Consider the following 115,343-nt stretch of genomic DNA (forward strand, 5'->3'; position numbering starts at 1 on the left):
AGAAAGGCTGCCCGGAGAGCTTGGCAAAGCAGATATTTCCTGCACATTGTTATACTCAAAGTCATAAATGAAAATTTCTGAACCTTGTTTGCCGCTGCTGGTAAATGCCAGTTTACTACCATTAGGCGACCAAGTTGGGTTCGATTCATTCTTATCGCGGTCGGTAAGTTTTCTGTGTGCAGAACCATCAACATTCATTATCCAAAGCTTAGATGTTGCCCGATCCGTCATAATATCGTGCCCCCTTCTTTGGTACACTATGTATTTTCCGTCTGGTGATATTTGAGGATTAGTCACCCATTCCAACTCAAAAACATCAATATTCTGAAGTATGGATTTTTCCTGTGCAACTAAACCAAAAGCCAATAAAAATGCGGCTAAAGCAAATGCGTATCTCATAGTTAAAGTGTTTGAGCCTTAATATAGTTATTCAATCTCTTCGTGCAGCGGAACTTCGTGTGACTGGTTATTCCAACCATATAATTATATGGAAGGCTGCCGATTTACTTAAAATTCATTTCTATCTTAAGCTTGTTAACCGAATTAAATATGAGAAAACTAACACTACTACTATTGGTGGGTGTGCTGGCCATTCCTTTACACGCACAGAAGAAAAAAACATCAAAGAACAAAGCAGCAGTTATAACATCTTTAGATGCCAAGTTTGACGAACTAAGCGAGCTAAGTGATAAGATCTGGAGTTATGAAGAAGTAGCATTTCGCGAGGACCAATCGGCCAAAGCTCTGGCCGAATATGCTGAAGCCAATGGCTTTAAAGTAACCATGGGCGTTGGGGAAATTCCTACCGCTTTTGTCGCTGAATATGGATCTGGCGGACCAATAATTGGCATAATGGGTGAGTTTGATGGTTTACCCGGGCTATCGCAAAAGGCTGTTCCTACCAAAGATCCCATAAATGAAGGTGGCGCAGGTCATGGCTGCGGTCACAATCTTTTTGGAACCGCATCGCTTGGTGCTGCAACCACTATAAAAGAACTGATTGAAGCTGGAAAACTAGAGGGAACCATCCGGTTTTATGGTACCCCTGCGGAGGAGAAATTCTTCGGTAAACTGTGGATGATTCGTGCGGGATTATTCGATGATGTAGACATTATGATGGACTGGCACCCTAGTGCTGAAACCAAGGCTGATGTGCAAAGCAGTTTAGCCCTTGTAGACTTTATGGTTGAATTCTACGGTCAAGCCGCACATGCCTCTGGCGACCCTTGGAACGGACGAAGTGCATCTGACGCCCTAGAGCTTTACACCACAGGAATTAACTATTACCGAGAGCACATAAAACCAACTGTTAGAATACATTACCACATTCAAGATGGTGGCAAAGTGGTGAATGTAGTGCCCGATTACTCTCGCATATGGACTCGCGTAAGAGACACCAAGCGCGAAGGCATGGAAGTAGTTTGGAAGCAAGTAGAACGTATTGCTGAAGGCGCAGCTATAATGGCCAATGTTGACTATAAAATCAGCCTAATTAGTGGTATTCACGAAGTACTGGTAAACAGAACCGGAGGCGCGGCCATGCAAAAGAACCTCGAGTATTTAGGGAACATTGAGTACACTGAGGCAGAAACCAATTTTGCGAAAAAGATTCAGGAGGCTACTGGAAAACCACAGGTTGGTATGGATATGGAAATTCGCCCACTTGAAGAAACCCAGGAGCACCCAATGGGCGGCTCAACCGATGCTGGCGATGTTAGCTTTATAGTACCAACAATTCGATTAGGTGTAACTACCGCACCAAAAGGCACGCCATGGCATAGTTGGGCAGTAGTAGCGTGCAGCGGCATGTCTATTGGCCATAAAGGATCAAACTACGCCTCAAAAGCACTAGCCATGACCATGGTAGATTTGTTTGAAGATGCTGAGCTGAGAGAAAAGGTAAAAGCAGAATTTAAAGAGCGAAAAGGAGACTATGTTTACAAAGGCATTCTACCTGATGGACCGCCTCCGTTGGACTATAAGTAAGGTTTCAATTGAGAAGAGGCTGCCTCAAAAGCAAACCGTCATTCCCGACACCGATCGGGAATCTCTTTGAATTAGGGTAAAGCCTGAATGAGATTCCCAGTCAAGCCTGCCTGCGGCAGGCAGGCTGAGAATGACGAAAGTATTTAGCTTTTGAGACAGCCTCTTTTAATGCCTCTTCTAATTAATCCAACTTAATTCTTCTAATTTCTATCAAACCCCAGTTTTCAACATTCAGGTTTTTATGCTCATCGTAAGCTGGCCATGGGCTATTGGCTAGGTAGTAGAAATAGCCATCCTTTACTTGGCCTAAAGTCGGTTCCCCTAAGGTTTCTCCTCCCCTGTTAATCACCCGCTCCACGAGTATATTCGTACCCGATTCATCCAAAAAGTACTGCACCACTTTGTAAGGTTTAGTGCCATTATGAATCGCAATGAGTGAATTTCGATAATAGTAAAGGCCATCAATTCCCTTTAAAAGCGAGGTGCTTGGAGCAAATACCTGCTCTATATCATCAGTTGCTATATTCACGCGAAATAACCCAGAAATGTAATCAGAGAAGTACAGGTATTGTTCGTCATCGGTTAAGGCTAAACCCTGTAAATTAAAATGGGTATTGGTTAGGTCGAACTGCTTGCGCGTAAATGCACCATAATAATTGGTAGTATCTGTATCGTCTCTACTAAGGTATGGCGACATACTGTTTGAAAGCCATAATCTCTTTTCACTATCAGGGTAAATATCCCCAATTATGGAGCCTTCATCATACTCTAGCCCTTGTAGAATCAATTCATTCTCTACATCAATTTGTAAAACTACGGACTTGCCATTGTCGGCAGCCTCAAACCCTAACATTTCGGGCATGGCAGCTGTGGCAGCCCATAAAGTATTTGTAAGCGAATCGAACTTCATTCCCAATACCGCATAAGGAGTTTCAACAAAATCAACATAAGTGCCGTTAGGCTGCACTTTCACAATCTTTTTTTCCCTTACACTTCCCAGTAAAACCGTTCCATCATTCAACACTACAAAACTTTCAGGGTGTAACTCGGCTGCATCAATTTGTAGAAAAACTTCATCGTGAATTTCTCTTCTTGTTAGCCATTTCTGTAAAGCCACCAAATCATCGTATTGCTTGTGCTTACGAATGTTATCAAAATCCGAATCTGACTGAAAATCGATAGTTGCATCCATCAGCATTAGCTGATTGAGCTTTTGTACACTCCGAGTCCTTCTTCCATTTAGAGACCACGCACCGGCCAGTCTATAAACAATGGTTGGGTGGTTTGGCCGCTGCTCATCAGCACTCCGTAGGCGTTCTAAATACAATTCATAGTCCTGCGCCTCATAGGCCTCTAGCGCTTCTTGATAAAGCTGGTTGGTAGTTTTTTGTGCAAAAACAGCGGCTGGAAAAAGCAGTAGCAGCAACAAAATTTTCTTCATAATAAATGAAGATAACGATTCTGATTAAATGAAGTTCTTGTAGAAATGGCTAGAAAAAACAATTCCAGCCGGAGCTGGAATTTTTAGGTAGTTTAGATGAAGTCTTTCTCATCTATGTTATAAACACCTCATACGGCAAGTACCCTTAAAGGGTTATAAACTTTCTATCAATATTCTAAAAGCACGCTGCCTTAGCCACTCATATAAACTTGCAAAGTCACCTTTGAGTGAATGCCAATTTCGGCTATTTTCATGCTCATAAACTAGAGATATTATGAGCACATTGCGCGTTTTGAGAAAATCTACTGGCCTGATGCTGTTGGCTTTAGCCACTACATTCACGGCATTTGGCCAGCAAATCCCTGACAATGTCGTCAGCAAAATCGACTTTCGGGAAATCGGCCCTACCCGTCAAGGTGGGCGCTATGTAGAATTTGCTGTAGTTGCAGAGTCACCTAAAGTAATTTATGCTGCCACTGCATCTGGTGGCCTTTGGAAAACCGTTAACAACGGCCAATCTTGGAAACCAATCTTCGATAATGAGAATATCATTTCAATTGGTTCAGTAGCTGTAGATCAGCAAGATACAAGTACAGTTTGGGTCGGAACTGGTGAAGCCAACAACTCCAGAAGCTCTTATTGGGGAAATGGCATTTACAAGTCTACAGACGGTGGAAAAACCTGGAAGAACATGGGTTTACCAGAGTCTCACCACATAGGCAGAATTAGAATCGATCCGAATAATTCAGACATCGTATATGTGGCTGCCCTTGGCCACCTTTATTCAGACAACCCTGAAAGAGGTGTTTACAAGACCACCGATGGTGGAAAAACTTGGAATAAAGTACTAGAGGTTAAAAAAGGCAAGAAATTTATTGGTGTGGTAGACTTGGCTATGAGCCCAGACGACCCTAATACCTTAATTGCTGCAGCGTACGATAAAATTAGAACACCTTGGACTTTTAACGAAGGTGGAGAAGGCAGTGCGATTTACAAATCGACTGACGGTGGTAAAAACTGGAAAAAGCTTGGCGGTGGATTACCTGGCGGCTTTTTAGGAAGAATTGGCGTTGACTACGCGCCAGGAAATGCCAATGTGGTTTATGCCAACATTGAAAACGTAAACGTTGATGGAATTGGCGACAAAGAGCGCAGAAACATGCTCGAAGTAGGTATTCCTTTAAAAAGAAACCAATCAGTTAAAGGAACAGAAATGTACCGTTCTGATGACGGTGGTGAAACTTGGAGAAAAATAAGCCCTGATGGTGAAGATGTAGGCGGTTACCCTTCTTACTATTACCAACAAGTGCGTGTAGATCCTAATGATGAAGACCACGTTTATGTATTGGGTATTCGTGTTTGGGAAACCAAAGATGGTGGTAAGACTTGGGGAATGCCTTTCCGTTTTGGTGGGGACAACCACGCCATGTGGATCGACCCGGCCGACTCTGAGCATATAATGCTTGGCTACGACCACGGAATGGGTATTAGCTACGATGCTGGTGCTACTTGGTACCACCCTGATGAAAAGCCATTGGCACAGTTCTACGCGGTTGATGTAGACATGGCCTACCCTTACAATGTGTATGGCGGCTTGCAAGATAATGGCTCTGTAAGAGGCCCAAGTACTACAAGAAATGGCGGCCCTATTACCATGGAAATGTGGTATCGTACAGGTGGTGGCGATGGTATGTACAATGTGATTGACCGCAGCAACAACCGATACCTTTACAACGAGTCTCAGTTTGGCCCTTTGAGTAGACTAGACCTTGAGACAGGCGAGTCTAAAGGAATTCGTTATACGGGTGACAGAAACATGCGTTGGAATTGGAATGCTCCTATCGTAGTGTCACAACACAATTCTGACGTGATTTACCATGCGGGTAACAAGGTGTTAAAATCTACATTCCGTGGTGAAAACTGGGAAGAAATTTCTGGAGATTTAACGGACAACGATGAAGTGAAAGCTGCCGGTACTGGTAACATTCAATACGGAACTATTACCACTTTGGAAGAATCGCCACTTAATGCTGATGAGCTTTGGGTTGGTACCGATGATGGTAATGTACACGTAACTACCGATGGCGGTAAAAACTGGACAAACCTGAATGCAAACATTCCGAACAACCCGAGGTATTGGGTTACAAGAATTGAGGCTTCTTCTCACTTTCCGGGTACTGCATACCTAACATACAACGGTATGAGAAGAGATGACTTTACTGCATATGCCTATAAAACTACCGACTATGGTAAAACTTGGACTTCCATTGCCAACAACTTACCAAATGAAGGTGTAAACGTAATTCGTGAGGACTTCAAAAATCCTAACCTATTATTTGCTGGTACAGAACTAGGTACTTACGCCAGTATTGATGCTGGTAAAACTTGGACCAAGTTTATGACAGGCATGCCAACAAACCCAGCATATGACATGGTGATTCACCCTAGAGAAAACGAGTTGGTAGTGGCTACGCATGGCCGTGGTATTTTCATTGCGGATATTTCTCCGCTTCAGAATTTAACTACTAGTACCTTGAATGCCCCACTAACCGTTTCGGATGTAACTCCGGCCGTAAAATGGGTTCAAGGCTTAAACGCCAATTCTGCCTACACCAATTTTAATGGCGAAAGCAAACAAGTGGGATCACACGTTTGGTTTAAAGCCGGAAGCGCTGGCAAAGCTACCATTAACATTAGCCAAGGAATGAATACTGTATATAAAACTGAGGTTGATGCCGAAGCTGGACTGAATCACTTTGTTTGGAACTTTAGAAAAATCACTGGTGAACGTACCAAAGAGCAATTAGAATCGATGGTTAACCGCTACAAGAGGTTTGGAATGTCTGACGAGCAAATTGCAGCCAGAATGCCTGATATGAGATACTTTACGGCAGATGCACCAGAAGGCAACTACACCGTAACAGTAAGCATAAACGGTCAGAAAGAAAGCAAAGAGCTAATTGTTTTGAAAGACCACTGGTATAAAGACTAATTGATCTGTTTTAAAAAAACAGAAAGGCTACCACTCGAAAATTCGGGATGGTAGCCTTTCTTTTTATCGTGAAGGCTAATTTATCACTAAGTATTCAAGCCGAACCGTTACTCAATACCAGCTGAAACTGAGAAGGTCTGCCTTGCGAAAATTTGCTCTCCCTCTGCAGAAATACCCTGAACAATTACTTCATACTGACCTGGTACATCTGAGGTGTAAAAGCTCACTGTCTTAGAAGTTTCCGACAACTCGAAAGTAGGGTTCCAATAAAGGGTACGTCTGAAATCAGGTATGCTACTCAAAGAGCCAGACGATTGATAATCAGCATTTGGGTAAGCATCCTGTGCTATATAAACCCTCTTTTTAAGCATACCATCATAATCTACTCTAAAAGGGTTACTCGCCCCTGGTTTAAGATGAATTACCACAATGCCACTACCAGCAAACACACCATAAGGTCTTGCTTCATCATTAAACTTGTACTGAGCCTTTGCCTTATGGTCTTTAATTACGCCCGCACCATGAACATCTTCAATCGGAATATTCAGTATTTTCTCAACATCGCGAGTGGGAATTCCATCGACCAAGAACAACGGAGAATCATGATACATTCCACCAACGAACATTACACGAATATCCCTCTTGTTATCTCTATCCCAAGCCCTTACACCAGTTACAATCTCGTATAGGTACTCTGCAATGTTATTCATTTGCTCGTAATCGCTAGCCTTCTTATAGAACAGCGATGGTGCCATCATTAGATCGGTCTGTGGTTCCTGAATTTGCACAGGTACATCGTCATAAGCACCTGAAGCCACAACAGATTCTAATACCGATTTTTGTAAAGCATATTGCATCACTTGGTCATCAATACTTGGCGATTGAAAGGAAATGTCACCGATAGCTTGCGTATAATCTAAATCTGGTTCCTTCCATCCAAAGTCCATCTCACCTTCAAAATAGGCCACCAAATGGTCTTTGTATCGATCCTTCTCATAGTCCCACTCTGCGGTTGGCGGCACATATGGTTTGTTGCTAAATTGATTGAAATAGAAAGTCTTCTCTCCACCTGACAAATCTGTTAAATCGAAAGAATACACGCCATTGCTAACTTTATAAAAACCTTTGATCCTATGGTCCTCGGGAATAAAAGCATAGGGTCTTGAATCGGGTTGTAAATCCGTTTTTGGCAACAAATCGAATAATAGCCAAGCATGGTCTTGAGGTACTTTAAAGTCTAAGGCTTTGTTACTGCGTAAGTTAAATTTACTATAACCTGAGCCTTTTTCTATTAACACATCAGTTTCTCCAACTGGCCTTACCGCTATACTCAACTGGGCATTTGTTTGACCCGAAAGATTAACCACAACTTGCTCCTTGCTGTTAAAGCCACTTTTAGAAAGTGAAACAGAAATATTTTGACTGACTGGAGTTATTTCTTTTGAGTTTACGGCAAAATCAACTTGTGTTCCGCTGGCCTTCTCAAGCACTTCTGCCCTATTAAATATGGAAAGCTTCTTTCTAAACAGGTATTGGTCGGGCGATTCGCCCATATAACCCAAATGCAGCACATACTCATAGGATGGTATACTCAAAGGAAGGATAAACTGCCCTGCCGACCTACCGTCCTGTACCTTAAGGTTCTCCGACATGATAACCTCTCCGCTCGGATTTAGCAGCGTTAACTTCATAAACCGATTACCCTTAATAAGTCTACCACTTTTGCTATCGTAGTTAAAGAGGCTAAACCACAGTTTATCTCCACTTAGATAGAACGTTCTGTCCAGCTGAAGAAATACTTCTTGATTTTGTACTACTTCTGGCGAGTTATAGTCTTGTGCTTTAACCGAAGCAGCCAAAGCAATTGCCAGTAGCACTATGTAAATTCTTTTCATACCTATTTGTTCAACCCATTGGGCATAATTTGACCTTATTCAAATCGTTCTCTCCACCATTTTGGAGGTTTATTCTTATAGTTTTCAAAGTAGTTCTCGTCACTGCGACAGTCGTAGCACGGATGAAGCCAATAGCCAAAATCAGCACATGCCTGACCAGGACCACATGTATCTAATAAAGAACTTACCAAACAAGTTTCATTGTAGGTAACCCCGTATATTCCAAGATCCTCGAGCGTAATAAAAACTCTATCGACAGAAGCACTATGTACTCCAAAATAACCGAGAATAGGATTCGATTTACCATCAGCATCTACCCTATTAATGTTTCCTTTTACTGGGTACGGTGCCGTATCAAAAATACCACCCTGGTTACTAACTAAATCTTTCAGTGCTCGCCAATAACTAAAAGCTTCTTGTGACAGGCTAAGTTGATAGGCTTCTATCACAAATTGTTGCTCAAATCTTCCATTTAAAGTAATGTTATGAATATCATAGCTACTATTGTTGAGCAGTTTTTGGTTTGAAACATCAAATAACGGCAGTACCTCTGGTGAGTAATCACGAACAAAACAATTCCTAAACCTTTGCTCCCTTCTCCCTAACTCCTCTTCAATGGACGGACTTGTTTGTGTATTTCTATCTTTCATTCTATCAGCATCGATAATAAAATACTCTCCAATTTCCCACCTGTAATACTGTTCTTCAGCCCAAGAGTCATTATGCGCGGAGATTACTACCATGGAATCCAAAAAAACCTCATCACCTATAACCTGCTCAACTTGGTCATATCTAAAATTGATTCGAGCTGGATTTGAAGATGGTTTACTTAATGCTTCGTAAGCCGATTCATATCGCTGCCCATCCTCTGTTTCAACTATTAATTTGTAGACTTTTCCTGGTACAGCTTTAGCTAAAGAATCTGTTTGATACAAACCATCCTTGTAATATTTCAACTCAATAACACCGCCTTGGTCATCCACTATATTAACAATTGCATTCCTCACATACTCAACAGCTTCATTCTTTTTATTATCTATTGCTACGGGTCTATTAATCCTAACAGAATGTCTTCTTCCATTTAGATTTGTTAGATACCCTTCAATTACTAGTTGTTGCCCCACACTGTTAATGTGCTCGAATTCAAAAGGACTCGAACAAGCTAAGAGCATAATAGTCAATGTTATGGTTTTGATGTGTTTCATTGTTCAACTCTCTAATACACCCACCAGCTCGGAGGATTATTCTCATAATTTTCTAAAAATTCATAAAGTCTACAGTCTTCGCATGGATGTGGTGTTGTATACTCAATTGGTAGTTGACAAGGAGCAAATTCCTTATAAATACCAAGACTACTTTGGGTAATAAACTTTCTATCGAGGCTGGCATTGTAGACTCCAAAAAAACCAAGCTGCTCATTCTCTTCATCCGCAGCTGCATCAACCCTCTTAATATTTCCACTTACAGAATAAGGGCTTGAATCGAACAGACCACCTGAGTTCTGAGCTAAACTCTTGATCTCCTTCCAGTAGTTATAGGCATGTCTTGGCATAATTAATTGCTTAGCCTCAACCACAAAAACATATTCAAACTTGGGAGATATTCTAACATATTCGATCTCTTGTTGATAAGATCCGCTTGCAACGCCACTAATATCTTCATGGAGATAAACCTCCTGAGTAACGAAATCCTTAATGAAGCAAAACCTTAATGCCGTATCCTGTTCATGGCGTTGGTTCTGAAGCGTAAATTCAGGAGCTTCATCGGCCTCAATGATAAAATAATGGTTGATGTCCCATCGGTAAAAGCGGTTATTATCTTCCTTAATAATTTCAGCCTCAACAGTCACCCCTTGCTCTTCTTGTAGCGTTCCATTAACAATTATATCTCGACTATCAAGTTTGTATGACAGCCCAATAGGGTTACTCTGATCTTCTGGCAGCTGCTCGTATAACGACTCATAAACTCTGTCGTCATTTAAGGTTACGCGAACTTTATAGCTTTTACCAGGCATTGCGCGTACGTTTGGCGCTGAGGCATAAATGCCATTGTCACGATAGGTGAATTCAGTCTTATTCCCGTCATCATCAATCACCGAAACTGAAGCATTATCTACAAAGTCCAGTTCAACACCATTAAAATCAGCGAGTTTAGTCACGCGAGCAACTCGTATTTCATGAATTCCTTCCTCATCAGATAGATATCCATCAATCACTATTTCAGGGTTTGAGCTATCCTCATATATATAGTCATAAGGTTCAACACATGTTGAAACAGATAGTGAAACAAAACCCAAAAAAGCGATCTTTACAGCCTTCATTTAACTGAGCATTTTAATAGCCCCACCAACTAGGTGGGCTATTCTCATAGTTTTCAGGAAATTCATATAACCTACAATCTTGACACTGGTGAGGCCTAGGTTCCCCTCCTGGAGATGGTGGTACAGTACAAGGCGCAAACTCTTCATCTATACCTAAGCTCGCTTGTGTCATAAATTTTCTATCCACGCTGGCATTGTATACACCAAAGTAGCCCAACCCAACGACAGTACCATCTGGGTTGTCTGTTACCCTTGTAATATTGCCTATCACAGGAAAAGGTGCAGAATCAAACAATCCACCGGCATTTTCTGCCAAAGTTTGTATGTCTTCCCAATAGCGGTAAGCATCTTCTGCCATCACAAGTTGTCTGCCTTCAACCACAAATACATATTCAAACTTATTGCTGATGGGAATAAACTCAATCTCTGTTTCATAGGTATCACCCGGGGCATTGCTAATGTTTTCTAACAGATATAATTCCTGTGGGGGATAATCTTTAATAAAACAGAACCTAAGCTCAGTATCCGTCAGCCCTCGTTGCTCTTGAGGGTTTCTAAACCCTGGCCCTGCATCAGATTCTATTATAAAGTAGTGATTCATTTCCCAACGATAGAACTGATTCTCAGCACCTTTCTCCACTACTGCAGAAACCTTTACCCCTTGCTCCTCTTGAATAGTGTTGTTTACCAAAACATCCTGATAGCCCAATTCATATATAAGCTCTGATTCCATCGGTGCCGCCTCTGGCAAAGTCTGAAAATTAGACTCGTAAACAGTACCATTAATTAATGTTACCCTTACCTTATAAGCCTTATCTGGCAGGGCTTGCACCGGTCCCAATGACTTATAAACCCCTGCATCATCATGCTCAAAGCTTATCTCTGCACCTTGGTCATCAATAACTACAACAGTAGCATTGGTCACATAATCGGCAACTACACCGTTAAAATCTCCAATATGCGTAGTCCTGGAAACCCTTATTTGGTGCACCCTATGTTCATTGGATAGGTATCCATCTATCACAAAGTTCTCTTCTGTGTCCTTCTGAAATTCAAACTCGTATGGATCTACACAGGTAGAAAGCCCAACCAATACAAAGCCGTAAAGTAGTGTTCTAAGCGTTTTCATTAAAAGATAAAGTTGTAGCTAACAGATGGAACAAAACCGAGTATGGCCAACTTGTAGGCCCTAGATGTATCGGAGAAATAAATTGAATAGGCATTTTTACGACCATAAACATTGTAAATGGAGAAATTCCATTCGCTCTTAATCTTTTTGAACTTTGCGAAACCACGATCGATTGTTAACGATACGTCTAGTCTGTGGTAATCTGGGATTCTGAATTGATTGCGTTCCGAATAATTAGGAAACTGCCTATATGGCCCTATCTGATACACCGATGTTGGTGCGGTTATAGGCCTACCAGTGCTGTAAACAAAGTTGGCATTAAAGGTTATGCGTTTGGTTAATTGATGTGTAAACACCACACTAAGGTTATGTGGTTTATCATAATTGGCAGGGTACCAATTGCCGTTGTTTACGCTCTCTAGAGGAAACTCGCTAATTGCCCTTAACTCAGTGCGAGAATAGGTGTAACTGATCCAACCAGTGGTTCTTCCTTGTGTCTTTTTTAATGAAAGTTCAATTCCTTTAGCACGCCCCTCTCCTTGCAGCAAGTCAGTTTCTAAGGTCTCGTTCAACAACAAATTAGCCCCTCCTTTGTAGTCAAGAATATCATCAGAGCTTTTATAGTAAAGCTCGATGGAAGCCTCTATGGAGTTGTCATTAAAATTGCGAAAGTAACCAATGGTGTATTGGTCGCTGACGGCCGGCCTAATGTAGCTATTGCTCATTTGCCAAACATCTACCGGGGTGATGGCCGCTGTATTCGATACTAAATGCATGTACTGGCGCAGGCGGTTGTATCCTACTTTTATAGAGCTAGTTTCGTCCAGTGCATACCTTAAGCTAAACCTAGGTTCAAAACCACCATACTTTTGAATAGACTCCCCACTGCCATAAGACAGAGTATCAATAATACTACCGGTGGACATTGGTACGCCATCTTGATATACATAAACATCCTCTGGCCCAACGTTATTGAACATGGAATACCTTAAACCAGCATTTACACTTAGTTTTTCATTTACTGTCCAGCTATCGGCCAAGTAAAAGCCAAACTCATAGCCATTCTGCTCAGGAATAGTAATCTCTTCGGTATTTAAGGCGCCTGGCAAAGGCCTTAATTCGCCCTGATTGATTTCATATTTGGTCACTTTTCCGCCAAACTTGAGCTCGTGCATATCAAAGTGATTGCTTACAAATTCTTGTGAAGCCGAGAGGTAGTTAATCTTGGCATTCATTTCAAATTGATTCACTCCTTCCTCATCTTCTACATCGCTATAATACTGCCCAATAGAGGCATTTGTGTAAGAAAAGAACTTATCAGAAAAAGAATGATCCCAGCCAATACTACCCAGTTTGGTACCATAAGTATATACGGTATCGTTGGCCAGTTTAAAGTAATCTTTGCTCAAATAACCCGACAAATTCAGGTTATCTTTTGGCGAAATTTCATTGGAAATTTTAAGGTTAAGATCGTTGAATCCAGCCTTACTTTTCTTTAGGTCAATATCGTTATACTGTTTTAGCAACCAGTCGGAATAGGATATTCTACCCCCTACGGAAAATGAGCTCTTTTCTTTAATTATTGGCCCCTCTAATGAGAGTCGCCCCATCAATGAACCTATGCCGCCACGTCCATGAAACTCCTCTTTATCCCCTTCTTTAAGGTTTACATTAAGAACCGAAGAGAGCCTACCCCCCATATCGGCCTGAATACCTCCACCTTTATACAGGGTTAGGTCCTCCACCAAGTCAGGATTGAACACTGAGAAAAATCCGAACAAGTGCGATGAGTTAAACAGCTCTGATCCATCTTGAAGAATCAGGTTTTCCCCTACACTTCCTCCACGAACATTAAAACCAGCAGCACCTTCGCCCACTGTGGTTACTCCTGGTAAAAGCGTTAAACTGCGTACCACATCAGCTTCTCCCATTAGTACTGGCATGCGCTTTACCATTTGGATGTCCATTTTTTCCACGCCCATAACTACAGACTGTACATTTTCATCGGGGCCTTCAGCGGTAACGGTTACACTATTTAGTTCTGTCACTTGGTCGTATAAATCCATATTGAAAGTTCCGCTAGATTTAATATCGAGCATGGCTACGCCATTTTGGTAACCCAAAAAACTAAAGCGAAACTGTTGTTGCCCTATCGGCACTTCCATTTCATAGTACCCATCTTCATTGGTGGTTGTTCCTTTTGCTGAGCTAATAGCATAAACTACCGCACCCGCTACTGGGTCTCCTGTTTGCCCATCGGCCACATAGCCTTTTATGGTAGCCATATCGCCTTGTACAGCAGCATCGCTACCAACAGTAATTACTTGATCTAATGGTATCGGTCCTTCTGAACGGGCAGCATCTTCCGGACGAAAAGCAGTTTGAGGAATAACCACAAAAAGGGTTTTACTATACTGAAAAACTTTAAGGTCGATAGGCGCTAAGGCAGCATTGAGCACATTTAAAAGAGGTTCATTGGAATAGTCTCCAACAACACGTGCCTGTTTAAACCACTGCGGTTTATGGTATACCTTAATATTAAACTTAGATTGGCTCTCTTGAATAAATTGAGCAACGGGTGTGTCGTAAGTCCCTGATATCAAATAATCACTCTCAGATTGTGCATGACACCAAAAACTAACTCCTGCCAGAAAGGCTAAAAGTAGTGTTCGCAATTTCATTATAATTCGGTCTTGACCTTATTTACTGAAATTTTATGTCGCCATAGCGACTGCCACCACTTTATCGATTCAGTTTTCGGCTAGTTATCTTCAGTTTTAAAGGTTTTGGAATTTAATAAAAAATTAATCAAAACAACGTTTGTTAAAGGCTGAAAGGCAAAAAATTAGTGAGAAAGTTAAACTATTGTAACTCCATTAGCCTTGAACCTTTAATTAACACCACTTTCGAATTCATGTAGGGTTATGTAAAATGCTGACCTCTATAAACATCTTCTTTTAACCATCCTGTTTTACTCATCCTTTAATAAGTCCACCGGATTGGTTAGATAGGCCCTAACACTGTGGAAAGCAGCAGTACTTAAAACCACCACAAACGCGATAAGGATGGCTGAAATGATTAACCCAACTGGCAGATCAATTCTGTAGGCAAAGGAAGAGAGCCAATTGTTCATCCAATAATACACCAGTGGCAGAGCGATTAGCGTAGCCAATACTAAACGCAACAAGCTACTTAGATTTAGCACTTTTTGAATGGCCATAAAGCTTGCCCCGAGCACCTTACGAATGCTCATTTCCTTTAATCTACGTTTTACGGTATAACCTGAAATACCAAACAAACCAATAAAAGCAACCAAAGCAGCCACAACCACAAAAGTGTTAATCATGGTTATCATAATATTTTCTTGTTTGTACTGCGAATTGATCTGGTCTTCCAGAAAGAAAAAACTCATTTCATCTCCTCCGCTAACCGACTTATATTTCGCTTTTATAGCATCCATCGTAGTACCTACTTGGCTAGGATCTAGCTTTAATATCAAAGCACCAATACCACCATTTAATGGTTTGAAAAGAGTGGCTTCAATCGGTTCTTTTTTTGATAAGAAGTGAAAGTCTTCAACCACACCAATTATCCTTAGCTCCTTCCCTAACGATATTGTTTTACCAACAACACTGCCTTCAAACTCCAACTTTTGAGCAGCAGTCTCATTAATAATTACAAGGTTGGAAGAATCAGAATCCTCCGGTAAAAAACCTCTTCCTTCCTTAATTGGAATATTCAGCACGTCCAAATAATGCTCATCAACATCGAAATTATGCCAGCTAAAGTCGATGTTAGAATATCTGGTCATCCCCATTACTCGTGAAGGGACTGATGTTGCATAACTCGCGCCTTCAACCCCAGGCACAGCCAATAGTTCATTCCTTAATAATTGGTTTTTAGATGCTGCATCTCGAGAAAATCTTGAAATGACCACTTGGGCTTCTTTATCGAAACCAAGGTGCTCATTGCGCATAAAATACATTTGCTTATTGGCAGTAGCCGCTACACAGATCAACACAACAAAAACCACTATTTGGAAAACGCTTACTGTACTTATAAGGCGCTTAGTAGAAAAGCTCCCTCTTGCATTTCGAAAGATTTTAACAACGCTTAGCCGAGTACTCAGGTAAGCGGGATAAAGCGCACACAAAACAGCTACCAACAAAGCAAATACAAAGCCTTTGAACAATAAGACTGGCGCATCGAAAGCACCAAATTGTAAAGAGCGCCCTATAAGGTTTTCAAGTTGAGGTATGAGCACCTCCACCATTACTATTGCGATAACGAAGCTAAACATTACGTGCAGCACAGACTCGGCAATAAATTGCTTAAAAAGCTGGTTGCGGGCTGCTCCCACTACTTTACGAATGCCTATTTCTTTGGTGCGCTCTACCGACTGAGAGAGAGCCAAACTGATGTAATTGAAGACCGCACAAACCAATATAAATATGGCTACCAGCGTAAAGATGAAGATGTATTGCTTGTCGGTTTTCTCTTGAACTGGCCCCGCAGTATCTAAAGCAAAATGAACGTCTGCCAAAGGCTGAAGCATGAAGGGCTCTTCTTCCATCCCTTCATTGTACTTAGCAGCCAAGTCATCGATTTTAGCCATAACGCTTTTAGGAAAAACTCCCTCTGCCAATAAAACATATAGCTGATCACCATAGCTAACATTCCAGTTATTCATGTTATCTCCACGCCAACCGTTTACCGCCATAATTGGCACTACTACCTCAGCCTTAATGGAAGTTGTATTCGGCAGGTCCTTAAATACTGCTACCACTCTCAACGGTTCCGAACGACCTACTTTTACAAACTGGCCAATGGCTGCCACTGCAGATCCAAAATAACGAATGGCTTTTGTCTCATTCAGTAGCAGGTCAGTAGGGCTTTCTAATGCCCCTTCTTTACTCCCTGCAACAATATCCAAATCGAAAAACTTAAGAAAACCAGGGTCAACCGCTGCACTTTGTACATTATCAATGGAGTCTGCTATGCCAGAAATTAGGACATTCTTATTCCAATTCTCTAACCGGCTAAAAGCAACAACTTCAGGAATCTCTTCACCCAATGCTGGCCCTAGTGCAGGGGTAATCCCAGCATTTAGCTCGCCATTATCTCCCAACTCACCGTCACCTTGGACCACACGATAAATCTTATCGCGCTGCGAATGGAACCGGTCGTAAGCCAACTCATTCTGTAAAAACAGATAAATGATAAAGAACGACCCTAGGCCTATACTGAGCCCCAAGATATTTAGCCCAGCATAGAGTTTGTTTCTCTTTATATTTCTAATAGCAGTTTTGAGGTAGTTTTTTAGCATGGTGTTTTAGTCATGAATTGATGGAGAATGGGTTATTCATTCCTGAGTACTTCTGTAGGGTTCTTTCGAGTACTTAAATAGCTGTGTGCCCCTAATATGACAATTGCAATCAAAACAATAATGGCTACTGAGCTTAAACCAAAACTCTCAAGTCCTTCTATTCTGTATGGAAAAGCTTGGAGCCATTTTTCAACTAAGTAAAATGTAGTTGGAACAGACACAATAAAGGCTACAATCATCAGCCCTACAAAATGCTTATTGAGTGTTTCTAGGATGTGGAAATAGTTGGCGCCCAACACTTTTCTAATTCCAAGTTCCTTTTCCCTCGCATTACTTTCAAAAGTGGCCATAGCGAACAAGCCAAGGAAAGCCACTAGAATAACCATACCTGTTAGAATATTGAAGATGGTTTTGAGAGTAGTTTCAGTATCATAAAAATTAAAGCCTTGGGTTATGGTCTTCAGTTCTGTCATGCTTGGTGCAGACTTTAAACCAAACTCTTGCTTCATGGCCATTTCAACCTGAGCTATAACATCGGCCTTATTTCCAGCTCTGTATGAGAACTGAACCTCCCAGAAGTTTCTAGGAGAGTAAACTATAGATGCTGGTTGTATTTCCGATTTAGCCGAATCAAAGAAAAAGTCGCTTACAACCCCAACTACTTTTCTGCCATTAGGTAATTCTGCTCCTAAGGCCGGATTTAGTGCCAACTTCTTCTTTGCTGTTTCATTAATAATGGCAGCATTTCCAAGTTCAGACTCTGGCACTTGTGTAAAGTCTACTCCTTCAACAAACTCCAGTTGAAACACCTCATTGAAATTCTTATCTGCATAACCTGTCAAAAACGTTATAGCGAAATCTCGTCCATCTACCTTTATTTCCAAAGGAGGCGCTGGTGGAAAAATAGGAAGTGTGGCAGAGGTCACCACCTCAATTTGAGGAATAGACTCTAGCTTATTTTTAAGCACCTCATATTCCAAACGCTGACCTTCTTGTCGAACACTCATGGACATAATATGCTCCTCATTGTAGCCTTTGTCCATGTTAATGAGGAAGTCGGCTTGACTTCGAATGGCTAAAGCAGCGATTAGAAGACCCGAACAGATGATAAACTGAAATACAATCAGCGATTTTTTAAATAAACCGGCTTTGGTTTTGGGTTGCGCCCCTCTTAATACTGTCGACAAGTTGATAGAGCTCAACACAAATGCTGGATAGATTCCAGAAATCAACATTACAACAATCAGTAACAGCACCGGTAACACCAGCTGTGAAGGAGACTGCAAAAGATTGAATGAAAGCGATTTACCTATTAGCGAATTAATATAAGGCAAAGTCATTTCTACAGCTATAACTGCCAACACTAAGCTCCAAAATGAAACAAAGAGAGTCTCCACCATTTTGTTAGATACCAAACTTGCTCTGGAGGCACCTATCACTTTACGAATACCCATTTCCTTACTTCTGCTAATAGAAGCGCTAGTAGTAAGGTTAATGTAATTGAAACAGGCTACTAGCAAAATTAGAGTTCCTATTAAACTAAATATGTAGATGTATTTAACCTGACCTCCGAACATATCATTGTTATATCGCTGGGTCTGCTGGCTCAAGTATAAATCTGAGAATTTCAGGTAATCATATCCGGCAGCTATATCTTCTACACCATTCCTAGCTAAAAGCTTTTTAGTATCGTCAAAGAGATTATCCAAGTTGAAGTCTTCCTTGAGTAAGAAGTAATTATATCCTGTTCCATAAACCCACTCTCCTTCTGAATCTTTGTATCTAGAGTCTGGGTTATTAGTTGAAGCCACAATATCGAACCTCAGATGTGAGTTAGTTGGAATTGGGTTTAGAACGCCAACCACCTTCAGTTCACCCTGACCCTGAATGCTTATCATTTTATCTAGCGGATTCTCACCAGAGAAAAGAGATTCAGCCAATTCGGAAGAAATTACAACATCAGTTGGCTCAGAAAGTGCCGTAGTTTCATTACCGTACTTCAGACTAAAATCAAAGACTTCGAAAAGTTCTGGAGAAGAATAATAGAACTGATTGGTCTGAACCCACTCATCACCTAGCTGATAGTATTTCCAGTTGTTTCGGCTAATATTTACGGCACTTACTACTTCAGAACTTTCTTCCTTCAGTGCCTTGAGCAAGGCATACGATGGCCTGACATTAAATTTCTCTCCATCCTCTCGCTGCATTTCCAAAGAGGACATGAAGATATTATCGGCATTCTCATGCCAGCGGTCAAAAGTCAATTCATCCTTTACGTAAAGTGCTGTAATGAGAAAACAGAACATACCAATTGCCAAACCCAAAAGGTTGACAAGTGAGTAGAGTTTTTGTCTCTTAAAGCCTCTGTAGCCTGTTTTTAGAAAGTGTTTTAGCATATCTGTTAGTTTTATATTTTAGGTTTTGTGTTTCATGTTGGCTCAACTTTGAGCTTAAAACTTTGAACTTTGAACTGGTTTACTCATTCCTTAAAGAATCAACAGGGTTGGCATTGGCTGTTCTGTAGGATTGAATACTTACCGTTAGCACCGCAATAAAGAGGGTGATAAATGTTGGCACAACAAAAACCAACACCCCTAAATCGATACGGAAAGCAAAATTGGACAGCCAATCGTCTAGAAAGAAATATGCAGCGGGAATGGCTATAATAGCCGAAATAGCCACCAGTTTAGTGAAACTTAGATTAAGCATAAACACCAGCTCTCTCACGCTTGCTCCCAAGACCTTTCTAACTCCAATTTCCTTCTGTCGCTGCTGAGATGATAGGTGCGCCATTCCGAAAAGCCCCAAACATGAAATGATAATGGCAATGATAGTGGCACTCGTGATAATTGACCTCCAGCGCTTTTCTTCGAAGTACCTTGCCCTGTTTTGCTCTTCAACAAACGAAAAGCTTAGTGGCGAATATGATTCTACCTTCTTCCAAGCCTCGCTTAGTTTACTTTCAATTTCACTGGCATAACCTGAGCTATACTTTACGTTAACTTTATTGAATTTTCCTTTCTCAGCACTACCTGCCTGCAAAGCAATGGGAGAAACACCATTTTTGGCCGAAGTGTAAATGAAGTCATTTACTACTCCAACTATTCTGTAAGCATCCTTTGGCTCATCACCCCCACTCGTAATGAAAAGCCCTATTGGGTCTCCATCATACTTGATTTTCTCTAGGAATTTCTGGTTGACAACAATGTTGCTCAAGGTATCTTCCCCCCTTACATAAAGATCTTCATTCTGATTGATATTTCTGCCTTGAAGCAGTTGCAGACCCATTACATCAATAAAACTTGTATCAATGGCCGAATACATACAGAAGAACTCTTCCTCACCATAGCCCATAGATGTTGCCGAGGAGAAATCTCCCCCAAGTGAGACGTTAACGATATTCGGGTCTTTTTTCAGCTCGCTGGTGATAATATTGGCTTGCTTCTCACTCCCCCTTATGTTTAAGGCCACCATGTCCTTATCGTCATATCCCAAATCGGTTTTAAGCAGGAAGGATATTTGCTGGTTCATGCCAATAGTACCAATAACCAGAATCGCAGCAATAGCAAATTGAAAAAGCACCAGACCTTTTGTTAAATACTGCTTGCCACTCATTTTAACTTTGCCCGAAAGACTTTTGAGTACCGAAAAACGAGAGACAAAAAACGCAGGATAAGACCCCGCTAACAATCCACTAACCGCCACTACTACAAGGCAAGCGCTGATCAAATAAGTGTCGTTCCAAACACCATCGATAAAAGTCTTATTGGTTAACTGACCGAAGGTGGGCAAGAGCATTTCTGCCAAAATTAACCCCAACACAAAGGCTATAAGCGAAACATAAAAGGCCTCTCCCAAGAATTGCAGCATAATTTGTTTACGCTGTGCGCCCAACACTTTGCGCAAACCAATTTCTTTGGCACGAGGAATAGATCGGGCTACTGAGAGATTCGCAAAATTGATACACGCTAGAATTAAAATAAGGAGTCCAATTCCCCCAAGAATGTAAGAGTATGTCGGGTCACTGGCATTGGCAACTCCTGAGCTACCTTGAACCGCTGTATTAAGGTGGAAACTCTTAAGTGGCTCTAAGTAGCTTACAATACCGCTTGCCCATGAATCTTCGTCCGGATTTAGTTGTAAACGAACTTCCCTCAACTTTTTTTCAACTTCTTTGGGATCAGAACCTTCCTTTAGCATAAGAATTGAAGTATTTCCTACGCTATTCCATGCCCTGGCGGGATTCATATTCTTAAAGTCGTTCGACTTTTCTATCGGAAAGTAAATATTCGGGTTGAGTGATGAATTAATTGGAAAATCTTCAAAAACAGCCTCAACAATAAACTGCTCAAGTTTCCCTTCCAACTTAATGGTCAGTTCTTCTCCCGCTACATTTACTCTATCCAAATACTTCTCAGCTATACTTCTGGAAATGACAATTGAGTTGAGGTTGTCCAATGCGCCCTCAAGCGAACCATCTAAAACCTGATAATCGAATATTTCGAAAGTACCGGGATCAGTAAAGAGCGCACCATACTGGCTCACATACTCCTCACCTTTCTTTATCACCAAGGCCGTGCCTTTATATCTGGTAAAAACCTCAATCTCAGGAATTCTATCTGCATATTCCTTGGCCTCAACCAAGTTACTGGCACCCATTAAATCCTTATTACCAAACCAATCTATCTCTGAGTTGATGCGATAGATTCGGTCTACATTGGTATGGAACCTATCGTAAGTCAATTCATCCTTTACATAGAGGAAAATGAGCAAACAACAGCAAATCCCCACGGCAAGCCCAAAGACATTGATGAATGAATACCCTTTGTGTTTTTGGATATTTCGAATGGCGATTTTTAGATAGTTCTTGAGCATAATTGATTCATGGTTTAAGGTTCATGGTCAAATGCTCGCAAACTGGAACTTCAAACCTTGAACGTTGAACTAGTTTTATTCCGTTCTTATGGCATTTACAGGGTTTGAATAAGCCGATTTAAGCGACTGAAATATGAGAATGGCCCACACGACAGCAATTAGTACTACAAGCGGCAGCAATAACGTAAGCGGTGTAATGGCAATATTATACACAAACTCATCGAGCCACTGCGACATAAAGTGATGCACTAAAGGCAGCGTAATAATGGCCACCACAAGAATCAGCTTGGTTATGCCACTGTTGAGCAGCCAAATGAGTTGAGCCATATTGGCGCCCAAGATTTTACGGATTCCCACCTCCTTATTGCGCGACTCGGCTATAAAGATTGATAAACCAAGAATTCCCAAACCTGCAACTATAATGGCAAGCACTGTAAAGGTGCTAAACACCTGAGACAGTTTTTGCTCCTTTTCATATTTGGCTGCAAAAGCATCGTCTAAAAACTTATAATCGAATGGATAATCGCTGGCGAAACTTTGGAAAGTAGCCGATAAATGATCCATCGCAGCTCTAACATTTCCACCAGCAAGCTTCACATAAGCGTAAGAGAAACCACTTTTAGATGGCACCATTACCAAAGGTTCAATCGCAGTTTTGGCCGAACCATAAATGAAATCGTCAACCACACCCACTACGGTATACCCATCTAGTTTTTTACCAATTGGTTCTTCCCAGCCGAACTCTTCTTGAGCAGTCTTATTAATCAGTACTTCTTTTGTCTTTAACTCTCCTTCTTGTGGAAATCCCTCACCCTGACTAACCGTTAAGCCCAACCGATCTACAAAGCTTTTTTCTACAGGCATATACGTTACAGGCAGCGATTCCTCCATGCCTTCTGGGGTTAGGTAAAGCGACCAGGCACCTTCAAAAACAGAGAATGATGCACCCGTAACAGATGCTATAGCAGGATTTTTAAGCAGCTCCGTTTTAAAAGTCTCATACTTTTCGCTCACTCCTTTATCTTCCATCGAAACGCCAACAATTTGGTCGTGCTCAAAACCCAAATCAATATCTGACATGTACTTGAACTGCTGCTGTACGATCATGGTAACAGAAATAAGTCCTAGACAAATAAAGACTTGAAAGCCAACCAAGGCTGTTCTAAAAGCCGAACCCTTTTTACCCGTAGTTACTCTACCGGAAAGCACCTCGATGGCATTGAAGCGAGAAAGGAAAGTTGCAGGATAAATACCGGCTAGCAAGCTTACCAGAGTGGTAATTAGCAAGAGTACTACGTAAGTTTCTGGCACACCGTAGTCTATGCCAATGGACTTTCCTACAAAGCTGCTAAGTATTGGAGAACAGATCTCAACCAAACAAATGGCGATTACTAAGCCTATAAAGGTGATTACAAACGACTCGGTGAGAAACTGTCGGGCTAATTGCGCCTTGTGCCCGCCTACGGTTTTACGGATACCCACTTCCCTAGATCGCTTGGAGTAACGGGCGGTGGCCAAATTCATGTAGTTGATTATAGCCACTGCAAGAATAACAATGGCGATGATAAGGTAAAGCTGAGCTTTGTCCTTCTCTCCTTTTTTGCCAAAATAACCATGGCTCAAATCAGAAAAGTAAACCTCATTTACGGGTACTAATTTTACCTCACGGTTTTTCTGATGCGGCTCAAGTGCCACTTCCATTTTCTTTTCAATGGCGGCCAAGTCAACGCTAGGCTCGTTTAGCTTTATGTATAAAGGAAAGGCCGAAACTACACCCCAATCGAAAACGGTTTTGTCCATTTTAAAACTCGAACCAGAAAACAACGCATCATTGGCGTTCTCAAAAGAAATCATGTAGTCAAAATCTACATGGGTGTTGTCTTCAACATCTTGAAAAACGCCACTGATCTGAAAAGTGCCCAAGCCTACAATCTCTACAGTTTGATTAATGGCCGCAGCGGCAGTTCCAAAAGCAGTTTCGGCAGTTGACTGAGACAGCAACATATCTCTTTTACCAAGGCTTAGGCGGCCACCTCCTGGCGCGGCCTTTACTTCGAAAAAGTTCAGTGCTGATTCATCGGTATAGTAGATTTTCTCTACCAAAAACCGCTGGTTGTTCATTTTGAGCACCTTATTGGCCATGGCTCCAAACCTTGCCTTATCCGTAATTTCAGGCACTTGCTCTACCATTAAAGGCCCCATTGGCGCCATGGTCTGCATGGCATAGTTCACAATTTGGTCCGTGGTGTCATTTAAGTACACCTGATAGATTAAGTCCTTGTCTTTTAGGTGTTCATCATAACTAAATTCTACCCGAACGAATAGGCCAAGCATAATAAATGCAGCTAAGCCAATGGATAAACCAAATACATTGATAAGCGTGTAGCCCTTGTTTTTAAGCAAGTACCTAGTAGCAGTTTTGAAGTAGTTTTTTAACATGAGTTTATATTGTTTTTGACCTTATTCGTTTCTTAAAATATCCACCGGATTTTTTCTAACAGCACGCATTCCTTGCGTAGTAAGCATTACTACCGCCAGCAATAGAATAAAGCCGCCAGTGATTATGTAGACCGTAGTTGTTGAAGCAATTCTATATGGAAAAGACTCTAACCATGAGCCAATTAAATATTGAGTGATTGGAACTGAGATAAGGATGGAAAGCCCAATTAAAGCTAGAAAGCCTGTATTGAGCCTTTTTAAAAGTGCCAAATAATTAGCTCCGAGCACTTTTCTAATGCACAACTCTTTCTCTCGCAGTTGGCTTTCGAATACGGTTAGTGCAAAAAGCCCGAGTCCTGCAACAACTACAAGCATAAGTGTAAGCACATTGAAGATAAAAGAAAGCGCTTCTTCCCTCTTAAAAGCATTATCGAAATAGTGCTCAACAACTACATAATCAAATGGTGCTTCGCCTCCCAATTCTTCCCAAACAGATTGAGCATAAGCAACAACCTTCTGCTCGTCTCCCGCTTTGTACCTTAATAGTACATTACTGAGTTCCTCCATATTATAGGCGATTATTTGCGGGCCAATCTTCGACTTTGCTGAGCTTGTGTGGTAGTCTTTTATAACACCAACAATCCTCATTTGGCTATCAGGTATTTTAGTGTTTATCGCTTCTTCTGCAGTTAAGTCAAGTAGTTTAAGTGCCTCTTCATTTATAATTACCCCATTCTCCAACTTCGATTCTTCAACTTGCTCAAAGGAACTGCCTGCAATCACTTCTAAACCAGCTACTCTAACAAAGGCTTTGTCTGCTGAGCTATAATCAAAAAACTGTTGTTTCTTCTCTCCTTCACCAACGTTTATCATCATGGCCCCTCCTGTTCTGGGGATTGGGCCTGAAGCTACCCCCTGAATAAGCGTTGACCGCTCAAGTTCATTTCTTAAGGCCTCGTTCTTATCGTAAATGCCATTTTTTCTAATATCGATGCTGATAATGTTCTCGCTATTATATCCTAAATCTAAGTTGATCATATGATTGGATTGAGAGCGAATGATGATAGCACTTGCCAAAACCCCTGTACAAATTGTAAATTGAAGTACTATCAATGATTTTCGAATTAAGGCTCCGCTGGCATTTGGCGTTTTTCCTTTAAGTGTTGCCGATAAATTAAATCGGCTACCAATTAATGCGGGGTATATACCCGACAATATCATGATTAAGAGCAACACAGCTACAGGCAACATCAGTACAGAAGGATCACGAGTTACCTCCAAATTCAGGTTTTTACCTAGTAACTCATTGATAGAGGGAAGCGTGAGTTCTAATGCTATAATGGCTAAAATGAGCCCCAGCAAGGCTATAAAAAAGGTCTCTCCCAGTTGGATAAAAATCAGCCTCAATTTCGAAGCACCAACTACCTTTCTGATGGCAAAGTCCTTTGCCCTAGCGAAAGACCTTGAAGTAGTAAGGTTGATGTAGTTGAAAGATGCAACAAGCAGCATCAAGACGCCAATAATGCTAAAAATGACCACGTACTTTTGTTGTCCGCCAAACATGCTATTACCAGTGCGCATAGCTTTTCCGCTCATATACAATTCAGAAAACCTATTAAACTGGTACGGCATACTTACCTCTTTACCAGTATGCTCTTTATACATCTCTGCGGTTTCGGCCGACAGTTGGTCTAGATCATAATGTTCCTCTAGCAACAGGTAGTGATACCCACTCCCAAACTGCCAGTTATTCTCAACTCCTTCATAGGGTGACTTAGAGAAATCGATAGGCGCCAAAAAGTCAAACTGTAAATGAGAATTGCTTGGTATGGGTCCTAGCACACCGGTCACCTTATAGACTCCAAGCCCTTCTACTTCAATATGATTTCCTAATGGGTTCTCCCCTTTAAAGTGCTTTGATGCAATCTCATAGGAAATTACGATTCCATTCGGCTGCTCAAGTGCTTTATCAGGGTCTCCAATGGACAGTCTAAAGTCGAAAATCCTAAAAAGAGCACTTGTGGTAAAAACAAACTGTTCCGTCTTAAACTCTTCATCGTTGATTGAATAATCTTTTCGGAAGTTCCCGCTAATGTTTACAAAGTCCTTTACTCCAGGGTTCTCATCAACCCAAGCCTGCCCAATGGCGTAAGGTGGTCTTAGCATCATTGAGCCACGTTCGGTTTCTAAAACTTGCTGTGGCATGTAGATATTCTCTGCGTTCTTATGCCACTTATCGTGGGTTAACTCATCCTTTACATATAGCGAAGTGAGTAGAAAACAGAAAATACCTAACCCTAACCCTAGAATATTCAGGAATGCATAGTAGCGTTCCCGCTTTAAGAGTTTGATGCCACTTTTAAGGAACTGTGTGAGTTTATTCATATCTCAGTGCTTTAATGGGGTTGGAAAAGGCAGCCCTTAACGATTGGTAAGAAACTGTAATTAAGGCTACAGCAATGGCTATTATGCCCGAAACCGCAAAGTAGTACCAGCCCAAGCCAATGCGATAAGCAAAGCCAGCCAACCATTTGTCCATAATAAAATATGCCAATGGCCAGCCAATCAAATTGGCAACTAGTACAATTCTTAGGTACTCTTTGGAAAGTAGAAAAACAATGCGCTGCACATCGGCTCCCAGTACTTTTCTAATCCCAATTTCTTTAGTGCGTTTTTCAGCCAAATAAGAAGCCAGACCAAACAAGCCCAGGCAACCGATGGCAATAGCAAGCACCGTAAACGACAGGATAATTTGACCCAGCTGCTGATCTTTTTCGTATTGAGCGCGCACAGTATCATCTACAAACTTTAAGTCGAAAGGACGGCTAGGTACAAACTGCTCCCATACCTTTTCCATATCTGCCTTTACTTGCGGCAAGCGCTCCATATTTACCCGTGCATAGATAATCGACTTATAGTTCTGCCTGCCAGTGAACACAGCCAGAGGCTCAATCTCTTTATGCATACTGGCTAAGTGAAAGTCCTCAATCACCCCTACAATTGTACCCACCATGCTTTCATCAATACCAAAGCGCACACCAATCGCTTCTTCGGGAGTCATTTCCAAGGCTTCAATGCCAGTCCGGTTCACCAAATAGTAAGTGGTACTATCTATATCCGACTTGTTTTTAAAGCTTTCTCCGGCAATCAATTCAAAGCCAAAAGTTTCCAGAAAGTCCTCATCTCCATTCATTCCTCTAAAGGAGATATGGAAATCGTCTGGCCTATCTTCCAAAACAGAGCCCCATCCGGAAAGCACATTGCTGATCATGTTATTCGAACCGGTCACTTCCTCAACACCGGTTACATTCATAAAGCCATTTTTGAGCGAATTGTAGGCACGCCTAACCTCACGACTGCCCATTTGCATGTAAACAATCTGCTCCTGATCATAACCCACTTCTCGCTTCTGAATAAAATTGAGTTGGTTGTAAATCACCAAAGTACCTGTAATCAGAAACACGCTTACCGCAAATTGAACGGTTACTAAAACCCTTCTAAAAGCATTCCCCCCTTTGGGCGAAAAAGTACTCTTAAGCACTTTGGCAGGCTGAAATGAACTAAGGAAACTGGCGGGGTAACTTCCCGCAATAATGCTTACAAATATGATGACACACGCCAAACCGGGAAGCAAGTATGAGTCGCCAAACAAGTCGATACTTAGGTTGGTATTAGCCAGGTTGTTAAAGAATGGCATAAGCAATTCGGCCATTACCACACCAATAATTACCGCCACAGTAGTTACTAAAAAGGTTTCGCCATAAAACTGCCAAATCAACTGCTTGCGGTATGCGCCCAAAACTTTGCGTACGCCTACTTCCTTAGCCCGTTTTTCAGACTTTGCAGTACTCAGGTTGATGTAATTGATACATGCGATGAGCAAGATAAAACCGGCAATTGCCACAAGGCTATAAACAAGGTTCTTAGATATCTTCTCGGGATAATCGCTGCCTTTTGTGGTAGTAAAATGCATTTCGGTTAGCGGCTCCATTTCAAAACTCATCGCTAAGCCTTGTGCCGCAAAAGCTTCCCCTACTTCATCATAAATCAATTGATTGGCCTTTTCCAAGTATCGCTCAGCCGCCTGCTCATCCCTTAGCTTTACATAGGTATAATAGTTCATCGGAAACCAGCGCTCACTCGGTGGGTTACCAATGGTGTTGATAGAAAGTAAGAAATCGAACGATAGTGAGGTTTTGCCCGGAAAGTCATTGATTACACCAGTAACTTTTGCCTCGCTACCATTTACACTCAATACCTTACCAACCACATTACTGGTAGAGCCAAAATATTTTTTAGCGGTTTTGGCCGTAAGTACCATAGCATTTGGCTCCGATAATGCTACTTCCCTGTTCCCTTCTAAAAATTGATGTTCAAAGACTTTAAAAAAGCTGGTATCGGCATAATAAGCTTCGGTTTCTAAAAACGACTGGTCTTCAAACTCAACCAACATTTCCCTTCCAAGGCTCCAATCATACACAAGTGTCATTTCCTCCGTTTCGGGAATTGACTGTTGCGAGATAGTTGTAAGGCGAGCAGGAGAAACAGCAATATGCTCTACCCTTCCACTGGTTTCATAAACCGATGTAACCCGATAAATCTGATCTGCATTCGGATAAAAGCGTTCGTAAGAAAACTCATCACGCACATAGAGCAAGATGACAATACAGGCCATAATACCCGATGAAAGACCGAAAATATTTATCAGCGAATAGGACTTTTGCCTCTTCAATGATCTTAGTGCCACGTTAATGTAGTTTCGAAACATAATGTTGTTGTTTTGTTGACCTTCGGAACCAATTCCTCATTTGGCTTTCCAAGCACCGTACCAATTTTTAAACACTGATTACCAGCAAGTTATCAATCAACCCGTACTTACCACCATCCGCACACGAACTCTACCGTCCGCTGACGGACGGATGAAATTGCATCTTAAGAATCACGCAAAATTTCAGATGGATTGACTTTAGCAACCTTCAGGGAATACCAACCCGAAGACAAAATTGTGGCTAAAACCATTACTAGGGCTGAAACTACATAAAGCCATAAAGGTTGATTTGTTCGGTAAGCAAATTGAGCTATCCAGTGGTCTACTACCAACCAGACCAATGGAATAGCCACTGCAAACGAAATGATCATAACAATAAGGAAGACCCTGTTTTGTAAACCAAAAAGTTGAAAAACACCAGCCCCCAGAACTTTGCGAATACTGACCTCTTTCAGTCTTTCACGACCATAGAATATTGACATGGCAAACACTCCAGCAAACGCAATTATGCAGACACCTACCCCTAGAATACTTGTCATTTGCATCATTTTTAATTCGGAAGAATAAAGTCTGCTGTGTTCCTCTTCTAGGTTTTTTAAGTAGAATGGTTCCATGGGCTCTTCTTCCCACCACATTTCCTGAAGAGTCTGAATTAGTTTTCCTAGGTTAATTCCATCGGCATACTTTATAGAGTAGTGTGTTCTGCCATTACTAAAAGCTAGTGGCCTAAACAACATTGCTGGAATAGCATCTCGCACCGAATTAAGGTGAATGTCTGAAACAACTCCATCTTGAACTATTAAACCCGGTTTGGCCTTACCATAATATGCGGGCAAAAGCTTACCAATCGGTTCGTTTTCTAAGGTATTCAATGCGGTATTATTTAGCATTGCAACCTTACTATCCGTGCAAAAGAGCGAAACTATTTCTTGGTCGAACGTAGTAGCAATATTGTAGAAATCGAAGAAGTGACAATCTATCCCAACTTCAAGTAAGCTAACCTTTTCCCAACCATCTTTAAAACCGGCCCTTTGTAAGTTTCGTGGGTCTAATGCCTTCATTGGATGTTCATCAGAAAGTGTAATGTCCAATACTTCAGGCATAGCCATTAACTTTTCTTTAAACGTTTTTATCCGGCTTTCATCTCCTCCTTGAAACCAATTGGAGCGAAGAACGATGGTGTTTTCATAATCGTACCCAGGCTCTTTACTCATCATAAATGTCAATTGACGATTCATAAACAACATGGTTGAAATAAGACCGAACGCGATTAAAAACTGAAATGCAAGTAACCCTTTTCTGACTAAGGCTTGAGGTTTGCTCGCCCCATTAAACGAGTTAAAAAGATGGTATACTTTAAAGTTAGAAATGATTAAGGAGGGATAAATTCCTGCAATCACCCCTACGGCAGAAGCAAAAATGAACAAGCTCAAATATGGCCATAGTCCATATTTTTGCACATTCAGCTCGCGCTGTACAAACTGATTATAAACAGGCATTAATAACTCAATCAGCACCAGACCAATAATAAAAGCCAAAACACCTAGACACAATGATTGGGTTAATGTGTTTTGAATTAGGTGCAACTTTCTTGCGCCTATCACTTTTTGTATGGCTACTTCCTTGGTTCTTCCCAGCGCAATTGCCAGAGATACATTACCAAAATTTGCTATAGCAACAGCAAGCAAACAAGCCGAAATAACAATTAACCAGGTCATTAACTGCTCGTCTACCTTTGGTCTGTAAGCCTTTACGGGGCTTCCATCACCAAAGTGGTAGTCCACCAAAGGCTCTAAAGCAATCTGGAAATCCGAAAAGAACTCTTCCTCACTTGAATTCGCATCTTCCAATTGTTGCTCTACAATATTTTTATCGCTACCCGTAGCCAACGACACAAAAACCTTAAACATCAGATAACCAGAACCTTTAAAATATGCCTGATAGTCTTCGTCCGCTTTCATCGTATTCAAAGAAATAATGAACCTTGGGTCCATAGAAGCATTTGTTGGAAAGTCTTTATAGACACCTATTATCGAGTACTCTTTATTCCCTATGACTAGGTACTCTCCAACGGCATCATCATTCTTAAAAAGTTTATTTTTGACAGACTCACTAATTAGGATTGTACCAGGTACATCAAACATATCAGTACTACCTTCTAAAAGCGTCACATCAAACATTTGTAAAAACCCATGTTCTACATGCCAAAAATCGGTTTCATCAAAAGCCTTATTCCAATCACTCTTTATCCTTACTAAATCAGACAAATAGGCGTTGCTGTAAGCTCTCACAACAGACTCCATCGCGGGAAAGGTCTCCTCGTACCCATTTACAAGAATAAACGGATGGCTGTCTCTGGACTCTAGGGTTGATTCATTGTTTAAAACAAGCCTATGAATCCTCTCACTCTCGGTAAATGACTTATCAAAAGTATATTCATGAACAACATATATGGCTGTCAAAAACACAAAGCAAAAGGCTATAGATAGCCCTAAAACGTTAGTCCATGTATAAACAAAATTCTTTCTTATACTTCTGATTATAATTTGAAATTGATGCATAGTCAGTAGATTTCAATCTAGCCATTTCAAAATCAATACCATAATTAAAACACTGAATTACAAATACTTAAACACACACTCCCACTTTCAACAGTTCATCAACGAACTCTACCGTCCGCTGACGGACGGCAGTATTTGTTTATATTGAAGAAGCTAAATTGATTTGTGAAAGAACTCCTAAAATCTTTTGGAACGTCATTCCCGAGCAAACGGGAATCTCTAACAAGAGAATCAAAGCACTAATAGCATTAAATGAAAACAGGTAGAATACTCATTATAGACGACAACGAAGACCTTTTAAAGGCCGCCCGTCTCTTTCTCAAAAGGCACTTTGGGCAAATTGATTTAGAGAAAGATCCAACCTTACTACCCGACTTGCTTAAAAACGAGTCATACGATGTGATTCTCCTCGATATGAACTTTACGCAAGACGTAAACTCAGGCCAAGAGGGTTTTCATTGGCTCGATAAGATCCTAGAGATTGATCCGTCTGCTGTAGTTGTGCTTATAACAGCCTTTGGGTCGGTTGATATGGCCGTAAAAGCCATCAAAGCCGGGGCTTCAGATTTTGTAATGAAGCCATGGGAAAACGAAAAACTCTTGGCCACACTCCTTTCGGCCATGACACTGAAAAGCTCTAAAGACGAGCTGCGCTTGCTCAAAGAGCAACAAGCAATGATGAACCAAGATTTAGACCACAAATTCAAAGACATTATTGGTAGCTCTCCAGCCATGATTCAAGTATTTGATACAATTGAACGTGTGGCCGAAACAGATGCTAATGTGCTTGTACTGGGCGAAAATGGCACAGGTAAAGAGCTGATTGCCCGTGCCCTGCACCGCAACTCTAAACGTGCCGATAAACCTTTTATAACGGTAGACTTGGGTGCCATCACAGAAAGCCTTTTTGAATCTGAGTTATTCGGTCATACACGTGGCGCTTTTACCGATGCCAAAACCGATCGTGCCGGCCGCTTCGAAATCGCGAATGGTGGCACACTATTTTTGGACGAAATTGGCAACCTTTCTCTTCCACTCCAGGCCAAATTATTAACGGCCATTCAGAATAAACGCATACAGCGCGTTGGCTCAAACAAAGTGTTAGAAGTAGACATTCGCTTGATCTGCGCCACCAATATGCCGCTATACGAAATGGTGCAAAAAGGCGAATTCAGGCAGGATTTATTGTATCGTATCAACACCATAGAACTGCATTTGCCTGCTCTGCGCGAACGTTTGGAAGACATTCCCTTGCTTGCGGAACACTATCTAAAGCAGTTCGCAGCCAAGTACAACAAGGATATTTATAAATTCAGCGAAGCTACTATTAAACGGCTTGAAAAATACACCTGGCCAGGCAATGTACGAGAACTGCAACATGCTGTGGAGCGTGCTGTAATTATGAGCCGAGACAATGTGCTACAGCCGGAGGACTTCTTTTTTAATACTGGACAATCGCCCACAAAAGACCAAGGAGAAATCAATTTGGACCAGTATAATTTGGAAGATGTGGAGCGTATTCTTATTCGCAAAGTGCTGGCCAAAAACAATGGTAACATTACGCATGCCGCGCAGGAATTAGGACTCACCCGTTCATCGCTTTACCGTAGATTGGAGAAATATGGACTTTAACCGCTTCCGCATTTTCGTCCTCATTCGCGTTATCGTGCTCTTTCTTACGGTAGCCGCTTTTGTGTACCTTATTTTCTTCGATGAAAAGTACGTGACTACCGTAGTAACCGGCTTCATCATCATCTTTGAGGTCTACGAACTCTTCAACTACATTGAAAGCACCAATAAGAAACTCAGACGCTTTTTCGATGCCATTAAATACAACGATTTCAACATGAGTTTTACCCACGACAATAAGTTGGGCAAGACTTTTAAGGAATTGAACATGGCTTTTAAGGAAGTGATTGATGCCATTCTTTTAGAGCGTCAAAAGCGAGAAGAATTCTTCCAAGAGTTGCAGGTAATCATTGAGAATATCGCTTCCGGTATTGTCTCGATTGGGCCGAATGGACAAGTGAAACTTATCAATAAATCGGCTCTAAACTTATTGGGCATTGAACACAGTAAGTACTCGCTTCAGCTGAACATTCGACTACCGGAATTAAACGAGTTATTACGCGTGGTGGAAAGCACAGATAGAACTACTTTTAAAAGTTCTGGCGGAAAAGAATTGGCGGTAATCAAAACCCTCTACAAAATTGGCAACGACAGATATCAACTCATTGCTTTTCAAGACATTAAAGCAGAGTTACAAGCACGAGAGTTAGAGGCTTGGCAAAACCTGACCAAAGTACTTCGCCACGAGATCATGAACTCCATCGCTCCTATTTCTTCGCTTACTTCTACCCTTACGCAAGTAATTGAGGAAGACGTAGAGCGCAAGGAAAACCTGAACACCATACCTGACGAAAGTTTGGAAGATTTGGAGGAAGGGCTGCGTACCATTTCGGGGCGTTCTGATGGGCTGATCAATTTTATAAATGCCTACCGTGACTACACCAATTTACCCGAACCCAACCTTACGCTTACGGACCTGAATCAAACGGTGCAAGAGGCCGCTAGCCTTATGAAAAGTGAATTTGAAGCAGGTCAACTTTCGGTGCATTTACTAAAAGCCAAAGCCGTGCTGAACATCGATGAACAATTGATTCAGCAGGTATTGATTAACTTGATAAAGAACGCTAGAGAAGCCATTGAAGGAAAACCCGATGGACACGTGACCATAAGCATAAAAAAGAGCAATCAGCAACTCTCTGTATGGGTAGAAGACAATGGCCACGGCATTACCGAAGAAGCTGTAGAAAAGATCTTTATGCCTTTCTTTTCTACAAAAAAGCGTGGTTCAGGTATTGGTCTAAGTCTTTCCAAACAGATTATGCAGCTCCACAATGGCGATTTACATGTTCAAAGCGAGCTTGGTAAGGGGGCTTCTTTCATTGCCTCATTTTGAACGGAAACAAAAATCAATGCCGCTGGTTTACTTAGCATAACTTGCTCATTTTAAGGTGCAAAACTTAGAAAAATGAACTAGTTTTATCTTTAACCCTATGTACCATGAATTTCTCTAGACTGATTGCCGTTCTGCTCGTTTTCACCCTGATAAGCGCTTGTAAAAAGGATAGCGAACCAAATAATTTTGTAACAGCCACCATAAATAGCAGCGCTTGGTCTGCCGACAATGTGACTTTGACCACCTCCAACGGAAAAAGGAAACTGAAAGGGAACAAAAGTGGCAATATGTATCTAGAAATTGAATTGGAAGAAAGTGCCACAGGAACAATTGACCTAACAGGCAACCAAGCCAGTATTACCTACTCCGATGGAGACGACACTTTTATCACCGTACTAGAAGGTAGCCTTACCTTAACCGCCAATGAAGATGGACATGTTGAAGGTACTTTTAGCACGCGAATAGAGTCCAACTTCTCTGGTGAAAGCGTTAACATCACCAATGGACGGTTTAGGTTTGATTAGTTAGTACGGTCAGCACTCAACTCAATCAAGATTCTTTACTTCTTCCCGGTTTATAAAGTATAATTACCTGAATAACCAGCGCTAGAAAAATCAGCACGTAAATTTCCAACTGAGTAAACAGCTCTATTGAATCGGTGGCTCGCTTGGTTATAGAAACCTGCCTGCGGCCTTCACTTATCTGAATATCGGAAAGCTCATCAAGGTTAGATTCTACCTGCGCTAAAATGCCCAACAAATGTTCATTGGCTTTAAAGCTTTCGGTTGTAACGGAAGCCTCGGCCTGCCAAAGGGCATCAATGTTCGATTTCAAATTCTCGAAAACCGTTGCTTCATTTTTTGTGAGTTTCGTTGCCTCATATCTCTCAATCAGTGCTTTTAGGTCATTGTTCACTACATCATTGCGTTGCCCCATAAATGAGCTATCATCAGATATAATCGCAATCTTCTTCTGCTGCATCGCCTTGTACATGTCCATAATCAGGTCTTTTACAATCAGGCGGTCTTCGTAAATGGTCGCAACAGACTCCTTTACCTGCATAAAATTGCTTCGATCGACAAGATTTGTGGCGGCTATCAAGGCAAAAACTAAGGATATACCGAGTATCCACTTCAGTTTAGTGTAAAAATCCATAGGTGTGTAAGGTTATAAATGGTGCTCTCAAACAATTATACTCACCAATGTTCAAATTGTTCCAATGCACGGATGAAATTCAACAAGCGGCAAGAGCGTATTGGGAATTGGAAAGCTAGTAAATCGCATATCTACCTTTTGAAAATATCCTCCTAACTAGTTCGAGCGTCTCGCTCGGACATTAGACCACCAAAAGATTTTCAACTAATCCACCCCTATTTTCAATCCCCTTTGTAATTTGGCAGGCATGTCGTTGCTGGATTTGAAAAACGCGCTGGAGGGCGATCTATTTACCGATAATACTACCCGTAGATTGTACGCTACCGATGCTTCGGCTTACCGCGAAATGCCGGAAGCCGTTGCCATTCCCAAGAGCAAAAATGACCTAATCACCCTAGTAAATTTTGCTCGAGAAAACGGCAAATCACTTATTCCTAGAACTGCCGGAACATCCCTGGCCGGACAGGTAGTTGGTGGTGGAATTGTAGTGGATATCTCTAAGCACTTCGGTCAAGTACTGGAAGTGAACGAGGAAGAGCAGTACGCTTGGGTAGAGCCTGGCCTTATCCGTGACGACCTAAATAAACACTTAGCACCATACGGTTTTTTCTTCGCACCGGAGACATCAACCGCCAACCGCGCCATGATTGGTGGCATGATTGGAAACAATTCATGTGGCTCTAATTCAATAGTTTATGGAAGCACAAGAGAACATTTACTTGAAGTAAAAACCATTTTGGCCGATGGCACCGAAGCTTGGTTCGGGCCGGTAGATAATGATGCCTTTTTAAGTCATTGCAATGGTATTTCGGTAAGTGGCGAATTGCAAAATAACATCTACTTCGAGACAAGAGAAATTCTCAAAGACGAAACCAATCAAAAGGAAATTGTAGCTGGTTTTCCGAAACCAGATATTCCTAGAAGAAACACGGGTTATGCGCTAGATATGCTCTTGCGTCACTCCCCGTTTACGCAGCACGGCACCGACTTCAATTTTAGCAGCCTTATTGCTGGGTCGGAAGGCACGTTGTGCTTGGTAACAGCCGCAAAGATTCAACTCACTCCACTCCCGCCCGATAACAAGCGCTTGGTCTGCATACATTCAACAACCATAGATGATAGCCTAAAAGCTAATCTGGTTGCTCTAAAATATGCGCCTTCGGCTTGTGAGCTAATGGACCATTACATTCTGGAAGCTACTAAGCGAAATGCCATGTACCGCGCCTTACGCTTCTTTGTAAAGGGCGACCCACAGGCCATTTTGGTGGTTGAACTAAATGGTGAAACACCTGAAGAGGCCGACCAAAAAGTAGAAGCACTCATTCAGGACTTGAAAGACAATGGCCGTGGGTATGCTTATCCAATCATAAAAGGAGAACAAATCAAGTCAGTTTGGAACCTGCGAAAGGCTGGGCTCGGGCTTCTTTCCAACGTTCCGGGCGATGCTAAAGCTGCTCCTGTAATTGAAGATACAGCCGTAGATGTAGCGGATTTACCTGCCTATATCGAAGAGTTCAACCAGATACTGGAAAAGCACGGGCTCTATTCCGTGCACTATGCGCATGCCGGTTCTGGCGAGCTGCACTTGCGTCCTATCCTGAACCTAAAGACCAGCGATGGGCAGCGACAATTCCGTGTAATAGCAGAAGAAATTGCCACTTTGGTTAAGAAGTATAAAGGCTCTCTTTCTGGCGAACATGGAGATGGCAGGCTGAGAGGCGAGTTCATTCCTCAGATGTTGGGCGAACATAACTACGAGCTCGTAAAACAGGTGAAAAAGATTTGGGATCCGTACAACATCTTCAACCCAAATAAGATAGTTGACACGCCTCCGATGGACACTTTTTTGCGTTATGAGAAAGACAAAAAAACGTCTCATTTTGAAACAGCACTTGACTTCTCAGAACAGCAAGGAATCCTCAGAACAGCCGAATTATGCAATGGAAGCGGTGATTGCCGTAAATCTGAACTGAGTGGAGGCACCATGTGTCCGAGTTATATGGCCACCAGAAACGAGAAAGACACAACCAGAGCAAGGGCGAATATCTTGCGTGAAATTCTAACGAACTCAACAGACAAAAACCCATTCGCAAACGAAGAAATTAAGGAGGTAATGGACCTCTGTTTGTCGTGCAAAGGCTGTTCATCTGAGTGCCCATCTAATGTAGATATGGCCAAGCTAAAAGCAGAGTGGCAACATCAGTATTACAAAACAAATGGCATTCCGGCCAGAGCCAAGCGCATTGCCAATTTCACCAAAAGCATGAAGCTTGCAAGTCTAGCTCCATGGGCTTACGACTTTATTTTTGGCAATGATTTTACAGGCAATATTGCCAAAAACATTGCTGGCTTTGCTAAGGAAAGAAGCATGCCTGAATTAGCTCGACAACCATTACACAAATGGTTAAATTCTTTCACCCCAACTCTCTCAAAACAAAAGGTTTATTTCTTCTGCGATGAATTTACAAATTACAATGATGCAGAGATTGGCAAGAAGACTGTTCTCCTACTAGACAAACTTGGCTACGAGGTAATTTATCAACCTCATGCAGACTGCGGTAGACCTCAACTTTCCAAGGGACTACTTGACGATGCCAAGCCCTTGGCCGAAAAGAACATCAATCAGTTTGCTGGTTTGATTTCGGAAGAAACTCCTTTGGTGGGCATTGAGCCATCGGCCATTCTTACCTTCCGCGATGAATACATTTCGCTTACCCGCGGTGAATTGCAAGAGAAGGCCAAAAAGCTTTCAGAAAACGTAATGACGATTGAAGAGTTTTTGGCACGAGAAATTGATAAAGGAAATATCAAAGCAGAACAATTCACGAGCGAAACCAAGACCATAAAAGTACACGGGCATTGTCATCAGAAGTCGCTTTCGAGTATGGTACCATCAAAGAAGTTACTTTCCCTACCAAAGAATTTTAGTGTGCAGATGATTCCTTCTGGCTGCTGTGGTATGGCCGGATCTTTCGGCTATGAAAAGGAACACTACGATGTATCTATGAAGATTGGTGAACTGGTACTCTTCCCTACCGTGCGCAATACGCCAGCCAATGTAATTATTGCAGCAGCAGGTACGAGCTGTCGCCATCAGATCAAAGATGGAACAGCCAGAAAGGCGCTGCATCCGGTGGAGATTCTTTATGAAAACCTCAAAAATGAATAAGCTTACTCCAGAAACGAAAGAAATAATTCTCCTCGAGGCAGATCAAGCCATTGAGTTCCTCACAGATCAGCTTGAAAGATACAACACTCTTGTTTCCCAAATTACTGAATCAAGACTTCGATTTGATAACAGTGATTTTGATGAACTTCATGATAATATCAATTGCGCAGGCACACTTCTTATAGGTTTGTTAGATGCCCATGTCATTCTTAAAGGAATATTTAACTCTAAACATGATTGGGAAAAAATATACTACACCAGAACCTCTAGACTTCTCATCCATGAAGTAGTTGAATCATATACAAAATACAGCAATCAGATTAGACAAAAAGCCAAAAGTATGACTGTCACAAAAGACTCTCTGATTGATTGCAGCAAAAAACTCAAAAATTTTAAGAGAAAATACGACTATCAAAAACAGTTAAAGGATTTCAGAAACAATACAATTGGACACATCTCAATTGACTTCAAGAAGGTTTATGATCTAATAGTCAATATCGATATAAACGATTCTGCCCTAATGTTGAGAGACTTTATAGATTGGGTTAACTCAGTCCAAGTATTCTATAACCTCTATTTGAAGTCACTAAACTTACCGGAAAAACAGGTTTCAGAAGAGTTTTTTTCAGAAACTATTGAAAGGTTAAAGGAGATCGGCAAAGACTTGAAAATTGAGAAGAATGAAGAGCTTAATCAGTTGGAGAAACAATTGAATCACCTTGTCAGTAGAGCTAAGAAATGAAATACTGGAATGCGATCCTATTTATTGTTTTACTATTAGGTTGCTCGCAAAATTCACCTAATAAGCTCACCATAGCCACAGCTGCCAATATGCAGTTTGCTATGAAGGCTTTGGCCGAGGCTTACACCGCGAAAACCGGTCAGCAGGTGGAACTTGTGGTAAGTTCATCGGGAAAGCTTACCGCGCAGATCAGAGAAGGCGCACCATACGACCTATTCTTCTCGGCCGATACTAAATATCCACAGGCCATTTACGAGACGGGAGGCGGTACTTCCTCTCCGGTTACCTATGCTTCCGGCCAACTTGTGCTCTGGTCTACCAGCAAAAACCTTCAAGTTTCTATTGATCAATTAACCAATGATGCGGTTAAGCACATTGCCATTGCCAACCCAAGAACAGCCCCCTATGGCACAGCGGCAGTTGAGGTATTAAAGCAACTAGAGCTATTTGATGCGGTAAAAGACAAGTTAGTGTACGGAGAAAGCATCTCGCAAGTCAATCAGTTTATCATCTCTCAAGCAGCGGAAATTGGCTTTACAGCCAAATCGGTTGTGCTATCACCCAACATGTCAGATCAAGGCAATTGGATCGCCATTGCCAACAGCCTGCACGCCCCTATCAAACAGGCCATGGTTGTACTTAAAAATGACCGTGGCTTGGAAAAAGAAGCTGAGGCATTCGCAGCTTTTGTAGGCTCCGAAAAAGGCCTCTCCATTCTGCGCAGCTTTGGCTACAAATAGCCTTTTCCACTTTTTTAATCATATTTTATGAAAAGTAGAAACATATTCTTATCGTTGCCGTCATATATTTAATATTAAAAATAGAAAGATATTATGAAGGGCTACTTAGGAGAGTTTGAAGAACTTGTTTTACTAACCATAGCCAACTTGGCTGAGGAAGCCTACGGAACAACTATTCTGGAAATGATAGAACAGCAGGCCAATCGTAAAATGAGCTTGGGCGCCTTGCATTCCACCCTCACACGCTTGGAGGAAAAAGGGTTTCTTGTTTCCTATTTAGGAGAACCGACCGCCAAACGTGGTGGACGCAGAAAGCGCTATTTCGAGATTACACAAAGTGCTAAAGAAGCACTCTCTAACATGAAAAGCCTGCGTGATGAACTATGGCAAAATTCTAAGATCAACTTATCAGCCGGTTAATGCACAAACCTCCTAAACTCGCAACTAAATTCTTTCTCTGGGCAAGTGGTCAAGCTCAGAATGAAGATCTCCTAGGCGATCTGCAGGAACTTTATGAGGATAAGCTAGCCGCTGAGGGACAGTTTAAAGCCCAGCTATTCTATTGGTTAGAAGTTATAAAACTCTCTTTCTCCTATGCCCTTAGAAAGCGTAAGAAAGACAGGTCATTTTCAAATTATTATTCAGGTCAAAAACTCAATACAATGATTTTCAGCTACATCAAAATCTCTATTCGGAACATCAAGAAACAAAAGCTCTTCACCGCACTCAATGTCTTTGGTTTAGCTTTAGGCATGTCGGTGGCATTGCTCTGCTTGGCCATGGTATCGGACCTTAAGCAGTTCGATAGGTTCCATAAAGATTCCGAAGACATCTACAGAATCACTACAGAATTAAATACTTCAGGAGACAGAAATCACTTTGCTTCCTCTCCTCCCGCTTTGGCAGAACTTTTACGCACTAGCAGCCAGCAGGTAACCGAAAGCGCAATTATTAACGATCACTTCTTCCCTACTATCAAATCATTGGGAGAACCCATTGAAATGCATGGTTACTATACTGAGCCAAGCTTTTTACAGCTATTCGATTTCAAACTACAAAGAGGTGACGCCAATACCATTGAAAACCCCAGAAGCGTGATCATTACGCATGAGTTGGCGCAAAAACTATTCAGCACTACCGATGTTCTCGGCAAAACAATAGAAACAGAAAGAGACGGCATTTTCGAAATTGGCGGTGTGTTGGCACCTTTTCCTCAGCGTACCCATTTCAAGTTCGATTTGCTAGCCAATATCTCAGGGACAGGCCGCGGAAATAACGTGGGTGCAGCTGGTTGGACGGATTTCAGTAGCAACTACTTCTACTTTAAATCCAAGGCTTCCAAGAGTGAGTTAGCGTCAATGATTGCAAGTTTAGGCCAAAGTGGGCAAGCATTCTTCGACCTAGAATCTTCTGAAGCTACTTACCATGTACAAGCCATCACTGAGATTAACCCAGGCCCTAATTATTCGGACAGAATCGGGGTGATTTTCGGTTATGATGGGCTTTTATATTTCATTGGTGTTTCGCTAATGGTGCTTATTCCAGCATGTTTCAATTACATCAACATGGCCATTGCCAACACACTAAACAGAACCAAAGAGATCGGCATTAGAAAGATTATCGGCAGCCCAAATAAGTTCATTATTAGACAGTTTTTGGTAGAAACAATACTTGTTTGCATTATTAGCTTGTTGCTATCAACTGTGCTCTTCAACCTTATAAAAGAAGAGTTCACCTCCATGTTAGTCGGTGCCGAAGCATTGACCTTTGAGATGACTCCACTTGTCATCATCATGTTCTTAGGCTTTGCCATTTTAACAGGCCTTATCACCGGAGTGGTACCCGCCCTCTATCTTGCCCGAATCACGCCTATTGCAGCCATCAACAACAGGTCTAGCGATAAAAAAGTATCCATTTCTGGCTTTAGAAAAGGGCTGCTTGTTTTTCAGTTTATTCTTTCCCTTTCTTTCATGATTGGCATTGGCGTAGTGCTAAGGCAGTACTCACACACCATTACTTATGACCCGGGTTTTGCTAAAGAAAACAGAGTTGTATTACCCCTTGAATCGAATGATATAGCTGTATTGCAAAACGAGTTGCAAGCCATTAATGGTGTAGAAAACATCAGTTTCAGCTCGAACATTCCTGGCTTGCCATTAAGCAAAACGAATTATTTCTACAGCGATGATTTAACTGACTCTATTCTGGTTAGAGAAGTTTTCATTAGTGAAGATTTTATAGATAAGATGAACCTGAAGATGGTTTGGGGCGAAAGCCAACTGAGCGATGTGCAATTTGAACAAGTGCTGGTTAATGAAAAGCTGCTGAGCCTTCTTAATAACATCAAAAACAACCCGCAAGACAGCTTAATCAGGCAATTGGCGAATAAGCAAATTCAAATTGTTGGCATAGTAGCAGATTATAATCACGAACCGCTTAATGAGAGAATTGAACCTATGGTAATGCGGTTGGATGAAAATGCCTTTAACTATGCCATTGTTGAGTTGAACGGCATCAATAGCGAGGCAACACTGGCCAATATTGAAATGGCCTGGAATAAGCTTCAGCCCGAGAGTCAATTCCAACCTAAATATTTAGAAACCATTGTTGCGCAGAGTTATGATTTTATGTTCACGGCCATGAAAATCTTCGGCTTTCTGGCTTTGGTTTCAATCACAATCTCTAGCCTAGGGTTATTGGGAATGGTGGTTTACTCCACAGAAAACAGGCGCAAAGAAGTGGCCATCCGTAAGATACTTGGCGCCAATGCCATGACACTCTTCGGAACACTCTCAAGCATGTTCTTGAAACTTTGGCTTATAGCCCTGTTAATTGCACTGCCTGGCGCCTATTTATTCTACGATCACCTGTTCGTAAACATCTATAATAAGTTTAGCGGTGGTGTTCATTTTGCGGAAGTGTTCGTAAGCAGCCTGCTTACTATCATTATTGGCCTGTCTGCTATTTTCTGGCAAAGCAGTAGAATCATCAGGATCAACCCAGCAGAAAACCTGAGAAATGATTGAGTAGACCGAAGCTCTGAGCAGTTCATTATAGGATGTCGCTTCTACGAAGCTCAACTGAGTAGCGGGATAATTCAAAATTATGACATTCCGCCACTCTGTGGCTGACTTGGCCTATTAAACTCGGTTTGAGAAATGGCTCTAGAGGAGCCAAATGTCATAACACTCTACTCAATCGAGTCATTCAGCTTCGTAGAAGCGACATGTCCTCAGATGATGGCTTAAGGGCTTCAAAGAGCTTAGCTCCTTACCCATGTCAACGACCGGTTGAGCCACAGAGTGGCGGAATGTCATAAGCATCGATCACTAAGCTAACCTCAGCTTCGTAGAAGCGAGATGAACTATAAAATCATAATAAAACTCTAGCCTGTAATCCAGCCTATTACAGAAGACATAAAGAGTTATGAGCATTACTAGCTCCAAAAGGTCTATTTTCTCTTGTACCTTCATTTATCATTTGTGTTTTAGCTTATTTCGCTTCTACGAAGCTCATTATTACGATCTGCTGCATATATTATGACATTTGGCTCCTCTGGAGCCCTGTTCCTAATTAATTAACTGACAGGTTAAACCAGCCACAGAGTGGCCTAATGTCATAGCTAGACACCAATAACTATATGTTATTCAGCTTCATCGAAGCGACATGTCCTCAGATGATGGCTTAAGGGCTTCAAAGAGCTCAGCTCCTTACCCATGTCAACAGATCGGTTGAGCCACAGAGTGGCGGAATTTCATAACCATCAAAGACTCATCTAACCTGAGCTTCGTAGAAGCGACATGTTATAAGGGCGAATTTTATTAAATTGTTCAATGGCCAATACATACACACAGATCTATATTCACTATGTTTTTGTGGTGAAAGGAAGAAACAATATGATTAAGGAAACCTTCAGGGAAGAGTTACAAAAGTATATGACAGGCATTATTAAAAACCACAGACATCTATGCTTGGCCATCTATTCCATGCCCGACCACACGCATATTTTGGTGGGGTTAAACCCTATTCAGTCCGTTTCCGATTTAGCTAGAGAACTAAAAGCCAACTCTTCCAAATGGATTAATGAGAAAGGTTTTCTGAAAAACAAGTTTAACTGGCAAGTAGGCTATGGAGCATTTTCCTATGCTCAAAGTCAGGTTCAAACAGTGGTCAAGTACATCAATAATCAACCAGCACATAATAGAAAAACCACCTTCCGTGAAGAATACATCGATTTTCTTAGCAAATTTAGGGTCGACTATAAAGAGGAATACCTTTTCGAATTTCTAGACTAAATTGAACTCCTTCAAAGCTAAAATAACAGACATTCAATCAACAAGACACCTTTCAATGGTAAGTCTAGCCGCGGGTGATGTAAAATTGAAAAGCATTGTAATTGACACGGCTTCAACCTGTGATTATTTGCTTGTAGGAAAAGAGGTAAATGTGATTTTTAAAGAAATGGAAGTATCCATTTCAACCCAGCCAGACCTACCAATCAGCCTTCAGAATGAGATCACAGGTAAGATTACTCGACTTGAAATAGGCGAGATTCTTTCAAAAGTCACCTTAGAAACCGAAGTAGGCACAGTGGTTTCGGTAATCAGCACCAATTCGGCTGAAAGACTCGGCCTGAAGGAGGAACAACAAGTTTACGCCATGATCAAAACCAATGAAGTAATGCTTTCAGCAGAATGAATTGGCAGCCGATTATATTGACCTTGGAGTTGGCACTCATTACCACTGCCCTACTATTGTTGGTGGCAATTCCTTTGGCTAACTGGTTGGCCTATTCCAAAAGCAAAACCAAACCAATAATCGAAGCACTAGTTAGTATGCCATTAGTGCTACCGCCTACCGTTCTAGGCTTTTACTTGCTTATTGCCTTTAGTCCGAACAATGCTTTTGGAGAATGGCTAGACCAAAGCCTTGGCCTTCGCCTCATTTTCTCTTTCGAAGGGCTGGTTTTTGCCTCTATGATTTACAGCCTGCCATTTATGGTGCAGCCGATCCAAGCGGGACTTACAGCACTTCCTTCAAACATGAAGGAATCATCATATGTTTTAGGCTACTCCAAAACCACTACCCTTTTCAAAGTGTTGCTGCCCAACATTAAAGCAAGTTTGCTGAGCGGAATTGTACTGGCTTTTGCCCATACCATTGGCGAATTCGGTGTAGTGCTTATGATTGGTGGAAACATTCCGGGAGTAACCAAGGTGGCCTCCATTGCCATATACGATGAAGTTGAATCGCTCAATTACAGTGCTGCCAATCAATATGCTTTAGTGCTTTTACTCATCACTTTCAGCATTCTGGTAACGGTTTACATTATCAATCACCGCAACAAACAGCGTACAGCATGATCGAACTGAAGGTAAGAAAGACACTTTTATCACATCAGGGTAAAATGGAGCTTGATGTAGACCTTCAAATCGGCAAAGGCGATTTTGTGGTTGTTGGCGGAAAGTCTGGGGCTGGAAAAACCTCGTTGTTACGGATGTTGGCAGGACTGCTAAACCCAGATTCTGGCACTATTAAGGTAGCCGACAAAACCTGGTTCGATAAAGGCCAAAAACTGAACCTCTCTCCCCAACAAAGGCAGTTAGGCTTTGTTTTTCAAGATTTTGCCCTCTTCCCAAATATGACGGTTAGGCAAAATCTTGAATACGCGCTAAAAAAAGGGGCTTCTACAAACATTATTGATGAACTGATTGATATGATGGAACTGGGCGAATTGGAAAGCAGAAAACCTGACACCCTCTCTGGTGGGCAAAAACAGCGTGTTGCCCTAGCACGTTCTCTGGTGCAAAAGCCAAAAATACTCCTGCTTGACGAACCCCTCTCCGCACTTGACCCTGAGATTCGCGCCAAGCTGCAAGACTACCTTTCAAAGATTCATAAGGCTTTTGAACTTACCACCATTATGGTGAGCCACGATATTACCGAAGCCATTAAACTAGCCGATAGAATGATTGAACTTGATAATGGTAGTGTAACTAAAAGTGGTACACCTGCTCAGCTATTTGGCGATGCTAAGCTTAGTGGTAAATTTCAGTTTACAGGAATTGTGCTGACTATTGAGTCGCAAGACTTCTTAAACATACTTTCTTTGGTGGTAGGTAAAGAAGTGGTACGCGTGGTGGTAGATGAAAGTGAGGCAAAAAAATTAAGCCCTGGAGACAAAGTTATTGTTGCCTCCAAGGCTTTCAATCCTATTATTAAAAAGCTTTAGTCTACTACCCCATTCGATTCGCAGAAGGGTACTACTTCAATTGCTATCGAAGTTTCTGGTCGACTGGCCAATAGAGCTAAACAAACCGCGCAATTGCCTTCTTCTCGCTCGGCTACCGCCTTTACAAAGAAAGTCTCGCTAGGGTCATCAGGTAAATTCGATTCGCAGGGCATGTAAGTAAAGAATACATTGTCGTAAACCTTCTCGTCATATGCCGATTTCCAGCCATCTGTCAATTTACCATCGAGGTTGCCGCTGACTACTTGCAAAACGTATTGACCGCATATTTGCTCTACAATCTTAACCTCTGCACAATTCGAAATATTGGCCTTATCGCAACTGATTAATGCCAGTAAGGCAACCAAAGCACATCCTATTATTCTTTTCATTTCTTCAACCTTTTTTACCTAGACAGTAGCATGTAACAAAAGGTTGGAAACACATTAAGGTAGCGCGAAAATCTGATCATCAAGGCTATTGGTCGAATGCTTTTTAAACTCCAAATAGGCCTTGCCAAAACTGTCTTTCTCGTCTACCAATAAGTTCTTAAGCGAAAGAAAAACACGATAAGGTTTTAAAATGGTTTTTTGTGTATAATTCAAATCAATCCCTACAGTTTCGGAAACCCTATCGCCCAAAAAGAAGCTCATAATTGGTTCCACCATGCCTTCTACCAACGTGCCATTGGTTTCCTTGGTCAGGTAATTAACTAGCGATTTGGTGAGCTTTACGCCCGATTCAGACTTAGCAAATTGGCTCAGCCTAATTTCACGCTCCAGCTTAAAGGCTGCTTTGTTATCCGCTGGCAGCAAGTCTGGTTCTACACCCAGCATTTGACCCACGGCATTCCAATAATATATGTAGGCAAAAGCATCTTTTGAATCTACTTGTCTTCCAAGTTTTCTCAAACCTCTTATTACCAATAAGGAAAAGGCTAGATTGGTACCTGCCATGTCTTCTTGATTTACCGGTTCGCCTAGCTTTTCTACATCCCAATCGCCAGAGTTTTTGATGTACCAACGCACAGCTGCGTGCATTAGCCTCACCTTTAATATTACGGTTAGTCCTGCGCCATATTTATCGAAGGCACCAGATTTCATCACCTCAAAAACAAAAAGTGCAGTTTCGGAAAGTCGGGCTTTAGGGTCTTCTAAAATCTTTTTCGATCTGGACAATACTGCCGACCCATTGGCGGCCGCATAGCAGTAAGGCAACGATAAAAAGCCTAACAACATTAAATTGTCAGAAGCATATCTGTCGAAAAACTTCCTACCCTGAATCATCAGGTCTGAGTCGTACTTGGCAATAGTATCGTTGATGTTTTGTCTTAAAGCCACTAAAGATGCAGTGGCATCGCTACCGAAATCAATATCATTCCGGTTAAAGCCATTCAAAATGGCTTGTAGGTCTTTTCTTTTGTCAGGAAAATAGTCTGCTATGACGGCATCCGCCAAATCATCGCACACATATCTTGACACCTTTCTAGAGTTGGTACTTTTAGAATTTGTCATTAAGTAAAAGGTATTGGTCGAGTCTCTGTTGGGAAAAACATATTTTATCTTATTTATTCCCAATTAATTGTGCCAGACGGAAGTATTAATTGATGAGCAGCCAATTGTTGATTAAACACAAATTAGATATCTTCGAGCACCTAACTCCACAACACATGAAATACCTTTTTGTTATCTATATGGCGCTTTCTTTTTCGGGTTTACTTTTGGCGCAATCCCCCCCTTCAACCGATATTTATGTTTATGAATTAAAGGAGAAAAAAGGCAAAATCTCCATTACCAAAGGGGAAAATGTAACCAGGAGAGATGGTTATGATAACCAACCATTTTTCTACCGGAATGATTACTTGCTTTACTCCTCTTACAGAAACGGACAAACCGATATTTACGCCAAAGATTTGTACACCGGAGAAGAACAAGCGGCTACAAACACACCTGAAAGCGAGTACTCTCCTCATGTAATTCCCGGTTTCGACACTTTTGCGGCTGTTCGGCAAGATAAAGATGGCAGACAACGCCTTTGGCTCTACCATTTAAATGGCAAAACTAAGCCCGAACTGATCTTAGAAAAGGTTGAACCAGTGGGCTACTTTGCATACAACAAGCACAACGATGTACTTGCCTTTGTGCTTGGAGAGCCCATTACGCTTGTTTCGGCCAATGCCATGAAGGTTTACGATAACATAGTTACCAGTAATGTAGGCAGAACTATTAAAGTAATTCCGGGCACTGATGATTTTGCCTTTGAGCGAACAGAAGAAGATGGCTCAGTAATAATCTACAACTATGCTGTTAGCTCTGGTGAGTTTCAGAAAATTGTTAGTAAACCGGCAAATGCCAACGATTGGTGCATAACACAGGAAGGCACTTTTATAACCAGTGTGGACACCAAATTACTGGCTTACAACCCAAAACACCACAGCGACTGGCAAGAGATTGAAGACCTTGGCGAATTTGCTAAAAATGGAATCAGTCGGATGGCTGTTAACCAAGACAATAAACGAATTGCTATCGTTATCAATAATTGATACTACTTTTTTGACCGATAGCAGTGTACTAACTATATTAAATCGTATAATTGTTATTCGATAATTGTACCATTCAACCTGAAGTATTGACCCAATATGTTTAAGACTTACACTTTCCCTAGTGTTTTTGAGGGAAATATCACCGACCTTAGAAACGTTTCACCTGACCTTATTAATGGCTTAAAAATATTCCATAATGGCGAAGGGTATGTAATTGGTAATCTTGCACTTACAGAAGGAGTTTCTCCGCACAGAAACATCAATGCGGCACCAGATGAGCTAGACTACAGCTTACTACTTAAGTCTGGTTTGTTAGTAGCCAACCAAAAGTTAGGCAACCCGCTTAGCGTAACTACAGGTTTTCCTTTTTCTACTTTTCAGCTTTATAAAGAAACTGCCACTAACCTAATTAACACATCGCATGTAATCGATTATGATGCGGCAACCTTTGGTGGTGGTATTAAAAAGAGTGTTCAGGTAGAAATTGACAATGTTCAGGTGATCCCAGAGGTTATTGGTTGCACCATTGCCCTAAGAAAGGGAATTCAGAATGTAAGCGGCAATTTCTTTGTAATGTCGCTTGGTTACGGAACCCTAGAGGGACTATTGAGCACTGAGGGTGGTATTGTTCAAAGAACTTCACTTTCTACTTACGGTTTGCGTTACGCTGTAAACCTTTTGGAGAAAGAATTGGCTAAGCAATACTACTTAGAGCTTAAAACTGAGCATCAAATTGATGCGGCTTTCCAAAAAGGCGTAATATTCTTGAACAGAAAACGTATTGATATAAAGCCGCTTAGAGATAAAGTATTGAAGCAGTATTATGAAGATGTGATTTCTCCTGCAATGCGTAAAGCATTCAACGACAACGACTTCACTATCTCTCATCAAATGTTCCTTGCTGGGGGCGGTGCTATGTACCCTGCTTTGGTTGATTGTTTCAAACAAGAATTCCAGGATATTTTAGACCTAGAGGTTGCTCACGAGCCGCAAACATTGGCCAGCAAAGGCTATTGCATCAACTCATCGCAGTTAAATGGCGGTGTTAAGAGCAACGCAGTAGGCTTGGATATTGGAAATGCCACTACGATCGTTTCTGTATTCGATGAAAATAACTTAGTATCTGAAACCTCAATTCCCGCTGAATATTAATGAGTAAAAAGTCAACAGCCACCGCAAGTCCATCTACTCACATTACGCAGATAAAGGAAGGCTCTGTTATCAAAGGTAACATGACCTCTAAATGTAGTGTAAGGGTTGATGGACATGTTACTGGCGACATCGTTTCAGAGGAGAAGATCATTGTAGGGCAAAACGGAGAAGTTGGTGGCAACTTAAGTGGCACCGACATTCGCATTGAAGGTTATGTAAACGGTGATGTACTTTCGAATGGTATTTTGCAGCTGTCCAGCACGGCTAAAATCTTCGGTAAAATTTTTGCCAAGCAAATGTCGGTAGAAAATGGAGCCGAAATGAACGGAAAGGTAACTGTAGGCAAAGAAATAGAAGTGCCAGAGCTTGAAACCAGCTCCCCTTCCCGATCCACTCGGAACATTCAGATGAAGCCCGATGGCAGTAAAACAGATAATTATGGAAATGTAGCCTGGTAACCACCAGGCTTTTTCATTTTATACTTTTCCCCTCTCGCAGCATAGGTTATATTTGCGACCTTAAAATTTAGCAAATCACATGAGCAACCCATTGGTAGAAGAATTGAAATGGAGAGGCATGGTGCACGACATGATGCCCGGTACCGAAGAGCAACTTTCTAAAGAAGTAACTACTGGTTATGTGGGCTTTGACCCAACTGCCGACTCTTTGCACATTGGTAACCTTGTGCCTGTAATGTTGCTTGTGCATTTGCAACGTGCCGGCCACAAACCTGTTGCCTTGGTTGGTGGTGCTACCGGTATGGTGGGCGATCCTTCGGGCAAATCGGCCGAGCGACCTATGCTCGACTTAGACAAGCTGAACCACAACCTCAATTCGCAAAAGAAACAACTACAGAAGTTTTTGAACTTTGATTGCGGGGAGAATTCTGCGGAAATCGTAAACAACTACGATTGGTTTAAAGACATTTCTTTCCTAGACTTTATTCGCGATACAGGTAAGCACATTACCGTAAACTACATGATGTCGAAAGACTCTGTGAAAAACAGGTTGGAAACCGGCATGTCGTTTACTGAATTTACCTACCAGTTGGTGCAAGGTTATGACTTTTACCACTTGTACAACGAGAAAAACTGCCGCTTGCAAATGGGTGGTTCCGATCAGTGGGGAAACATTGTTACCGGCACAGAGCTAATTAGAAGGAAAGTACAAGGCGAAGCTTTTGCACTTACTGCTCCTTTAATTAAGAAAGCCGATGGTTCTAAATTCGGTAAGTCTGAAGGCGGAAACGTATGGTTAGATGCTGAAAAAACTTCTCCGTACAAATTCTACCAGTACTGGTTGAATACATCTGATGAAGATGCGAGCAACTTCATCCGTATTTTCACTTTGCTTTCTAAAGAAGAAATTGAAGCGTTGGAAAAAGAGCACAATGAGGCTCCTCACCTACGCGTATTGCAAAAAGCTTTGGCCGAAGACATTACAGTAAGAGTTCACTCTAAGGAAGATTTGGATACAGCCATTAAGGCCTCTAACCTACTCTTTGGCAAATCGACAACGGAAGATCTAGAGTCGATTGATGAAAATACTCTATTAGCTGTTTTTGAAGGCGTACCACAAGTAGATATTACCGCCAGCGAATTGGCCGAAGCCGAGGGTTACATTGACCTGCTTTCGACTACTACCAAAGAAGTGATCTTTAAATCGAAAGGTGAAGTACGCAGAATGCTGCAAGGCGGTGGTGTTTCCATCAATAAGGCCAAAATTGAAGACATGAATGCCAAGCCTGAGATTAAACTACTACAGGATAAGTACTTCTTAGTGCAAAAAGGAAAGAAAAATTACTACCTGATTACTGTTCAGTAGTTTCCACAACATCACCCTGAATTTAGTTCAGGGTCTTAAGAAAACGATACATCGAAACGTCATGCTTGTAAAAGGCATGGCGTTTTTTGTTTGGCTGTCCCCTACAGTTGACTAGAACTATATGTACATTATTAAGTAATTAAAATACAAAATTCAATTGCCTACATCTTGTTTTCGTTATCTTAAGCAAGAAAACACACACGGAAGACTAACTCCCCGTGATTTTCGAGAGACTAAAAAGGTGTGTATAGCACACCATATTGGACGGCTATAAGGAACTTTTGATTAATTATAAGGATATATGCGCCATTGTGGTGGCGCATAACTAACGTTACCAGCAATAAATGAAAACGAAAGAACTAAAGAATTTTCACAAAGTACTTTCTGAGTTAAACAACAGTTTTACTCACTATTCATTTGTATGGAATCAGTTCAACATTGACTATTCGGAAACTTTGGAGAAAAATCCAGAAATATTAACAAAGGATTACTTTGATGAGAACCCATTTAAGAGAAAACACAATATAAAGCTCTGTGAATTACGCAAAGAACATTCTAAAACAAACGAATCCTTAATCCAGGGGATTTTTCTACTGATATACACTCATTTTGAAAGTTACCTAAAAGACTTGCTCATATTCTCACAAAAGGTAAACGATAAAATAGAACCTTTAGAATCCAAACTCGAAGGAGTTGAAAATGACTTTATGCTCATTGACAAAGTCTTCAACAGAATTGAACCAAACAATCTCCAATCTGAATTGATGATTACTCTTGATTACATTAGGCTCAAAAGAAATCGTCTTATTCATAGTAACGCAGAAAACATAAGTAACTCCCTGAATAGGTTAATTAAAAAAGAAGGGATATCACTAAATAAGTATTGGAACTCCAAACTGCCTAGTGAACTGCAAGGAATTGATTTTAATGACAAGAAAAACGCAAACGAATTGACCTTCAGTGTAATAATTGACGTAATTAATATTTTCAGAGGTATATCTAATGAGATTGATAATGTTGTTACTGATAAACTGACAAAGAACTCTATAACAGAAGCTGAAATAATCCCAAAGTTTAAAGACGCAATCAGGAAAAAAATAAATGGAATAAAGACAGAAAGGGTTGTTTCAAAATTCGTCAAATACTGTCAATCTGAATATTCCATGACAGTTGATGACGAACAAATTAAATTATTAAAATGCAGTATAGTTTAATGGTAAAACACCCCCTCGGAGAAGAAATCAATGGTTTCTTGTCCAAGGGGCGACTGAGGTTCGATTCCTCATACTGCTCTATAAATTTGAATGTATAAATTATGATGAAGAGAACATCAAATGATGATTGTCTTTTATGTCAGAAGAATAAAGCCACAAAGAAAAATTCTCATATTGCATCTAAATTCTTAGGAAAATCAATATTAGGAGGGTCTGGTCCGAGAAAAGGTTATGTATTGGACTCTTCCAAACCCCATCCTGGTCTTAGGGTCTCCCTGAGACCATCCACCAAAAAAGTCCTAGCCTCCCCATAATCAGACAGGCCAGACACTCATATCTTAGCCCTCGCATATAAAGTATAATTATTAACTTAATGGACGCAGGATCTGAAGCTATGAGTATTAAGCGTGATGGACGCTGACAAAATAAATTCAGATCAATGGGGCGCAGTTCGGTCTAAAAAACAGATAACATGCACATTAGCTTTAACCTTAAGAATGGGTTAATTCCCATCCTTGCTTTAATCATTTTTGGTTGCGGTATTGGAAATCGCTCTTCTGAAAATGGCTTCTCAGAGTTTAAGTCTACAGATACTTTAGAAATAGAACTACCACTAGAGTTTTTATCCTTAACCAAGTGGACCACTTACAATCATCAAGATAAACAGATTCTTGTGGAATATGGCCCAGGCAGCAATAACAGCTTGGTTATTCATCAGGTGGATTTTCTCTTAGGCAAGTATTTAGAGCCAATAATCATCCCTCAACAAGGGCCTAACGGATATAATTCAGGTGGAGCTTCTGTTTATTTCAAAACTCGTGATTCACTTTTTGTATATCCTGTCGGATCACCACATTTCTACTTGTATAATAGCTCGGGTCAATTAGTGAAAAAATACCTTTATAACGCTATCGATTATTCAAGTTATACTGTAGGAGGCTATTATTCTACCGCGGTTTTCTTAAATGAGAAAATGTTTATACCAACAGCTCAACCACTTAGATTTGACGACCCTCAAATCTTTACCAAATTAACCCCAATAAGGTCATTTGATTTTGACAGCAATCAATTCATTGACTCTATCGCTTATCCTAAATACACAAAAAACAAGTCTATAACTATTGATAGACTGTCCCCTAGTTTAGCGGGAATAAATAAGGATTCTCTAGTGATTAATTATCGATTTTCCGATTCTGTTTACTTCTGGAATCCAGTATCAAATAAATTGTCCAGCTTATATCTAAGCGATGATAAGTTTGGTAAGCCTAAGTTGTTCGATCGTTATCCAGGTCGTGCAGAGGGGATAGAATTCAAAGTTAGAGAGGTTGATTTTGGAACAACGATTTACCACAATAAACGTCTCTTCAGAATCATTAATTATGTTTCTAAAAAAGACAAGTCGCTTGAAGCTTTCGAGATTTTACAATATGACAAACGTAAAATGGCATTACTTGAGTATGATCTAGAGACAAAGACAAAAAAGCTATACGAGCTTGCATTGGCTAAATATCTCACCTTTATTGACGATTATTTATTTGTGGGAGGTGTATCTATTAGAGAGGATGGGGATAAAACGCTTAGAACATTCCTTAGATATAAACTTGAGTAATCCGCACTCTGGTTCTAGCCCCTCGCTGAGACCATTTACCTCCAACAAAAAAGTCTTAGCGAGATGCTAAGACTAGATTAGGAGAAAAGCCCCAATCTAACCCTTCCCCAAGTGGGAAGGCTTCTGGCTTGTGCTAAACCTATCTACTCTCTTTTTCACCCTGAGCGAAGCCGAAGGGTCGGCCAAGTGGCTTCGTTATCGGAGTACCAGTTAATCAGGAATCAGCGACAAGTAGTTTAGTTATTGGTAAATCCGTTCATGGTTCGAAGTTGGTTACCGTAAAAGTCAATTGATTCCGTCATACTGAACTTGTTTCAGTATTCCATCGATCTTGCACCTAATTAGGAAATTGGGGGATTAGTAAAATAGTGTGCTAGGCTTGTCCGCTCTCCTTTTCACCCTGAGCGAAGCCGAAGGGTCGACCAAGTGACTCGTTATCAGTAAACCAGAAAACAGTAGGTAAACTTTGACAAACTGAAGCAATTAGCTAGTGGCTTATCCTTTCTCGGCATCAGTTTCTCCATTTAAAAATTTGTCAAAGCTATCACCGGCCTATATGTTGATTACAAATCGGTCTTTCGTACATCCTCGTTACAAACGATGATAAAAAAACCAATACCCCACCCAAATTCGTCCCTTAGGGACTAGACACGGGTAGATATTTACTGCTTGCCAGAAGCAACTAAACTTAACGCAGAATCATACCCTCCAAAACAATCTATTCTTGTTACTTCCTTCCAGCTCAAGGACATCCTATCCAACCAAACTCCTTCATCACTTATTTCCAAAATTTCAAAACCTAAAGAATCGTATTCAGATATTTGTCCAACATAACATACAGTATTGTCAATTTCCTCAGTATAAAAAACACCTAAGCTCTTATTATCCTTTAGATACGAGACAATTCCATTCCATGAGGTTTCTTTATCAAAATGGTCAAATTTATTTAACTCACCCTTCAGTTCAAGAGCATTCATCCTAAACTCAGATTTCTCTGGCTTTAAAATATAATTACTCAAATCACTTACCCTAATCAAAGTGTAGCCATCTATGATTATTAAATCATCGTGAACAAACTTCAGGAATATCCAATCCTGTTCAATAAATACAGGAATCCCATCTAAATATTCGTCTTCAAGGTCAAGACCATCCCTAAAAAATCTTCCATACTGGCCTATCTTGATATTATTTGAATACATACTAATAATCGTTATAAACTTCCCTTCGCCAGATTACCAACAGACAAAACACAAATTCGATTTGAAGAACTAATCATAATACTACAAAAGAAAAACGTCACACCTTTACAGGCATGACGCTATAATTTGAGTTTAACTAATCTTCATTTACTATGATAATCTCTTTGGTAGCAACGGCACTGGCTTGAAAAAAGCCCATGGCACCATTGCTTAAATTGGTTCGAGGATTGGCTGGTGGCGGACTAAACATGCCCCCATCACTATTAATTAGGTTGTTCAAGTCGTTATAGAAGATAAACGCCTCTCGGGTAAGGCTGTACATTTCGGCACGTACCAAATCACCAGGAATGTAATACCCCGCCAATTCTATATCGTCAATTGTTTCGCCCAAAAGGTTGTCATCGGCAAAGTAAACGTCAGATGGAGAATCCTTGATGAGCGAGTCGTTTCTATAAAACTTAAACAAATACTGATCCTGACGCTCCTGAGGTTCTTTCGCATAAAACAGCACCTCATAAACTGGCCCAGGCCCTCTATCTTCAATGGCATCTTCATCGTCAGTAAGCTGCTGTGCCAGCGAATCGATAGGCGTTACAGGCAGCAACTCATCTTGTGCCTCATATACATTTTCACCCAACTCTACCCTCAAAGAATAGGTACGGCCTATGGCACCAATAAAGTCTCCCGCGGCATAGTAGTAACCTTCCGTTTCTGGCTCTCCCGATGGATTATGCACAAAATCAGCGTAGTTACCCGTTTCATCCGACACCGTTACAATAGCATTTGTAATGCGTTCGGTACTGCCCGTTTCGTAAAAAGACCGGCTCTTGGTCACCTTCACAAAGTTTCTACCGGCAGTATTCGTTACCATACCTTCAATAATCACTTGTTCTTCGGCCGTAGCGGTATCAATGGTTATTGGCTCATCGCAGGCCCAAACCAAGGCCAGCACAAGCATTAGCGAGTATATATATTTTATGTTCATCGTGTTCATTTTTAAAATTCAATGTTGAAGGTTACTGAAGGAAGAATTGGAAATAGATAGATCAAACGGGCTTCTTTTTCGGTGCCATCCCCTATCACATTACCGTCATCATCTTGCTTAACTTGAGTGTAAATGGTAAACGGGTTTTTACGGCTATACACATTGTATAGGGAGAATACCCAAGATGTTTTATAGTTTCTATCGGCATTCTTTCTTGGGTACAATGTTGCGCTCAAGTCCATTCTATTAAAGTCTGGCAGCTTATAACCGTTGCGTTCAGTAATCACATCTGGTAAGTAACCGTCACCATATTCGTAACTACCTGTTGGCAGTGTAATTGGTCTACCGGTAGCGTAAGTAAAGCTTCCCCCAAACACCCATTTATCGCTGTAATCGTAAGTGGCCACTACGTTAAGGCTATGTCTTCTATCGTGGTTGGCTAAAAACGATTTGCCCAAGTTTACGCCCGGCACCGTACGCTCTACCCTCGACCAAGTGTAAGACACAAAACCAGTAAGCTTACCTTCCTTCTTTTGCACCATAACCTCGGCACCATATGCCTCCGACTTACCCTGTCTGAACTCTGTTACCAGATCTTCATTAAAGAATATTTGTGCGTTATCAGCAAAATCGGTCACATTTTGAAAACGCTTATAAAAAGTCTCAAAAGAGATTGAATAAGCATTATTCTGCAAATCGTGGAAGTAGCCCAGCGCAAACTGATCGGCCAACTGAGGTTTTAAATAAACGGAACTCGGCACCCAAGTATTGAAAGGCACCGGCACCGTTCCGCTCGAAACCAAGTGTGTATTTTGCACCATTCGGTTATAGCTAGCCTTTAAACTTGTAGCGCTTGTGAGCAAGTATCGCGCAGCAAAACGCGGCTCAAGGTTTACATAGGTCTTTATGTTTTCGAAAGCTCCGTAAGTGGTAGAATCAACTCTTACCGGATTGATGTTGTCTTGCGGATCGGCATATTCATACACCGTTTGCTTACCTATACTCTGGAAAACCGAAAGCCTGGCCCCATATTGCAAGGAAAGCTTATCCGAAATTTGATGCTCCATTCCGGCATACAGTGAATGATCAAGTGCATATTCGCTTGGCAATTTGGTGTCGCTAAAAATGGATTCGGCCCCACTTTCTATATTGCCCGCCTCGAATACGCGATAAGTAACATGGTAGCCAAAATCGAGCGAAAGGCGTGGATTAAAAAAGAAGTTAAGGTCTTCCTTAAGCGTATATTCTGTCAGGCTCGAGTCCCAGTCAAAAGCATCCACCTGATTCTCTGAACCCAAGCCGTAATCGAACTTACTGGCAACCAAAGAGGTGTTAGAGAATAGCTTATCGCTAAAAAGGTGATTCCACCGGAATGTAGCCGTTTTATTCCCCCAGTTAAAACCAAAATCATCACCAAAGCTGAACTTGTCGCGGCCAGCGTAAAGCGACAAGAAAAAGCGGTTGTTGTTATTGGCACGCCAGTTCATTTTGGCGTTGATGTCGTAAAAGTGCACCAGGTTATCTTGATTGGCTGCTTTCAAAAATAAGTCTACATAAGACCTTCGGGCCGAAATGATGTAGGAACTCACATCCTTTTTAATTGGGCCTTCAACCATTACGCTGCTGGCAAGTGTTCCTATTCCGGCCTCACCGCCAAACTCTTTGTTATTACCGTCTTTGGTCCTTACTTCTAAAATTGACGAAAGTCTTCCACCAAAACGGGCAGGAATTCCGCCCTTGTACAGTTCCGAATCCTTGATAACATCGGCATTAAATACCGAAAAAAGCCCAAATAAGTGAGAGGGATCATAAACCGGAGCCTCATCAATCAATATCAAATTCTGATCGGCACTACCACCACGCACGAAAAAGCTAGAAGTACCCTCGCCTGCTGAAATAACGCCAGGCATCATTTGCACTGTTTTAATAATATCGGGCTCTCCAAAAAGTGCCGGCAGTTTTTTCACCTGCTCTACATTCAATTCGTTCTTACTCATTTGAATGCCCACCACATTAACATCTTGGCGTTCCGAAGTCACCACAACTTCTTCCAGATCGGTAAACTCATCCTCTAGCTCTACATTAAGCTCTGTGTTTTTATCAAGCGTAATGATTTGCTCCTTGGTTTTGAAACCGATATAACTATAAAGTACCGTATACTGCCCTTCAGGCAAGGTTAAAGAGTAAAAACCATATGGGTTTGAAATCACCCCATTGGCCTGTTCTTTCACATAAACCGTAACGCCTATTAGCTCTTCCCCAGAACTTGCCGCCCGGACATATCCATTTAATGTGAATTTTTGTTGTGCCGAGACTGCGAAACATAGCATAGTCAGCCCGAGCACCAAAAGTGTTCTTTGCATTTTGTGTTGTTGTTTTGAGTTGTTGAGATCAATAAACTATCGATCGTTCTGCTACATGACGTGTGTAATATCAAACACACGTATGCCCTTTGAAATAAAAGTCGAATTGAATAGCCAAAAGGTTTACAAAGTGGCGAAATAAGTTTTTGTTAACCTCAATTCGGCAGCAAAAAGGAACAGCCTATTGAGCAGAAAACTGTTTAAGCTTATGCGAAGCTTCTAGCATAGAAAGCTCGTATTTGGTGTACTCATAGCCTATTCTGAACAGCTCTTGAGATTTTTTAAAATCGAATGTACCGAATCTTCTAAGCTCGCGCGGTAGCAAGTACAAATCGCACAGTCTGCTGCTGTACTCCACATTGGCGCTTAGTGCCAGCATTGACACGCGCTCTATCATGCGTTTTGGGCCATCAAGGTCCTTTTCGGGTAGAATTGGCGCCACATTTACTCCAATAATAATGTCACAACCTTCTTGCAGCAACACTTCTGTCGGTAGGTTGTTCAGAATACCGCCATCTACATAATCATCCTCCCCAATTCTTACCGGGTCGAAAATTACCGGAATACAGCACGAGGCCATTAAGGCAAGTTTTAAAGAACCGGAATTGAAAATCTCAGGCCGGCCTTTGTTCAGGTTGGTAGTAGATACAAAAAGAGGAATCTTGGCATGAGCGAATGAGTCTTCTGCCAAGAATTTATCATAGATCAATTCAGATTTTTGAATGCTTAGCAAACCCGTTGTGCTAAATGCTGGCCAAATAAGTTTTAGAATGTTGGTTTTTTCGAAAATACTGAGCGTTTCTTGCGGAGAGTAACCATAAGCATGAAATGCAGCCGCCAGAGAACCGGCACTTGCACCACTAATTACATGCACAGGAATATTGGCCTCTTGCAATGCCTGTAGTACTCCCAAATGTGCAAAGCCACGTGCACCGCCTCCTGATAGCGTCAAGCCAACCTTCATTACAGTTCCGAAAGTTTAAATGTTTTATCTAAGCGAACGCCCTTTTCAGTATGCTTTACAGTACAGCATTCATGTTGGCTATCATGCTCCAAAAAGAGCACATATTCATTATCGGCTGCTTCTTTCAAAAAGACTTCTTTCTCCTGCAAAGTCAACAGTGGCCGGGTGTCGTAACCCATTACATAAGGCAAAGGAATATGCCCAACTGAAGGCAGCAGATCGGCCATAAACACAAGTGTTTTGCCTTTATACTGAATTTTAGGCAGCATCTGTTTATCGGTATGGCCATCAGCAGTTATTATTTCAAACTGTGAGAATGGAGAGCTTCCATCCAACGGAACAAAGTCCAACTGGCCACTTTGCTCAATCGGTAAAATGTTTTCTTTCAGGAAAGATGCTTTCTCTCTTGCATTTGGTTGGGTAGCCCATTGCCAGTGGTCTTTGTTCGACCAGTACTTGGCGTTCGGAAAATGAAGTTCGAATTGATCACCAGCATCATCGGCATAGTCCACTGCCCCACCACAATGGTCGAAGTGCAAGTGCGTAAGAAATACATCCGTAATGTCGCTTCGGTCGAAGCCTAGTTGTTTTAGCGAACCATCAAGCGAAGCATCGCCATGTAAGTAATAGTGGCTGAAGAATTTAGCGTCTTGCTTGTTACCAATTCCGGTATCGATGAGCATGAGCTTGTTGCCATCTTCAATCAACATGCAGCGCATAGCCCAAGTACAAAGATTGTTTGCATCGGCAGGGTTTGTTCTTTCCCAAAGTACCTTGGGTACCACGCCAAACATTGCTCCTCCATCGAGCTTAAAAAAGCCCGTATCTACCACGTGTAACTTCATAGTTTCGAAGATATCAGCTTATCCAACGCTTTACAAACATCTACCAACTCATCGTACTTTTCATTTCTATTTGCCAGCATATTGAAATAGCTTCCCATTAAATTAATGGCCTCGTTGGTTTTTAAAGGAGTTGAATCCTCAATCCTATCTTCTATGGGGTGAAATGCCACATTTTTTAATATGTATGGATACATACTGTTTGAAACTAACTCATCGACAAACTTATCTGCCCTGCGCAAATCACTGTAAGAAAGCGTGTAATATTTTACCAAGGCTTGTCGCAACTCGAAATCTGAAAGTAGGTTTAAATCGCCCGAATTGATCATTGAGAGATAAGTACCATTGTTACCGCTAAAATATGGTGTGCTGTAGGTGGCTGTAACATGCCTTCTGCTAAAGCTATCGACCGGGGCCTTCATGTAAATAAACTTAAACATGTCTCCTGTTAGGGAAATAAGCTGGTTTGTGGTATCAATGTGTTCTTTCAGCTCACTGATGTCGTTTGCCAAATCTGCCTGAAGGGCGCGCAAATACTGAGCTTCTTTCTCATCCTGCTTTACATTTTCAGAATAACTCTCTAAGGCGAAAGCTATGGTAATGCCCACAATCACCACCATTAGTTCGGCAAAGTACTGCCCCAGCTTCTTATTCTTTCTAGCCATTTTCAAATTGGTTGATACTCAATAAAAATGGGCATAAAAAAAGCCAACTGAAACAGTTGGCTTTCAAATATTTTAATGCGGTGCGTTACTCAATAACCTCACCCATATCAGAGAATTTCTCAATTCGCGTATTAATACGCTCTTCGGCAGACTGCGCTAAAAGCGGCTCAAGCTCTTCAAGAATACGCGCTTTCAGGGTATTGCTCATCCACTTAATGTTGCGGTGAGCACCACCAAGAGGCTCTTCAATAATGCCGTCAACAAGGCCAAAGCCTGTCATATCTTCGGCTGTTAATTTCAAAGCTTCAGCTGCTTGCTCCTTGTAGTCCCAGCTTCTCCAAAGAATAGAAGAGCAAGACTCTGGAGAAATTACAGAATACCAAGTATTTTCAAGCATTAATACCTTGTCTCCAACACCAATTCCAATGGCTCCACCAGAAGCACCTTCACCAATAATCACACAGATTACCGGCACTTTTAGCATAAACATATCGCGAATGTTTCTCGCAATAGCTTCACCTTGGCCTCTTTCTTCCGCCTCGAAACCTGGGTAAGCACCCGGAGTATCTATAAGCGTTACAATTGGCTTGTTGAATTTCTCGGCCATTTTGAATAGACGAAGTGCCTTGCGGTATCCCTCAGGATTAGCCATACCAAAGTTGCGCATTTGGCGCTGTTTGGTATTTCTACCCTTCTGCTGACCTACAAACATTACAGTTTGGTCGCCAAGCGTACCAAAACCACCAACCATTGCTTTATCGTCCTTCACGGTTCTGTCTCCGTGCAGCTCAATAAAGTCATCAGTCATGTTATAAATATAGTCTAAGGTGTAAGGTCTTTCAGGGTGTCTCGACAGTTGCACTTTCTGCCATCTGGTGAGATTCTTGTAAGTCTCTTCCTTCAATTTCTGAATTTTGGTCTCCAACGATTTTACATCGTCCGAAACATCAACTTTGCTATTTTCTGCCAGCCTTTTCATTTCGGCTAGCTTATCTTCCAAATCCACTATGGGTTGTTCGAATTCCAAAAGCATTCAATTTGATTTTTTTGAAGCTACAAAACTAAATATTAAACTGCTACCGTTCTTACTTTTTCCGAAAAAACAACATTATTCGTTCTGTCGTCTACTCAGTAACGATTTTTAAGCTTAATTAGTGAGTATGGAACAAAGCCCTCTTATAGAGTCAAACATTAGAACCATAAAAAACACCCTGCTTATATTTTTAGCGATAGTAGGGATTATGATTATTAAAGCCCTTTCGGGACTTTTAATTCCTTTGGCCTTTGCCATTTTTGTTGGCCTAATGCTACAGCCGGTTATTCTGTATTTAGATAAAAAGAACTGGCCTTATTCTGTAAGCATTACGCTCATCACCATTCTTACGCTGGGCTTTCTCTTTCTTATAGGACTGATTGTATTCGATACAGGTGCTCAAATTGTTGATCAAAAAGATAAGCTGTTGGCTCAAATCGATGCGAAGTTCATCGACATTATTGACCAACTTTCTTTCATTCCCGGGGTTTCCAGTGTAGAAACCAGTGGTTTCATTCAAACACTGAACAAGCTGATCTCTGTTGATTTTCTGCTGAGCACATCGGGTATTGTGGCCGGACAGCTCGGTACATTCACCTTCAATTTTATATTGAGTGCCATTTACCTTGTGGCTGTACTGGGCAGTATTGTGCGCTACGAAAAGTACATTGGCTACTTAGAAGGTGATGACCAAAAAGGTAAGGAAAGGCTTATCAATTCCTTTCTAGAAATTAAAACAGCCATTGTAAGCTATATGAAAGTGAAGTTCTTTACCAGTTTTTGCACAGGGGTGTTCTTTGGTAGCATAAGCTGGATATTCGGAGTTGACTTTGCCTTGTTCTGGGGCTTCTTGGCCTTTTTACTCAATTTTATTCCTACTGTCGGCTCAATTGCTGCCACCATACCACCAGTACTTTTAGGACTTATTCAAATCGATTCAACTGGTAGTTTCTTCCTGTTTATTGGATTACTTATTGCCACACAATTTATTTGGGGTAACGTAATTGAGCCGCTATTAATGGGCTCTTCCGTGGCCTTGAACACCGTAACCGTAATTCTTGGCCTTGTAGTTTGGGGCTATATTTGGGGCGTAGCGGGCATGCTGCTTTCTGTACCGTTAATTGTACTGGCACGTGTAATTTTAGCCCAAATACCAGATGCAGACATGCTGGTAAAACTGATGGGAAGAAGCGAACTGAAAAAACAAAAAGCATAAATTTTGGAGAATACCTCTGCCTTTGAGCATCAAGCAATGGCTACTTATTTTAAGTTGACCATTTATAACGAAACGGCCGAATACGCGGAGAATGCCGCTCAGCAGGCTTTTAATCTAATTGATGAGTTGGAAGATAAGCTGAGCCGATTTAGGCCAGACAGTGATATTTCGCGGATTAACAAACTAAAAAAAGACGAGCACTTACCAATTGACTTCGAAACTTGGGAAGCGCTTAAAATAGCCATTGCCTGCCATACCGAAAGTCATGGTACTTTTGATGTTGGTGTAGCCGAACACATGAAGATTTTCCGAGCTGGCAAAGAAGGTATTCTCAATGAATACGAAACCCACAAAGCCTTGGAAAAAGCCCAAGCCATGAAAAAACAGGCCAGCATTTATGTGGATCCTGAGCAGCCTAGGGTCTACTGTGTTAACCCTGGCATGTATTTCGACTTGGGAGGAATTGGCAAGGGCTATGCGCTGGACAAGGTGGATGAGTTAATGCAAGAGCTGGAAATCAAGACCTTTACCTTTAGTGCGGGAGACAGCACTTTGATGATCAAAAACGATGTAAGTGTAAAGCCTTACTTCACTTATCAAATCACCGCCAAGTTAGACAAGCACCGCCTCGACTTGGGTAACATAAGCGTGAGCGCCAGTGGCACTTTTCATCAAGGCAGCCATATATTCGACCCCCGCACGGGACAAAATGATTTTAAGCCAAACTTTGAGCGCGTATGGGTAGCAGCAAAGAATGCCACCTACTCAGATGCCTTTTCAACAGCCTGCTTCATTCTATCATTACCAGAAATTGAGGAAATAGTGCAAACGAATGAACAAATCGAATGGGTGGCCTATGCAATCGATGGAAAACTGACCATTCTTAGGAAAAATCAACTATCTTAAGAGCCGGATTTTAATCGTCCACTTATTTTTTAGAAACGCGAAAATTTTCAGATTGCTATGGAAAAATCTAACAGAAGAGACTTCATTAAAAAGTCGTCACTCTTCGGTACTGGTTTACTACTGGCCAGTCCATTCAACATTACAGCTAATCCACTTAAAGCTGCCGATAAAGTAAATATTGCCATTGTAGGTTGCGGAGGCCGCGGAAGCGGCATGATCTTTAGTAACATACCGAAGATCCCGAGTGCTAACCTTGTTGCAGTTTGCGACATAGTTGAAAGCCGTAGAGAGCGTGCAAAAGAGCGCTACAATGCTCAGTATGATGCCAATGTAAATGCATACGAGGATTTCTATGAAATGATAGAAAAAGAAAACCTTGATGCTGTAGCATTTGCAACTCCAGACTTTTGGCACATGCAACACTCGGTAGATGCCCTAAACGCTGGCATTCACGTGTATTGCGAAAAAGCCATGTCGAACAATATTGAAGATGCTAAGAAAATGGCCCTTGCCATGAAGAGCACCGGCAACTTGCTTCAGATTGGCCGCCAAAGAAGATCGAACGACAGGTACCGTTTCACCCACCAAATTTTGCTTGAGCAAGAGCAAATGATGGGACGCTTAACCCATGCCATGGGCCAATGGAACAGGTCTAAAATTCACTTGCTTCAGCCAAACAAGAATGACAATTTGGACATGAAGCAGCTTAAGAAATATGGCTTCGATACTGTAGATCAGGTTTACAACTGGAGAAACTACAAAAAGCTAGGTGGTGGTGTAGTTTCAGATTTAGGTTCTCACCAAATCGATATCTTCAACTGGTTCTTAGGTGCTTACCCGCACACTGTTTATGCTACAGGTAACAACTCGTACTTTGGCTTTGAGCAGGCAGATACCATGGCAACCATTTTGGAGTATGATACGCCAAAAGGTCCTGCAATTGGTATTTACGAGAACGTTTCGAACTCTAGAGCAATTGGTGTTTACGAAAGATTTATTGGAGATGAAGGCTCTATGAATATTTCAGAAAGCACTGAAAACAAAATCTTTAGAGAAGCTAGTGTTCCTGAAGAGAAGTGGAAGAAGTTTGAAGACAAAGGTTACATTGCTAACCTTGCTAACATGAAAGAGTACAAGGAAAAAGAACTTGGTGACTCTGGAATTAAGGAAACTGCTCCGCAAATCAGCTACGACATTAAGGACATGAGCGGCATGGACAAGGTTTACAACCTACAAGCCCACACTGCTCACCTTTACAACTTTGTAGAGTCTGTTCGTGGTGAGGAAAAACTTAACTACGATGCAATCGAATCTTACAAGTCTGAGGTTTGTATCTACAAAATTCACGAGGCAATTAATGCTGGCGGTGCCCGTATTAAAATCGATCCGAAAGAATACGAGATTTAATCTCAATAATAACTCACCAAAAAGCCCCAAATGGGGCTTTTTTTATGCTCTATCAATACAAACCCCATCCTTCCCTCCTTTAATCAGTTTTCAATCAGGATAAATGCTATATTTAAATAGCTACTTAAAACTGGACAATACTAACCTGAATATTATGATGATAAAGGCATTTCGTTTATCCCTACTGCTATTCTTCGTTACTGTTTCTTTCGAAATGAATGCTCAGAACGAAATAGTAGACTTTCCTAGAAATCGATTGGCGTTGGTTATGGGCAATGCGCACTTACCTAGCGGTGTAGATGCTAATGGTGAAAAAGTCTGGAAAGTGCTACCTTCTTGGGGACTGGATTATGACTATCGCATTGACGAAAAATGGGCAATTGGTATTCACACCGATATGTTCATCGAAACATTCGAGGTAACCCGCGAGGTAGACAATGGCCCTGATGAGATAATAGAGCGCTCCTCTCCTTTTTCAGCCGTTTTTACAGGTTCTAGAAAGTTCGGAGAGCACTTTACTCTAATGGCAGGTTATGGCCAGGAATTCTCCAAAGAAGAAACCCTTTCGCTACTTAGAATTGGTGCCGAATATGGTTGGGAAATCGGAGAAAATTGGGAACTTGGCCTAAGCCTGATGTTCGATGACAAATTTGACACCTATACCTCCTGGACATTCGGTGTTGGAGTAAGCAAATTCTTTTAAGAAACCCCAAATTAACATGCGAAGTACCCCCTTCTATTATAAAGCATTCCTTCTTTCATTATTAATAACTGGCATTTCTTGTGCTGGCAAAAAAGAAAACAAACAAGAACAGCCACCTACTCAAGCACCTGCCGGTATGGTTTGGGTGCCAGGCGGTAGCTATACAGTTGGCAGCCAAGATGAACATGCCAACCGAAGTGAAGGCCCAGCTTACGAGGTTAAAGTTAGTGGCTTTTGGATGGACGAAACGGAGGTCACCAATGCTCAATTCCGGAAGTTTGTTGAAGCAACTGGCTACAAAACCGTGGCAGAACGCCCAGTAGACTGGGAGGAATTGAAGAAGCAAGTGCCCCCTAGCACTCCTAAACCGGCAGATTCATTACTGCAACCCGGCTCGCTCATCTTTCACCCTTCTGAAGTAGCTAACTTGTACGATTTGTCGCAGTGGTGGGCATGGTCAATCGGTAGTGACTGGCAGCATCCATATGGGCCAGAAAGTAATATTGATGGAAAAGACAACCATCCTGTGGTACACATAGCTTACGAAGACGCAGTGGCATATGCCAACTGGGCGGGTAAAAGGCTACCTACAGAAATTGAATGGGAAGTAGCTGCAAGAGGCGGTAAACACCAATCATTTCAATGGGGAGAAGAACTAACGCCAGAAGGAAAGTACCTGGCCAACTTTTTTCAAGGAGGCTTTCCGTATAACAACATGCCGAAAGACGGCTTTGAAAAATCTGCACCTGTAAAATCTTACCCTGCCAACGCTTATGGCTTGTACGACATGATTGGAAATGTTTGGGAGTGGACTAGCGATTGGTATCGCCCCGACACGCACGTAAGAAACAGCCAAGCACAAAACGAGAAAGCCCGAGTAAACCCAGTCGGTCCACCAAGAAGTTACGACCCTAACGACCCTATGACACCCAAGCGCGTAACTAAAGGCGGCTCGTTCCTTTGCAGCGATCAGTATTGTAGCAATTATAGACCAAGTGCGCGAATGGCTACGGCATACGACTCAGGGCAGGAACATTTAGGGTTTAGACTTGTAAGAAGCGCTCAGTAGATGCAAGTACATAATGGAAAAAGGGTTGATTTAGTGTTAAATCAACCCTTTTTCTTTTAGATCGGTTTTTAGACGCTCGTGATTATCCCAAAACTTATCGGTTATTTTCTTCCAAAGTGCGGTTACCTCAGGATTACCATTTAGGGCATCGGTACTCGGGTCATTATCAAACAACACTAGCCAAAACTGAAAGCTATCTTGTTCCGAAAAGGCCTTTAAATGCTCAACGGCAGGCTCAGCCTCTCCTTTATAAGCGTAATAGACGTACAGAAAAATATCTCTGTAATAGGTTTCATCTTGACTTACGTAGTCGTAATACTCCTGAATAAGCTCTTGCCCCTTTTCCTCTTCGCCCATCGCTTCATACACCATTCCAACCTTTAGAAATTCGTACTGAAACACGTCTAAGTTTCGTTCAGCAAGCTGATTTAAAAGTAGATCGTAATAATGATAAGCCGTTTCATAATCACGCATAAAGAAGCTCACCTTTCCTATCTCTTGTAGAATATCAATGCGTGCACTGTCCTTCTCCCATTCAGTAATCAGACGGCCTCTCAACATGTCCTCATCCTTGTCTCTGGCATAAAGCATAAAGGCCTTTACGTATTGCGAGTAACCATTGTAAGCATAATAATCAATCGATCGATTCACATAATAAATAGACTCTTCTACAAAGCCAGACTGGATCAACGCGTTGCTCAGGTGCAAGTAAATGTAACTGGTGGTAATGGAGTCATTCTCCACTCTACTCAACTGAACTCCCTTCAGAGCATACTCCAAATACTTTTCGGTGTTGGGCGTATAGTTGGCGTACATATCCGAAAGCAGGTTAATAACTTCAGCAGAGTTAGGCCTTAGCTCCAAAGCGCGCTCTAAATAAGGAATCACTGCATCAAAGTTGGCCTTTTCCTTTTCGCACAAAGCCATTGCGACATGGCTTTCTGGTAACTCAGGGTCTAACGCCATGGCTTTCTGAGCCATTTCATTCATGGCTTTTACATGCTTTCTATCTGACTGAAAAAGCTCCAAATAATAATAAGAAAAGGCCAAACTAGCGTAGGCTGCCGCAAAAGAGTCGTCAAGTCTAATGGCTCTCTCAAAGTATGGAATTGCCTCTTCTATCCTTTCCAAATTACCAATCTGTAAAAGATTTCTTCCCTTTAGGTAATTGTCATAAGCCAACAAGTTATCTGTAGGCACTTTGATGATTTGTTTGCGCTCGGTCGGGGTGATTATGGCCTTAATCTCATTCGCAATGTTGCTGGCTATTTCTTGCTGCAGCTTGAAAATATCTTTAGCATCTCGTTCGTATTGCGCTGCCCAAAGTTGCTGATCGGTAGCTGCTTCAATCAACTGAATGTTCAACATTATTCTATCACCAATTTTCTGGCCACTGCCCTCTACAAAGTAGTTCACATCCAGTTCATCGGCTATTTCGGGTATGGCCTTTGGCGAATCCCTGTACTGCTCAACTGATGTTCTGCTAATGACCTTGAGCGCGCCAATCTTTTGCAAGTTGATTAGTGTGGATTCCATCAACCCATTAATGAGATAGACATTGGACTTATCGTCACTGTCGTTTTTGAATGGCAACACAGCAATCGACTTCTCTATTGAGGCATCTTCTAATCTGTCGCCCCCCATAAAAGCGAAAGCAGCCACGGCTAAAACCAGTACTACCGCCACCAAAGCACCAATGAGCTTTCGGTTTGATTGCCTCTTTTCAAGGGGCTCAGCTGTAACTGAATCTATCTCTTCCTCAACCTGTTTAGAAGCTTCACCTGGAGGGTAACCGTAAGTTTCACGGAAGCATTTCACAAAGTAAGAGACACTTGAAAAGCCAACCTGAAACGCCACTTCCGACACATTCAAGGAACCTTGGTGAAGTAGCTCCATCGCTTTGGCCAACCTTACCTCACGAATAAATTGACTAACCGATTGCCCGGTGAGTTTTTTAATTCTTCGAAGCAAATTCGAACGACTCATTCCAATCTCTTCTGCCAGTTCGGTCACGCCAAAGCTTTCATCGGACATGCGCTGTTCAATGGTGCTTTTCAGCTGATTTAGAAAGTCGTTTTCCTTAGGCATTCCGTGGCTCAATAAATTGAAGAAGTAATTATATCAAACACAAAAAAGCTAAATATTCAGGTAAGTCACAACATTGTCAAAATGCTTGTTTCTGAGCCATTGAAGCAGGGTGTGCATCATAATTTATACTAATGCGTCATAGTTTTTAGCCGCATTTCGAAACTTGATATCATCCGAACCATAGCTAATACACGGTGCATGCCCCTCTTTGCCACCTTTGTAACATCGAAACGAAGTCAAAAACACAAATCATTAAAATCATGAAAAATCAAGTTATCAAATCAACCAGATTATTAGCAGCTACATTAATAATGTTAGTTGCGCTGAGCGCCTGCGGACAAAAAAACAGCGGCACTGAAGAAGGCGGAAAAGCCGCTACTACTGCAAAAGTAAAAGCGCCAAAAATCAGTATTCACGATGCCGTAATTTCCGGTAACTCTGAAGCGCTACAGCAGCACATTGATGCCGGAACAGACCTTAATAAAAAGGATCCATTCGGTGGTTCATCTCCTTTGATCATTGCTACGGTATTTGACAAAACAGAGATGGCGCTTACATTGATCAAGGCCGGAGCCAACCTTAACATGAAGAACAACGAAGGCTCCACAGCCTTGCACACCGCTGCATTCTTTTGTCGGTTGGATATTCTGAAAGCCCTGATTGATGCTGGAGCAGACCAAAGCATCAAAAACAATTTTAATACTACTGCTTACGAGTCGGTTGTAATTCCATTCGATCAAGTTGAGCCAGTGTATAAAATGATGGGTCAACAGTTGGCACCAATGGGCCTAACACTCGATATGGCGCGCATAGAAAAATCACGTCCTGAGGTAGCTAAAATGCTTAAGTAAGATGTCGGTTAACAACAGAAGATACGACATTGATTGGTTGAGAGTAATAGCCATTTGGCTATTGCTCATCTACCACATTGCCATTGGTTTTCAACCTTGGGGTCTGCTTATCGGTTTTATTCAAAACGATCAGTCTATGCCAAGCCTTTGGGTACCCATGACGATGCTCAACGTATGGAGAATTCCACTACTATTCTTTGTGTCAGGAATGGGTGTATTCTTCGCACTAAGAAAAAGAAGCTGGAAACAACTACTAATAGAAAGGACAAAGCGCATTCTAGTACCATTCTTATTCGGAATGGTGGCCATAGTACCCATACATGTGTTGCTTATCATGAAATATTATGAACAACCGGTAAGCTATGTGGCCAATGCTGGGCACCTTTGGTTTTTGGGTAATATTTTTAGCTATGTTCTGCTATTACTCCCACTCTTCTACTTTCTTAAAAAGCACGAAGACGGAAGGCTGTCAAATGTTATTAAGAAAATCTTTGGTTCTCCCTTCGGTTTTCTAATTGCCATAGCCCTAATGGTAGCCGAAGCCCTAATTGTAAAGCCAATTCCTTTTGAACTGTATGCACAAACCTTGCATGGCTATGTCCTCGGCTTTTTGGCCTTTTTCCTTGGTTTCTGCTTTGTTTACAGCGGTAGTTACTTTTGGGACAAGGTGCTTCATTGGCGATGGATTTTTCTAGCTGCAGGCCTAGGACTTTACCTTTACAGGTACTTTGAAAGCAACATGGTAGCACCAAACTATTTAATGGCTACTGAATCTTGTATTTGGGTGTTTAGTGCATTTGGTTTTGCTTATAAACACTTAAATAAACCAAGCAAAGCACTTAGTTATATGAGTCAAGCGGTTTATCCGGTTTATATTGTCCATATGGCATTTTTATACGGAGCTTATTACCTCATTTTTCCGCTCAATTTAAGTGTTGGTCTTAAACTAGTATTAGTGATACTACTCACTACAGTGGGTTGTTTTCTTTGCTATGAACTCATTAAAAGAATCAACTTTTTACGCCCTTTGTTTGGGCTGAAAATTGAAACTAAACAAACACATACCACCACTGAAAAGGCCTTGGGAGTTTAACCCAAGGTCTTTTGCTTTATTGGCTAACTGAATGCTTGGAGTAACGTATTCTTAAGTACTTTTACCAGCACAAACATGAGTCAACACCAAGAAACCATAAAGACCTCCTACTTCAGCATATTTGGCAATTTGGGTTTGGCCATAATCAAAGCTTTAGCTGGCATATTTGGGCATTCTTACGCATTAATCGCAGATGCGATTGAATCTACAGCCGATATATTTTCATCACTCATTGTACTACTCGGACTAAAATATGCTAAGAAACCAGCAGATGAAAATCACCCTTATGGTCATGGTAGAATTGAACCACTGGTTACATTTTTAGTCGTTGGTTTTTTGATTATCTCTGCCATAATAATTGGTTATGAGAGCATTCAGCACATTATTACACCTCATAAATCGCCAAAACCGTGGACGCTTATCGTAATTGGCGGCATCATTGTTTGGAAGGAACTCTCCTACCGACTGGTGAGCAAAAAGAGTAATGAAACTAATAGTTCTTCTCTTAAAGCCGATGCATGGCATCACCGTAGTGATGCGCTTACCTCTGGCGCAGCCTTTTTAGGCATTGGCATTGCCGTGGTATTTGGTCCCGGCTACGAAACTGCCGATGACTGGGCCGCGCTTTTCGCTACAGGAATCATTCTTTACAACAGTTACAGAATATTTAGGCCAGCACTTGGCGAGGTAATGGATGAACACCTTTACGAAGACCTAATTGCAGAAATAAGATCAATTTCAGTAACCGTTGAAGGCATACTGGACACTGAAAAGTGCTACATCCGAAAATCAGGGATGCGCTATTTTGTAGACTTACATGCCATTGTAAATGGCGATATCCCTGTGCGAGATGGCCACAAACTGGCGCACGACCTTAAAGACACCCTATTGGAAAAACTGCCTGAAATTGATGATGTGCTTATTCACATTGAGCCTGAAGAAATGGCTAGTTCTTCTTCAGAGGAATATTAAATAGGTTAACAGACTCCATTTGCTGTACAGTTGGCGGAGCCTCTTTGTAATAGTTTGGCACGTTATCCCAGCCTTCATAAAGCTTTCCATCAATATAGAAGCGATTGGTAGGGATTGTATCGTGCTGCTGATTCGGTTGAATAGCATAAGCACTACTTGGGGCTATTTTACCCGCTTTGTTACCATTTAGAACAAGCTCCTGCACGCCATCTCCATCCATATCAGCCTTAATCCATGTAAGTTGAAGAATCTTACTATAACTACCATCTGCAAGCATTTTATCAATCTCACGATTAAAGCCTGCAATAATCTGCTGGGCTTGCGGGTGACTCTTTCTCACACCAAAGTGTAAACTCTGAACAAGCATTGGGTTAGTGCCAATCTCCAAAGATTCAGTCACCGCTTTTGGTTGATGCACTTTGGCATGCTGCGCCAATAGCGCATCAACCAAAATGTAATCCACTTCATCATTTAGCAACTTTTCTAAATTCTCTTGATCGTTATTTCCACGCACGTAAGTCACGCCATCTGGGTCAGAATAAGTACCACCATACGCATAGCTACCTACAATCCCGACCGACTTTCCTTTTAGGTCGGCTAATGATTTGGCAGAAACGTCCTCTCCCTTCTTAGCTACCAACACCAGTTGATTGTACAAATAAGCCTTTGAGAACAGTAAGTATGCTTTGCGGTCTTCGCTCATCCATAGAGCGGTACTGCCATCAATTTCATCGCTTTTTATTCCCGAAATCACAGCGTCAAAAGACATAATATCCGACTCCATATTTATCCCCGAACGCTTAAGGGCAAAATTCACCAAATCCTGAGCAAGCCCACCTTTTTCGGCCACATTGGTAAATGGCGGCCAAACATCTGAAGCCAGTTTTAGTGTAGTTTCTTGCGAAATGCCGGTATTAACAACAAAGCAGTATAATAAAGCGGTGAAGAGTTTTCTCATAATTGTCAAAATTCATGGATAAGATAGCAAAAAATAGGTTTGTGCGGCTAGAAGTTAAGCTTCATTAAGCGATTTAAACTACTCATGAACCCTCTCTAATTACTATTACACCACCTTTTCAACTTAAAGCCTCAAAACCATTGAACTAGGAATTCAAAACCTTACCTTTGCGGCCTGAAAGAGCAAGCATATGATCGCAGCACAAAACGTATCCCTAGCATTTGGTAAAAGAGTACTCTTTGATGAGGTAAACATCAAATTTCAGGGTAATAACTGTTATGGTGTAATTGGTGCCAATGGTGCCGGAAAATCTACTTTCCTTAAAATTTTATCGGGCGATGTTGACCCTAACTCTGGTAAGGTTACCATGGAGCCGGGCAAACGCATGGCGGTACTTAAGCAGAACCACCATGAGTTTGACGAAAACACAGTGCTGGACACCGTGATGATGGGCCACACTGTGTTGTGGAGCATTATGAAGGAAAAAGATGCGATCTACATGAAGCCTGACTTTAGCGAAGAAGATGGTATTAAAGCATCGGAGCTTGAGGCACAGTTTGCTGAAATGGATGGCTGGAATGCAGAATCGGATGCTGCTGCCCTATTGAGTGGCCTTGGCATTACCGAAGACTTGCACTACAACTTACTGAAAGATCTTAACGGTAGCCAAAAAGTACGTGTGCTATTGGCACAAGCACTTTTCGGTAACCCAGATATTCTTATTCTGGATGAGCCTACCAACGACTTGGACCTTACGACCATTGGTTGGCTTGAAGACTTCCTTTTGGAGTTTAAAAACACAGTGATCGTTGTATCTCACGACCGTCACTTCTTAGATACTATTTGTACCAACATTGTAGATATTGACTTTGGTCAGGTGAAGTTATTCACCGGTAACTACAGCTTCTGGTACCAATCGAGCCAGTTGGCTTTATCACAAAGATCTTCTGCCAACAAAAAGGCCGAAGAGAAAAAGAAAGAGCTTCAAGAGTTTATTGCGCGTTTCTCTGCAAATGCTTCCAAATCGAAGCAAGCAACCAGTAGACGTAAGCTTTTAGACAAAATCAATGTAGAAGACATTCAGCCTTCTACCAGACGTTACCCAGCTATCATCTTCCAACAAGAGCGACAAGCGGGCGATCAGATTTTGGAGATCAAAGAGCTTTCGTATGTGAATAGCGAGAAAACTTTGTTCTCTGGCCTTGATCTTTTTGTAAACAGAGGTGATAAAATTGCTGTATTGAGCAAAGACGGCTTGGCAACTACGAGCTTCTTTAAAATTTTAATGGACGAACTGAAGCCAAAAACTGGTGAGTTCAAGTTCGGTCAAACCATTACAACTGCTTACTTGCCAAACGATAATGCAGAATACTTCGACACAGATGAAAACCTAATCGACTGGTTGCGCCAATTCTCTGATGGTGAAAAAGACGAGGTATTTATTCGTGGTTTCTTGGGTAAAATGCTTTTCTCTGGTGAGGAAGTATTCAAGAAAGCCAATGTACTTTCTGGTGGTGAAAAAGTGCGTTGTATGCTGTCGCGAATGATGCTAGCGCAAGGTAATCTGTTGATTATTGATGAGCCAACCAACCACTTGGACCTTGAGTCTATTCAGGCGTTTAACAATGCTTTGAAGGACTTCCCAGGTACTGTGCTCTTCACCTCTCATGACCACGAATTCACCAATACTGTAGCCAATCGTATCCTAGAAATTGGACCAAAAGGCTATCTAGACAAGCTCAGCACTTACGATGAATACATCGAGAATGATGAGTGGATGGCACAGCGTGAAGAAATTTACTAGTTATTAATGGAACCTGCCCCGATTACTCGGGGCAGGTTCCGAATTCATTGTACATAGTTGGGCCTACTGCAAAAGCCAAACACACCGCGCCATGCTGAACTTGCTTCAGCATCCCCAACGACCTTGCATCTGACTAGTTAATTGGGGAATTAGGTAATTGGTTATTCGTGGACCAGTTGTCCGTTAATCGGAAAACAATGTGCTAACCTTTGCCGCTCTCTTTTCTCCTCGACCGTAGTGGAGAGGCCTGCCCAACATTTTAGTTGTCAGTATATCCGTTGATCAGAAAACAGTTCTGCTGTTCATCATTCATGGTTCGTAATTCAAAGTCAGAGAACCGCAAAACCCCATGTACACCGTCATTCTGAGGGAATTCATGAGCCATTAGGCGAATGAATGACCGAAAGAATCCACAACATATTGCCCCCATACTGGTTATCAGTGGAGCAGGAAATCAGAAATTAGTTATCAGTATATCCGTTCATAGGGAAACAATCAATGACTCAAAAGCCCCCATCCCAACCTTCCCCCGAGTGGGAAGGCTTAAGGCCTGTGCTAGGTCTAGCTGCTCTCTTTTTCACCCTGAACGCAGTCGAAGGGTCGGCCAAGTAGCTACTATCAGCTAATCAGAAAACAGTAACATCTCACCCGATTCTTCAGGAAGTGATTGAGTCTGTTTTAGTTCATAGTTAATGGTTCAAAGTCAGAGAACCGCAAAGCCCCACTTACACCGTCATTCTGAGGAAATTCATAAGCCATTAGGCGAAGGAGTGACCGAAAGAATCCCCAGCATATTGCACCTTTGCTGGTTATCAGTGGAACAGAAAATCAGAAATTAGTTATCAGTGTATCGGTTAAGCGGAAACGGGGTTCAGTTCAAAGTAATCAGACCGCTGACTCTACCACTTATTCATCACACCCCAACTTCATCCCCTGGCAACCTCCAACACTAGCCTCTCTTGCAAATACGCCAGCAAATCTCTTTCTTGAAAAAAGGAAAACACACACCGTTCTATTAATACTCCTGTGCTTTTCTGAAAAACTGATTTATGACTGTTAGCAACTGATTTCGAGTGCTATCAGACATAAATGTGACTTATATACAACGTTGTGTATAATTTGAAATGAACAGAGGCATTTACATACAGATATTAGAGAATGATAAATTTCATTCTAAATGGGATGAAAATAGAATATTCTGGAATGAATCTTCTGACATCTATACTTTTTTACGAAATCACACGCTGAAAATCGAACATAAATTCGACACCAAATTCAATGCTTTCTCTGACAATGAAATTCCAATGGACGGAATAAAAATGCTGGCAGATGGAATAAAAAAAGACTTGGATTTTCTAATTGAAGAATATGAAAGTAAACCAATTGAAAGCGGTCTGAATCCTGTTATATTAGATTACAATGGAAAACAAATAAAATTACACTATAAAGCTTCAAAGCTGCATCGAATAATTTTGAATTTAGTTCGGTTTCAAAGGAAGTTGGAATCCGTGATTGAAAAAAATAAAAAGGTTTACGTGTGTGGAAACGCTTATTTCAATGATAAAATGTTAGATGCCTTAATGAAGATTAGAAGCGAATTCAGAACAAATGGAATAGTAAGCGTTAATGGAATTCAAGAAACTGAATTGACAGCATTGATTAAAGACAAAAGTCTGATAAAAACAAACTCAAATTATAGGTTAACACGCAAAGGTATGATAATAGATATAGCGGAATGAAAAACTATCCACAACAATGGCTATAAGTAATTGCCTGTTCTCGTCTACTTCTGAAAAACCCTCGCGGATTTCCAGTTTGGCGTCTACTTGCTTAGTTTAGTGCTAAACCACGCAACTACTCATAGACGAGACCGTTGTACACAAGCTGAAAATCACGCTCGAATAAAATTATAAACACCTTTTCCTTCTGCTACTAATACATCCTCTTGAAATGCTTTCCTTTTGGTCACCATTATTCGATTCCCCCAATCTGACCAATTTTATCAATCTTTCTTATGTAATTATATCCATATGACAGATTTATAGCATTTCACCCCGTGCAGGATAACCTGACTGAACGATGTAATCTACCGCTTTTACAAAAGAAGGAAGATATGGTCTTCCCCAAGGGTTACTGTTTATAGCCGAATAATAAACTTGATTACTATTGTCAATTAAAAACAACCCTGGTTCACTAAACTCACTTGGCTCACCATCTTTTACACCAGAGCTTAAATATAAAGCCCAATCTCTTGCTGATTTTTCAGTTAAACCATAGCCCAAAGTAAGGTTAGACAATGCCCAATTTTGACGAGAAAGTCTTGCTCTCTTTTCAGTATCCATACTCACGGCTACGACATTAACACCTCTCTGCTCGAATTCGGGTAGCAATTCCTGTAATTGTTGTAAGTATTTCTTGCACAATGGACAATGTAAGCCTCGGTAAAAAACAACCAAAGTAAAGTTATCTGGTTTTTGGTCTGCCAAATTCCATTGATTTCCATCTAATAATGGAAACTGTAAATCTGGCGCTGTATGTTTTGGTGTTGGTCTATTCATAACAAATATTTTAAAAGTTTGCTTTCAAGTGATTTTCAAAACGATTAAAATCATTCTCTACTTCTGGGTTTTTCATTACATCATATGCCATAAAAGTTGGTAATGGCTCAAAACCAAACCACTTAAAATTAAGATGCATCGGTTTTAAAAGGTCATCTTCGCTTATTCCATTAAAAAAAACTTCCTCTGGGTTATTGAAAGCTTCTTTTGGTGCATTAGCCGTTACTGACATCATATACTTTCCTTTTAGCTTTCCACCTAATCCGTAATTCTTCTTGGGCGCTTCTGGACTTCTGCCATCACCGTTTGACATTTCTCCCATCATACCCATAGAAAATACCTCATCGATGTATTTTTTAAACGACCAACTTACACCCATCCAGTTCAATGGTGTTTGAAAAAAGACCACATCTGCCCATTTGAATTTTTCAATTTCTTCATTGACATCATAATTGTCTTCCATTGTGGTCTTCTTGACATTGTAACCATTGCTCTTAAAATAATTCTCAGCTTTTTCAGTTAAAGCCGCGTTTAATTTTCCTTCAGAAAATGGGTATTTCTGATGACCGTTGATGATAAAAATATTTTTCATTCTAAATTTTAACTACATTTGTTTCACAAAAAAACTAATGTCAGTTTAAAAATGAAACTATTATACTTCCATTCGGAAAAAATAGTGGTAACTAAAAAGTAACTAATGGCGAGAAAATATATAGACAACCCGAACACTTGTTCCCTTGTGCATACAATGAACATCATTGGCAATAAATGGAAACCGATTATTCTATACTTATTATCAAGTGGTTCTATTCGATTTGGAATGCTGAATACTCTTATACCTACAATCTCAAAAAAGGTGTTAACTAATCAGCTGAAAGAATTAGAGAACGATGGCTTGCTTTTAAGACAATCTTTTGCTGAAATTCCACCAAGAGTTGAATATTCATTAACTGAAAAAGCAGTTGGACTTTTGCCAGCTTTAAGAATGTTAAGCGATTGGGCTAACGAAGCTTATCCTGAAATGAAATTTGAAGAATGTAGAATTGTCGAAAAAGAAAAGTCAGCGTACAACAACATACTTAAAAAATAGCGGTTTAATCGCTTAAACGAAAAAAATGAATAAATCAAAAGTCTGTTATAATCCGAAAAGCTAGTGCGTGAGAATCCGCTACTTTTCATATACTAACCGTTCCCTCCTAACAAAACCATAATCTCCCTCCCATTATCTCTCTTCTTAAATTCAGTACTTTTGGGCTTTTCAACTCAACCCCATGAAAAGAACCTTTATACTACTCATCTCATTCGCCATTTATAGCACGGCCGTGGCACAAACCAAAGTAATTGCACATCGTGGTTTTTCAGGTATCGCTCCAGAAAATACTTTGTCAGCATTTCAAAAAGCCATAGATCACAAAGTTGAATTCTTTGAGCTAGATGTACACATAACCATGGATGACTCGGTGGTTGTGATCCACGATAGCTCGGTAGACAGAACATCGTCAAACGGTAAAACAGGGAAAATTGCCGATATGACTTTTGCTGAAGTTCGTCAGGTGAAAGCTGGCTATACCGATAAGTTTGATGATGACTTTAAAAACGAAAGTATTCCAACCTTACACGAGGCATTGGCCTTAGCCAAAGACAAAATAAAGGTTTGTGTGGAAATTAAGGCTTTTGGTACCGAAGAGCAGGTAATGCGCACCATTAATAAATTGGGGATGAACGACCAAGTGATCATATTCTCATTCCACTATCCGGTACTCGCCAAAATCAGAAAGATGGACGAAAGCATTCCTATTCTCTACCTCAAGGGTTCAGCAGATGAATTTACGCTTGATCACGCCAAAGTAATTGATGCGCGCTACATTGGTGTAGGTGGAGGAACTAAGTTAACCAAAGAGTTTTTGGCAAAAGCACATACACAAGGCATAAAGGTTTGGCGATACACGGTAGACGATGAACCAACCATGAAAGAACTGCTCGAATTGGGCATTGATGGCATAATCTCCAACCACCCTGATAGAGTTGAAAAGCTCTTAAAATAGGCCATCTGGCTAAATAATGTATTTTCTGAGAACTTGATAGTGACTACTCCGTATGCGTGGTAGTCACTTTCTAATTGGTCAAACTCAGATGAAAAAAACACTCTACATTCTGGCATCATTCCTACTCCTTTTTGCCTGTTCAAAAGAACCTGAAAACCAGCCAGATGCCCCAGATAATGACACCCCTGCCCTTTACACCTTACCGATAGTTATACACATTATTCATAATGGTCAGTCGGTTGGCGACAGCATTAACTTGGCCGAAATAAAAATTCTTGAGCAAGTTGACGGGCTTAACAATGACTTTAGAAGAAGGAAAGGCACATTGGGAGAAAACGACTCTCCTATTAGTGATGATGCTTTCATTCAATTTAAATTAGCTGAAGCAGACCCTGATGGTAAGCCAACAAATGGTATAAACCGGGTAAACTATTCGGATGTATTTCCAAACAAGACAGCGTATACTGATTTATTTGATAGACTACCTGTGCTAGCCAATTGGAATCCCGAAAAGTATATTAACATATGGGTTTATGGTGGATTACCGCCAAACACGCTTGCTGGGCGTGCTTCATTACCAACCACTAACTTACCAGGCTTGGAAGAGCCGCTTAAAACCGTTGGCGATGGTGTAATGATCAACACCTTCCACTTTGGCTTCTCAACTGTGGATGGCACTGTAAATCTTGGCAAAACGCTGACGCATGAAATGGGGCATTTTCTTGGGCTACTCCACATATGGGGCAATACATTTGAAGGAAAAGACTGTTTTGAGTTTGACGACTTTGTAGAAGACACTCCATTTGTAAGCGCATCCATAGGCCATTGCAATGGAAATATACCACTGGCTTGTGACGGACAAGAAGCGCCAGCCAAGAACTACATGAACCTTACTACTGACAACTGCATGAATGTATTTACAAAAGGTCAGATTGCCAGAATGCGGTATGTTTTGGAAAATGCAGAAAGAAGAAAGACATTGACAACTTCAAACGTTGTGAGCAGACCCTAGTATTATGAAAACCAGTCTAAAGCTTGAAGAATTGGCCATGTTTGGCCTTTCCATTTACTTATTCAATCAAACCGACTTTGCCTGGTGGTGGTACTTGGCTTTAATCCTAACACCAGATATTGGCATGATTGGTTATGCTATAAGCACCAAGGTTGGTGCCTTTACCTATAACTTATTTCACCATAAAGCTGTGGCCATTGCTGTACTTTGCCTTGGCTGGTATATGGGCAATTCAGCTCTGGAATTAGCAGGAATTATACTGTTCGGTCATGCCAGCATGGACAGAATGTTTGGTTACGGCCTAAAATACCCCGATCACTTTAAGCATACACACCTTGGGTGGATGGACGAAACTAACTAATCAAAAGAAGGTGTCTTTAAAGCAACTCTCTGTTGCAAACTTCCTACATCATTTTCATATTATCCCTAACTTGCAGGCTGAAATGGCGGAACAGCAAGGCACAAGAATTAATAAATACTTAAGTGAAGTTGGTTATTGCTCTCGAAGAGCGGCCGACAAGCTCATAGAACAAGGCAGGGTTAAAATTAACGGCAAGGTACCTGAAATGGGTACTAAAATTCAGGCAGGTGATCAGGTGCATGTAGATGGAAAGTTGATTACCGAGCCAAAAGAAAAACCAGTCTACATTGCTTTTAACAAGCCAATAGGCATTGTTTGCACTACAGATACCCGTGTAGAGAAAGATAACATCATCGACTTTATTGGTCATCCACAGCGCATCTTCCCCATTGGCCGTTTAGATAAACCCAGTGAAGGCTTGATCTTTTTGACCAACGATGGCGACATTGTGAATAAGATTCTTCGCGCCCGCAACCACCACGAGAAAGAATACATTGTAACAGTCAACAAGCGCATTCGACCAGATTTTATAGAACGAATGAGCAATGGCGTACCAATACTCGATACCGTAACGCGCAAGTGTAAGGTAGAACAATTGAGTTCTCATAAGTTCAAAATTGTGCTTACGCAAGGTTTAAACCGACAAATTCGTAGAATGTGCGAGTACTTGGACTACCGAGTAACCAAGCTAAAACGTATCCGCATTATGAATGTGGTGTTGGATATTCCCGTAGGCCAGTGGCGCGACCTTACAGACAAGGAAATGAAGGAAATCAACCGCCTGGTCTCCGATTCGGCTAAAACGCACGAGTAAATTATCTAAGGCAAAAAAAGTCCAAGCTTTCACTCGGACTTCAAGGTTTTATACCTGCATGGCATCAGTTTTCTGACTGATACTTCGGCTTTATTTTATCTGGAAAAAGCATTTTCAGCTTCTTTACCTTGGGCACTGCAATGTTAATAATGTACGGATTGCCAGGGTTCAATTCATAGTAATCCTGATGATAGCCTTCAGCCTTCCAGAACTTGGTAAACTTCTCCACTGTAGTAGCCAACTCCTTCTCGTACTTTCCACTGCGGTTAAGTTTGTTAACCGTTGCCTCGGCTTCAATTTGTTGCTTAAAGCTGTGGTAAAAAACCACATTACGATATTGTGCACCTACATCTGGTCCCTGCCTGTTGAGCTGCGTAGGGTCAATTGTAGCAAAAAAGATGTTTAACAACTCTTGGTACTTTATTACTGAAGGATCGAACACAATTTGAACAGCCTCGGCATGGTTAGTCTCTCCATAACTCACCTGCTTATACGTTGGGTTTTCTTGGTCACCGCCAGTATATCCTGAATAAACATCAATTACGCCTTCTACACGCTCAAAAACAGCTTCGGTACACCAAAAGCAACCACCAGCAAAGGTGGCAACTTCGCGTCCCTCTTGCTCAAGATTAGCTACAGAAACGGCCTCGGTCTTGTCACCAGGGCCACAAGCTGTCATCGATAGGTTTAATAAAACCGTTGTAAGAAATGTGCTCAGTAAACTCATAACTCTCATTTATACCATCCAAACGCCTTGTTTGGCTAAAGGTTTTTATAGAACGTCTTTCAGCATACCTTTAAGGTCTGCTGGTGAATAATTCACAGACTTTAATGTCTTGTTGTCCGACTTTCTGTATACCAAAAAGTGTCCGTCAGCTTCTTCTACGTAACTCTCTGTTCCGTCTTTCTCCATGTAAAACTTCTGTGTAGCCTCTGCTTCTTCCATTGTTTTACAAGTTTTGCTCATGTTAGAACGCTGAACTTCATCAAACAAATCTTTAAAGCGTTCTCCCAAGCCAAACTCCAAAATAGCTCCTGACAATACGTATTGAATATCGCACAATGCATCGGCCACTTCTACCAAGTCCTTATTGGCAATAGCTTCCTCCAACTCCTTTAGCTCTTCGGCAATCAATGCGACTCTTAAATTACAACGATCTTCAGATGGAATTTGAGGGGATTCTAAAATAGGGTGCTTGAATGTTTTATGAAATTCTGCTACGCTATTAAGTGGTTTCGGTTCTTGCATAATTCTAATAAAAAGGCCTGATTAATTATCAGGCCAATGTTACGTAAATATTCTATTGCTACTAAATTAGTTATTGTCTTTTTTGAATTTGGGCGGCTCCTCTCCTTCCGGAACGAAAATCAATGCTGCTGAATTCAAGCAATAGCGTAAGCCTGTTGGCTCAGGGCCATCGTTAAATACGTGTCCTAGGTGCGAGCCACTTTTGCTATCAACAACTTCCCATCGTACCATACCTAAGGTGGTATCCTTTACCAATTTTATGGCATCGTCAGAAATGGGTTTCCAAAAACTTGGCCAGCCAGAGTACGAGTTGTACTTGGTTTCAGAAGAAAATACTGGCTGCAATGAAGCGGCAGAATAGTAGGTTCCTTTTTTGTAGAACTTATTATACTCGCCCGAACCAGCCAACTCTGTCCCAGCTTCTCTCAAAATGTGATACTGCTCTGGCGTTAGGCGTTCTCTCCACTCACTTTCCGTAAGTTGTATTTCATAAACACCCTTCTGCTTGCCTTGTTGCTTATCTATAGATGTATTGCTTCTCAAGGCCAGAATACTGGTAACCAGAATGATTAATAAGCCGGAAGTCAATAATATTTTCGCTTTCATTAATTGGTTTTTTGTTAGGTAACTTTACTTACGTAAAAAGGTTTTGGAGCGGTTTTCTAGGATTAGGATAATTGTCGGCCGAGCGATGTTTTAGCCACCACATTTGTTGCACTACTATTGCTGGCATCGCTCATAGGGTGAAAATGAATAGTAGGCACTTTTACTTTCTTCCAAGGCGCAATATAGCTCAAGGCCTTTTTAGATAACAGCTCATTCTTACGCTTCGCACCGGCATGCATAGGCTTAGCTTTATCGTACAATACAACACTCGCCCCAGAAGGACTCAATGCTCGCTTCAGCTCATCATAAGCCATATGCTGAAAATCCTTCTCGTAATTATTAATAAAATCGAAAGAGAAGAAAGCATCAATGGAAGCATCAGCAAATGGTAGATCATTCATTTCGGCCAAAACATAAATAGTCTTCGCGCTCAATTGCTCCTTTACGCTTCTAATTCTATCAATATTATAATCAAGATGAACGTAGTGATCGAATTGGGTTCCAAACTCAAGGTTAAGAATACTATCGGCATGCTCGGAAAAAGCACTCAAAAAACACGCGCCAGATTTAGGCAACAAGTTTTTCAAAGACTTCAGCTCTTCAGGAGCCAATGGTTTGGTACTGGGCGATGCTACTACTGCTTTATCTCCACTAAAATTGAATACGCTGTAAAACTCCTCAACTTTATGCTCAGAAACCCTTAAAAAAGGATTCTCAGTTCTGTTTTTGGCTACAACAGCGGTATCCTTTTGAAGTAGAAGGATATCATCAATTACGGGATAAATATAGAGGTGATTATCACTAGCATAGGCCTTTTCTAGCTTAAACCTTACCGGAACGCCAGAATAAAAGCAAAGCTGATTTTGAGCTACTTGGGCATTAACAGTCACTAACTCCGCCACAGAAAGTGGCTTGAGTTGCCTAGAAGTGAAAGGGCAAGTAAAAATGTTATCGTTAACCGCTTGTTCGCTCATTTTTTAGATGTATTCCAAATACATTTTTTATGCGCAATAACCCTACCAGAGTAGTTTATGGCCGCAAAAAAGCTAAATAGCGTTTACAATTACAACTTGATTCCCATTAAGGGACGGTTTTGTCTAAGGTTGGTAAAATTAGTCGATCACGATTTTCTTGTGACCAGCCATAATAGTGCTCGAATACATTAGCTCAGAACTCACTTCGTTCAAGCTTTTCGCATACTTTTTAAGTCGCTTGGTAGTTTTCTCAGATCTTTCCTGAATCTTCTCCTCGGCATACTTTAAAAGCTTCCCTCCAATTTCTTTTGTTCTTTTCATTTTTGGTTTTGTAGGTTTAATTTCACTTATACTATTGGTACAACTAAGTAACACATCACACTTACTCATTAAAGTTAACCATATTTTATCCTTTAATGAATACCTTATACAGGGTAAAATCAATTCATTTTAAGCACTCTACGCTTCTCCTTAAATTGATTAATTATCCGCTGCGTTTCAGGGGTATCAGGATAGTTCGTAATAAACTCTTTAGCACTGGCATTGTTCGAGAGCGTTATATCATCAGCAACAAAGCCAAATCCTTTGTAAACCCCTTCTTCCACATATACGATACTTTGCTCATCTATGGTTCGCCCTTGGCCCATAATTACAAAAGAATCTGGTTTGGCATTTAAACCTTCTAACGCTTTCGAAAAACGAGCATTCACTTCATCTTCGCCTATGCTTTTAAATGAATATCCAAAAAACTTCATGGCATCAGCCGGTAAGCTGCACAATTCCGGATCAAGCTCATATTCCTTTACCAACTGAATAAGGAATGTTCTGGCCTTATCGAAAGAAGTGAACTTAGCGAGTGGCTTTAGTCCTTTTTGCGCTTTACCAATTGAAAGTCTGTGGTTTCCTTTGGCATCTTGATAATGGTAAAGGCCGTATCGACTGGCGGGGTACTTTTGCGCCTTATTAAATGGCGGAAAAAGCCTTCTGATTTCGTAAGCTTCGAACAGAAACGCCACCAGTTCGTCTCCGCAAAGCTCAAATGAAATATCGAAGATTTTGTCCTTCATGCCTTGCTTATAGATCACATCGGTACTGGAGAAGTGCCCTCTTATGCGCTTTTTGATGTTATTAGCTTTCCCAACATAAAGTACTTTTCCGTGCTCATCGTGGAAATAGTATACCCCCGTTTGATCGGGTAAATTCTCAAAAACCTGCTTATCCAAATTTGGGGGTAAGTCGGCTTCTTTAGAGTTCTTTTTGAGAAAGTATTCAATCTCGCCCGATTCGTTCTCCAAAATCAAATCCATCAATTCGGCTGTAGCCTTGGCATCGCCCATGGCGCGGTGACGCGCATGATTAGCAATACCAAAATGATCGCAAAGCTTACCCAAACTATAAGAACGTAAGCCCGGAAAAACTTTTCTACTTAGCCTTACACTGCAGAGTTTTTTATGTTTAAACTCAGCCCCGAGCTCTTCAAACTCCTTCTTTAAAAAAGAATAGTCGAAATTGACATTGTGCGCCACAAAAATATTGCCCTCCAACATCATGTGAATCTCTTTGGCCACCTCGTAAAACTTAGGTGCATCGGCTACCATTTCATTAGAAATTCCGGTAAGTGCTGTAATACCAGGCGGAATTCCCCTTTCCGGATTAATCAATGACTGATATTCGTCTACCACGCGCTGTCCATCGTGTACCAAAATGGCTACTTCGGTAATTTTTCCGTAGTTGGCTGCGCTTCCTGTCGTCTCAATATCTACTATGGCAAACATGCATTCAAATTAGTTAACTATTCGTATTTTACAGGCAGGTATGGAGGAAAAATGGATAGAAAAAGCTTCGGGCGAACGTGTAAAGTTCGAACCCGAAAAGCTACGGGATTCGCTCTTTAAATCTGGCGCTAATAATGAATTGATTGACAAGATTCTAAAATGCGTTCATGATGAGATTGATGATGTTTCTACCACCAAAGTTATCTACCAAAAAGCCTACAAATTGTTGCGGGCTTCTTCGAAAAAGTTGGCGGGAAAGTACCGTCTTAAAAACGCCATTCTAGACCTAGGGCCAAGCGGCTATCCTTTCGAACAATATTTGGGTCATCTATTCAGCTTTCAGCATTACAAAACGCAAGTGGGCATAACCCTAGACGGTAAATGTGTTACTCATGAAGTGGATATTATGGCCGAAGGAGAAGACAAAACACTACTTGTTGAGTGCAAACACCACGGTAACCCGGGCTACAAATCTGATGTAAAAATACCACTCTACATTCACTCTAGGTTCAACGATTTGGTGAATGCCTTCAGACGGAAGGGAGATGAACGCAAATTTGAATGCTGGATAGCCACGAATACACGCTTTACGCAAGATGCCGTTGATTATGCCAACTGCTATGGTATTCGCTTATTGGCATGGGACTACCCTAGCAAAGGCAGCCTGCGAGAACGCATAGAATTGGCTGGTATGTACCCTATCACTTGCTTGTTCTCTCTTACAAAGAATGAAAAGCAAAAGCTTTTGAAAGACGACATTGTACTTTGCAGACAGCTTACAGGACAACCCGAACTGCTGAATAACTACATGAATGAAAAGAAGCAGCAGCGCGTGCTCGAAGAGTGCGAAAGCATCCTCTCCTGACTAGGCTACTTGTTTTTTCGGCTTAATAAAAGTATTCAGTAACACCCCAATTAAAACCACCAAAACACAACCAAACGCATTGTACCAAAGGAAGCCCATTTTTAGCGGCCCAGCCTGGCCTATGGTATTTAAGTAGTGCACCAAAATAACTACTGCCTGACTAATAATAGCAGCAACAAACACGGCAGAACTACCCACCCTTTTAAAGAAAAATGCTACCACAAAAATCCCCAATATAATGGGGTAAAACAGTGAACCAATAAGATTCACAGCCTGAATCAAATTCTCGAAAAGTGATAAAGTTGATGCGAAAATAATAGCAATAACACCCCACAACAGTGTAAAGAGTTTGGAGTATTTTACATAGTGCTGATCGCTTTCGTTAGGTTTAATTCTTCGTTTATAAAAATCTATTAAAGTAGTTGAACCTAAAGCATTTAACTCGGAAGAAGTTGAAGACATGGCCGCACTAAAAATCACTGCAAACAGTAGTCCCACAATACCCACCGGCATTGTATTCATTACAAAGTTCATAAAGATGTAATCCTTATCGTTGGTCTCTCTATTCGGGAGCGCTTCTGCGATCAAGTCTTTTGCCCTTGCGCGAATCGTGTCCGAGTCGCCTTGTAGCCTATTAAGTTCGTGCTTGGTGGTTTCTATAAGTGTAGGACTGCCATCAGTAACTGCTGCATTTAGCTCCTTTACTAAGTCCAGTTTTTCAGTAAACAGATCCGCATATTCCTGCTCATAAGCCTGAAAATCTTCGCCATATTCTTCGTTCAGAAGCACCTCTTGACGTACAGCTTCATTAAAGAATATTGGTGGCTGGTTGTATTGGTAATAAACAAACACCAAAGCACCGATTAGCAATATCACAAACTGCATTGGCACCTTCAAAAGGCCATTCATAATCAGCCCCATTCTACTCTCCTTCAGTGTTTTACCAGAAAGATAGCGCTGCACTTGTGACTGATCTGTGCCAAAATAAGACATAAACAAAAACACTGCTCCCGTGATTCCAGACCAAAAATTATAACGATCGTTCAGGTCAAACTCAAAGTTTACCACATTCAGTTTACCCATTTTACCAGCTACGTGAAGTGCATCGGTAAGACCAACACTTTCGGGTAGTGCTTTTACCACCAAAATACCAGCCACTACCATCCCCCCCATCATTACAGCCATTTGCTGCTTTTGGGTTTGGGTAACTGCTTCAGTTCCTCCGGACACGGTATACACTATCACTAATGCACCAATTATTAGGGTGGTTAGCTGTAATGGCCAGCCAAGCAAAGCCGAAAGAATAATGGCTGGTGCATAAATTGTAATACCCGCAGCAAGCCCCCTTTGAATAAGGAATATAAAAGCCGCAAGCATGCGTGTTTTCACATCGAACCGACTTTCCAAAAACTCATATGCGGTGTACACTTTTGCCTTGTAGTACAGTGGCAAAAAGAAGATGGAAATGATAATCATGGCGATGGGCAACCCAAAATAGAATTGGATAAAGCGCATGCCATCAGTATATGCCTGACCTGGCGTAGATAGAAAAGTAATGGCACTGGCCTGAGTAGCCATAATTGAAAGCCCTATGGCCCACCATTTGGTTTGGTCACTACCCTTTAAGTAGCTTTCCATGCTATTGTTACTCTTGGTTTTCCAAACTCCATAGGCAACAATTGCGAACAATGTTCCAAAAAGAACAATCCAGTCGATAGAACTCATGAAAAAGTAATTGTGAAGAGGTAGAACAAAGCGACTAATACTGCGAGCACTACTATTTCGAGCAAATAGATTTTGCCCCAGCCTTTATTTTCTGACTGCTCTGTTTGTTCTTCAGTTTTTTTGGTTGAACTCATTTGTTGTTTTCGATCTTTAATGCGGCACTATCTGGCGTATCTTGACCAAGCGAGATCATGTTCGCAAATATTCTGAAAGCCCCAGAAACACCTGCTGGCAACTCTCTAAACCAAGAGTAACCCGTATAAACGAAATAACCTTCACCATATTCGGCCACCAATAAGCCGCCATTTTTTGGTGTTTCGCCCGGGTCATTAGCCGATAGAATTGTGGTATACTTTTCGTCCCACTCATTCGGGAAATAAAGCCCACGCTCCTGCACCCATCCTTCAAAATCCTTTGCGGTGATTTTATTGGGTCCGTCAATCAAAGGGTGGTTAGGCGCTAGAATACGCACTTCTGCCTCTTCTTTTGTAACCCTATCTCTTGAAATACTAAAGGGATATGGACCAATTTGCGGCTGGTTTCTCATTGAGGTGTTGTACTGGGCAATCATGGTTCCCCCGCCTTTCACGTACTCCATCAATTCAGGCTGAATAACACGCATTCTTTCAATGGTATTATAGGCACGTACACCCACAATTACGGCATCGTAGTTCGCCAAAGACTGCGCGGTTATATTATCTGGATCAAGCAAAGTCACCTGATAACCAATTTGTTCAAGTGCCTCTGGCACTGCATCACCTGAGCCCATTATGTACCCCACATACTGGCCTTTCTTCTTCAAATCTAGCTTTACAACCTTGGCCTGACTATCTGGAAAAATTGTTTGGGTTGGAATGTAACCGTAATCAATGACCTTTAATCCTTTATTATAGGTTTGCCCTTCGTATGTCACCTGTGCCTTGGCAAAACCTTCAGAAGCCCCGGCCGGAGGCAGTACCTGAAATTCAGCCCTAAATTCTCCGCCTTTGTTAGCTATTGCGTAATCAACACTTGCAGGGCTTACCTTCCAGCCATCAGGCAGATTTAAGCTTACTTGTCCGGAAACATCATTGGTTCCTGCAGTTACTGTTACATCAATTTGTTTGGTTTCATTATCTGGAAAGATAAGTACCGACTGCTGTGTGTTAACAAAAACTGGTGGTGTAACCACAAACGGACGATAAACCTCGCCATCTACCCTATCATTGGTTTTATATACAATAGGAGTTGTAAAACTTACGGCTTTACCTTCAATTTTAAAGTTGAAAGTAGCCTCAATTGTAGGTGCATTTTGTGGTAAACCGCGCAACTGCTGATCGTCCACTCGGTACATACCAAGCGATGCTTCTTTTTCCAACCAATATGGCTGAGAAATCTTTGGTTCATTCAAATCTAAATCCCAAACGAGGTCAAAGTTCTCATTATTCTTTAGCGTCTTATAAGGCTCCATAATGGACTCATAGCCTTCAAAAGTTATTGTTTCTAACTCTACTGCAGCATTTGAACGGTTAACAGCTTCACCCGAAATATGAATTGACTCTCCATTAACGGCAGAATAGTCATTGGCTACAAGCTCAAAATAAAGCCCTAAACTGGCCTTGATGATTCTATCTACTTCTTGACCTTTAACTTGCTTCCAATATTCATCTTCCAGCCCATTGATTTTCTCTCGAATGGTTAGTAATTCTTTGACGCTGGCCGCAGGGTCTTCCATATCGAAGTTGTCATTTGCCTTTTTAATCAAGGCTCCAATTTCCTTGCCGCCAGCTACGCGTCCCCAAGTTTGGTCTATGTTTTCAAAAATATCAATCTCTGGTAATTCACCCTTCCAGTGCATTAAGAATTCCGGAATCAAGCCTCTTCTACCGGTTGATCCAAAACCTTGAGACTTGTGCTTACTTCGGCTCAAGGCAGAAATTTCATCGTAAGATTTACCCAGTAACGGGTTGTATTGATTTAGGTCGAACACAAAATAACCTGGCTCGTCAACGTGATTGGAAACAAAACTTCCTCCGAAATTATAGGTATTCCAATAGAGCCCTTTTGGCTGCCATGGTTCAACATATTTTAGTTGTTCTGGAAAAACAGATGGGTCGGCTGCAATGTCGAAAGCGCGCTGCGCCAAAATTGCCGAAGCAGTATGGTGTCCGTGCATTCTGCCACCTTCAACCCGCGCGGTATCGAAACGTGTAATAATTACATCTGGTCTAAAGCGTCTGATGTTCCAAACAACATCGGAAAGCACATCCTCTCCTTCCCATATCTCAAAGGTTTCATCAGGATCTTTGGAATAGCCAAAGTCATTGGCTCGGGTAAAAAATTGCTCGCCACCATCAGTTCTACGAGCGGCCAAAAGTTCTTGGGTTCGAATAATTCCGAGTAACTCTCTTATTTCAGTTCCAACTAGGTTCTGTCCCCCGTCACCACGGGTCATGGCCAAATATGCTGTTCTCAACTTTTGTTCGTTGGCCATATAAGCGATCAGACGCGTATTCTCATCGTCAGGATGGGCTGCCAGGTACATTACAGTACCCAGCACCTCAAGCTTATTGAGTGCTTGCTTTATTTCAGCAGCATTCAGTTTTTCTGGCGCTTGGGCCTTTATAGTAAGAATTGAAGCACAAAATGATAAGACAAGTAAGGTGAGTCTTCTGTAGTTCATAGTAGTTTTTTGGCTAATGCACAGGTTAACGGATACCAAGATAGTAAGTTACTTGAAACTGACATTCGGCATTTGTGTAAGTGGTTTCAAAGGTGCAAGCCAGAAGACAGAAACACACAGTTGTTCATTAATAAAAAAAGCTATCTCATTTCTGAAATAGCTTTTCTCAAATTTTAAAACGACTGCCTTTTATAAAGCCTTAAGCGCGGCTTCGTAGTTTGGCTCGTCTACAATTTCAGGAACAAGCTCAGTGTGTACTACTTTTCCTTCTTCGTTCAGCACAATAATTGAGCGCGCATCCAAACCTTTCAACGGGCCATCAATCATTTCAATTCCGTTTTCTCTAGCAAATTCAAGGGTTCTAAAATCGCTGGTAGCTTCTACGTTCTGAATGCCTTCAGCACCGCAGAAACGCGCAATCGCAAACGGTAAGTCTTTCGAAACGCATACCACTGTGGTGTTATTAAGCGATGCAGCCTGCTCGTTGAACTTGCGCACTGAGGTAGCGCAGGTAGATGTATCAACGCTAGGGAATATGTTCAAGATTACCTTCTTCCCTTTCAAGTCAGAAAGCTTAAGCCCTCCTAAATCTTGTTTAGTAAACTCATAATCACCAATTGATGAACCTATTGCTGGCAAGTCGCCTATTGTATTTACTTCGTTGCCTTTTAATGCAGTTTTAGCCATAGTTTTCTTTTTGCTTTAATTTACCATTTAACAGCACAACTTTCATGATTGTTCATTAAAAAAGCCCGGTAAAACCGAGCCCTTCATTATCTCAAGTACATTATAGTATTACAAAAATCAACAGGAAGCCTTGGCCGATTTAAATCCTCTACAGAATAGGTTAACACCAAATCTCCATATTCCAAATGGCCTGTTCCCTGAATTAACCAATTGCCTATTCGTTGGCGAGGAATAGTAATGCTGTTGCCATAAACCTCTGCTTGTACGTCTGCATTTAGGTTATAAAAATTCTCCAAGTATATAATGTCGCTATAATAGCCATCGTCCAGCGTCACCCTCACATCATAATAAAGGTATTCATCAAAAGTTTCGCTGTATTCTTCTGCCTCGTATCTGCCCACGAAGTTTAACCGAGGGTCGAATGGCTCTTCTACAATAATTAAATCGCAACTGCTTAGAAAAAGTATGCCGAGTAAAATGAGTAAACCGTGTTTCATATTGACCTTGTTTTAGTTGTTGCGGTCATAAATGAAAAAATGATGCCAAAATGATTTGAGAGAAGAATTGTATATTGGTATAAATGATTCATCTGTGAAGAAAGCACCCTTCAAAACACTGACTATCTTACTCTTAGGAACAATTATCCTAAGCTGCAACTCAGAAACACCTACTCCTCCCACTGAAGAAGATGTTATAGCCTATTTAAACAATAACCAGCAGCAGATTAGTCTTGATCTTGCAGCAAACACAAATGAATTCAGCGCATTTGACGATCATTTTGAAGGGAAAGAAATGATACTACTGGGTGAAAACCATGCCACTCAGTATAACGAAGTAATAGATACTAAGTTCTTTCAATACCTCTATCATCGCCATGGAGTAAGGGTGTATTTAGGCGAAACAAGCATTGGTATGGGCTACTTTATCAATAGCTACATTAACTCGGGCTTTGATGGTACTTTGCAGTATATCATGGCCAACTACAGTGGCTCTTTCAGCGAAACCCTGCACAACCGAGCCCGACTCGTTCGCCTCAAAGACTTTAACCTTTCGCTACCAGAAAATGACCGGATAACCTATGTGGGTATTGATGTGGAACATCAGGTTACTATTGGCTTTAGGGTTTTCAAAATGCTTATTCCAAAGCCCTCAATAGATGCTCCACACCCAAACGACATTGCTGATTTAATTCAAGAAATGTACAATACACGCTACACAAGCTATTTGGAGGTGATAAATGCTGCTCCTTATTTTCATGAAAAACTAACCTCATCACAATTCAAGAATAGCTTTCAAGCCTACTTTCCCGAATACGAAAGAATGGTACGTATTCTGGCAGGCATTGTGACAAAAGTTGAGCTTGAAAATGACCCGCTAACTTTCGATACAAAGCGAGAACAACACATTGCTCAAAATTTAGCCTTTGTAAGAAGCACATTTGGTAATGTAAAAATGTATGGCAAATGGGGTGCATCGCACATTTGGAAGCGGCAACTTAGCGATAACTACAAAACCTTTGTGCAAGAAGCCATAGCAAATGCCACTATCAATATTGAACAGGTGGCTTCAATTCCTATTTTTTACCACAACAGTTATTATGCCGATAAAGATGATGACTTTAATCCGAGGCCAATAACTTTTAGTGTTTCGCCCAACATGATGAATGCAAATAAAGAAAGCCCTGTCGTTCTATTTGACTTGAACGAACAGGGCTCTCCTTTCAAAGATTTTATGATGTTGGTAAACGGAACTACTGGTTCCACTACCTCTTATTTCGACATGGCATTTAGGTTTAGCGGCTCTCAGGCCTCAAAACCTTATGCTCCATAGCTAGGCAATGTTGGTGTAAACTGCCTGCACGTCATCATCCTCCTCCATTTTATCGAGCATCTTTTCAATTTCTTCAAGCTGCTCATCGGTAAATTCTACCGGAGAATTTGCGAAACGTTTTAGGGCAGAGTTTTTGAGCTCATAGCCTTTTTCTTCTAAAGCGGTTTGTAACGAACCAAAGTTGGTATAGTCGCCATAAATGTAAACAGTTGTTACTTCCTCCTCTTCATCAAAGTGCGAATCGATTTCGTCCAAACCAGCATCAATCAATTCAAGTTCCATTTCCTCTAGGTCCATTTCTTCGGTTTTCTCAAACTCGAAAACGGCCTTTCGGGTAAACATAAACTCTAAAGAGCCATTTGGTACCAAACCACCACCTGCTTTGTTAAAGTAAGACTTCACATTAGCAACCGTTCTGTTTTGGTTGTCGGTAGCGCACTCTACAAAAACTAAAACACCATGAGGGCCTTTGCCTTCGTAGTTAATTTCTGAATATGCTTCAACATCCTTGCTCGAGGCACGCTTAATAGCCGCATCTATATTGTCCTTCGGCATATTCTGCGCCTTGGCGTTCTGAATAGCAGTTCTCAAAGAAGCATTCATATCGGGGTCAGGGCCACCCTCTTTGGCTGCCATAGTTATGGCTTTGGCCAGTTTTGGAAATATTCTGGACATTTTGTCCCAGCGCTTCATTTTCGCTGCTTTACGATATTCAAATGCTCTTCCCATGTGGTTAACTTAATTAATGTGGCAAAAATATAAAAGGTTGGAAAAGGTACTACCAGTAAAGCAGGAAAAATACTTGGGATGTGCGTTGAGTTGAGCTAATTATCGCTTAGGACAGCTTTTGCACATTTTTTTGCCCTTCTTTTTAAACTTCTTGCAGCACTTTTTCATGCAACAAGCAGAAGTAACACACATTGCAGCACCAAAAACATCGTTTTTCTGATCTTCTCCCTCACCCAACTGCTCGTTGGCCTGCAACAACTCTAACTCAATCATTTGTTTAGAATAAATCTAAATACAAATAACTAACAGGAAATTTAATTGAGCAAGAGAAATATGGAAAAGATGGAAATAGAAAATCGGAATACAAAAATCAATCTCCCTTTGGAAGGTAGCCTCCCTCAAGCAACTCTTCTATGTCTTTCACCTCTTTTGTAGCCCCATCATTTATCAATATTTGTCTAGTCGATATTTCGAGCAAACTTCTATAATCATGATCGGTAACTATGAATCCCTTATCGACCGACTGGCTTTTAATCAACCTTTTTATTTCCTCTTTATGAATCGGGTCAACTCCATTAAAAGGCTCGTCAATCAATACATACTTTGCTTCTGAGTATACAACCAATAGAATTTCGAGTAACCTCCTTTCACCTCCTGATAGTTCTCCACTGTTTTTGTTAGCGATAGACTTAATGAAATAATGATTTCTAACATATAGGGCCTTTTCACCTTTACAGAACAAATCTATTATCGCACTTATTTTGAGGTGGTTAGGCAAGAAGCTGTCCTGGGGTAGGTATTTTATTAAGTCATTCTTTTCGAATGCCTTACTCAAAACCTTATCGCCAATTCTTACGAATTTTTCATCTGCTGAAATAGAACCAAAAATTATTTTTAAAAGCGTTGACTTCCCTACTCCATTCCTTCCCATTAAGGCAACTATATCGCCCTTTTTGCATGAAATAAACACATCAGATAAAACCTGCTTTGTATCAAAACCTTTTATTACGCTATCAACATGTAACATATTCAGATATAGATTAAGATTACTCCAACAATGAAATTGATTGAAAATGAAAAAAGCCACAAAGTGAGCCTACTGAGACCAAGGTTTCTATAGAAGTAATACTGGTTGCTATTGCGCAATTCATACGTATAATAATGAATCAACAAGCCAACGAGCATATATGAGATACCAAAAGGTTTTAGTGAGAAATAACAGAGTATACTCAATGCAGATAACTCCACTAAAAGGGATATCAGTAAATTAGGAATGATTAACCTCTGATAGAAGTAGCTTAGAGCGATTAGTTTGCGTGCGATAATTTTGGGGTTTAATAGTTGCCGATCTCAAAGCAACATTCATACCTAAATCGCCAACCAAAAGATTACATCTACCCTTCTGTTTTTCTGTCGCCCTTCTCGCGTAGTATTATCATATACGGGATTGAAAAGGCCAAAATCCTTAATCTCAATCATTTCGCGCTTTATCTCATCGCACATTATCAACTCCTCAATCACCGATTCGCTACGCATTTGCGAAAGCCATTGGTTGTATTCTTTTCCACCCACATTATCGGTGTGGCTATGCACGGTAATGATGAAGTTATGTTTACTCGGTATTTCGCTTAGAAACTTGGTTAGTGCGGTCGACTGTTCAAAGTCGACAAAGAAACTACCACCACCAAAGTAGACGCTAGTGATAAAGGAGGGCTCGCCAAAAGTTTGCGACTTGGCACCAAAAGCCGTACTACAAAAAAGGGCTAATATTAATAGCGAACTACGCACAGCATTAATATACATGGATTGAATGAAAATGGCTATTGGTGCTTTGCCAGAGTTTTTGAATATTACCGTTTTTCTGACGAATGGATAAAAAAGAACTGATTGTATTGATGGGCATAAGTGGCTCTGGCAAGTCTACCATTGGTAAATTTTTAAGTCAAAAATTGGGCGTACCGTTTTTAGATGCAGACGACTTTCACCCTAAAGAAAATGTGCTAAAAATGAACCGCGGTATTCCCCTGGACGATGATGACCGCTGGCCTTGGCTTGCCTCTATTGTTGAGTATGTTTCTCATTCGCACCGAAACCAATTTATACTGGGCTGCTCGGCCCTTAAAATAAGCTACCGCGATTACCTTAGCCAGCGATTAAACAACCAATACATATTGCTGGATATTAGTGAAGCAGAAGCCATTGCCAGAATGGAAGCCAGAAAGGGACATTTTATGCCAAGTAGTTTGGTGCAGTCCCAATTGGCTACTTTAGAGAAAAGCCCCGATCTCATCTCAATTTCTACCGACAAAACACCAGAAGAAATGGTGAATGACATACTTGAAGTTTTAAGGACTTAATTTAATTCACTAGTTTATGAGTTGATTTTTTGACCTATGGAAGAAACGCAACTCATTGGCGCTATACTTACCGGTATAGCCTTACTCCTATTTCTAATTATTAGAATGAAGCTTAATGCCTTTATTAGCTTGCTTATAGCAGCTATTTGGGTTGGGCTCATTGGTGGTTTATCTGGCACCGAAATCATCGGTTCCATATCTAAAGGCATGGGCGATACGCTCGCTTTTGTAGCCACCATAGTTGGCTTAGGCGCCATATTCGGAGCCTTACTGGAGCATTCTGGTGGAGCACAATCTCTGGCATTATTTCTACTGAAGAAAGGTGGAGAATCGCGTTCGCGCTTGGCCTTGCTCATTACAGGATTCATTGTCTGTATCCCCGTTTTCTTCGATGTTGGTATTATTATCCTCTTCCCCATTGTTAAAGCTTTAGCCAAGAAAAGCGGCAAAAATGTATTGCACTACGCCCTGCCTTTGCTCACTGGTTTGGCTGTAACTCATAGTTTTATTCCACCAACACCAGGTCCCGTTGCCGTGGCCGATATTCTACAAGTTGACCTTGGGTATGCTATTGTAATTGGCGCTGCCATTGGCTTGCCTATTGCGCTTTTATGCGGAGTTTATTTAAGCAGACTTATTACCCCAAGTGAACTCTCAGAGCTTGATGATGTAGAAGACATTCAGGAAGACTTTGACCCAAGCCTTGTACGTACCATTTTTGTGGTACTGGGTATTCCCTTGGCGCTCATTTTATCAGGTTCACTGTTTAAAACTTTAGCACTAGAAGGCGTAATTCAGCACGCAACATGGATTGATGTTTTGAGCTTTCTTGGTCATCCGTTTATCTCTCTAATCATAGGAACACTATTAGCACTATACCACCTAGGTACAGAACGCGGCTTGGGTAAAACTGAGCTTTTTGAAGTAACCAATAAGTCCTTGGCGCCTGCTGGTTCTATCATTCTTATTACAGGCGCAGGTGGTGTATTAAAACAAATGATGATTAACACAGGCATTGGCGATATGATTGCCGCTGCCATGCAAACATCTTCTTTCTCGGTGATTCTGCTTGCCTATTTGGTCACCTCGCTTGTGCGTATTATGCAAGGCTCGGCTACCGTGGCTATGCTCACAGGTGCGGGCATTGTAGCGGCTGTAATTCCTGATATGACACTGAGCATGACAGACAAAACATTAGTAATGATGGCCATTGCAGCAGGTTCCGTGATTCTCTCACATGTAAACGACAGCGGTTTCTGGCTGGTGAACCGCTACCTTAACCATACCGTACAACAAACGCTCAGGGCTTGGACCATTCAATCGACCATGATCTCCGTAACCAGCTTTATCTTGATTTTTGTTGTTTATCAGTTGGTTTAGGGGAATAATGGAAGAAAACAATGTTAAACACATGATAGAATCCAGAAGAGTCAGTCTCACTTTTTGGCGTAAACTGGATCATTATTTTATTGTGGTCTTCGTCCTTTTAACTCCTCTTCTTGCCACATACGATCTGGTCCAGTTTTACTTCTTTGATTCATATGATGGAGAGAGTACACCTAAAGAACTTCTATTCAATTATCTTTGGCTAATTCCTGCCATACTACTTACTATTGTTCAATGGCGTAGGCTAAAGCTTCAAGAGTACAAAATCACTGCCAATGAAGATCAAATTCAGGAAGCACTGATACAAACATCTCAGGAACTTGGATGGAGAATAAAGGAGTCCTCACCAGAGTTTATTAGAGCATTTCGAGGTTGGAACCTTACAGCAAGCTTGGGAGAAATGATTACCATAATTCCATTTCAAGATTCAATTTTGATTAACAGCATTTGTGACCCAAACAAACCTTCCTCTATTGCTTCATTTGGTATGAATAAAACAAATACCAGAACCTTTATTATTAACCTTTACAATATTGTTAATGGAACATCCATTCTTAAACCCGAAGAAAAATATAATAAGTGGTCATTCCGAAATAACTTGTTCAGGTTATTTGCATACCCATTTTGCCTTGGACTCATTCTCTTTGCAGTTTTTGTGGCATTACCTGATAATCAAATAGGTTTGGGAGTGGCCATTTTAACAGTTCCAGCAATTTATTTCTATACCGACTTAACTTAATGTTGTATAGAACTCAACCAGAACTAGAACAATGTATACCCAAACATTAATGATACTCCTCTATATTGAGAGCTCCAATTTTCATAAAACAATAGTGCCTCTTGTTTGGGTTGGTACCTTACTTCTAAGCTATACTTATCGCTGTGTTTATACCCAACACCAATTGCCATATTTGATACAGGAGTAAATTCTACTGAAGAATGGGTAGATCCGTCAGATCTAATGATGTCGATTGAAGAGTTGTTATTAAAATCGAATATCAATGAAGTAACGTTAAAAAATAACTGAGAACCATTTTGAAAGTAAAAATGATACCTAACACCGACCGGCACTTCAATTGATTGATGGCTTACTTTAGCATATTCTAAGCCCAACAACAGATGGCCTTCTTCCGCCTCCATCCTTGTCCTGTAATCATGAAAAGTAGGCTCAACTAAAAGACTAAGCGTTCTTTTTCTAAATATTACGAATATTTCCGCTTCAACCCCGAAACGAAAGTTTAAGTCATTGTCAAAGTCAAAGTCAAGTAGTGTGGATTTGTCTCTTTTAACAGACAGACGTTCGTAATTAAGTCCTGGTTTTAGGGATACGCTAAACCAATTTTCTATCGGTTTTGGCCTAAAATCGATAAAATCTGACTTGACACATTCATTATATGTTACAAAGAGGTTCCTCAAGTCCTTCTCATTATAACTAAGCTTTTCAACACTGCCATAATCAATATCCTCGCAAGTCAAATCTTTAAGCAACTGTTGTCTAAAGGAGTTATTATAAAGAACCTTGGTGTTACCTGACATAAAACGTTTATAAACCAACTGATCTATATCCATGTCGCCCTGTTTGTAAAAATACCTCGTGAGAGTTGCCTTCTTGTATGAGTACAATGAAGCTTCGCCCTCAACTAGCACTTTGAGTAACACGGTCTCCTCTTCAAATACTGGATTACTTTCGTACGAAGGGTTTTTTAAAGAAGTGCTTGATTTATCAATTTTTACTTTGGCTCTGATGTACTTTGATTCACCATTGATACCAAACTCAAGAATATTATCAATCCCTTCTATTTTCTCACTGCTAGCTTCCGACAGTTTGTATTCAATCTCATATGGATTGTTCTTCCAGTCCATATTCCTAATCAGACACTCGATTCTTTCATTTGATTCTGTAATGAAATATCCAGGTTCAAAAACAACCTGAGAAAATGACCGCGTAATTAAGGCGAAAAATAAGAGTAGTGTGAGTGATATTCTATTCATAAAAAATTGCGATTTACTATCTATTGAAATCTGAGCGGAATGTAGACAAAACTGTCATTAAATTGATTACCGATTCTAAAAATGAAAGGACAAAAGGGCGAATAATGTAACAATTCCAGAAGTGAAAAGTCTTAATGAGAACATCATTTAGAGTAAAACTCTCTATCATACTCAATTAGCGTTATTTGGTGGCAGGTTCCATCCTTACGATTCGAATAGAAAATACTAGAGTAACATTTGCACACCCTCCTGTAGATATTGCCTCCAACAGGTCTCCTATGTTCTTGATGACAACACCAACAACTAAAAGAGCCTCACATTAAGTGAGGCCAATTATACCGCTAGCGAAAGACTAATAAATTACTCCGTCCTAAGTCCTTTTATCGGGTTAAATCGGTTCACCCTAAAGACTTGAGAGAATACTACGAGAATTAAGGCAACCACCAGAATAATTACAGGAATAACGACTCTGTAAGCTCCCATATCTAGTGGATAAGCAAAGACCATATCGAGCTGAAACTTAGTAAAGAAATAACCCAAAGGTGCGCCAACACAAATTGAAACAATGGTAAGTGCTAAATATTGCTTAGACATGATTTTGCTGAGGTGCATCATATTGGCGCCAAGGGTTTTACGAATACTCAATTCCTTGATTCTTCCCGAAATATTTAAGGTCATTAAACCATAAAGACCTAGTAAAGCCAAGGCAACCGCAATAGTAGCAACCGCTTTATTGAACCTTGCGAAGTTGCCAATCATGTTGAAGTAACCGTCCCAAATATCGGCTTGCAAACCACCTACTAATGGAATTTCAGGATAGAGTTCATCCCAGGTAGACTCAATTTCATCATAGGCTTTGAAATCATAGCCAGAAGTAATATTAGCAATCAGAAAAGTCTGATCTCCATCATTCACTTGGCTGAAAACCATGGGCTGTATTTCATTTCCGAATGGCTGATTATGCAAATCATTGATCACCCCTACAATGACATAATCATTATCTCTGATCTTAATTTCGAAGCCAAGTGGTTCTTCCAATTCTAATTGATTCACAAAGGTCTGATTCACCACCACCTCTCTATTACCATATTTCACATCTTGAGACCATTCTCTGCCAGAGGCAATTTCGACCCCCATAGTTTTGAAGTAGATAGGTTCAACCTTCAGCTCGCTTACCTCATACTTTCTGTCCAAGGTTTCGGCCACCACGCTACTGCTCTTTCTGCCAATATGATCCGCTGTGCCGGAAACATTCTCTAGGTACGAACTCTTTTCCATTTCGACCTTCATTTTATCATACATCTCTTTTGAAGGTGTATGGATGTACATCAAGTGATTCTGATTATAACCCCAGCTTCTATTGATTTGGTAGTTGGTATTCTGCACAAAAATGACCGCAGCAGTAATCGTAATACAAGCCAACACTAATTGAAAACCAAGGAAGGTTTGTGTGAGCCAACCCTTTCGACCCAACTTTATTTTCCCCTTAAAAATCTTGACTGCCTCAAAACGCGAAATGTAGAAAGCCGGATAAATACCAGAAGCTATTCCGGTTAACAGAAGTAATCCGAGCATAAACAAGTAGAAAAGATGATCTGATAGTTCAATACTGTATTGCTCCCCTGAAATTCCTTCAAACCACGGCATAAATACCGTCATACCTAAAAAGAGCCCAAAAATCATTGCACAGAAAGTAATGAAAACGTTCTCTGCTAAAAACTGGATCATCACCCGCCTTTTATCCGCTCCCATCACTTTCCTTACACCTATTTCTTTCAGGCGTTTGGCAATAGAGTTAATAGCCATATTGACATAATTGAGGCAAGCCAAAATGATCATAAAAGCGGCTATAAATGGCAAAGTTACTCTTCCTGGTCTTCGATCATCATAGGAAATGGCTTGCTGGATATCGGACGAATTCAAATAAAGCTCATCGATCGAAATAAACTCAAAGCCCTGAATCGCCCAGTCTTTATTCACTTCATTCTGAAGCTTGAGGTATTTATCCATTCCTGTACTGACCGTAGCAATACTAGTCGGGTCATTCAATTGAATCAAAGTGGCATCTAGAAATTTCGCCCAGTCTGCTGGCTTATGGTCAGCCATAGCCACTTCTATATTGGAGTAATTGATCAGGAAATCGAATTTGATATTGGCCATATTTGGAAAGTCCTCGGCCACTCCGGCAATCTCAAAGTGCTTCTTCTCTCCTGACTTAAAAATTACCAGCACTTCCTTACCAATAGGATTCTCCGTTTTGAAATATTTGTTAGATACTTCCTCGCTTAAAATGATGCTATTGGGATCATAAAGGCTAGCCTTATCACCCCATTTTAAAGGAAAGGTGAACATTTCCAAAAACTCACCATCTACCAATCTAATGTCTTCATAAAATACTTGATTGTTCAGACGTATAACTGTATTGTGATCGTCAATTCGACACACCTTTTCAATATTGGCAAAGTCAGTTTTAAGGTGTTCAGCCAAAGGCACGGGTGTTACTCCATACTGGGCAGTTTCTCCATCACGATCTGCAAAAATGGTAGTCAGAAATACCTTGTCTTTATTTTCATGAAACTTGTCTGTATTCAAAGACTGGTTCATGAAGGAATAAGTCATAACACAAACACCAATGGCCATAGAAAGCCCAAAGATGTTGATGAAGCTACTCAGAGGATTTCTCAGAGCGCTTCTGCTGGCTGTTTTGAAATAATTTTTGAACATAATAAGATTTGAGTTTTTGTAGAAAGAAGGTGTCTTCCAGGCATACGGCTGGCAACAGCGCAGAACATCTCTGAGGTAATACCATCGGGCTTTGACCATGCCCTTGGTTTCTACCCTCTCGTAGAAATATTCTTCCAAATCGCCATGCATCTCTTCAAATCGCTCTCGCTTGCAGTAGAACTTGAAAAAGAGATAAGGCCATTTTGGTATGCCGTGAGGACGTTTCATGAATTGAATTTGAAGGCTAATTCAGGAATTTGACCGCGAAGTCTAGACCTAAGATCCAATGAGTCATCTAAAGCTTTTTTGCCATAAGGCGTAATGTTGAACAAGCGTTTGCGCTTACCTCCACGTTTGGACTCCGGGTCGCCAAGTCTAGACTCCAGCATGCCCTTCTCTTCCAAACGATAAAGCGATTTATGCACCGCACTCACTGCTACCGACCTACCCGATTGATCTTCGAGCTCCTTAGCAATGGCCACAGCATAAGCATCGTCATACAACACCCCTACTGTTAAGAGAACCAACTCTTCAAACTCCCCGATTTGTGCTCTTCCCATTCTGATTAAATTTACAATTGCCAGCAATATACGGAAGACATTTGTATAAAGTTCTACTTTGTCAGTAATAGTTGTTATTCAGCATTAAAACCTTGGCAAGAACAACAAAACAGGCGCGTTTTAACTTTCTCACCACCTATTCTTTTAACCCTGAGCGCAGCCGAAGGGTTAGCCCAACCTATATTGTCATCAAACAGCTTTACCCATTACACTCCCCTGTTGGTGTTGTCACCAACAGGTCTCCTCTAAAGGTTTGGCCATCGTACTTTCAGCTCCCACTCGAAGCATGATTGTGGAGTGCCACATTTTCCTTACGGTGGACTTATGGTTCACCCCAAGTCACCATTAGCCCATAGCCATATTCACTTTGATTCAGATAAAAGCCCTTACTCAGAAAAGCAAAAAGCCCAAAAGAGAAAAGCCGACCGAAAGAAAGACAAACCAATTATTGATAGAAATGAAGAATTAGGCTGAGACAATATCTTAATTTGAATTAAATAGCAACTGTATTCCATTTCACATGAAGAAACTCTGCCTACTCCTATTCCTTTTGATTATTTCGAAGGCTAATTATGCCCAAACTGACACATTATACATTCCTTTTATAGCATACTGGGAGACTGGTGATATATATGAATTTGAGGCCACCAAAATCAAACGACAGTGGGATGGAGAAATTCTAACCAAGAATGATTCCATCACTTATAACTGTATTTTAAAGGTGCTTGAGGAAACAGATTCTTCATATCTCATGAGTTGGAAATTCGACTCACCCTTTTTAGGAGAACTAGGCCTTCCCATGAAGCTTATGGGGTCAATTAAGGGATTTTTTGAAACCGAGGTGATTTATAAAACAAATGAACTCGGGGAGTTTCTGGAAGTTATCAATCTAGAGGAAATACGTTCAAAGACAAATAACCTAATTGATAGCCTAATTGGAGACGATATTGAAAAATCGGATGGGGCGCTTTCCGCGAACACTGTACAACAAATAAAGGCCATGCTAACCAGCGATCAAATGATTCAGGGCCTTGTTTTAAAAGAAATTCAATTCATTCACATGCCTTTTGGATATGAGTATGCCCTTAATGAAACTATATTTTATGAGGAGCAGCTGCCTAATTTATTTGGAGGAGCTCCTTTAAGGGGTGATGTAGAATTGATACTTTTGGAGGCTGACACCATCGAAAGGAAAGCTGCTTTAGTTCGGAAAATGCGAATCAATGAAGAAGATACTAAGAGCTTTCTCACCGGGCTATTTGGTCGGCTTCAAATCGATGACATAGATTTAACTGAATTTATTGAGAAAACAACTTATCAAGTAAAGGATGATCACTCATTTGAATACATATACAACCCGGGAATACCCACACTAATTAAAACTAATAGAGAGACACGGTTAGAGGCAGAAGATCAGAAAATGAGGCGACAAGATATTTTGATCCTTAGATTGAAACAGTAAGCTAAAACAACAAACATTACACTTTCCTGTTGGTGCTGTCACCAACAGGTCTCCTATGTTCTTCATGACAACACCAACAACGAAAAAAGCCCCGCTTTAAGCGAGGCTTCTTTAACGTATTTCGAAAGCACAAGCGAGACGCTTGCGCCAGTTTAATACTTTTATATTACCACTCCGTATGGAAAATTCCTTCTCTGTCAATTCGCTCGTAAGTATGCGAACCAAAGTAATCTCTTTGCGCCTGAATTAAGTTCAATGGCAACTTACCACTCTTAAATGCCAAAAAGTAATTGAGCGAAGCCGAAACAGCCGGCAACGGAATACCTTGGCTCAAACTATAGTTCACCACTTTTGTGGTCGACTCAATTAATGGTTTTACCTTTTCAGCAATCTCTTGATCTAACAAAATATTGCTCAGTTCTGGCTGACGCGTAAATACCTTTCTAAAGTCCTCTAACAAGGCTGCTCTAATAATACAGCCGCCTCTCCAAATCTTTGCAATGGTTTCCAAATCCAAACCATAGTCGTATTCTTTCGAGGCTTCCACCAATTGATTTAGCCCTTGCGCGTAGGTAGTAATAAAGGCAAACAACAATGCTTTCTTTACATCTTCAGCATCAATAGTTGCTTCTCCGTTAGAGTGCTCACCATAAATGGCCTGTGCTTTCTCCCTGTCAGACTTTAGTGCTGAAATCTCTCGCATAGAAACAGCCACATCGATAGACGGAATTGGAATACCCAAATCCATTGCGTTTTGGCTGGTCCACTTACCCGTACCCTTCTGCTTCGCCTTGTCGAGAATCATATCTACCAAGTCAGCATCGGTCAGATCATCTTTTTGTTGGAAAATCTCAGCGGTGATCTCAACTAGAAAAGACTGTAACTCACTTTTATTCCAGCTATCAAACGTCTTTTGCAGTTGCTCATTGGAATGCCCCAATCCACGCTTCATCAGGTCATATACTTCAGATATCAGCTGCATTAAGCCATATTCGATACCATTGTGCACCATTTTCACATAATTACCTGCCGAGCCATTACCTAAATGTGCCACACAAGGTTCGCCATTTACTTTGGCCGATGCCGCCTCAAAAATTGGCTTGATGTGCTCATAAGCAGCTTTGTCTCCACCAGGCATAATACTCGGGCCTCTGCGTGCACCTTTAGCCCCACCAGAAACACCCGAACCAAAGAAGTGGATTTTATCTGCTGCTAGTTCAGTAAACCTTCTATCAGTATCGGTAAAGAAAGAATTTCCACCATCAATAATAATGTCGCCTTCCGAAAGCAAAGGTTTCAAATCGGCAATTACTGCATCTACGGCTTTTCCGGCTGGCACCAAAAGCATGATTTTTCTAGGCGTAGCGAGCTTGTTCACAAACTCTTCTTTCGACTGCGTAGCGGTTACTACCCTATTTCCACCTTCTGTAATAAGCGAATCAACTTTGTCCTTATCCAAATCTAACCCAATGGCAGAGAAGCCATTATCTGCTACATTTAGAATAAAGTTTCTTCCCATTACACCTAGCCCAACAAGGCCAAAATCGTATGCTATATCTGACATATGCTTTGCGTTTTCTATACGTTGGTTTTACAACCTAAAATCGACTAAAAATAATTCCCTTGTTATTTCATTTTAAGGAACTCAAAAGATTCTTCAGCTTTCATTAGTTTTGGGAACTAATTGGACTCAATACTCTTTAGAGGTACAAAGAAAACAAGCTACCCTGAGCGAAAAAATATAAATGAAAAAAACTGACGACCAGATACTGGTAATATTCGGAGCTTCGGGCGATTTGACCGAAAGAAAACTAATTCCAGCAGTCTTCGATTTGTATTGTGGTGGCTTTTTGCCGGAGCACTTTGCTGTTACCGGAGTCAGCCGTTCTGAATATTCAGATGAAGCCTACAGACAGAAAGTAGTTTTTGAAAACGAATTTATTCTAAAGAAAGAAGCTGGTGAAGACAAGCTAAAAGCTTTTGCCGATGCCATCTTCTACCAACCTTTAGACACCAAAAATACAGATAGCTACAACACGCTAAAACAGCGTTTACAGACTATTGACGAAGCTAAGGGCATTTGTGGCAACTACATATTTTACCTTGCCACCCCTCCTAGCCTTTACGAAACCATAGCCGAAGGCCTAAGCCATGTGGGCTTGAATAAAGCTGAGAACGCTTGGAGAAGGTTAATCATTGAAAAACCGTTTGGCTACGATTTGGAATCGGCCAAGCAACTCAACAGTAAACTACTTGCCTGCTTCGATGAAGAACAACTTTACCGAATAGACCACTATTTGGGTAAAGAAACCGTTCAGAACATGTTTGTTACGCGCTTTGCCAACAGCATATTCGAGCCACTTTGGAACAGGAACTACATTCACAGAGTAGAAATTACTGCTGCTGAGTCCGTAGGGCTTGAAAAGCGTGGCGGTTACTACGACAGTGCCGGTGCTTTGCGCGATATGGTGCAAAACCACCTATTTCAGCTGGTAGCTTTGGTGGCCATGGAACCGCCAGTAAAAGCCGATGCCGAATCTATCAGGAATGAAAAAATGAAGGTTTTCCAAAGCCTTCGTCCTTATACTAAAGAAGATATTAAAACGAACGTTATCCGTGGTCAATACCTCGGATCGAAAGTTCGTGGCGAAGATTTGCCAGGCTACCGTGAAGAAGAAGGCGTAAAAGAAGGTTCTAAAACAGAGACCTACGTAGCCATGAAGTTCTTTATTGACAACTGGCGTTGGGGCGGTGTGCCGTTTTACATCAGAACCGGAAAACGACTCCCCACCAGAGTAACCGAAGTAGTAATTCACTTCAAGCCGAATCATCATCACCTTTTTGCGCACGATAAATCACTATCCAATGCGCACAACACCTTGGTAATTCGTATTCAACCGAATGAAGGCATTTTGCTAAAATTCGATATGAAGATACCGGGTGCTGGCTTCCGTACCGAAACAGTGAACATGGACTTTCATTACGATGAGTTAACCGATGTGTACGTGCCAGGTGCTTATGAGCGATTGATCTTAGATTGTATGCAAGGTGATGCTACGCTTTACTCACGCGGTGATAGTACCGAATCGGCTTGGCAATTTGTTGATACCATACTAAAAGCTTGGGAAGAAGACGATATTCCTGTTTACGGCTACCCTGCCGGAACTTGGGGACCTGAGCATGCCGATAATTTGATAGAGGGAGAAAACATGACATGGAGATATCCGTGCAAGAACCTGACGGATGACGGAAACTATTGCGAACTTTAATTACCTGAATTTTGAAACATATTATATCATCTGATGCGCAAGGAACTGCGCAAGCTTTTGCAGAATTTTTAATCGATCAAATCAATCAGTCTAATACACTTAATATAGCCCTTTCGGGCGGCTCTACCCCCAAAATTCTTTTTGAATTATTGGCTGATGAGTACGAAGAAGAAGTGGACTGGAACAAGGTAAATCTTTACTGGGGCGATGAAAGGTGCGTACCACCAACCGATGGCGACAGCAATTACAAAATGACCAACGATTTGTTGATCACTCAGGTAAGTATTCCTGACTCTAATGTGCACCGCGTGCTGGGCGAAAATGAGCCTGAAGGCGAGGCTGCTCGTTATGGCAAGGATATAAGCGATAACCTACCGGCCGCCAATGGACTGCCTCAGTTCGACATCATCATTTTAGGTATGGGTGGCGATGGTCACACAGCATCTATCTTCCCTCACGAGTTAGAACTGATGAACGATGAGCGCGTATGCGCAATTGGTGTAAATCCAGATTCAGGACAGAAGAGAGTAACCCTAACCGGTCCGGTAATTAACAATGCTAAGCACGTGTGCTTTTTAGTTACTGGCGAAGGCAAAGCCGAAAAAATTGATGAGATCTTTAACAAAAAAGAAGGCTCAGAAAAATACCCAGCAGCGCATATTGCGCCAACAGATGGTACCCTCACTTGGTACATGGACCAAGCTGCAGCTGTAAAACTTTAAAATCAAAAAAGCCCTCAAATGAGGGCTTTTTTGTTACTTCTTCATTCCCGGTAAGCCTTGTGGCTTAGCCGTATGCCAGTAGAAGGTTTCGGCTTTTTGTTTTCGCGGATATACTTCGTCCAAAGTATTCGCATTGTACAAACGACCATTCTTCATTACCTGATGGATTTTATTGGTATTTCGAATATTGTCCAACGGATTTTCATTCAGGATTACCAAGTCGGCCAATTTACCAGCTTCAATTGAGCCAAGGTCGCCCTCTAAGCCGAGAGCCGTTGCGCCATGAATAGTAGCTACTTTCAAAGCATCAAGCGCTGACATACCGCCCGAAGCAATTGACCAAAGTTCCCAATGATAGCCCAGCCCCTGCAACTGACCGTGGCTTCCAACTCCTGCAATTCCACCTTGATCTAACACAGCTTTCACACCTTCCGCATGCTTTTGGAAAACATGCTCTTCGTCCATAAACCATCCTGGTCTTCTCCTAGACTTGGCTGCCAATTCAGCATATGGCGTAAAGTGCGCCAGCTTTTGATCGTGATATGGATTCTCTCTTGAGTAGTAGTAATTCTCTGCCCAAGGGCCACCGTACGAAACTAAAAGTGTTGGCGTATAAGCCATTTTCGATTCTGCCACCGCATAAGTTACATCTTTATAAAGTGGTGCAATTGGCAGTGAATGTTCGTGCCCAGGATAACCATCAATCAACTGCGTCATATTGAGCTTAAAGTCCAAACCTCCTTCGGTAGTTGGCATTAGCTGCTGCTCTTTAGACGCCTCAATAATCCATTGGCGATGTTGTCTGTTTCCTACCAAGTACATTTTAATCGTTTTGGTATTATAGTACTCACTGTATTGCTTCAGCACCTTTTTGGTATGCTCCAAACTCTTTAGATTATACATCCAATAACCTACACCAGGACCGGTGGAATACACGCGGGGACCATAAAGCTCTCCTGTTTCCACCAAATCAGAATAAGTAAGCACATCGGTAGTAGCAGTTTGCGGATCGCGGGTTGCAGTAACACCATAGGCCAGATTTGCAGCATAGATCCACACCTGGTTTTTGTGCAAGCCCCAAGTTGGCCACATGTGCGCATGCGTATCGATAAAACCAGGAACAATGGTTTTCCCACTCATATTAATGACTTCTGCCTTGCGTGGGACTTCTAATGAACCGCTCGGACCAACGGCTTTAATTCGTGCGTTTTCAATAAGTACGTCACCATTTTCGATCACTTCATCACCATTCATGGTAATAATACGAGCACCTTTTAAGAGCGCAACTCCCTCAGGAATATCCTTCTTGGCCATTACTTCAACACGGAATTCAACAGGCTGATATCCTTCATCTTTCTTTTCCTCTTTTTTCTCTTCCTTCTCTCCAGCCTTATCTTCCTCCTCATCCTTATCTTCTTCTGTTTTTTCTTCCTCTGCCTTTTTCTTGGCCTCCTCGGCTTCCTTTTTGGCTACTTTTACACTATCTGCATAAGCTTCTGCTTCATCTAAGTCGTAGATAAAATGTGCGTTTCCAATAGACCAATGTACCTTTTTGGCATCGGCAGACCAAGCAGGAAACTCCCCACCTATCTCTGTTAACTTCCACGAAGGGAACTGCGAACTTTGAGGGTTAGAAACTGAAATAGTTGGCGTTTGCCCCAACTTAGGTACGGTAACCACATAAATATCATTGTTTACCTGAGCAAGCGCCTTATCGCCTTCCGGAGCCATAAAAATCACTCCTGCTCTCGATGGCGGATTGTTTTCTCTCCAACCATCACCCTCTTGCAGAGAAGTTCCTCCATGTCCGGCACCTTCGCTCCAAGGATTGTAAACTTCATAATTATGATGATCTTCTGGAGTTGAACCGAAAGTGGTAATTCCGGTAATATTCACAATAGTTTTCTCGTCTGTGCCATCCCAACGTACAGAAGACAAGCCTTGATAACCACTCAGGTAGATCCTGTCATCACCTTTCACAAAGTGAGGCGCACCTTTACCACGGGTTTTCATAATAAAGTTAATGTCTCCGCCATCGGCAGCTATCCATGCCAAATCCTCAGAAGCACGAGGTGCACCAGGGCCTTCAGCATCCATTAAGTTTTGTGCCGAACCCTTAGTAAACACAATGCGCGAACCATCTGTATTGAAAACAGGCGTTTGGTAAATAGCAGACTCCTTAGTCAGTTTTACTGGTCTAGGACGACCCTCTACATTTACTTTATAGATACTTCCGCCTTCAGTATCGGACCAAGTGGCAAATGCGATAGACTTCCCATCTGGAGACCATGTAGGCATAGCCTCAGTAAAGTCGAACTCCGTTAATCGCTTTGGCTCACCATCAGGTATGCTCATTACGTAGAGCTTATTCAAAGAAGTGAATGCCAGTTTAGAACCATCAGGAGAAGGCACACCATCTCTGATTTGCGTCACTACCATGTCTTCCTCGTCTGAAATCGGATACTCAAACTTCAATCTTGGCCCCATTTCCAATTCAACGTCCACATCTAGCGGAATTTCGGTAGCACCGCCACCATCAATCGCTACTTTGTAAAGTTTTCCGTCCCACGAAGCGATAATGTGTTTGCTATCAGGAGTAAACGACATGGCCGGCAATACACCTAACGGAGCAATCGACTCTTGCTCATCGCGCTGAACGGGATAAGCCAACCAGTCTTCATCGCCAGTGGCCAAATTGCGCTTTACCAGTCCGGTATTGTCCTCGTACCTGCTGCCGTATACCAACCATTTTCCATCGGGTGATAAAGTTGGAGAAAATGCAGATCCGTAACGAGAAGTGATCGTTGCATTCTGCCCATTTTCACGATCGTAAACGCCTATTTGATACTGCGGAAGTTGCGCATTGTAATTCCATGCACCTCTTCTCTGTGCATAGTATATGTAGCGACCATCGGCACTAAAAGCAGGCTCGATAGTTTTTAGGTTGCTTGGCTCTCTAATTAACTGAAAACCTCCGCCTCCATTTTTGTGGTACATAAAGAGTTTCAGGTTTCTTCTACCCTTGGTTACTACCACATATTCACCATCAGGCGACCATTCTGCGGATTGTACCCACTCGTTGTTCCCTTTAGTAATTTGGGTAGTTTCTTCCGTTTCAAGCTCCATAATCCAAGCATTGTCGCTTCCACTTCTGTCCGAAGTGAAGACTATGCTTTTACCGTCAGGGCTATAGCGCGGATGCGTGTCGTAAGCCATACCATCGGTAATGCGGGTAGCCTTGCCACCGCCAATCGGCATGGTGTACAAATCGCCCAGCATATCGAAAATAATGGTTTGGCCATCGGGGCTCACATCTACCGATACCCAAGTGCCTTCTTTCGTGTTGAAAGAAAGGGTTCGCTCTGCCTTCAGCGGAAGGTCTTTATAGGTTGTTTGACCTTTTTCGGTGGTGTCTTTCTTATCGTCTTGCCAAAGTGATTTGGCTTGAATAGGCGCTGCTATAAAACAAAGTATAAGCAGTGTATTCAAAAAACGCTTTCGTTGAAACACAGCCACCAATTGACTTTGGTTAATCATAAATCAGTGGTTTAATTTGGTTCTATTAGTCTTGTAATTTAGCAAAATAGCTACTGTTGAACCCTAATTAATGGTTATCATTGCGAAAAACATTTGAATGGCGAAAAAGAGGGCTTCTTCTAGCAGAAAAACAAGTGGCAGACGTGCACCTGCCAAAAAGAAATCAGGTTTCAGTTTAGGTAAATTCACACTAGGGCTTATTATTTTAATGGGCTTAGGATATGGCGCACTGGCCATTTGGGAAGGTAAACTCGTACCCGACTCACTGTCTGATTTTGAGTTACCTGAAATTCTAGACGAACCCTTAAACACTGAACCAGCACAATCTCCCCAACCCAACACCAAACCTGAGCCAGAAGTTGAAACACCAAAACCAACGACTTCAGGAACAAGTGCTGCACCATCGCAAAGCCAACTAGAAGCTTTTGATCTTTATTTTACTGCAGCATTTGATTTTATGTGGCCGAAGTATTCAACCAATGAGACAATTATTGAGCGGCCATACTACACCATACGCTACAGCGAACCGCACGAACAAGCCATTTGGGTGGCCTATAAACTTTCGGCCGATAGCTTGAAACAGAAAACCTATGAACGTAAAGACGACTTCCGGGAAGACCCAAGGGTAAGAACCAAATCGGCTAGCTTGGCCGATTACAAAGGTTCAGGGTACGATCGCGGTCACCTAGCCCCTGCTGCCGACTTTTCGTACGATGAGTTTGCGCTTTCTCAAAGCTTTTACATGAGTAATATGAGTCCACAAAACCCAAGCTTTAACCGTGGCATCTGGAAAAAGTTAGAAGAACAAGTGCGCGACTGGGCCATGGAAAACGACAACATTTATGTAGTTACTGGTCCTGTTTTAAGCGATGGCCTAACTACGATAGGCAAAAACGAAGTGGCTATCCCTAAATACTATTATAAAATCGTATTGGACGTCCAAAAACCGGAGATCAAAGCGATTGCCTTTTTAATGAAGAACGAAGGCAGCAAAGCAGAGCTCAGCAGCTTTGTGGTTACCATTGACAGTGTGGAGCAACTTACCGGTCTCGACTTCTTCCCAAGCATGCCAGACGACATGGAGCGTATGCTGGAAAGCAGCAAGTCTACTACCGGATGGAAATGGTAACCAGCTCGGTTACCATTAATGGACTACAAAGTAGTTTGAAGAACCTTTCGAGTTAACATCGTTACTTTTTATAAAAGAAGGCCAGCTAATTACTTAGCTGGCCTTCTTTGTTTCTGAGTTGACTT

General features: G+C 41.3%; 93 protein-coding genes and 1 tRNA gene (1 of these 94 cut by a window edge). 46 read left to right on the top strand and 48 right to left on the bottom strand.

Annotation, left to right across the window (positions count from 1 at the left end; genetic code table 11):
• On the bottom strand, positions 1-399 hold the beginning of the coding sequence (locus tag BMW98_RS11105) for a S9 family peptidase (protein ID WP_090258657.1). The gene continues 1,623 nt to the left of window position 1, outside the view; the window shows 399 of its 2,022 coding nt (coding positions 1-399); it begins with the start codon at positions 397-399; its stop codon lies off the left edge, out of view.
• Between the two features lie 150 nt (positions 400-549).
• Here BMW98_RS11105 and BMW98_RS11110 point away from each other — a divergent pair, with 150 nt between their 5' ends.
• Positions 550-1,986: an amidohydrolase gene (locus BMW98_RS11110; RefSeq protein ID WP_090258658.1), complete on the top strand. Its 1,437-nt coding sequence runs from the start codon at positions 550-552 to the stop codon at positions 1,984-1,986.
• 181 nt (positions 1,987-2,167) lie between these two features.
• On the opposite strand, the gene BMW98_RS11115 is transcribed toward BMW98_RS11110, so the two are convergent.
• Positions 2,168-3,427: an SMP-30/gluconolactonase/LRE family protein gene (locus BMW98_RS11115; protein ID WP_090258659.1), complete on the bottom strand. Its 1,260-nt coding sequence runs from the start codon at positions 3,425-3,427 to the stop codon at positions 2,168-2,170.
• A gap of 274 nt (positions 3,428-3,701) precedes the next feature.
• Here BMW98_RS11115 and BMW98_RS11120 point away from each other — a divergent pair, with 274 nt between their 5' ends.
• Positions 3,702-6,419 (top strand): VPS10 domain-containing protein, encoded by a 2,718-nt coding sequence (locus BMW98_RS11120; protein WP_090258660.1) that lies wholly within the window; start codon positions 3,702-3,704, stop codon positions 6,417-6,419.
• 107 nt (positions 6,420-6,526) lie between these two features.
• On the opposite strand, the gene BMW98_RS11125 is transcribed toward BMW98_RS11120, so the two are convergent.
• The 12 genes from BMW98_RS11125 to BMW98_RS11180 form a co-directional block, all read right to left on the bottom strand.
• The gene (locus BMW98_RS11125) at positions 6,527-8,314 is read right to left on the bottom strand and encodes a hypothetical protein (protein WP_090258661.1); all 1,788 of its coding nucleotides are present in this window, start codon (positions 8,312-8,314) and stop codon (positions 6,527-6,529) included.
• Between the two features lie 35 nt (positions 8,315-8,349).
• Positions 8,350-9,519, bottom strand: a complete 1,170-nt coding sequence (locus BMW98_RS11130; protein ID WP_090258662.1) for a DUF4249 domain-containing protein — start codon at positions 9,517-9,519, stop codon at positions 8,350-8,352.
• Between the two features lie 11 nt (positions 9,520-9,530).
• The gene (locus BMW98_RS11135) at positions 9,531-10,634 is read right to left on the bottom strand and encodes a DUF4249 domain-containing protein (RefSeq protein ID WP_090258663.1); all 1,104 of its coding nucleotides are present in this window, start codon (positions 10,632-10,634) and stop codon (positions 9,531-9,533) included.
• Positions 10,635-10,647: 13 nt separating this feature from the next.
• Positions 10,648-11,763 carry a DUF4249 domain-containing protein gene (locus BMW98_RS11140; protein WP_090258664.1) on the bottom strand — a complete coding sequence of 372 codons (1,116 nt, stop codon included), beginning with the start codon at positions 11,761-11,763 and terminating at the stop codon, positions 10,648-10,650.
• Entirely contained in the window at positions 11,763-14,444 is a 2,682-nt protein-coding gene (locus BMW98_RS11145; protein WP_090258665.1) for a TonB-dependent receptor, read from the bottom strand. The genes BMW98_RS11140 and BMW98_RS11145 overlap by 1 nt, the downstream gene beginning before the upstream one ends.
• 290 nt (positions 14,445-14,734) lie before the next feature.
• Complete coding sequence (locus BMW98_RS11150) at positions 14,735-17,089, bottom strand: ABC transporter permease (protein WP_090258666.1); 2,355 nt, start codon at positions 17,087-17,089, stop codon at positions 14,735-14,737.
• Positions 17,090-17,121: 32 nt separating this feature from the next.
• Entirely contained in the window at positions 17,122-19,485 is a 2,364-nt protein-coding gene (locus BMW98_RS11155; protein WP_090258667.1) for an ABC transporter permease, read from the bottom strand.
• A 79-nt stretch (positions 19,486-19,564) separates the two neighbouring features.
• On the bottom strand, positions 19,565-21,964 hold the full coding sequence (locus BMW98_RS11160) for an ABC transporter permease (protein WP_090258668.1): 2,400 nt from the start codon (positions 21,962-21,964) through the stop codon (positions 19,565-19,567).
• Between the two features lie 75 nt (positions 21,965-22,039).
• The gene (locus BMW98_RS11165) at positions 22,040-24,403 is read right to left on the bottom strand and encodes an ABC transporter permease (protein ID WP_090258669.1); all 2,364 of its coding nucleotides are present in this window, start codon (positions 24,401-24,403) and stop codon (positions 22,040-22,042) included.
• 21 nt (positions 24,404-24,424) lie between these two features.
• Entirely contained in the window at positions 24,425-26,788 is a 2,364-nt protein-coding gene (locus BMW98_RS11170) for an ABC transporter permease (protein WP_090258670.1), read from the bottom strand.
• Positions 26,781-29,171 (bottom strand): FtsX-like permease family protein, encoded by a 2,391-nt coding sequence (locus tag BMW98_RS11175; RefSeq protein WP_090258671.1) that lies wholly within the window; start codon positions 29,169-29,171, stop codon positions 26,781-26,783. The genes BMW98_RS11170 and BMW98_RS11175 overlap by 8 nt, the downstream gene beginning before the upstream one ends.
• Before the next feature lie 164 nt (positions 29,172-29,335).
• Positions 29,336-31,732: an ABC transporter permease gene (locus tag BMW98_RS11180; RefSeq protein WP_090258672.1), complete on the bottom strand. Its 2,397-nt coding sequence runs from the start codon at positions 31,730-31,732 to the stop codon at positions 29,336-29,338.
• A 252-nt stretch (positions 31,733-31,984) separates the two neighbouring features.
• On the opposite strand from BMW98_RS11180, the gene BMW98_RS11185 reads away from it, so the two are divergent.
• The 3 genes from BMW98_RS11185 to BMW98_RS11195 all read left to right on the top strand — a co-directional run bounded on the left by BMW98_RS11185 (position 31,985) and on the right by BMW98_RS11195 (position 35,218).
• The gene (locus tag BMW98_RS11185; protein WP_090258673.1) at positions 31,985-33,364 is read left to right on the top strand and encodes a sigma-54-dependent transcriptional regulator; all 1,380 of its coding nucleotides are present in this window, start codon (positions 31,985-31,987) and stop codon (positions 33,362-33,364) included.
• A complete protein-coding gene (locus tag BMW98_RS11190; RefSeq protein WP_090258674.1) occupies positions 33,354-34,694 on the top strand; it encodes a sensor histidine kinase in 1,341 nt (446 codons plus the stop codon). The genes BMW98_RS11185 and BMW98_RS11190 overlap by 11 nt, the downstream gene beginning before the upstream one ends.
• Before the next feature lie 104 nt (positions 34,695-34,798).
• Entirely contained in the window at positions 34,799-35,218 is a 420-nt protein-coding gene (locus BMW98_RS11195; RefSeq protein ID WP_090258675.1) for a DUF6252 domain-containing protein, read from the top strand.
• Between the two features lie 25 nt (positions 35,219-35,243).
• Here BMW98_RS11195 and BMW98_RS11200 read toward each other — a convergent pair whose 3' ends face one another.
• On the bottom strand, positions 35,244-35,849 hold the full coding sequence (locus BMW98_RS11200) for an MCP four helix bundle domain-containing protein (RefSeq protein ID WP_090258676.1): 606 nt from the start codon (positions 35,847-35,849) through the stop codon (positions 35,244-35,246).
• Between the two features lie 247 nt (positions 35,850-36,096).
• Between BMW98_RS11200 and BMW98_RS11205 the strand changes: the two genes are divergently transcribed.
• The 9 genes from BMW98_RS11205 to BMW98_RS11245 all read left to right on the top strand — a co-directional run bounded on the left by BMW98_RS11205 (position 36,097) and on the right by BMW98_RS11245 (position 46,732).
• Positions 36,097-39,018: an FAD-binding and (Fe-S)-binding domain-containing protein gene (locus BMW98_RS11205; protein ID WP_090258677.1), complete on the top strand. Its 2,922-nt coding sequence runs from the start codon at positions 36,097-36,099 to the stop codon at positions 39,016-39,018.
• A complete protein-coding gene (locus BMW98_RS11210; RefSeq protein ID WP_090258678.1) occupies positions 39,011-39,760 on the top strand; it encodes a hypothetical protein in 750 nt (249 codons plus the stop codon). The genes BMW98_RS11205 and BMW98_RS11210 overlap by 8 nt, the downstream gene beginning before the upstream one ends.
• Complete coding sequence (gene modA, locus BMW98_RS11215; protein ID WP_090258679.1) at positions 39,757-40,500, top strand: molybdate ABC transporter substrate-binding protein; 744 nt, start codon at positions 39,757-39,759, stop codon at positions 40,498-40,500. The genes BMW98_RS11210 and modA overlap by 4 nt, the downstream gene beginning before the upstream one ends.
• 93 nt (positions 40,501-40,593) lie before the next feature.
• Positions 40,594-40,920, top strand: coding sequence for a PadR family transcriptional regulator (locus BMW98_RS11220; RefSeq protein ID WP_338060837.1), 327 nt, complete (start codon positions 40,594-40,596; stop codon positions 40,918-40,920).
• Positions 40,920-43,526 (top strand): FtsX-like permease family protein, encoded by a 2,607-nt coding sequence (locus tag BMW98_RS11225; RefSeq protein WP_090258681.1) that lies wholly within the window; start codon positions 40,920-40,922, stop codon positions 43,524-43,526. The genes BMW98_RS11220 and BMW98_RS11225 overlap by 1 nt, the downstream gene beginning before the upstream one ends.
• Positions 43,527-44,333: 807 nt before the next feature.
• Positions 44,334-44,795 (top strand): IS200/IS605 family transposase, encoded by a 462-nt coding sequence (gene tnpA / locus BMW98_RS11230; RefSeq protein WP_090258682.1) that lies wholly within the window; start codon positions 44,334-44,336, stop codon positions 44,793-44,795.
• 55 nt (positions 44,796-44,850) lie between these two features.
• Positions 44,851-45,198: a TOBE domain-containing protein gene (locus BMW98_RS11235; RefSeq protein ID WP_139177512.1), complete on the top strand. Its 348-nt coding sequence runs from the start codon at positions 44,851-44,853 to the stop codon at positions 45,196-45,198.
• A complete protein-coding gene (modB, locus tag BMW98_RS11240) occupies positions 45,195-45,863 on the top strand; it encodes a molybdate ABC transporter permease subunit (protein WP_090258684.1) in 669 nt (222 codons plus the stop codon). The genes BMW98_RS11235 and modB overlap by 4 nt, the downstream gene beginning before the upstream one ends.
• The gene (locus BMW98_RS11245; protein WP_090258685.1) at positions 45,860-46,732 is read left to right on the top strand and encodes an ABC transporter ATP-binding protein; all 873 of its coding nucleotides are present in this window, start codon (positions 45,860-45,862) and stop codon (positions 46,730-46,732) included. Before modB ends, BMW98_RS11245 begins: the two co-directional genes overlap by 4 nt.
• On the opposite strand, the gene BMW98_RS11250 is transcribed toward BMW98_RS11245, so the two are convergent.
• Together BMW98_RS11250 and BMW98_RS11255 are read right to left on the bottom strand one after the other, a co-directional pair.
• The gene (locus tag BMW98_RS11250) at positions 46,729-47,121 is read right to left on the bottom strand and encodes a hypothetical protein (RefSeq protein ID WP_090258686.1); all 393 of its coding nucleotides are present in this window, start codon (positions 47,119-47,121) and stop codon (positions 46,729-46,731) included. The genes BMW98_RS11245 and BMW98_RS11250 overlap by 4 nt on opposite strands.
• A gap of 54 nt (positions 47,122-47,175) precedes the next feature.
• A complete protein-coding gene (locus BMW98_RS11255; protein WP_090258687.1) occupies positions 47,176-48,243 on the bottom strand; it encodes an oxygenase MpaB family protein in 1,068 nt (355 codons plus the stop codon).
• Positions 48,244-48,398: 155 nt separating this feature from the next.
• On the opposite strand from BMW98_RS11255, the gene BMW98_RS11260 reads away from it, so the two are divergent.
• From BMW98_RS11260 to BMW98_RS11285, 7 genes are all read left to right on the top strand, one after another.
• Positions 48,399-49,271: a TolB family protein gene (locus BMW98_RS11260; RefSeq protein WP_139177515.1), complete on the top strand. Its 873-nt coding sequence runs from the start codon at positions 48,399-48,401 to the stop codon at positions 49,269-49,271.
• 96 nt (positions 49,272-49,367) lie between these two features.
• Positions 49,368-50,423, top strand: a complete 1,056-nt coding sequence (locus tag BMW98_RS11265) for a ParM/StbA family protein (protein ID WP_090258689.1) — start codon at positions 49,368-49,370, stop codon at positions 50,421-50,423.
• Positions 50,423-50,881, top strand: coding sequence for a bactofilin family protein (locus tag BMW98_RS11270; protein WP_090258690.1), 459 nt, complete (start codon positions 50,423-50,425; stop codon positions 50,879-50,881). Before BMW98_RS11265 ends, BMW98_RS11270 begins: the two co-directional genes overlap by 1 nt.
• A 79-nt stretch (positions 50,882-50,960) precedes the next feature.
• Positions 50,961-52,247 carry a tyrosine--tRNA ligase gene (gene tyrS, locus BMW98_RS11275; protein WP_090258691.1) on the top strand — a complete coding sequence of 429 codons (1,287 nt, stop codon included), beginning with the start codon at positions 50,961-50,963 and terminating at the stop codon, positions 52,245-52,247.
• A 344-nt stretch (positions 52,248-52,591) separates the two neighbouring features.
• Positions 52,592-53,461, top strand: a complete 870-nt coding sequence (locus tag BMW98_RS11280; protein ID WP_090258692.1) for a hypothetical protein — start codon at positions 52,592-52,594, stop codon at positions 53,459-53,461.
• Positions 53,448-53,540: transfer RNA gene (locus BMW98_RS20450), tRNA-OTHER, on the top strand. The genes BMW98_RS11280 and BMW98_RS20450 overlap by 14 nt, the downstream gene beginning before the upstream one ends.
• A gap of 393 nt (positions 53,541-53,933) precedes the next feature.
• Complete coding sequence (locus BMW98_RS11285; RefSeq protein ID WP_090258693.1) at positions 53,934-55,070, top strand: hypothetical protein; 1,137 nt, start codon at positions 53,934-53,936, stop codon at positions 55,068-55,070.
• 662 nt (positions 55,071-55,732) lie between these two features.
• Here the strand turns inward: BMW98_RS11285 and BMW98_RS11290 are convergent.
• From BMW98_RS11290 to BMW98_RS11320, 7 genes are all read right to left on the bottom strand, one after another.
• A complete protein-coding gene (locus BMW98_RS11290) occupies positions 55,733-56,269 on the bottom strand; it encodes a hypothetical protein (protein ID WP_090258694.1) in 537 nt (178 codons plus the stop codon).
• Between the two features lie 136 nt (positions 56,270-56,405).
• Positions 56,406-57,254, bottom strand: coding sequence for a DUF4249 domain-containing protein (locus BMW98_RS11295; RefSeq protein WP_162844740.1), 849 nt, complete (start codon positions 57,252-57,254; stop codon positions 56,406-56,408).
• 11 nt (positions 57,255-57,265) lie between these two features.
• On the bottom strand, positions 57,266-59,617 hold the full coding sequence (locus BMW98_RS11300) for a TonB-dependent receptor (RefSeq protein ID WP_162844739.1): 2,352 nt from the start codon (positions 59,615-59,617) through the stop codon (positions 57,266-57,268).
• Positions 59,618-59,798: 181 nt separating this feature from the next.
• Complete coding sequence (locus tag BMW98_RS11305; protein WP_090258696.1) at positions 59,799-60,581, bottom strand: patatin-like phospholipase family protein; 783 nt, start codon at positions 60,579-60,581, stop codon at positions 59,799-59,801.
• Positions 60,581-61,426 carry an MBL fold metallo-hydrolase gene (locus tag BMW98_RS11310; protein WP_090258697.1) on the bottom strand — a complete coding sequence of 282 codons (846 nt, stop codon included), beginning with the start codon at positions 61,424-61,426 and terminating at the stop codon, positions 60,581-60,583. Before BMW98_RS11310 ends, BMW98_RS11305 begins: the two co-directional genes overlap by 1 nt.
• Complete coding sequence (locus BMW98_RS11315; protein WP_090258698.1) at positions 61,423-62,088, bottom strand: DUF6090 family protein; 666 nt, start codon at positions 62,086-62,088, stop codon at positions 61,423-61,425. The genes BMW98_RS11310 and BMW98_RS11315 overlap by 4 nt, the downstream gene beginning before the upstream one ends.
• A gap of 85 nt (positions 62,089-62,173) precedes the next feature.
• Entirely contained in the window at positions 62,174-63,121 is a 948-nt protein-coding gene (locus BMW98_RS11320) for an acetyl-CoA carboxylase carboxyltransferase subunit alpha (RefSeq protein ID WP_090258699.1), read from the bottom strand.
• Positions 63,122-63,248: 127 nt separating this feature from the next.
• On the opposite strand from BMW98_RS11320, the gene BMW98_RS11325 reads away from it, so the two are divergent.
• The 5 genes from BMW98_RS11325 (at position 63,249) to BMW98_RS11345 (ending at position 68,422) form a co-directional block, all read left to right on the top strand.
• Entirely contained in the window at positions 63,249-64,337 is a 1,089-nt protein-coding gene (locus BMW98_RS11325) for an AI-2E family transporter (RefSeq protein ID WP_090258700.1), read from the top strand.
• A gap of 3 nt (positions 64,338-64,340) precedes the next feature.
• Positions 64,341-65,243 carry an FAD:protein FMN transferase gene (locus tag BMW98_RS11330; protein ID WP_139177518.1) on the top strand — a complete coding sequence of 301 codons (903 nt, stop codon included), beginning with the start codon at positions 64,341-64,343 and terminating at the stop codon, positions 65,241-65,243.
• Positions 65,244-65,300: 57 nt separating this feature from the next.
• The gene (locus BMW98_RS11335; protein WP_090258702.1) at positions 65,301-66,650 is read left to right on the top strand and encodes a Gfo/Idh/MocA family protein; all 1,350 of its coding nucleotides are present in this window, start codon (positions 65,301-65,303) and stop codon (positions 66,648-66,650) included.
• 103 nt (positions 66,651-66,753) lie between these two features.
• Positions 66,754-67,353: a hypothetical protein gene (locus BMW98_RS11340; protein WP_090258703.1), complete on the top strand. Its 600-nt coding sequence runs from the start codon at positions 66,754-66,756 to the stop codon at positions 67,351-67,353.
• A 16-nt stretch (positions 67,354-67,369) separates the two neighbouring features.
• A complete protein-coding gene (locus BMW98_RS11345; protein WP_090258704.1) occupies positions 67,370-68,422 on the top strand; it encodes a formylglycine-generating enzyme family protein in 1,053 nt (350 codons plus the stop codon).
• A gap of 36 nt (positions 68,423-68,458) precedes the next feature.
• Here the strand turns inward: BMW98_RS11345 and BMW98_RS11350 are convergent, their stop codons facing one another.
• On the bottom strand, positions 68,459-70,510 hold the full coding sequence (locus BMW98_RS11350; protein WP_090258705.1) for a helix-turn-helix domain-containing protein: 2,052 nt from the start codon (positions 70,508-70,510) through the stop codon (positions 68,459-68,461).
• A gap of 260 nt (positions 70,511-70,770) precedes the next feature.
• Here BMW98_RS11350 and BMW98_RS11355 point away from each other — a divergent pair, with 260 nt between their 5' ends.
• The 3 genes from BMW98_RS11355 to BMW98_RS11365 all read left to right on the top strand — a co-directional run bounded on the left by BMW98_RS11355 (position 70,771) and on the right by BMW98_RS11365 (position 73,426).
• Positions 70,771-71,361: an ankyrin repeat domain-containing protein gene (locus BMW98_RS11355; protein ID WP_090258706.1), complete on the top strand. Its 591-nt coding sequence runs from the start codon at positions 70,771-70,773 to the stop codon at positions 71,359-71,361.
• A 1-nt stretch (position 71,362) separates the two neighbouring features.
• Complete coding sequence (locus BMW98_RS11360; RefSeq protein ID WP_090258707.1) at positions 71,363-72,454, top strand: acyltransferase family protein; 1,092 nt, start codon at positions 71,363-71,365, stop codon at positions 72,452-72,454.
• Between the two features lie 75 nt (positions 72,455-72,529).
• On the top strand, positions 72,530-73,426 hold the full coding sequence (locus tag BMW98_RS11365; RefSeq protein ID WP_090258708.1) for a cation diffusion facilitator family transporter: 897 nt from the start codon (positions 72,530-72,532) through the stop codon (positions 73,424-73,426).
• Here the strand turns inward: BMW98_RS11365 and BMW98_RS11370 are convergent.
• Positions 73,401-74,384 (bottom strand): substrate-binding periplasmic protein, encoded by a 984-nt coding sequence (locus BMW98_RS11370; RefSeq protein WP_090258709.1) that lies wholly within the window; start codon positions 74,382-74,384, stop codon positions 73,401-73,403. The genes BMW98_RS11365 and BMW98_RS11370 overlap by 26 nt on opposite strands.
• 190 nt (positions 74,385-74,574) lie before the next feature.
• Here BMW98_RS11370 and BMW98_RS11375 point away from each other — a divergent pair, with 190 nt between their 5' ends.
• Positions 74,575-76,188 carry an ABC-F family ATP-binding cassette domain-containing protein gene (locus BMW98_RS11375; RefSeq protein ID WP_090258710.1) on the top strand — a complete coding sequence of 538 codons (1,614 nt, stop codon included), beginning with the start codon at positions 74,575-74,577 and terminating at the stop codon, positions 76,186-76,188.
• A gap of 1,124 nt (positions 76,189-77,312) precedes the next feature.
• Positions 77,313-77,927: a hypothetical protein gene (locus tag BMW98_RS11380; RefSeq protein WP_090258711.1), complete on the top strand. Its 615-nt coding sequence runs from the start codon at positions 77,313-77,315 to the stop codon at positions 77,925-77,927.
• A gap of 300 nt (positions 77,928-78,227) precedes the next feature.
• Here BMW98_RS11380 and BMW98_RS11390 read toward each other — a convergent pair whose 3' ends face one another.
• Positions 78,228-78,746, bottom strand: a complete 519-nt coding sequence (locus tag BMW98_RS11390; RefSeq protein ID WP_090258712.1) for a peroxiredoxin-like family protein — start codon at positions 78,744-78,746, stop codon at positions 78,228-78,230.
• Positions 78,747-78,756: 10 nt separating this feature from the next.
• On the bottom strand, positions 78,757-79,338 hold the full coding sequence (locus tag BMW98_RS11395; protein WP_090258713.1) for an NAD(P)H-dependent oxidoreductase: 582 nt from the start codon (positions 79,336-79,338) through the stop codon (positions 78,757-78,759).
• A gap of 105 nt (positions 79,339-79,443) precedes the next feature.
• Between BMW98_RS11395 and BMW98_RS11400 the strand changes: the two genes are divergently transcribed.
• From BMW98_RS11400 to rluF, 5 genes are all read left to right on the top strand, one after another.
• A complete protein-coding gene (locus BMW98_RS11400; protein ID WP_090258714.1) occupies positions 79,444-79,836 on the top strand; it encodes a winged helix-turn-helix transcriptional regulator in 393 nt (130 codons plus the stop codon).
• A gap of 181 nt (positions 79,837-80,017) precedes the next feature.
• On the top strand, positions 80,018-80,791 hold the full coding sequence (locus BMW98_RS11405) for a glycerophosphodiester phosphodiesterase (protein ID WP_090258715.1): 774 nt from the start codon (positions 80,018-80,020) through the stop codon (positions 80,789-80,791).
• 88 nt (positions 80,792-80,879) lie between these two features.
• Positions 80,880-81,803 carry a M43 family zinc metalloprotease gene (locus BMW98_RS11410; RefSeq protein ID WP_162844738.1) on the top strand — a complete coding sequence of 308 codons (924 nt, stop codon included), beginning with the start codon at positions 80,880-80,882 and terminating at the stop codon, positions 81,801-81,803.
• 4 nt (positions 81,804-81,807) lie between these two features.
• Positions 81,808-82,164: a DUF4260 domain-containing protein gene (locus tag BMW98_RS11415; RefSeq protein ID WP_090258717.1), complete on the top strand. Its 357-nt coding sequence runs from the start codon at positions 81,808-81,810 to the stop codon at positions 82,162-82,164.
• Positions 82,165-82,246: 82 nt separating this feature from the next.
• Complete coding sequence (rluF, locus tag BMW98_RS11420) at positions 82,247-82,978, top strand: 23S rRNA pseudouridine(2604) synthase RluF (RefSeq protein ID WP_090258718.1); 732 nt, start codon at positions 82,247-82,249, stop codon at positions 82,976-82,978.
• A gap of 64 nt (positions 82,979-83,042) precedes the next feature.
• On the opposite strand, the gene msrA is transcribed toward rluF, so the two are convergent.
• The 6 genes from msrA to BMW98_RS11450 form a co-directional block, all read right to left on the bottom strand.
• Positions 83,043-83,705 carry a peptide-methionine (S)-S-oxide reductase MsrA gene (msrA, locus tag BMW98_RS11425; RefSeq protein ID WP_245733569.1) on the bottom strand — a complete coding sequence of 221 codons (663 nt, stop codon included), beginning with the start codon at positions 83,703-83,705 and terminating at the stop codon, positions 83,043-83,045.
• A gap of 45 nt (positions 83,706-83,750) precedes the next feature.
• Positions 83,751-84,227, bottom strand: a complete 477-nt coding sequence (locus BMW98_RS11430) for a pyrophosphohydrolase domain-containing protein (RefSeq protein WP_090258720.1) — start codon at positions 84,225-84,227, stop codon at positions 83,751-83,753.
• A gap of 66 nt (positions 84,228-84,293) precedes the next feature.
• Positions 84,294-84,833 carry a peptide-methionine (R)-S-oxide reductase MsrB gene (msrB, locus tag BMW98_RS11435; RefSeq protein ID WP_090258721.1) on the bottom strand — a complete coding sequence of 180 codons (540 nt, stop codon included), beginning with the start codon at positions 84,831-84,833 and terminating at the stop codon, positions 84,294-84,296.
• A 62-nt stretch (positions 84,834-84,895) separates the two neighbouring features.
• Entirely contained in the window at positions 84,896-85,807 is a 912-nt protein-coding gene (locus tag BMW98_RS11440) for a class I SAM-dependent methyltransferase (protein ID WP_090258722.1), read from the bottom strand.
• Positions 85,808-85,945: 138 nt separating this feature from the next.
• A complete protein-coding gene (locus BMW98_RS20325; RefSeq protein ID WP_121505267.1) occupies positions 85,946-86,128 on the bottom strand; it encodes a hypothetical protein in 183 nt (60 codons plus the stop codon).
• A 119-nt stretch (positions 86,129-86,247) separates the two neighbouring features.
• On the bottom strand, positions 86,248-87,582 hold the full coding sequence (locus tag BMW98_RS11450) for an exonuclease domain-containing protein (protein WP_090258724.1): 1,335 nt from the start codon (positions 87,580-87,582) through the stop codon (positions 86,248-86,250).
• A gap of 40 nt (positions 87,583-87,622) precedes the next feature.
• Here BMW98_RS11450 and BMW98_RS11455 point away from each other — a divergent pair, with 40 nt between their 5' ends.
• Positions 87,623-88,447, top strand: a complete 825-nt coding sequence (locus tag BMW98_RS11455; protein ID WP_090258725.1) for a PDDEXK family nuclease — start codon at positions 87,623-87,625, stop codon at positions 88,445-88,447.
• Here BMW98_RS11455 and BMW98_RS11460 read toward each other — a convergent pair whose 3' ends face one another.
• From BMW98_RS11460 to BMW98_RS11475, 5 genes are all read right to left on the bottom strand, one after another.
• Positions 88,448-90,172 (bottom strand): sodium:solute symporter family protein, encoded by a 1,725-nt coding sequence (locus tag BMW98_RS11460; RefSeq protein WP_090258726.1) that lies wholly within the window; start codon positions 90,170-90,172, stop codon positions 88,448-88,450.
• On the bottom strand, positions 90,169-90,306 hold the full coding sequence (locus BMW98_RS20555; protein WP_222843635.1) for a hypothetical protein: 138 nt from the start codon (positions 90,304-90,306) through the stop codon (positions 90,169-90,171). The genes BMW98_RS11460 and BMW98_RS20555 overlap by 4 nt, the downstream gene beginning before the upstream one ends.
• Positions 90,303-92,834, bottom strand: a complete 2,532-nt coding sequence (locus BMW98_RS11465) for a PIG-L family deacetylase (protein WP_090258727.1) — start codon at positions 92,832-92,834, stop codon at positions 90,303-90,305. The genes BMW98_RS20555 and BMW98_RS11465 overlap by 4 nt, the downstream gene beginning before the upstream one ends.
• 189 nt (positions 92,835-93,023) lie before the next feature.
• Positions 93,024-93,521: a thiol peroxidase gene (gene tpx, locus BMW98_RS11470; protein WP_090258728.1), complete on the bottom strand. Its 498-nt coding sequence runs from the start codon at positions 93,519-93,521 to the stop codon at positions 93,024-93,026.
• Positions 93,522-93,607: 86 nt separating this feature from the next.
• Positions 93,608-94,018 carry a hypothetical protein gene (locus BMW98_RS11475; RefSeq protein ID WP_090258729.1) on the bottom strand — a complete coding sequence of 137 codons (411 nt, stop codon included), beginning with the start codon at positions 94,016-94,018 and terminating at the stop codon, positions 93,608-93,610.
• 94 nt (positions 94,019-94,112) lie between these two features.
• On the opposite strand from BMW98_RS11475, the gene BMW98_RS11480 reads away from it, so the two are divergent.
• Entirely contained in the window at positions 94,113-95,351 is a 1,239-nt protein-coding gene (locus BMW98_RS11480; RefSeq protein WP_139177521.1) for an erythromycin esterase family protein, read from the top strand.
• Here BMW98_RS11480 and BMW98_RS11485 read toward each other — a convergent pair whose 3' ends face one another.
• From BMW98_RS11485 to BMW98_RS11495, 4 genes are all read right to left on the bottom strand, one after another.
• A complete protein-coding gene (locus BMW98_RS11485) occupies positions 95,352-96,080 on the bottom strand; it encodes a YebC/PmpR family DNA-binding transcriptional regulator (protein ID WP_090258731.1) in 729 nt (242 codons plus the stop codon). It lies immediately after the preceding gene.
• 99 nt (positions 96,081-96,179) lie between these two features.
• A complete protein-coding gene (locus tag BMW98_RS20455; protein ID WP_162844737.1) occupies positions 96,180-96,353 on the bottom strand; it encodes a hypothetical protein in 174 nt (57 codons plus the stop codon).
• Between the two features lie 97 nt (positions 96,354-96,450).
• On the bottom strand, positions 96,451-97,107 hold the full coding sequence (locus BMW98_RS11490; RefSeq protein ID WP_222843636.1) for an ATP-binding cassette domain-containing protein: 657 nt from the start codon (positions 97,105-97,107) through the stop codon (positions 96,451-96,453).
• Between the two features lie 341 nt (positions 97,108-97,448).
• Positions 97,449-97,883, bottom strand: coding sequence for an OmpA family protein (locus tag BMW98_RS11495; RefSeq protein ID WP_090258732.1), 435 nt, complete (start codon positions 97,881-97,883; stop codon positions 97,449-97,451).
• A gap of 65 nt (positions 97,884-97,948) precedes the next feature.
• Between BMW98_RS11495 and BMW98_RS11500 the strand changes: the two genes are divergently transcribed.
• The 3 genes from BMW98_RS11500 to BMW98_RS11510 are packed head-to-tail and all read left to right on the top strand — an operon-like array spanning position 97,949 to position 100,562.
• Positions 97,949-98,437, top strand: a complete 489-nt coding sequence (locus BMW98_RS11500) for a gluconokinase (RefSeq protein ID WP_222843637.1) — start codon at positions 97,949-97,951, stop codon at positions 98,435-98,437.
• A gap of 36 nt (positions 98,438-98,473) precedes the next feature.
• On the top strand, positions 98,474-99,817 hold the full coding sequence (locus tag BMW98_RS11505) for a GntP family permease (protein ID WP_090258733.1): 1,344 nt from the start codon (positions 98,474-98,476) through the stop codon (positions 99,815-99,817).
• A 7-nt stretch (positions 99,818-99,824) separates the two neighbouring features.
• Entirely contained in the window at positions 99,825-100,562 is a 738-nt protein-coding gene (locus tag BMW98_RS11510) for a hypothetical protein (protein WP_090258734.1), read from the top strand.
• A gap of 23 nt (positions 100,563-100,585) precedes the next feature.
• Here the strand turns inward: BMW98_RS11510 and BMW98_RS11515 are convergent, their stop codons facing one another.
• From BMW98_RS11515 to BMW98_RS11525, 3 genes are all read right to left on the bottom strand, one after another.
• A complete protein-coding gene (locus BMW98_RS11515; protein ID WP_090258735.1) occupies positions 100,586-101,815 on the bottom strand; it encodes an outer membrane beta-barrel protein in 1,230 nt (409 codons plus the stop codon).
• A 360-nt stretch (positions 101,816-102,175) separates the two neighbouring features.
• On the bottom strand, positions 102,176-104,767 hold the full coding sequence (locus BMW98_RS11520; RefSeq protein WP_090258736.1) for an ABC transporter permease: 2,592 nt from the start codon (positions 104,765-104,767) through the stop codon (positions 102,176-102,178).
• Entirely contained in the window at positions 104,764-105,099 is a 336-nt protein-coding gene (locus tag BMW98_RS11525; protein ID WP_090258737.1) for a PadR family transcriptional regulator, read from the bottom strand. The genes BMW98_RS11520 and BMW98_RS11525 overlap by 4 nt, the downstream gene beginning before the upstream one ends.
• A gap of 297 nt (positions 105,100-105,396) precedes the next feature.
• Here BMW98_RS11525 and BMW98_RS20460 point away from each other — a divergent pair, with 297 nt between their 5' ends.
• Together BMW98_RS20460 and BMW98_RS11530 are read left to right on the top strand one after the other, a co-directional pair.
• Positions 105,397-105,573 carry a hypothetical protein gene (locus tag BMW98_RS20460; protein WP_162844736.1) on the top strand — a complete coding sequence of 59 codons (177 nt, stop codon included), beginning with the start codon at positions 105,397-105,399 and terminating at the stop codon, positions 105,571-105,573.
• A 46-nt stretch (positions 105,574-105,619) separates the two neighbouring features.
• A complete protein-coding gene (locus BMW98_RS11530) occupies positions 105,620-106,561 on the top strand; it encodes a hypothetical protein (RefSeq protein WP_090258738.1) in 942 nt (313 codons plus the stop codon).
• A gap of 166 nt (positions 106,562-106,727) precedes the next feature.
• Here BMW98_RS11530 and gndA read toward each other — a convergent pair whose 3' ends face one another.
• On the bottom strand, positions 106,728-108,125 hold the full coding sequence (gene gndA, locus BMW98_RS11535; protein WP_090258739.1) for an NADP-dependent phosphogluconate dehydrogenase: 1,398 nt from the start codon (positions 108,123-108,125) through the stop codon (positions 106,728-106,730).
• A 181-nt stretch (positions 108,126-108,306) separates the two neighbouring features.
• Between gndA and zwf the strand changes: the two genes are divergently transcribed.
• The gene (gene zwf, locus BMW98_RS11540) at positions 108,307-109,830 is read left to right on the top strand and encodes a glucose-6-phosphate dehydrogenase (RefSeq protein WP_090258740.1); all 1,524 of its coding nucleotides are present in this window, start codon (positions 108,307-108,309) and stop codon (positions 109,828-109,830) included.
• An 11-nt stretch (positions 109,831-109,841) separates the two neighbouring features.
• Positions 109,842-110,552, top strand: a complete 711-nt coding sequence (gene pgl, locus BMW98_RS11545) for a 6-phosphogluconolactonase (protein WP_222843638.1) — start codon at positions 109,842-109,844, stop codon at positions 110,550-110,552.
• Positions 110,553-110,585: 33 nt separating this feature from the next.
• Here the strand turns inward: pgl and BMW98_RS11550 are convergent, their stop codons facing one another.
• A complete protein-coding gene (locus BMW98_RS11550) occupies positions 110,586-114,089 on the bottom strand; it encodes an amidohydrolase family protein (RefSeq protein ID WP_090258742.1) in 3,504 nt (1,167 codons plus the stop codon).
• A 97-nt stretch (positions 114,090-114,186) separates the two neighbouring features.
• Between BMW98_RS11550 and BMW98_RS11555 the strand changes: the two genes are divergently transcribed.
• On the top strand, positions 114,187-115,218 hold the full coding sequence (locus BMW98_RS11555; RefSeq protein ID WP_222843639.1) for a DNA/RNA non-specific endonuclease: 1,032 nt from the start codon (positions 114,187-114,189) through the stop codon (positions 115,216-115,218).
• Positions 115,219-115,343: the final 125 nt, after the last annotated feature.

Origin of the sequence: Roseivirga pacifica (genome assembly GCF_900111145.1) — a bacterium.
GTDB lineage: Bacteria > Bacteroidota > Bacteroidia > Cytophagales > Cyclobacteriaceae > Roseivirga > Roseivirga pacifica.

Bases quoted from the DNA above. Each gene is read 5' to 3' on its own strand.
- BMW98_RS11110 (WP_090258658.1), top strand. From the start codon at position 550: ATGAGAAAACTAACACTACTACTATTGGTGGGTGTGCTGGCCATTCCT.
- BMW98_RS11115 (WP_090258659.1), bottom strand. From the start codon at position 3,427: ATGAAGAAAATTTTGTTGCTGCTACTGCTTTTTCCAGCCGCTGTTTTT.
- BMW98_RS11120 (WP_090258660.1), top strand. From the start codon at position 3,702: ATGAGCACATTGCGCGTTTTGAGAAAATCTACTGGCCTGATGCTGTTG.
- BMW98_RS11125 (WP_090258661.1), bottom strand. From the start codon at position 8,314: ATGAAAAGAATTTACATAGTGCTACTGGCAATTGCTTTGGCTGCTTCG.
- BMW98_RS11130 (WP_090258662.1), bottom strand. From the start codon at position 9,519: ATGAAACACATCAAAACCATAACATTGACTATTATGCTCTTAGCTTGT.
- BMW98_RS11135 (WP_090258663.1), bottom strand. From the start codon at position 10,634: ATGAAGGCTGTAAAGATCGCTTTTTTGGGTTTTGTTTCACTATCTGTT.
- BMW98_RS11140 (WP_090258664.1), bottom strand. From the start codon at position 11,763: ATGAAAACGCTTAGAACACTACTTTACGGCTTTGTATTGGTTGGGCTT.
- BMW98_RS11145 (WP_090258665.1), bottom strand. From the start codon at position 14,444: ATGAAATTGCGAACACTACTTTTAGCCTTTCTGGCAGGAGTTAGTTTT.
- BMW98_RS11150 (WP_090258666.1), bottom strand. From the start codon at position 17,089: ATGCTAAAAAACTACCTCAAAACTGCTATTAGAAATATAAAGAGAAAC.
- BMW98_RS11155 (WP_090258667.1), bottom strand. From the start codon at position 19,485: ATGCTAAAACACTTTCTAAAAACAGGCTACAGAGGCTTTAAGAGACAA.
- BMW98_RS11160 (WP_090258668.1), bottom strand. From the start codon at position 21,964: ATGCTCAAGAACTATCTAAAAATCGCCATTCGAAATATCCAAAAACAC.
- BMW98_RS11165 (WP_090258669.1), bottom strand. From the start codon at position 24,403: ATGTTAAAAAACTACTTCAAAACTGCTACTAGGTACTTGCTTAAAAAC.
- BMW98_RS11170 (WP_090258670.1), bottom strand. From the start codon at position 26,788: ATGAATAAACTCACACAGTTCCTTAAAAGTGGCATCAAACTCTTAAAG.
- BMW98_RS11175 (WP_090258671.1), bottom strand. From the start codon at position 29,171: ATGTTTCGAAACTACATTAACGTGGCACTAAGATCATTGAAGAGGCAA.
- BMW98_RS11180 (WP_090258672.1), bottom strand. From the start codon at position 31,732: ATGCATCAATTTCAAATTATAATCAGAAGTATAAGAAAGAATTTTGTT.
- BMW98_RS11185 (WP_090258673.1), top strand. From the start codon at position 31,985: ATGAAAACAGGTAGAATACTCATTATAGACGACAACGAAGACCTTTTA.
- BMW98_RS11190 (WP_090258674.1), top strand. From the start codon at position 33,354: ATGGACTTTAACCGCTTCCGCATTTTCGTCCTCATTCGCGTTATCGTG.
- BMW98_RS11195 (WP_090258675.1), top strand. From the start codon at position 34,799: ATGAATTTCTCTAGACTGATTGCCGTTCTGCTCGTTTTCACCCTGATA.
- BMW98_RS11200 (WP_090258676.1), bottom strand. From the start codon at position 35,849: ATGGATTTTTACACTAAACTGAAGTGGATACTCGGTATATCCTTAGTT.
- BMW98_RS11205 (WP_090258677.1), top strand. From the start codon at position 36,097: ATGTCGTTGCTGGATTTGAAAAACGCGCTGGAGGGCGATCTATTTACC.
- BMW98_RS11210 (WP_090258678.1), top strand. From the start codon at position 39,011: ATGAATAAGCTTACTCCAGAAACGAAAGAAATAATTCTCCTCGAGGCA.
- modA (WP_090258679.1), top strand. From the start codon at position 39,757: ATGAAATACTGGAATGCGATCCTATTTATTGTTTTACTATTAGGTTGC.
- BMW98_RS11220 (WP_338060837.1), top strand. From the start codon at position 40,594: ATGAAGGGCTACTTAGGAGAGTTTGAAGAACTTGTTTTACTAACCATA.
- BMW98_RS11225 (WP_090258681.1), top strand. From the start codon at position 40,920: ATGCACAAACCTCCTAAACTCGCAACTAAATTCTTTCTCTGGGCAAGT.
- tnpA (WP_090258682.1), top strand. From the start codon at position 44,334: ATGGCCAATACATACACACAGATCTATATTCACTATGTTTTTGTGGTG.
- BMW98_RS11235 (WP_139177512.1), top strand. From the start codon at position 44,851: ATGGTAAGTCTAGCCGCGGGTGATGTAAAATTGAAAAGCATTGTAATT.
- modB (WP_090258684.1), top strand. From the start codon at position 45,195: ATGAATTGGCAGCCGATTATATTGACCTTGGAGTTGGCACTCATTACC.
- BMW98_RS11245 (WP_090258685.1), top strand. From the start codon at position 45,860: ATGATCGAACTGAAGGTAAGAAAGACACTTTTATCACATCAGGGTAAA.
- BMW98_RS11250 (WP_090258686.1), bottom strand. From the start codon at position 47,121: ATGAAAAGAATAATAGGATGTGCTTTGGTTGCCTTACTGGCATTAATC.
- BMW98_RS11255 (WP_090258687.1), bottom strand. From the start codon at position 48,243: ATGACAAATTCTAAAAGTACCAACTCTAGAAAGGTGTCAAGATATGTG.
- BMW98_RS11260 (WP_139177515.1), top strand. From the start codon at position 48,399: ATGAAATACCTTTTTGTTATCTATATGGCGCTTTCTTTTTCGGGTTTA.
- BMW98_RS11265 (WP_090258689.1), top strand. From the start codon at position 49,368: ATGTTTAAGACTTACACTTTCCCTAGTGTTTTTGAGGGAAATATCACC.
- BMW98_RS11270 (WP_090258690.1), top strand. From the start codon at position 50,423: ATGAGTAAAAAGTCAACAGCCACCGCAAGTCCATCTACTCACATTACG.
- tyrS (WP_090258691.1), top strand. From the start codon at position 50,961: ATGAGCAACCCATTGGTAGAAGAATTGAAATGGAGAGGCATGGTGCAC.
- BMW98_RS11280 (WP_090258692.1), top strand. From the start codon at position 52,592: ATGAAAACGAAAGAACTAAAGAATTTTCACAAAGTACTTTCTGAGTTA.
- BMW98_RS11285 (WP_090258693.1), top strand. From the start codon at position 53,934: ATGCACATTAGCTTTAACCTTAAGAATGGGTTAATTCCCATCCTTGCT.
- BMW98_RS11290 (WP_090258694.1), bottom strand. From the start codon at position 56,269: ATGTATTCAAATAATATCAAGATAGGCCAGTATGGAAGATTTTTTAGG.
- BMW98_RS11295 (WP_162844740.1), bottom strand. From the start codon at position 57,254: ATGAACATAAAATATATATACTCGCTAATGCTTGTGCTGGCCTTGGTT.
- BMW98_RS11300 (WP_162844739.1), bottom strand. From the start codon at position 59,617: ATGCAAAGAACACTTTTGGTGCTCGGGCTGACTATGCTATGTTTCGCA.
- BMW98_RS11305 (WP_090258696.1), bottom strand. From the start codon at position 60,581: ATGAAGGTTGGCTTGACGCTATCAGGAGGCGGTGCACGTGGCTTTGCA.
- BMW98_RS11310 (WP_090258697.1), bottom strand. From the start codon at position 61,426: ATGAAGTTACACGTGGTAGATACGGGCTTTTTTAAGCTCGATGGAGGA.
- BMW98_RS11315 (WP_090258698.1), bottom strand. From the start codon at position 62,088: ATGGCTAGAAAGAATAAGAAGCTGGGGCAGTACTTTGCCGAACTAATG.
- BMW98_RS11320 (WP_090258699.1), bottom strand. From the start codon at position 63,121: ATGCTTTTGGAATTCGAACAACCCATAGTGGATTTGGAAGATAAGCTA.
- BMW98_RS11325 (WP_090258700.1), top strand. From the start codon at position 63,249: ATGGAACAAAGCCCTCTTATAGAGTCAAACATTAGAACCATAAAAAAC.
- BMW98_RS11335 (WP_090258702.1), top strand. From the start codon at position 65,301: ATGGAAAAATCTAACAGAAGAGACTTCATTAAAAAGTCGTCACTCTTC.
- BMW98_RS11340 (WP_090258703.1), top strand. From the start codon at position 66,754: ATGCTATATTTAAATAGCTACTTAAAACTGGACAATACTAACCTGAAT.
- BMW98_RS11345 (WP_090258704.1), top strand. From the start codon at position 67,370: ATGCGAAGTACCCCCTTCTATTATAAAGCATTCCTTCTTTCATTATTA.
- BMW98_RS11350 (WP_090258705.1), bottom strand. From the start codon at position 70,510: ATGCCTAAGGAAAACGACTTTCTAAATCAGCTGAAAAGCACCATTGAA.
- BMW98_RS11355 (WP_090258706.1), top strand. From the start codon at position 70,771: ATGAAAAATCAAGTTATCAAATCAACCAGATTATTAGCAGCTACATTA.
- BMW98_RS11360 (WP_090258707.1), top strand. From the start codon at position 71,363: ATGTCGGTTAACAACAGAAGATACGACATTGATTGGTTGAGAGTAATA.
- BMW98_RS11365 (WP_090258708.1), top strand. From the start codon at position 72,530: ATGAGTCAACACCAAGAAACCATAAAGACCTCCTACTTCAGCATATTT.
- BMW98_RS11370 (WP_090258709.1), bottom strand. From the start codon at position 74,384: ATGAGAAAACTCTTCACCGCTTTATTATACTGCTTTGTTGTTAATACC.
- BMW98_RS11375 (WP_090258710.1), top strand. From the start codon at position 74,575: ATGATCGCAGCACAAAACGTATCCCTAGCATTTGGTAAAAGAGTACTC.
- BMW98_RS11380 (WP_090258711.1), top strand. From the start codon at position 77,313: ATGAACAGAGGCATTTACATACAGATATTAGAGAATGATAAATTTCAT.
- BMW98_RS11390 (WP_090258712.1), bottom strand. From the start codon at position 78,746: ATGAATAGACCAACACCAAAACATACAGCGCCAGATTTACAGTTTCCA.
- BMW98_RS11395 (WP_090258713.1), bottom strand. From the start codon at position 79,338: ATGAAAAATATTTTTATCATCAACGGTCATCAGAAATACCCATTTTCT.
- BMW98_RS11400 (WP_090258714.1), top strand. From the start codon at position 79,444: ATGGCGAGAAAATATATAGACAACCCGAACACTTGTTCCCTTGTGCAT.
- BMW98_RS11405 (WP_090258715.1), top strand. From the start codon at position 80,018: ATGAAAAGAACCTTTATACTACTCATCTCATTCGCCATTTATAGCACG.
- BMW98_RS11410 (WP_162844738.1), top strand. From the start codon at position 80,880: ATGAAAAAAACACTCTACATTCTGGCATCATTCCTACTCCTTTTTGCC.
- BMW98_RS11415 (WP_090258717.1), top strand. From the start codon at position 81,808: ATGAAAACCAGTCTAAAGCTTGAAGAATTGGCCATGTTTGGCCTTTCC.
- rluF (WP_090258718.1), top strand. From the start codon at position 82,247: ATGGCGGAACAGCAAGGCACAAGAATTAATAAATACTTAAGTGAAGTT.
- msrA (WP_245733569.1), bottom strand. From the start codon at position 83,705: ATGAGTTTACTGAGCACATTTCTTACAACGGTTTTATTAAACCTATCG.
- BMW98_RS11430 (WP_090258720.1), bottom strand. From the start codon at position 84,227: ATGCAAGAACCGAAACCACTTAATAGCGTAGCAGAATTTCATAAAACA.
- msrB (WP_090258721.1), bottom strand. From the start codon at position 84,833: ATGAAAGCGAAAATATTATTGACTTCCGGCTTATTAATCATTCTGGTT.
- BMW98_RS11440 (WP_090258722.1), bottom strand. From the start codon at position 85,807: ATGAGCGAACAAGCGGTTAACGATAACATTTTTACTTGCCCTTTCACT.
- BMW98_RS20325 (WP_121505267.1), bottom strand. From the start codon at position 86,128: ATGAAAAGAACAAAAGAAATTGGAGGGAAGCTTTTAAAGTATGCCGAG.
- BMW98_RS11450 (WP_090258724.1), bottom strand. From the start codon at position 87,582: ATGTTTGCCATAGTAGATATTGAGACGACAGGAAGCGCAGCCAACTAC.
- BMW98_RS11455 (WP_090258725.1), top strand. From the start codon at position 87,623: ATGGAGGAAAAATGGATAGAAAAAGCTTCGGGCGAACGTGTAAAGTTC.
- BMW98_RS11460 (WP_090258726.1), bottom strand. From the start codon at position 90,172: ATGAGTTCTATCGACTGGATTGTTCTTTTTGGAACATTGTTCGCAATT.
- BMW98_RS20555 (WP_222843635.1), bottom strand. From the start codon at position 90,306: ATGAGTTCAACCAAAAAAACTGAAGAACAAACAGAGCAGTCAGAAAAT.
- BMW98_RS11465 (WP_090258727.1), bottom strand. From the start codon at position 92,834: ATGAACTACAGAAGACTCACCTTACTTGTCTTATCATTTTGTGCTTCA.
- tpx (WP_090258728.1), bottom strand. From the start codon at position 93,521: ATGGCTAAAACTGCATTAAAAGGCAACGAAGTAAATACAATAGGCGAC.
- BMW98_RS11475 (WP_090258729.1), bottom strand. From the start codon at position 94,018: ATGAAACACGGTTTACTCATTTTACTCGGCATACTTTTTCTAAGCAGT.
- BMW98_RS11485 (WP_090258731.1), bottom strand. From the start codon at position 96,080: ATGGGAAGAGCATTTGAATATCGTAAAGCAGCGAAAATGAAGCGCTGG.
- BMW98_RS20455 (WP_162844737.1), bottom strand. From the start codon at position 96,353: ATGATTGAGTTAGAGTTGTTGCAGGCCAACGAGCAGTTGGGTGAGGGA.
- BMW98_RS11490 (WP_222843636.1), bottom strand. From the start codon at position 97,107: ATGTTACATGTTGATAGCGTAATAAAAGGTTTTGATACAAAGCAGGTT.
- BMW98_RS11495 (WP_090258732.1), bottom strand. From the start codon at position 97,883: ATGTATATTAATGCTGTGCGTAGTTCGCTATTAATATTAGCCCTTTTT.
- BMW98_RS11500 (WP_222843637.1), top strand. From the start codon at position 97,949: ATGGATAAAAAAGAACTGATTGTATTGATGGGCATAAGTGGCTCTGGC.
- BMW98_RS11505 (WP_090258733.1), top strand. From the start codon at position 98,474: ATGGAAGAAACGCAACTCATTGGCGCTATACTTACCGGTATAGCCTTA.
- BMW98_RS11510 (WP_090258734.1), top strand. From the start codon at position 99,825: ATGGAAGAAAACAATGTTAAACACATGATAGAATCCAGAAGAGTCAGT.
- BMW98_RS11515 (WP_090258735.1), bottom strand. From the start codon at position 101,815: ATGAATAGAATATCACTCACACTACTCTTATTTTTCGCCTTAATTACG.
- BMW98_RS11520 (WP_090258736.1), bottom strand. From the start codon at position 104,767: ATGAAACGTCCTCACGGCATACCAAAATGGCCTTATCTCTTTTTCAAG.
- BMW98_RS11525 (WP_090258737.1), bottom strand. From the start codon at position 105,099: ATGGGAAGAGCACAAATCGGGGAGTTTGAAGAGTTGGTTCTCTTAACA.
- BMW98_RS11530 (WP_090258738.1), top strand. From the start codon at position 105,620: ATGAAGAAACTCTGCCTACTCCTATTCCTTTTGATTATTTCGAAGGCT.
- gndA (WP_090258739.1), bottom strand. From the start codon at position 108,125: ATGTCAGATATAGCATACGATTTTGGCCTTGTTGGGCTAGGTGTAATG.
- zwf (WP_090258740.1), top strand. From the start codon at position 108,307: ATGAAAAAAACTGACGACCAGATACTGGTAATATTCGGAGCTTCGGGC.
- BMW98_RS11550 (WP_090258742.1), bottom strand. From the start codon at position 114,089: ATGATTAACCAAAGTCAATTGGTGGCTGTGTTTCAACGAAAGCGTTTT.
- BMW98_RS11555 (WP_222843639.1), top strand. From the start codon at position 114,187: ATGGCGAAAAAGAGGGCTTCTTCTAGCAGAAAAACAAGTGGCAGACGT.